The 115,343-nt window shown below is 48.3% G+C and carries 97 protein-coding genes and 2 tRNA genes (2 of these 99 cut by a window edge); 51 read left to right on the forward strand and 48 right to left on the reverse strand.

The features are described 5' to 3' along the window. From AC2CG4_RS03285 to AC2CG4_RS03300, 4 genes are all read right to left on the reverse strand, one after another. On the reverse strand, window positions 1-2,822 hold the 5' portion of the coding sequence (locus AC2CG4_RS03285) for an ATP-binding protein (RefSeq protein ID WP_484484905.1). 253 nt of this gene lie to the left of the window's left edge; 2,822 of the gene's 3,075 nt are visible here — the first part of the coding sequence; the start codon lies at window positions 2,820-2,822; the stop codon falls past the left edge of the window. Further along, window positions 2,801-4,075, reverse strand: a complete 1,275-nt coding sequence (locus AC2CG4_RS03290) for an EAL domain-containing response regulator (protein ID WP_484484906.1) — start codon at window positions 4,073-4,075, stop codon at window positions 2,801-2,803. The genes AC2CG4_RS03285 and AC2CG4_RS03290 overlap by 22 nt, the downstream gene beginning before the upstream one ends. 64 nt (window positions 4,076-4,139) lie before the next feature. Continuing rightward, entirely contained in the window at window positions 4,140-4,982 is an 843-nt protein-coding gene (locus AC2CG4_RS03295; RefSeq protein WP_484484907.1) for a CheR family methyltransferase, read from the reverse strand. A gap of 226 nt (window positions 4,983-5,208) precedes the next feature. Beyond that, the gene (locus AC2CG4_RS03300) at window positions 5,209-5,832 is read right to left on the reverse strand and encodes a response regulator transcription factor (RefSeq protein WP_484484908.1); all 624 of its coding nucleotides are present in this window, start codon (window positions 5,830-5,832) and stop codon (window positions 5,209-5,211) included. A 158-nt stretch (window positions 5,833-5,990) separates the two neighbouring features. Between AC2CG4_RS03300 and tcdA the strand changes: the two genes are divergently transcribed. Beyond that, window positions 5,991-6,803 (forward strand): tRNA cyclic N6-threonylcarbamoyladenosine(37) synthase TcdA, encoded by an 813-nt coding sequence (tcdA, locus tag AC2CG4_RS03305; protein ID WP_484484909.1) that lies wholly within the window; start codon window positions 5,991-5,993, stop codon window positions 6,801-6,803. Between the two features lie 4 nt (window positions 6,804-6,807). Here tcdA and AC2CG4_RS03310 read toward each other — a convergent pair whose 3' ends face one another. After that, entirely contained in the window at window positions 6,808-7,233 is a 426-nt protein-coding gene (locus AC2CG4_RS03310; RefSeq protein WP_484484910.1) for a SufE family protein, read from the reverse strand. Between the two features lie 189 nt (window positions 7,234-7,422). Here AC2CG4_RS03310 and AC2CG4_RS03315 point away from each other — a divergent pair, with 189 nt between their 5' ends. Together AC2CG4_RS03315 and AC2CG4_RS03320 are read left to right on the forward strand one after the other, a co-directional pair. After that, window positions 7,423-8,553, forward strand: coding sequence for a glycoside hydrolase family 18 protein (locus tag AC2CG4_RS03315; protein WP_484484911.1), 1,131 nt, complete (start codon window positions 7,423-7,425; stop codon window positions 8,551-8,553). Window positions 8,554-8,709: 156 nt separating this feature from the next. Next, the gene (locus tag AC2CG4_RS03320) at window positions 8,710-10,041 is read left to right on the forward strand and encodes a GGDEF domain-containing protein (RefSeq protein ID WP_484484912.1); all 1,332 of its coding nucleotides are present in this window, start codon (window positions 8,710-8,712) and stop codon (window positions 10,039-10,041) included. Here AC2CG4_RS03320 and AC2CG4_RS03325 read toward each other — a convergent pair. Then, window positions 10,024-10,851 carry a TatD family hydrolase gene (locus tag AC2CG4_RS03325; RefSeq protein ID WP_484484913.1) on the reverse strand — a complete coding sequence of 276 codons (828 nt, stop codon included), beginning with the start codon at window positions 10,849-10,851 and terminating at the stop codon, window positions 10,024-10,026. The two genes, AC2CG4_RS03320 and AC2CG4_RS03325, sit on opposite strands and share 18 nt — an antisense overlap. Window positions 10,852-10,926: 75 nt before the next feature. Between AC2CG4_RS03325 and AC2CG4_RS03330 the strand changes: the two genes are divergently transcribed. The 4 genes from AC2CG4_RS03330 to AC2CG4_RS03345 all read left to right on the forward strand — a co-directional run bounded on the left by AC2CG4_RS03330 (window position 10,927) and on the right by AC2CG4_RS03345 (window position 15,965). Then, a complete protein-coding gene (locus AC2CG4_RS03330; protein WP_484484914.1) occupies window positions 10,927-11,949 on the forward strand; it encodes a GGDEF domain-containing protein in 1,023 nt (340 codons plus the stop codon). A 106-nt stretch (window positions 11,950-12,055) separates the two neighbouring features. Beyond that, window positions 12,056-12,970 (forward strand): AAA family ATPase, encoded by a 915-nt coding sequence (locus AC2CG4_RS03335; RefSeq protein WP_484484915.1) that lies wholly within the window; start codon window positions 12,056-12,058, stop codon window positions 12,968-12,970. Between the two features lie 3 nt (window positions 12,971-12,973). After that, on the forward strand, window positions 12,974-13,975 hold the full coding sequence (locus tag AC2CG4_RS03340) for a DUF58 domain-containing protein (RefSeq protein WP_484484916.1): 1,002 nt from the start codon (window positions 12,974-12,976) through the stop codon (window positions 13,973-13,975). Then, the gene (locus AC2CG4_RS03345) at window positions 13,965-15,965 is read left to right on the forward strand and encodes a transglutaminase TgpA family protein (RefSeq protein ID WP_484484917.1); all 2,001 of its coding nucleotides are present in this window, start codon (window positions 13,965-13,967) and stop codon (window positions 15,963-15,965) included. Before AC2CG4_RS03340 ends, AC2CG4_RS03345 begins: the two co-directional genes overlap by 11 nt. Window positions 15,966-16,122: 157 nt before the next feature. Here AC2CG4_RS03345 and AC2CG4_RS03350 read toward each other — a convergent pair whose 3' ends face one another. Beyond that, complete coding sequence (locus tag AC2CG4_RS03350) at window positions 16,123-16,737, reverse strand: carbohydrate binding domain-containing protein (RefSeq protein WP_484484918.1); 615 nt, start codon at window positions 16,735-16,737, stop codon at window positions 16,123-16,125. 252 nt (window positions 16,738-16,989) lie between these two features. Between AC2CG4_RS03350 and AC2CG4_RS03355 the strand changes: the two genes are divergently transcribed. Both AC2CG4_RS03355 and AC2CG4_RS03360 read left to right on the forward strand, forming a co-directional pair. Next, window positions 16,990-17,547: an RNA polymerase sigma factor gene (locus AC2CG4_RS03355; protein ID WP_484484919.1), complete on the forward strand. Its 558-nt coding sequence runs from the start codon at window positions 16,990-16,992 to the stop codon at window positions 17,545-17,547. Further along, entirely contained in the window at window positions 17,544-19,655 is a 2,112-nt protein-coding gene (locus tag AC2CG4_RS03360; RefSeq protein ID WP_484484920.1) for a vWA domain-containing protein, read from the forward strand. Before AC2CG4_RS03355 ends, AC2CG4_RS03360 begins: the two co-directional genes overlap by 4 nt. A gap of 81 nt (window positions 19,656-19,736) precedes the next feature. On the opposite strand, the gene AC2CG4_RS03365 is transcribed toward AC2CG4_RS03360, so the two are convergent. The 3 genes from AC2CG4_RS03365 to motA all read right to left on the reverse strand — a co-directional run bounded on the left by AC2CG4_RS03365 (window position 19,737) and on the right by motA (window position 22,352). After that, window positions 19,737-20,249, reverse strand: a complete 513-nt coding sequence (locus AC2CG4_RS03365) for a DUF1993 domain-containing protein (RefSeq protein ID WP_484484921.1) — start codon at window positions 20,247-20,249, stop codon at window positions 19,737-19,739. A 252-nt stretch (window positions 20,250-20,501) separates the two neighbouring features. Then, the gene (gene motB, locus AC2CG4_RS03370) at window positions 20,502-21,473 is read right to left on the reverse strand and encodes a flagellar motor protein MotB (protein WP_484484922.1); all 972 of its coding nucleotides are present in this window, start codon (window positions 21,471-21,473) and stop codon (window positions 20,502-20,504) included. Between the two features lie 24 nt (window positions 21,474-21,497). Then, complete coding sequence (gene motA / locus AC2CG4_RS03375) at window positions 21,498-22,352, reverse strand: flagellar motor stator protein MotA (protein WP_484484923.1); 855 nt, start codon at window positions 22,350-22,352, stop codon at window positions 21,498-21,500. 225 nt (window positions 22,353-22,577) lie between these two features. Here motA and AC2CG4_RS03380 point away from each other — a divergent pair, with 225 nt between their 5' ends. After that, window positions 22,578-22,892 carry a DUF1244 domain-containing protein gene (locus AC2CG4_RS03380; protein WP_484484924.1) on the forward strand — a complete coding sequence of 105 codons (315 nt, stop codon included), beginning with the start codon at window positions 22,578-22,580 and terminating at the stop codon, window positions 22,890-22,892. 22 nt (window positions 22,893-22,914) lie between these two features. Here the strand turns inward: AC2CG4_RS03380 and AC2CG4_RS03385 are convergent, their stop codons facing one another. Next, window positions 22,915-27,507, reverse strand: coding sequence for a two-component regulator propeller domain-containing protein (locus tag AC2CG4_RS03385; protein WP_484484925.1), 4,593 nt, complete (start codon window positions 27,505-27,507; stop codon window positions 22,915-22,917). A gap of 255 nt (window positions 27,508-27,762) precedes the next feature. Next, window positions 27,763-28,608 (reverse strand): GTP-binding protein, encoded by an 846-nt coding sequence (locus AC2CG4_RS03390; RefSeq protein WP_484484926.1) that lies wholly within the window; start codon window positions 28,606-28,608, stop codon window positions 27,763-27,765. A 279-nt stretch (window positions 28,609-28,887) separates the two neighbouring features. On the opposite strand from AC2CG4_RS03390, the gene AC2CG4_RS03395 reads away from it, so the two are divergent. Next, a complete protein-coding gene (locus AC2CG4_RS03395) occupies window positions 28,888-29,940 on the forward strand; it encodes a LacI family DNA-binding transcriptional regulator (RefSeq protein ID WP_484484927.1) in 1,053 nt (350 codons plus the stop codon). An 80-nt stretch (window positions 29,941-30,020) separates the two neighbouring features. Here the strand turns inward: AC2CG4_RS03395 and nagB are convergent, their stop codons facing one another. The 9 genes from nagB to AC2CG4_RS03440 all read right to left on the reverse strand — a co-directional run bounded on the left by nagB (window position 30,021) and on the right by AC2CG4_RS03440 (window position 42,228). Continuing rightward, window positions 30,021-30,815, reverse strand: a complete 795-nt coding sequence (gene nagB / locus AC2CG4_RS03400; protein ID WP_484484928.1) for a glucosamine-6-phosphate deaminase — start codon at window positions 30,813-30,815, stop codon at window positions 30,021-30,023. A gap of 71 nt (window positions 30,816-30,886) precedes the next feature. Then, a complete protein-coding gene (gene nagA, locus AC2CG4_RS03405) occupies window positions 30,887-32,044 on the reverse strand; it encodes an N-acetylglucosamine-6-phosphate deacetylase (RefSeq protein WP_484484929.1) in 1,158 nt (385 codons plus the stop codon). A 59-nt stretch (window positions 32,045-32,103) separates the two neighbouring features. Next, window positions 32,104-33,192 carry an acyltransferase family protein gene (locus AC2CG4_RS03410; RefSeq protein WP_484484930.1) on the reverse strand — a complete coding sequence of 363 codons (1,089 nt, stop codon included), beginning with the start codon at window positions 33,190-33,192 and terminating at the stop codon, window positions 32,104-32,106. A gap of 71 nt (window positions 33,193-33,263) precedes the next feature. After that, window positions 33,264-34,568 (reverse strand): N-acetylglucosamine MFS transporter NagP, encoded by a 1,305-nt coding sequence (gene nagP, locus AC2CG4_RS03415; RefSeq protein WP_484484931.1) that lies wholly within the window; start codon window positions 34,566-34,568, stop codon window positions 33,264-33,266. A 15-nt stretch (window positions 34,569-34,583) separates the two neighbouring features. Continuing rightward, complete coding sequence (gene nagK, locus AC2CG4_RS03420) at window positions 34,584-35,510, reverse strand: N-acetylglucosamine kinase (protein ID WP_484484932.1); 927 nt, start codon at window positions 35,508-35,510, stop codon at window positions 34,584-34,586. Between the two features lie 429 nt (window positions 35,511-35,939). Continuing rightward, complete coding sequence (locus AC2CG4_RS03425) at window positions 35,940-36,644, reverse strand: DUF6445 family protein (protein ID WP_484484933.1); 705 nt, start codon at window positions 36,642-36,644, stop codon at window positions 35,940-35,942. A gap of 51 nt (window positions 36,645-36,695) precedes the next feature. Continuing rightward, a complete protein-coding gene (locus AC2CG4_RS03430; protein ID WP_484484934.1) occupies window positions 36,696-38,219 on the reverse strand; it encodes a tryptophan halogenase family protein in 1,524 nt (507 codons plus the stop codon). A gap of 77 nt (window positions 38,220-38,296) precedes the next feature. Continuing rightward, window positions 38,297-41,023, reverse strand: a complete 2,727-nt coding sequence (locus AC2CG4_RS03435; protein WP_484484935.1) for a TonB-dependent receptor — start codon at window positions 41,021-41,023, stop codon at window positions 38,297-38,299. Between the two features lie 365 nt (window positions 41,024-41,388). Next, window positions 41,389-42,228: a DUF3014 domain-containing protein gene (locus AC2CG4_RS03440; protein ID WP_484484936.1), complete on the reverse strand. Its 840-nt coding sequence runs from the start codon at window positions 42,226-42,228 to the stop codon at window positions 41,389-41,391. Between the two features lie 290 nt (window positions 42,229-42,518). On the opposite strand from AC2CG4_RS03440, the gene AC2CG4_RS03445 reads away from it, so the two are divergent. Genes AC2CG4_RS03445 through AC2CG4_RS03455 form a run of 3 tightly spaced genes read left to right on the forward strand, consistent with a single transcriptional unit; the run spans window position 42,519 to window position 44,918 of the window. Beyond that, on the forward strand, window positions 42,519-42,812 hold the full coding sequence (locus AC2CG4_RS03445) for a FeoA family protein (RefSeq protein ID WP_062063483.1): 294 nt from the start codon (window positions 42,519-42,521) through the stop codon (window positions 42,810-42,812). A 39-nt stretch (window positions 42,813-42,851) separates the two neighbouring features. After that, window positions 42,852-44,711: a ferrous iron transporter B gene (gene feoB, locus AC2CG4_RS03450; RefSeq protein ID WP_484484937.1), complete on the forward strand. Its 1,860-nt coding sequence runs from the start codon at window positions 42,852-42,854 to the stop codon at window positions 44,709-44,711. Between the two features lie 21 nt (window positions 44,712-44,732). Next, on the forward strand, window positions 44,733-44,918 hold the full coding sequence (locus tag AC2CG4_RS03455) for a FeoB-associated Cys-rich membrane protein (protein WP_484484938.1): 186 nt from the start codon (window positions 44,733-44,735) through the stop codon (window positions 44,916-44,918). A gap of 39 nt (window positions 44,919-44,957) precedes the next feature. Here the strand turns inward: AC2CG4_RS03455 and AC2CG4_RS03460 are convergent, their stop codons facing one another. Further along, window positions 44,958-49,010 carry an NACHT domain-containing protein gene (locus AC2CG4_RS03460; protein WP_484484939.1) on the reverse strand — a complete coding sequence of 1,351 codons (4,053 nt, stop codon included), beginning with the start codon at window positions 49,008-49,010 and terminating at the stop codon, window positions 44,958-44,960. Between the two features lie 213 nt (window positions 49,011-49,223). Here AC2CG4_RS03460 and AC2CG4_RS03465 point away from each other — a divergent pair, with 213 nt between their 5' ends. Then, window positions 49,224-50,378, forward strand: coding sequence for a Fic family protein (locus tag AC2CG4_RS03465; protein WP_484484940.1), 1,155 nt, complete (start codon window positions 49,224-49,226; stop codon window positions 50,376-50,378). Here the strand turns inward: AC2CG4_RS03465 and AC2CG4_RS03470 are convergent, their stop codons facing one another. Beyond that, window positions 50,379-51,296, reverse strand: a complete 918-nt coding sequence (locus AC2CG4_RS03470) for a substrate-binding periplasmic protein (protein WP_484484941.1) — start codon at window positions 51,294-51,296, stop codon at window positions 50,379-50,381. It lies immediately after the preceding gene. A 161-nt stretch (window positions 51,297-51,457) separates the two neighbouring features. On the opposite strand from AC2CG4_RS03470, the gene AC2CG4_RS03475 reads away from it, so the two are divergent. From AC2CG4_RS03475 to rdgC, 3 genes are all read left to right on the forward strand, one after another. Next, window positions 51,458-52,543 (forward strand): AI-2E family transporter, encoded by a 1,086-nt coding sequence (locus tag AC2CG4_RS03475; RefSeq protein ID WP_484484942.1) that lies wholly within the window; start codon window positions 51,458-51,460, stop codon window positions 52,541-52,543. A 52-nt stretch (window positions 52,544-52,595) separates the two neighbouring features. Continuing rightward, the gene (gene bamJ / locus AC2CG4_RS03480; protein ID WP_484484943.1) at window positions 52,596-53,216 is read left to right on the forward strand and encodes a BamJ family beta-barrel-assembly machinery protein; all 621 of its coding nucleotides are present in this window, start codon (window positions 52,596-52,598) and stop codon (window positions 53,214-53,216) included. Window positions 53,217-53,401: 185 nt separating this feature from the next. Then, window positions 53,402-54,310 carry a recombination-associated protein RdgC gene (gene rdgC, locus AC2CG4_RS03485; protein ID WP_484484944.1) on the forward strand — a complete coding sequence of 303 codons (909 nt, stop codon included), beginning with the start codon at window positions 53,402-53,404 and terminating at the stop codon, window positions 54,308-54,310. Here rdgC and AC2CG4_RS03490 read toward each other — a convergent pair whose 3' ends face one another. Next, window positions 54,311-56,251 (reverse strand): ATP-binding protein, encoded by a 1,941-nt coding sequence (locus AC2CG4_RS03490; RefSeq protein ID WP_484484945.1) that lies wholly within the window; start codon window positions 56,249-56,251, stop codon window positions 54,311-54,313. Between the two features lie 237 nt (window positions 56,252-56,488). Here AC2CG4_RS03490 and AC2CG4_RS03495 point away from each other — a divergent pair, with 237 nt between their 5' ends. The 4 genes from AC2CG4_RS03495 to AC2CG4_RS03510 are packed head-to-tail and all read left to right on the forward strand — an operon-like array spanning window position 56,489 to window position 59,848. Next, window positions 56,489-57,562, forward strand: coding sequence for an FAD:protein FMN transferase (locus AC2CG4_RS03495; protein WP_484484946.1), 1,074 nt, complete (start codon window positions 56,489-56,491; stop codon window positions 57,560-57,562). 47 nt (window positions 57,563-57,609) lie between these two features. Beyond that, complete coding sequence (locus tag AC2CG4_RS03500) at window positions 57,610-58,644, forward strand: PDDEXK nuclease domain-containing protein (protein WP_484484947.1); 1,035 nt, start codon at window positions 57,610-57,612, stop codon at window positions 58,642-58,644. 14 nt (window positions 58,645-58,658) lie between these two features. After that, window positions 58,659-58,973, forward strand: a complete 315-nt coding sequence (locus AC2CG4_RS03505) for a putative signal transducing protein (protein WP_484484948.1) — start codon at window positions 58,659-58,661, stop codon at window positions 58,971-58,973. Further along, a complete protein-coding gene (locus tag AC2CG4_RS03510; RefSeq protein WP_484484949.1) occupies window positions 58,970-59,848 on the forward strand; it encodes an endonuclease/exonuclease/phosphatase family protein in 879 nt (292 codons plus the stop codon). The genes AC2CG4_RS03505 and AC2CG4_RS03510 overlap by 4 nt, the downstream gene beginning before the upstream one ends. On the opposite strand, the gene AC2CG4_RS03515 is transcribed toward AC2CG4_RS03510, so the two are convergent. Then, complete coding sequence (locus tag AC2CG4_RS03515) at window positions 59,831-60,778, reverse strand: LysR family transcriptional regulator (protein ID WP_484484950.1); 948 nt, start codon at window positions 60,776-60,778, stop codon at window positions 59,831-59,833. The two genes, AC2CG4_RS03510 and AC2CG4_RS03515, sit on opposite strands and share 18 nt — an antisense overlap. A gap of 128 nt (window positions 60,779-60,906) precedes the next feature. Between AC2CG4_RS03515 and AC2CG4_RS03520 the strand changes: the two genes are divergently transcribed. The 5 genes from AC2CG4_RS03520 to AC2CG4_RS03540 all read left to right on the forward strand — a co-directional run bounded on the left by AC2CG4_RS03520 (window position 60,907) and on the right by AC2CG4_RS03540 (window position 66,159). Further along, entirely contained in the window at window positions 60,907-61,842 is a 936-nt protein-coding gene (locus AC2CG4_RS03520; protein WP_484484951.1) for a sodium-dependent bicarbonate transport family permease, read from the forward strand. A 65-nt stretch (window positions 61,843-61,907) separates the two neighbouring features. Next, window positions 61,908-62,828: a sulfate adenylyltransferase subunit CysD gene (gene cysD, locus AC2CG4_RS03525; RefSeq protein WP_484484952.1), complete on the forward strand. Its 921-nt coding sequence runs from the start codon at window positions 61,908-61,910 to the stop codon at window positions 62,826-62,828. Beyond that, window positions 62,828-63,670 carry a DUF6671 family protein gene (locus AC2CG4_RS03530; RefSeq protein WP_484484953.1) on the forward strand — a complete coding sequence of 281 codons (843 nt, stop codon included), beginning with the start codon at window positions 62,828-62,830 and terminating at the stop codon, window positions 63,668-63,670. Before cysD ends, AC2CG4_RS03530 begins: the two co-directional genes overlap by 1 nt. A gap of 38 nt (window positions 63,671-63,708) precedes the next feature. Further along, on the forward strand, window positions 63,709-64,719 hold the full coding sequence (locus tag AC2CG4_RS03535) for an L-threonylcarbamoyladenylate synthase (RefSeq protein ID WP_484484954.1): 1,011 nt from the start codon (window positions 63,709-63,711) through the stop codon (window positions 64,717-64,719). Between the two features lie 120 nt (window positions 64,720-64,839). Next, the gene (locus tag AC2CG4_RS03540) at window positions 64,840-66,159 is read left to right on the forward strand and encodes a glucuronyl esterase domain-containing protein (protein ID WP_484484955.1); all 1,320 of its coding nucleotides are present in this window, start codon (window positions 64,840-64,842) and stop codon (window positions 66,157-66,159) included. Here AC2CG4_RS03540 and rtcR read toward each other — a convergent pair. After that, entirely contained in the window at window positions 66,156-67,751 is a 1,596-nt protein-coding gene (rtcR, locus tag AC2CG4_RS03545) for an RNA repair transcriptional activator RtcR (RefSeq protein ID WP_484484956.1), read from the reverse strand. The two genes, AC2CG4_RS03540 and rtcR, sit on opposite strands and share 4 nt — an antisense overlap. Window positions 67,752-67,966: 215 nt before the next feature. Here rtcR and AC2CG4_RS03550 point away from each other — a divergent pair, with 215 nt between their 5' ends. The 5 genes from AC2CG4_RS03550 (at window position 67,967) to AC2CG4_RS03570 (ending at window position 71,688) form a co-directional block, all read left to right on the forward strand. Then, window positions 67,967-69,190, forward strand: a complete 1,224-nt coding sequence (locus AC2CG4_RS03550) for an RtcB family protein (RefSeq protein ID WP_484484957.1) — start codon at window positions 67,967-67,969, stop codon at window positions 69,188-69,190. Between the two features lie 162 nt (window positions 69,191-69,352). Beyond that, window positions 69,353-69,424: transfer RNA gene (locus AC2CG4_RS03555), tRNA-OTHER, on the forward strand. Further along, window positions 69,424-69,493 (forward strand) — tRNA-Asn (locus AC2CG4_RS03560). Before AC2CG4_RS03555 ends, AC2CG4_RS03560 begins: the two co-directional genes overlap by 1 nt. 279 nt (window positions 69,494-69,772) lie before the next feature. Further along, window positions 69,773-70,936, forward strand: coding sequence for a slipin family protein (locus AC2CG4_RS03565; RefSeq protein ID WP_484484958.1), 1,164 nt, complete (start codon window positions 69,773-69,775; stop codon window positions 70,934-70,936). A 41-nt stretch (window positions 70,937-70,977) separates the two neighbouring features. After that, complete coding sequence (locus tag AC2CG4_RS03570; protein WP_484484959.1) at window positions 70,978-71,688, forward strand: hypothetical protein; 711 nt, start codon at window positions 70,978-70,980, stop codon at window positions 71,686-71,688. Here the strand turns inward: AC2CG4_RS03570 and AC2CG4_RS03575 are convergent. Both AC2CG4_RS03575 and AC2CG4_RS03580 read right to left on the reverse strand, forming a co-directional pair. Beyond that, window positions 71,685-71,978 carry a type II toxin-antitoxin system RelE/ParE family toxin gene (locus AC2CG4_RS03575; protein ID WP_484484960.1) on the reverse strand — a complete coding sequence of 98 codons (294 nt, stop codon included), beginning with the start codon at window positions 71,976-71,978 and terminating at the stop codon, window positions 71,685-71,687. The genes AC2CG4_RS03570 and AC2CG4_RS03575 overlap by 4 nt on opposite strands. Then, window positions 71,975-72,232, reverse strand: coding sequence for a type II toxin-antitoxin system Phd/YefM family antitoxin (locus AC2CG4_RS03580; protein WP_484484961.1), 258 nt, complete (start codon window positions 72,230-72,232; stop codon window positions 71,975-71,977). The genes AC2CG4_RS03575 and AC2CG4_RS03580 overlap by 4 nt, the downstream gene beginning before the upstream one ends. A gap of 199 nt (window positions 72,233-72,431) precedes the next feature. Between AC2CG4_RS03580 and purE the strand changes: the two genes are divergently transcribed. From purE to AC2CG4_RS03605, 5 genes are all read left to right on the forward strand, one after another. Next, window positions 72,432-72,923: a 5-(carboxyamino)imidazole ribonucleotide mutase gene (gene purE, locus AC2CG4_RS03585; protein WP_484484962.1), complete on the forward strand. Its 492-nt coding sequence runs from the start codon at window positions 72,432-72,434 to the stop codon at window positions 72,921-72,923. Window positions 72,924-72,990: 67 nt separating this feature from the next. Continuing rightward, window positions 72,991-74,067, forward strand: a complete 1,077-nt coding sequence (purK, locus tag AC2CG4_RS03590) for a 5-(carboxyamino)imidazole ribonucleotide synthase (RefSeq protein WP_484484963.1) — start codon at window positions 72,991-72,993, stop codon at window positions 74,065-74,067. Between the two features lie 140 nt (window positions 74,068-74,207). After that, a complete protein-coding gene (locus AC2CG4_RS03595; RefSeq protein ID WP_484484964.1) occupies window positions 74,208-74,891 on the forward strand; it encodes a glutathione S-transferase N-terminal domain-containing protein in 684 nt (227 codons plus the stop codon). A gap of 48 nt (window positions 74,892-74,939) precedes the next feature. Beyond that, window positions 74,940-75,317, forward strand: a complete 378-nt coding sequence (locus AC2CG4_RS03600; RefSeq protein WP_484484965.1) for a hypothetical protein — start codon at window positions 74,940-74,942, stop codon at window positions 75,315-75,317. Window positions 75,318-75,517: 200 nt separating this feature from the next. Continuing rightward, window positions 75,518-77,023, forward strand: coding sequence for a methyl-accepting chemotaxis protein (locus AC2CG4_RS03605; protein WP_484484966.1), 1,506 nt, complete (start codon window positions 75,518-75,520; stop codon window positions 77,021-77,023). Window positions 77,024-77,185: 162 nt separating this feature from the next. Here AC2CG4_RS03605 and AC2CG4_RS03610 read toward each other — a convergent pair whose 3' ends face one another. Continuing rightward, entirely contained in the window at window positions 77,186-78,916 is a 1,731-nt protein-coding gene (locus tag AC2CG4_RS03610; RefSeq protein ID WP_484484967.1) for a phosphate ABC transporter substrate-binding/OmpA family protein, read from the reverse strand. Window positions 78,917-79,059: 143 nt separating this feature from the next. On the opposite strand from AC2CG4_RS03610, the gene chrA reads away from it, so the two are divergent. Then, a complete protein-coding gene (gene chrA / locus AC2CG4_RS03615; RefSeq protein ID WP_484484968.1) occupies window positions 79,060-80,400 on the forward strand; it encodes a chromate efflux transporter in 1,341 nt (446 codons plus the stop codon). 63 nt (window positions 80,401-80,463) lie between these two features. Here chrA and AC2CG4_RS03620 read toward each other — a convergent pair whose 3' ends face one another. From AC2CG4_RS03620 to fucP, 9 genes are all read right to left on the reverse strand, one after another. Beyond that, window positions 80,464-81,774, reverse strand: a complete 1,311-nt coding sequence (locus tag AC2CG4_RS03620) for a putative glycoside hydrolase (RefSeq protein WP_484484969.1) — start codon at window positions 81,772-81,774, stop codon at window positions 80,464-80,466. Between the two features lie 42 nt (window positions 81,775-81,816). Further along, complete coding sequence (locus AC2CG4_RS03625; RefSeq protein WP_484484970.1) at window positions 81,817-82,665, reverse strand: fumarylacetoacetate hydrolase family protein; 849 nt, start codon at window positions 82,663-82,665, stop codon at window positions 81,817-81,819. Between the two features lie 19 nt (window positions 82,666-82,684). Further along, window positions 82,685-83,413 (reverse strand): SDR family oxidoreductase, encoded by a 729-nt coding sequence (locus AC2CG4_RS03630; protein WP_484484971.1) that lies wholly within the window; start codon window positions 83,411-83,413, stop codon window positions 82,685-82,687. Window positions 83,414-83,423: 10 nt separating this feature from the next. Next, on the reverse strand, window positions 83,424-84,641 hold the full coding sequence (locus AC2CG4_RS03635) for a UxaA family hydrolase (RefSeq protein WP_484484972.1): 1,218 nt from the start codon (window positions 84,639-84,641) through the stop codon (window positions 83,424-83,426). After that, window positions 84,638-84,985 (reverse strand): UxaA family hydrolase, encoded by a 348-nt coding sequence (locus tag AC2CG4_RS03640; protein ID WP_484484973.1) that lies wholly within the window; start codon window positions 84,983-84,985, stop codon window positions 84,638-84,640. The genes AC2CG4_RS03635 and AC2CG4_RS03640 overlap by 4 nt, the downstream gene beginning before the upstream one ends. Before the next feature lie 27 nt (window positions 84,986-85,012). Further along, the gene (locus AC2CG4_RS03645; protein ID WP_484484974.1) at window positions 85,013-86,065 is read right to left on the reverse strand and encodes an aldo/keto reductase; all 1,053 of its coding nucleotides are present in this window, start codon (window positions 86,063-86,065) and stop codon (window positions 85,013-85,015) included. Between the two features lie 224 nt (window positions 86,066-86,289). Continuing rightward, window positions 86,290-87,096 (reverse strand): IclR family transcriptional regulator, encoded by an 807-nt coding sequence (locus AC2CG4_RS03650; RefSeq protein WP_484484975.1) that lies wholly within the window; start codon window positions 87,094-87,096, stop codon window positions 86,290-86,292. A gap of 143 nt (window positions 87,097-87,239) precedes the next feature. Beyond that, window positions 87,240-88,085, reverse strand: coding sequence for an amidohydrolase family protein (locus tag AC2CG4_RS03655; protein ID WP_484484976.1), 846 nt, complete (start codon window positions 88,083-88,085; stop codon window positions 87,240-87,242). Then, window positions 88,082-89,353, reverse strand: a complete 1,272-nt coding sequence (gene fucP, locus AC2CG4_RS03660; protein WP_484484977.1) for an L-fucose:H+ symporter permease — start codon at window positions 89,351-89,353, stop codon at window positions 88,082-88,084. The genes AC2CG4_RS03655 and fucP overlap by 4 nt, the downstream gene beginning before the upstream one ends. A 181-nt stretch (window positions 89,354-89,534) precedes the next feature. Between fucP and AC2CG4_RS03665 the strand changes: the two genes are divergently transcribed. The 5 genes from AC2CG4_RS03665 to AC2CG4_RS03685 all read left to right on the forward strand — a co-directional run bounded on the left by AC2CG4_RS03665 (window position 89,535) and on the right by AC2CG4_RS03685 (window position 93,604). Continuing rightward, entirely contained in the window at window positions 89,535-90,677 is a 1,143-nt protein-coding gene (locus AC2CG4_RS03665) for an L-lactate dehydrogenase (protein ID WP_484484978.1), read from the forward strand. Window positions 90,678-90,753: 76 nt separating this feature from the next. Continuing rightward, a complete protein-coding gene (locus AC2CG4_RS03670; RefSeq protein WP_484484979.1) occupies window positions 90,754-90,996 on the forward strand; it encodes a CopG family ribbon-helix-helix protein in 243 nt (80 codons plus the stop codon). Beyond that, entirely contained in the window at window positions 90,986-91,276 is a 291-nt protein-coding gene (locus AC2CG4_RS03675) for a type II toxin-antitoxin system RelE/ParE family toxin (RefSeq protein WP_484484980.1), read from the forward strand. Before AC2CG4_RS03670 ends, AC2CG4_RS03675 begins: the two co-directional genes overlap by 11 nt. A 97-nt stretch (window positions 91,277-91,373) precedes the next feature. Further along, window positions 91,374-92,288 carry a LysR family transcriptional regulator gene (locus AC2CG4_RS03680; RefSeq protein ID WP_484484981.1) on the forward strand — a complete coding sequence of 305 codons (915 nt, stop codon included), beginning with the start codon at window positions 91,374-91,376 and terminating at the stop codon, window positions 92,286-92,288. 218 nt (window positions 92,289-92,506) lie between these two features. Continuing rightward, window positions 92,507-93,604 carry an NADH:flavin oxidoreductase/NADH oxidase gene (locus AC2CG4_RS03685; RefSeq protein WP_484484982.1) on the forward strand — a complete coding sequence of 366 codons (1,098 nt, stop codon included), beginning with the start codon at window positions 92,507-92,509 and terminating at the stop codon, window positions 93,602-93,604. Between the two features lie 30 nt (window positions 93,605-93,634). Here the strand turns inward: AC2CG4_RS03685 and AC2CG4_RS03690 are convergent, their stop codons facing one another. Continuing rightward, the gene (locus tag AC2CG4_RS03690) at window positions 93,635-94,555 is read right to left on the reverse strand and encodes a substrate-binding periplasmic protein (RefSeq protein ID WP_484484983.1); all 921 of its coding nucleotides are present in this window, start codon (window positions 94,553-94,555) and stop codon (window positions 93,635-93,637) included. Window positions 94,556-94,862: 307 nt separating this feature from the next. On the opposite strand from AC2CG4_RS03690, the gene AC2CG4_RS03695 reads away from it, so the two are divergent. Both AC2CG4_RS03695 and AC2CG4_RS03700 read left to right on the forward strand, forming a co-directional pair. Beyond that, window positions 94,863-96,179: a lytic murein transglycosylase gene (locus AC2CG4_RS03695; protein ID WP_484484984.1), complete on the forward strand. Its 1,317-nt coding sequence runs from the start codon at window positions 94,863-94,865 to the stop codon at window positions 96,177-96,179. Between the two features lie 38 nt (window positions 96,180-96,217). Next, window positions 96,218-97,525 carry a mechanosensitive ion channel family protein gene (locus AC2CG4_RS03700; RefSeq protein ID WP_484484985.1) on the forward strand — a complete coding sequence of 436 codons (1,308 nt, stop codon included), beginning with the start codon at window positions 96,218-96,220 and terminating at the stop codon, window positions 97,523-97,525. 13 nt (window positions 97,526-97,538) lie between these two features. On the opposite strand, the gene AC2CG4_RS03705 is transcribed toward AC2CG4_RS03700, so the two are convergent. Beyond that, window positions 97,539-98,405, reverse strand: coding sequence for an EamA family transporter (locus AC2CG4_RS03705; protein WP_484484986.1), 867 nt, complete (start codon window positions 98,403-98,405; stop codon window positions 97,539-97,541). Between the two features lie 180 nt (window positions 98,406-98,585). On the opposite strand from AC2CG4_RS03705, the gene AC2CG4_RS03710 reads away from it, so the two are divergent. Together AC2CG4_RS03710 and AC2CG4_RS03715 are read left to right on the forward strand one after the other, a co-directional pair. Next, window positions 98,586-101,423 carry a Kelch repeat-containing protein gene (locus AC2CG4_RS03710; protein WP_484484987.1) on the forward strand — a complete coding sequence of 946 codons (2,838 nt, stop codon included), beginning with the start codon at window positions 98,586-98,588 and terminating at the stop codon, window positions 101,421-101,423. A 94-nt stretch (window positions 101,424-101,517) separates the two neighbouring features. Further along, on the forward strand, window positions 101,518-102,444 hold the full coding sequence (locus AC2CG4_RS03715; protein WP_484484988.1) for a diguanylate cyclase: 927 nt from the start codon (window positions 101,518-101,520) through the stop codon (window positions 102,442-102,444). A gap of 200 nt (window positions 102,445-102,644) precedes the next feature. Here the strand turns inward: AC2CG4_RS03715 and AC2CG4_RS03720 are convergent, their stop codons facing one another. Further along, window positions 102,645-103,637: an LLM class flavin-dependent oxidoreductase gene (locus AC2CG4_RS03720; RefSeq protein WP_484484989.1), complete on the reverse strand. Its 993-nt coding sequence runs from the start codon at window positions 103,635-103,637 to the stop codon at window positions 102,645-102,647. A 230-nt stretch (window positions 103,638-103,867) separates the two neighbouring features. Here AC2CG4_RS03720 and AC2CG4_RS03725 point away from each other — a divergent pair, with 230 nt between their 5' ends. Then, window positions 103,868-105,178 carry a hypothetical protein gene (locus AC2CG4_RS03725; RefSeq protein WP_484484990.1) on the forward strand — a complete coding sequence of 437 codons (1,311 nt, stop codon included), beginning with the start codon at window positions 103,868-103,870 and terminating at the stop codon, window positions 105,176-105,178. Between the two features lie 215 nt (window positions 105,179-105,393). Here the strand turns inward: AC2CG4_RS03725 and AC2CG4_RS03730 are convergent, their stop codons facing one another. The 4 genes from AC2CG4_RS03730 to AC2CG4_RS03745 all read right to left on the reverse strand — a co-directional run bounded on the left by AC2CG4_RS03730 (window position 105,394) and on the right by AC2CG4_RS03745 (window position 108,972). Further along, window positions 105,394-105,573: a DUF6435 family protein gene (locus AC2CG4_RS03730; protein ID WP_484484991.1), complete on the reverse strand. Its 180-nt coding sequence runs from the start codon at window positions 105,571-105,573 to the stop codon at window positions 105,394-105,396. Window positions 105,574-105,635: 62 nt separating this feature from the next. After that, a complete protein-coding gene (locus AC2CG4_RS03735; RefSeq protein WP_484484992.1) occupies window positions 105,636-106,088 on the reverse strand; it encodes a pseudouridine synthase in 453 nt (150 codons plus the stop codon). Between the two features lie 591 nt (window positions 106,089-106,679). Then, window positions 106,680-108,359, reverse strand: a complete 1,680-nt coding sequence (locus tag AC2CG4_RS03740) for a carbohydrate-binding protein (protein ID WP_484484993.1) — start codon at window positions 108,357-108,359, stop codon at window positions 106,680-106,682. Window positions 108,360-108,792: 433 nt separating this feature from the next. Beyond that, complete coding sequence (locus tag AC2CG4_RS03745; RefSeq protein ID WP_484484994.1) at window positions 108,793-108,972, reverse strand: DUF6435 family protein; 180 nt, start codon at window positions 108,970-108,972, stop codon at window positions 108,793-108,795. Window positions 108,973-109,172: 200 nt separating this feature from the next. Here AC2CG4_RS03745 and rrtA point away from each other — a divergent pair, with 200 nt between their 5' ends. Together rrtA and cysZ are read left to right on the forward strand one after the other, a co-directional pair. Beyond that, the gene (rrtA, locus tag AC2CG4_RS03750) at window positions 109,173-109,709 is read left to right on the forward strand and encodes a rhombosortase (RefSeq protein ID WP_484484995.1); all 537 of its coding nucleotides are present in this window, start codon (window positions 109,173-109,175) and stop codon (window positions 109,707-109,709) included. Next, window positions 109,710-110,453 (forward strand): sulfate transporter CysZ, encoded by a 744-nt coding sequence (gene cysZ, locus AC2CG4_RS03755; RefSeq protein WP_484484996.1) that lies wholly within the window; start codon window positions 109,710-109,712, stop codon window positions 110,451-110,453. It abuts the gene before it with no gap. Between the two features lie 155 nt (window positions 110,454-110,608). Here the strand turns inward: cysZ and AC2CG4_RS03760 are convergent, their stop codons facing one another. From AC2CG4_RS03760 to rhlB, 3 genes are all read right to left on the reverse strand, one after another. After that, window positions 110,609-111,871 (reverse strand): response regulator, encoded by a 1,263-nt coding sequence (locus AC2CG4_RS03760; protein ID WP_484484997.1) that lies wholly within the window; start codon window positions 111,869-111,871, stop codon window positions 110,609-110,611. Window positions 111,872-112,006: 135 nt separating this feature from the next. Further along, window positions 112,007-112,873: a DMT family transporter gene (locus AC2CG4_RS03765; protein ID WP_484484998.1), complete on the reverse strand. Its 867-nt coding sequence runs from the start codon at window positions 112,871-112,873 to the stop codon at window positions 112,007-112,009. Between the two features lie 74 nt (window positions 112,874-112,947). Beyond that, the gene (gene rhlB / locus AC2CG4_RS03770; RefSeq protein ID WP_484484999.1) at window positions 112,948-114,540 is read right to left on the reverse strand and encodes an ATP-dependent RNA helicase RhlB; all 1,593 of its coding nucleotides are present in this window, start codon (window positions 114,538-114,540) and stop codon (window positions 112,948-112,950) included. 339 nt (window positions 114,541-114,879) lie between these two features. Here rhlB and AC2CG4_RS03775 point away from each other — a divergent pair, with 339 nt between their 5' ends. Further along, window positions 114,880-115,343: the 5' portion of a type 1 glutamine amidotransferase gene (locus tag AC2CG4_RS03775; protein WP_484485000.1), read on the forward strand. Its footprint extends 244 nt past the window's final position; only the first 464 of its 708 coding nucleotides appear in the window; the start codon lies at window positions 114,880-114,882; its stop codon lies off the right edge, out of view.

The following is a 115,343-nucleotide window of genomic DNA, read 5'->3' on the forward strand; positions in this document are numbered from 1 at the left end:
TCCCGCGCAAATCGTTCCAGCAAGCGACGATACAAGGCTTCATTATTCATTAAATTATGCAGCGCACGCGCGGTATCGATTCCACCGTTATGTAACAATTCGAAGCCGCTGGCTTGTGGTGTCGGATCAGCCGCCGCACGGCAGATGCTCCCCCACTGTTCCAAAATGCGGTGCAGTTGTCTAGGCTCAATCGGCTTGGATAAGTAATCATCCATGCCTGCGGCCAAATAGGTTTCTTTGTCGCCCGGCAAGGCATTGGCGGTCACCGCTATAATCGGCAGGTGCTTACCCTCGGGCAAGGCGCGAATACGCGCGGTCGCTTCAACACCATCCATACAGGGCAGCTGAATATCCATTAATACCAAATCAAATGCCCGCTGTTGAATGATGGCGATAGCTTCCGCGCCTGAGCCAACACAAATAGCCGCTGCATCCATAGACTCCAGCAGCGACAAGATAATTTCCTGATTCAGCAGATTATCTTCCACCACCAAAATGCGGCAATCGCTTAGCGCTAATTTTTTAGGGTTGGGATCAATCTGCAATACATCCGGTGCAGAGGTGTAATGATGTTTTTCCAACTTCACCCGCAAGCGAAAACAACTGCCCTCCCCTGCAGTACTTTTTACATCGATGCGCGCCTGCATCAAATCAGCAAGGTTTTTACAAATCGACAAACCCAAGCCGGTGCCTTCAAAACGGCGCGCGCTGGAGGCATCTACTTGTTGGAATGGCTGAAATAAATTTTTCATTTTTTCAGTGTCGATACCAATGCCAGTATCTTCCACTTCAAATAATAATTCGACACGCTCCTGCCAATCACGCACTTTGGTAACGCGAATACTGATACCGCCCTGATCAGTAAATTTCACCGCATTAGCGCAAAAGTTAATCAGAATTTGGCCCAACCTAAGCGCATCACCCAACAGCAGTTTGGGAATTTTTGGGTCAATTTCGACATTCACTTGCAGGCCTTTTTCCGAAGCCTTGTCCCACACCAAATCCACCGCTTTATCGACCAATTGATCGATGGAGAACTCACTGTGATCGAGGATAAGCTTGCCCGCTTCCATGCGTGAAAAATTTAAAATATCGTTAATGATTTGTAGTAGGTGCTCACCTGAATCGCGCATTTTTTCCAAATAGGTGCGCTGTTTAAGTTCAGATTTATTAGCCAGCGCGATATGCGCGAGGCCGATAATGGCATTGAGTGGCGTGCGAATTTCATGGCTCATATTGGCGAGAAATTCCGCCTTGCTTTGCGACGCAGCAAGCGCTGCATCTTTCGCAGACATAAGTTCATGGGTGCGCTCATTGACCATTTTTTCCAGATTTTGATTGACCTCTTCCAGCCGCTGATTGGCGACAACCCGCTCGGTGACATCCACCCAAATACCCGCATACGCCTGCGGCTCTTGCCCTTGGGTATAGGTCACCGGAAAACGTGCAATGCGAAAATAACAGGGCGTGCCGTCAGGCATGCGCAACTCTGTAATGTAATCTTTCCGGTATGACTCGGCGCCCACTCGCTCTTCAGCTTGCAATAGCGGTTTAAGCCACACAGGTAAGGGCAATTCATATAGCGATTGACCTAAAAGATCAGACTCCGCAAGTTGCACTATTTCGCAAAAAGCGGGATTGACCACCGTTAAGACATGATCAAGCGAGGTCATATGAATGGGCGCGGGCAAATTATCCAGCAGCGAGTGGAAGCGACCTTCACGCATCAACGCATTGCGGCGATTAATAATCGCCGTCACAGTCAGTAATACAATTAACAGAATCGCCGCCGCACTCAAACCGATAATAATATTGCGTGAAGCAATATAGGGTTCCATCGCTTCATCCACATCCTGTTCGACGATCAACCCCAACTCCATCTCATCAATCCAGCGGCCCGCACCGACAACAGCAACACCGCGATAATCCGCATAGCCAACGCTGATCGACTCAGTTTGTTGATTAATTAAAAAGTCCACCATCTCGGTGAACGCTGCCTGTTGCCCAGGCTTACGCGGGCGGCGCACTTCAGTACCAATAAGGGTAAGTTGCGGTTGCGGGCCAACCGCAGCGCGACTGGTATCCGCTGGTGCAAAACGGGCAGGAGTAATAAATCGGCCCTGACTATCAATGGCATAAATCTCTCCTGAGCGCCCGGTGCGACCTTTAAAAAAAATCGGGAAAAAACTCGATTGAGTATTAAAGCGCAAACAAAAATAACCTGGCTCAGTCGCGGCTGATTCAAATAACACACACATATTTTGCATCAGCGTGCCCGCTGGTTGCAGGCCGCGCGGGCCATCCAGGGGATTGGTAGCTATTACCGGGCGGGAGATGGCGGGGCGTTTCGCCAAGGCTTTATCCAATACTTCCAAGGTCTCTGGCAAGCGCGCTGGTTGCTTGCGGTAGGATTGGGTACTTGCTGCTACCAAAATGCGCTCCTGATTGATCACCGAGAAACCATCAAAGCCCATCACCATCAAAGCTGGGTACAACCATTCGCGCAGCGCTTCATGGGTCGTCGGGTTATCGCCCTGCTCCTGCAGCACTTGCCTGAGTAAGGTTTTGCCCTGTGCCGAATTGGCCAGCATTTGAATCGCAGCAAGGTTTTGTTGTTGCCAGAGTTGGACTAGCTCTGTAAATGAATTGAGCGAGGTTTGCAGATGTTCGCGCGCGATTTGCTCCTGACTGGCATGGATATGGCGCAACACGAGACTGGTGAAAAAAAACAGCAACACTATAGCGAGAGCTGCTGACAATAGGGTGGGATTAACCAGCGAAAGAAAGTGAACGTATTTGTTTACCCGAGACTTTTTTGACATATGGTTTGTTTAGGTTGCAACTCTTGTTCGATCCAGCCCATCAGCTCGCGCCCATGCATGGGCCGCGCCAGCAGGAAGCCCTGCGCCTGATTACAACCCAGGCTTCTGAGCAAGTGTAGCTCGGCTTCGGTCTCTACACCTTCTGCAACCGTAGTAATGCCTAATCGCTGCCCCATTTCGATGGCAGATTTCAATATATTGCGAATATATTGCCGCGCTGGCGCGCCAAGAATAAATGAGCGATCGATTTTTAACTCTGAAAAGGGAAAGCGCGACAGCTGTTGCATGGATGAAAAACCGGTGCCGTAATCGTCGATGGAAATGCCAAAGCCTTTTAACCGCAAACGGCTAATAGTGGCGAGCGCAGATGGCAAATCCATCACCAAGGCACTCTCGGTGATTTCAAACGTCAGAAAATGCGCGGGAATTCCCTGGCGGATCACCCGCTGGATAATCTCATTGGCGAGGTTAAATTCCGCCAGGGATTTGGCCGAGAGGTTAATGGCCACTGGAACATATTGCCCCTGCTCCCACCAGCCATTCATATCCTGTAATACTTGCTCAAGCACCGACAGGGTTAAATCGCCAATTAGACCATGCTCTTCTGCCAGAGGAATAAATACGTTCGGTGGAATCCAATCGCCCTGCTGATTTTTCCATCGCGCGAGCGCTTCAACACCGGCGATTTTCATCGATTCAAGATCTATTTTGGGCTGGTAATAAACTTGAATAGTGGCACGATCCAAAGCGATTTTTAATTGCTCAGCATCCGTATCTATCGGACTATGAAAGTGAGTGAGCGGACCGGCGCCGGTATTGTAACTATTGAGCGCATCCGCCAAATCTATCGGGTTAACTGGCTTGCGAAATGCGCCCAGTAAACTAATGCCCAGCGCCTCGGCCATAGTCGCCACCGCACTAATTAAGACGTCGTCGGAACTGCTGGCCAATACCACAGCGGGTTTATGCTGCAATTGTGCAAGTTGTTGCAATACCTCAATGCCATCCATCACCGGCATTTCCAAATCCAACAACATCACGGCAGGCATTTGCGTTAATTGCGCGAGCTGCTCTATGGCCAATTTACCATTGGCCGCTTCGTACACCTGATTGATCCCGAAGGTGCGCAAGCAGAGGTGTGCGCTGTACCTGTGCATACTACTATCATCTACAACCATCACCCCCTGCTGCTGAATATCGCTGTGCAAATTGAGTAGCGGTGTTTCATTGATCGATGTATTAAGTGAAATCATATATCGCTCACAGGCTCCGGAAGACTGGCAAAACTAAAGGTTAAACGCTTGCGCCGACTCATCCTTAACTCGCGATACGCCGAAATTCTGGCACTACCGCTGCTGGTTTTCGGTAAATCGATGGGCTCACAGTTTTTATTCCAAAATTCAAACCCTGCAAACTTTCGCAGTGCCCCAGAATCAACCAACCACCTGGGCGCAGTGAACGCAACATATTTTCGATCACTTTTTGTTTGGTTTCATTATCAAAATAAATCAATACATTGCGTAAAAAAATTACATCAAATTGTTCATTGCTTGTGCGCGGATGTAAAAGATTGTGCTGCTCAAAGGTGATGCGAGAACGCAGCGACGGCACTACCGCCAACATACCTTCATATTCACCAATCCCGCGGCGACAATAATTTTTTAAATAGTCAGCGGGAATGTGATTGATGCGCTCAGCACGATACACACCGGTGCGCGCATGATCCAATACTTTGCCAGAAATATCGGTGGCCAAAATATCCCAATCGCATTTGCCCAAGGTATCAGCCAGCACCATTGCAATGCTGTGCGGCTCTTCACCGGTAGAGGAAGCAGCGCACCACACACGCATTTTGTGATGCCGCTGCTGCGGAATAATGTGATCGCGCAAAAAATCAAAATGCGCAGGTTCGCGAAAAAAATAGGTTTCGTTAGTGGTGAGCAAATCAAGCATGGTGCTGCGCTCTTGCGCACCCGCAGGGCTGCAAACATAAGTGAAATAGGTTTCGTAATTTTTGTGCCCCAACAACTCCAACCGGCGCCACAACCGACCGGTGACCATCGCCGTTTTTTCCTCACCAATAACAATGCCAGCAGTGCGATACACGTAATCGCGGATTTTATGGAAGGCAAACTGGCTGATGGTGGGATGTGTACTCATAATCCTGGCCGCTACTGGGTTCGTCATGGTGGGCACTCGGTGCCGTTATGGTGAAAATATCCTTGATGACACAGTCTGGTGATTTGCCTTGGCAAAGCACCGTCATTGGTTCCCAGTGTGCGGGTTCGGCAAAAAAGTGGTGAGAGTAAAAATACTCAGGCGGGATGAGGGAGAATACCTAAGGAGATGAAATACAGACCATAAGACTGGCTGATGGTAGCTAAGGCTAACGCCTGGCTGCTGGCAGCATAAAATCGCGCATCAGCTCCATGGCAGAATTGACGCGCAGCTTTTCCATAATGCGCGCGCGGTGGTTCTCTACCGTGCGCACACTCAGATTAAGTTTACTGGCGATATCTTTACTGGGCAGACCATCGAGCACCGCTTGCAGCACTTCCTGCTCTTTGGGAGTTAACAGCGCAATGCGCGCCTCGCGGGTGGCTAGCTGCAAACGCTGCTGATGCAGCTGGCGGCTCAGTGCAAGCGCAGCCTGTAACTTTTCCAGAAACTGATGGCCATTAATAGGCTTTTCAACAAAATCGAAGGCACCCTGTTTCATCGCCTCTACCGCGGCACTCACCTCGGCATATCCAGTCACAATAATTAGCGGTGGCGGCACCGAATAGCGTTGCTGCAATACCTTATGCAATTGCAGGCCACTTACACCTGGCATGCGCATATCGGTAATTACGCATTCGCAGGGGCGCGGGGAATACGACTCAAGAAAAGCTTCAGCACTGCTAAAACACACAGGTTCCACCCCTATGGGCTCCACAATACCGCTCATTAACTCGAGGGTAATGCTGTCATCATCAATAAGATACGCAGTTGCCATAGCCATTCTATTCATTGAACACTCATCACTAAACACGCCTGATTGATTCCCTAATGCCATTTGAGTGTAGCAGAGCACGCCAAAATTACCTTTTTGCGGCCTTGCACTCAGGCCGTATCTCCGTTAAAAAGCGCCCTCCTTGCCTCATACCATTTTTTTACGACATTTAGCTTATGACCAGACCAATAACCCCCGACTACTTACAGCGTTTTAGCGGTATCGCCCGGCTCTATGGGGAGGATGCGCTAGCGGCACTGACCAACGCTCACTTTGTGGTGATAGGTTTGGGCGGGGTGGGGACTTGGGTGGCCGAAGCGCTGGCTCGTTCCGGCGTCGGTGAGCTGACGCTGATTGAGATGGACGAGGTGTGTGTGACCAATACTAATCGCCAGTCCCATGCACTGAAATCCAATATTGGGCGCTCAAAAAATCAGGTGATCAGCGAGCGCTTGCGCGATATCAACCCCGAGTTGATTATTCATTCCATCGACGATTTTATCGATGAACACAATATGAAAACGCTGGTAGGAAAACAGCATCATGTGGTGATTGATGCGATTGATGCCGCGCATTTAAAAGCGCGGTTGGTTGCCTATTGTTTAGCGATCAAAGTGCGTTTGATTACCGTCGGTTCATCGGGCGGCAAACGCAACCCGCAAGCAGTAACAGTGGATGATTTAGGCCGTTCAATCAGCGACCCCATGCTCGCCAAGGTGCGCACCCAGTTATATCGCCACCACAATTTTGCGCGCGATAAAAACCGCAAATTCCGCGTCGATGCCGTTTATTCAACCGAGCAGATGGTTTACCCACAACCTGACGGCTCCGTGTGTATGGATAAACAAACACTGGCCGATGGAGTGAAATTAGATTGTGCCGGAGGTTTTGGTTCAAGTGTGATGGTTACTGGCACGTTTGGATTTATTGCCGCAACAAAAGCGATTGAGCGCTATTTGAATAAACAAAAAGACGCAGCTGAACAATAACAACCTAATCAGTAGCCAGCGCTAAAGCTCGCTCCATAATCCGTTTAAAACCATTATTGCGCGAGGGTGTGAGGTGTTTATCAAAACCCAACTCAGCCAGTGTGGAGGGCCAGTCCAGCAGCGCAATTTGCGCCGCCGGTTTACCATTAAGCTGCACCAACAACAGCGCCGTCAACCCATTCATCACACTGCTATCAGAATCAAACGCAAAATAGTGTTGCTCGCCCTCTTGCTCATGCACCAACCACACCGGCAGTTCGCAACCTTTAATCAGATTTTCAGGCACCCGTATTGCCGGTTTTGGCTGGATCAATTTGCCCCACCGAATAATCAGTCGATACTGCTGCTGCCAATTATTAGCAGCCATTAATTCAGCGAGGGTTACACCACCAAGATCATCGCGACTCATCACACCGATATACTCGAACACAGGAATGGGCGGCAATTATAAGGGCAAGTGTCAACTTTAAGAATCTTTACTCATACCAAAACACTTATGCGAGAGTTTTGCGCTTAGAATACATTCCACAATAATTGCTGCATAACAGCAAACTTTTACCACCACACGCCGCAGCTCTCGCCTTTGATAAATCATTAGATTGTCCACCGAGGGATGTTTATGAAACTGTTTATCTCCACCTTTAGCGCAGTTGTTTTTGCTTTTCTGCTCAGCGCGTGCAGTGCACCGCAAACCGCACAATCGTCTATTGAAGAAAATCGATCACCCAGCAAAATTATTGCCTACTACATGGGCGATGGCTCGGATTTACAGCGCTACAACTTCAACCAAATGACGCATATCATCTATAGTTTTTTGCATTTGAATGGCAATGAATTATCGTTTGATGGCGACCAAGACAAGCAAGCGCTACAGCGTTTAGTCGCGTTAAAACAACAATACCCTCATTTAAAAGTTATGCTGTCGCTCGGTGGCTGGGGCGGTTGTGAGACTTGCTCTGACATTTTTAATACTGCGGAAAATCGCCAGGCTTTTGCCAAATCTACACTTGCGATTATCAAAGAGTACCAAGCGGATGGTATAGATCTGGATTGGGAATACCCCACCATTGCCGGTTTTCCCGGCCATAAATTCGCAGCACACGACCGTGCTAACTTCACCGCGCTGATTCAGGAATTGCGCACAGCATTTGGCAATCAATACGAATTGAGTTTTGCTGCAGGCGGTTTCGATACGTTTTTAGAAACGGCAGTTGACTGGGATACGATCATGCCGCTGCTGGATAATGTCAACCTGATGACCTACGACATAGTCAATGGCGCAACGCCGCACACCGGCCACCACACCGCACTCTATTCCACTGCAGAACAAAAAGATTCCACCGATAACGCCGTCCAATTTTTATTGCGCAAAGGTGTAACGCCAGAAAAAATTATTATCGGCACCGCGTTTTATGCACGGGTATGGGAGCAGGTTGCTGCGACTAATCATGGTTTGTATCAACCCGGTGTACATATCGAGGGCGCTGGTTTCAAAGAATTTTCCACCCGCTTTAATCCCGCAGATGGTTATATCTACCACTGGGATGACGTAGCAAAAGCACCCAGCGCTTACAATCCAAAAACTAAAGTATTTGCCACCTTTGATGACCAGCGCTCGCTCGCTGAAAAAGCTCGTTATGTGCAAATACACAAACTGGGTGGCATGATGTTTTGGCAATTACCTCACGATACCGACAGTAATGGATTAGTCGATAGCATTTATAAAAACCTGAGCGATAAAGTCAAATAGACAAAATGAAACGCTTTATTACTGCAAGTTTTCTTCTGAACTTGCAGTAAATTACCTTCAGAAGTTATAAGCACAGCAAGAGCTCCACAAGTTTCTGTTAGCCAAACAAAAACTGTGCTTTACTTACGGTGACTTAATAAATCAACCGCACCTATCATGACTATCCAGCACGATATTTTAAAAGCAAGGCTGCTTGGATTACTCATTATTGTTACCTTTGTAGCCCTCGCCTTTCAGGCGTATGGGCCGCAAAAAGTATTGTCATTAGAACCTGGAACTGACTATCACGTAGAAGTCATTGATGACCGGGGCAATGGTGGAAAATCCGTTGCCACATTAACCCAAGATGCCGAAAAATTTATCCTTGATTGCGACATGATTCAATCAGACTACCCTTGGCCTTACTGTGAAATCAGCTTTATTCTGATTGATGACAAGGGCAACGGAAAGGATATGACCAATTATCACCAAGCCACACTCTGGGCCAAATACAGCACGCCACAAAACTTTGGCATACGCTTTCAGCTAATTAATTTTAACCCGGCCTACTCAACAGCAGATGATCCAAACACCCTCAAATATAACGCAATTGAATTATTTGATACTCACGAACGTTTTCCGCAAATCATCCAAATGCACCATATGCAAGTGCCCACCTGGTGGCTGAGCCAAGGGAAAATTGCGCCTGATTACTGGGGACCAGAATTTAATGATGTGCGCGGGGTACAAATATCTACCGGTGAAGGAGCCAAGCCGGGGAAATACCAAATGATTATTGATCGAGTAGAAATCAGCGGTAAATATATTAATGACCGCACATTGTATTTAAGCCTTTTATGTATTTGGACCTTATTGGCAGTGGCATTTTTTGTAGGCACATTACTGAAAACCAAAAAAGAGCTCAACACCAATTTGCAGCGTCAAAAACAATTGGAAGCACTTAACGCACTGCTCAACAAAGAGCATCGCCAATTGGAAGATCGTTTGACCCGTGACCCGCTGACCGGTGTATTAAATCGCGATGGTTTGGCACCGATTTTTAAACAAAATTGGAGCACAGATTCAACATCTCTGCTGTCGCTGATTTTTATTGATATCGATCATTTTAAAAAAATTAACGATACCTACGGCCACAATGTTGGCGATCAAGTATTGCTGGCTTTTGCGCAATCTTTAAGTGAAAACACTCGCTCACAGGATTTACTGGCCCGTTGGGGTGGTGAAGAGTTTGTTTTGGCCTGCCCTGATACGACGCTGGAAAAAGCATCGGGCTTGGCGGAAAAGTTACGTCGCTGCATCGAGGAAAATGAGTGGCCTAAGGCATTGCGAGTTACCGCCAGTTTTGGCGTTGCGCAAATGTTGCAACAAGAATCACCTACAGATTTTATCGCGCGCGCCGACAAAGCGCTCTATGTGGCAAAAGCCCAAGGGCGCAACTGTGTGCGCGCCTCTAATCAACCCCCTGCCATTTTAACTGCGGTGAAATAAACCCATCGCATTGCGGCTGGTAGCTACCGCAATCTCATCAATACTAGTACCGCGCAGATCTGCCAATACTTGCGCCACCTGCGGGATATATTCGGGGCTATTGCGCTGCCCCTGTTTTCCCTGCAAGGGCATATCTGGTGCATCGGTTTCCAATAGCAAATATTCCAGTGGAATTTTTGTTACCGCTGCGCGGGTTTTCTGCGCGCGTTCATAAGTAATCGTGCCGCCCACACCAAGATAGAACCCAAATCCAACATACTGCTGCGCAATGTCATAACTGCCGCTAAAAGCGTGGATCACACCACCTGAGTGCGGTTTATTTTTTTTGAGCAAGGCGATCATTTCATTGTGCGCGTGAACACAGTGAACAATCAGCGGTTTATCGTATTGATTTGCCATATCAATATGGATGTTGAGCAATTGCTCTTGCAGGGCCATAGGTGTGGCGATGCGTTTATCCAACCCGCACTCACCAATCGCTACACAATGAGTTCTGCCTTTGCGATAGGATTGCAATAATGAGCCATGCATCAACGCGAGGATTTTTTTCTGGGTCGGTGCATCAAGTAAACCTGCGGCATTTCTAACAAACCACCGCTGCTGTTCAACCCAATGTGGATGTATGCCCACTGCATAATATAATCCCTCATATTGGCCACATAATTGCGCTGCAGTCTGCCACTGCTCAGGCGTCACGCCGGGCATTACCAAATGAGCCACCCCCAACCCCCGGCAAGCCTGCCAGAGCGCAGCGCGATCTGCATTAAACTCAGCAAAATCAAAATGGCAGTGACTATCGAAAAAGCGCATGGCGTTTCCTTGAATTAGTATTGCGCAAAACTGCCAATTAACGGCTATGCTGTGAACTATAAAAAGCGGTGCCGGTTGAGTACTGTAAAAAAAATTGAAACGGGAGAGCTCGCCGGCATTATGCTGACCGACTTAAAAAACAAGTTCCAGCGTGGAATGGTGTATCTATTTGCTATTCTCGCCAGCCTGCTGATCGCGCCTTTTTGCGTGATCCGCTACCTTAATGGCGAGGTAGCCAATGCAATAGTAGACCTAGCTATAGTGATAGTTGCACTAAGCAGTGCTATTTATACCTACAGACGCAGCCAAGCAACGCAGTTAATATCCAATATCACCGCCCTGCTTTACTCCTCAGGTGCGGTTGCAGTGGCCCACCTGAATGAACCTATCTTCGTGTTTTGGCTATTTCCGGCGTTAATCGCCAACTTTTTTTTATTAAGCGCCAAGGCGGGCTTGATTGCCAACTCATTCACTATCGCGGCTATCTTGCCAATTGCACTGCATCTCAACAACACAACCGAAGCTTTTGCCATGATTGCTTCACTGCTAATGTGCGGCAGCATGGCTTATGTTTTTGCATTGCTCACACATCGCCAACAGCTTCTGCTGCAAAACATAGCCACGCAAGATGCCCTTACCGGGCTGGGCAACCGCCGCGCGATGGATGAAGAGATGCGTTTGAGTATGGCGGACTTTGCCCGGAAACAAACTCCCGTTACCTTAATTGTGCTAGATCTCGACTTTTTCAAAATGGTAAACGATAAATTCGGCCACAACACCGGCGATGTAGTTTTAGTAGAGCTGGCCAATTTGCTCAGCAAACGCATACGCAAAACCGATCGGGTCTTTCGCTTTGGCGGCGAGGAGTTTGTGGTGATTGCGCGCAATACTGTCATTTCCGATGCACTGATCATTGCCGAACAACTGCGCGTGCAAATCGAGATTGAGCTCAACGATCCGGATGGTGCACTAACAGCCTCCTTTGGCTGCGCCGAACTACTTCCCGATGAAACATTGGAAGAATGGTTTATCCGCGCGGACAAAGCGGTTTACCAGGCCAAACAGCAAGGGCGCAATTGTGTAGTTGCGGCCTATTAACACGCCAGCGCAAGCGAACTGGCGCTGACTTTGCGATTCTTAATCCCCGCTCAATATTCCTCTGCGTTATGCTCCCAGCTGAACTTATCGATTATCAGGGTTATCCATGCAGTCACTGATTAACACCATTATTGAACAAGTCGATCAAATTGTTTTAGGTAAGGATCAACAGGTGCGTTTGTCACTTGCCTGCCTATTCGCCGAAGGCCATCTGCTCATCGAAGATCTGCCCGGCATGGGCAAAACCACCCTCGCCCACTGCCTCGCCAAAGTACTCGGTTTGAAATTTGAGCGGGTGCAGTTCACCAGCGATTTACTGCCTGCCGATATTCTCGGCGTAGCCATTTTTGAGCGCGAACAGGGTGTATTTAAATTCCACCCAGGCCCGGTATTTACCCAGGTGTTATTGGCCGACGAAATCAACCGCAGCTCGCCCAAAACCCAGAGCGCTTTGTTAGAGGCGATGGAAGAAGGACAGGTAACGATTGAAGGTAAAAGTCGCCCGCTGCCCAAGCCGTTTTTTGTGATAGCGACGCAAAACCCTTTATCCCAAAGCGGGACGTTTCCGCTGCCGGAATCGCAACTTGACCGTTTTTTAATGCGTATCTCTCTCGGCTACCCCAGCCCTGCATCCGAACGCATGCTGTTTGAAGGTGTCGATCCGCGCGCGCGCATCCGCCAGCTCACGCCTATTGTGACCCACGAGCAGCTTGCCGCCATTCAACAGGCAGTACATCAAATCAAAGCCAGCGATGCATTACTCGACTATATACAACGCTTGATTGCCTTTACCCGCAGCGATAGCCAATTTGCCTATGGCTTATCGCCCCGAGGCGCACTGGCATTGTTGCGCGCTGCCAAAGCCTGGGCGCTGATTCACAACCGCGAGTATCTGGTACCGGAAGATGTGCAAACCGTGCTGCCCGCCGTAGTTGGCCACCGGGTGCGCGGCCGTGGGCACAATCAGGATTGGGAACCGCTGGTAAAACACCTGCGCGACAGCGTAAACGTACTGGGCTAAGCCATGAGCAGGTATCTCGCGGGCTGGCGTGCAAACTGGGAGCGACGCTTTTATCGTTGGATCGACCAGCGCTCGCCACGCGCGCGCCAAGTGCAACTCACCCGCAAAAATCTCTATACCTTTCCCAACTTCACCGGCCTGTTGTATTTGGGGGTCACCCTGGTGATTTGGCTACTGGGCACCAACTACCAGAACAACCTGATTCTGGGGCTGAGCTATTTGTTGGTCAGCATTTTTGTGGTCAGTATTCTCCACGCCTTTGCCAACCTCGCCGGTATCACTGTCCGCTTTGTTGGCGCGCGTCCAGCGTTTGCCGGTGATCCAGCCAGTTTCATGCTGGAACTCAACTGCACCCACAAATCCGGTTGCGACAATCTGGAACTGCGCTGGCCGGGCGGTGAAACTCAAGTCATCACCCTCAATCAGGCAGAGCCACAGCAGGTTATAGTGCGGGCGCAAAGTGCGCAGCGCGGTTACTTACGGCCCGGGCGATTGCTGGTGCAGAGCCGTTTTCCCCTCGGCATTATCCGCTGCTGGACCTGGCTCAATCTGGATGCAACCGCACTTATCTACCCCACCCCCATCAGTTGCGATGAACCCCAAGCCCAAGCCAGCGATGGCCGCGAAGAAGGTGGTACCAGTCAGCGCGGCGGCGATGATTTTAGCGGCCTGCGCGATTATCAAGCGGGCGATCCGATCAAACACATCGCCTGGAAACAATTCGCGCAGGACAAAGGTCTGTTTACCAAAGAGTACGAAGCCTACTTTTCAGCAGAAAAATGGCTCGACTGGAACGGCCTCAACCAAACACAAGAGCTGCGTTTGTCTGGCCTGTGTTACTGGGCGCTGGAATACGAGCGACGGCAAATTCCCTACGGCTTGCGCCTGCCCGGACTGGAGCTCGCACCAGCATTAGGTGAACACCACCAGCAAGCGGTATTGGCGGCACTGGCCGAATTTAATCTGCCGCGCGATCAGCGCCGGGAGCAGAGCCATGTTCGCTAAGCGGCTCAAAACCCAGCCCCTGCGCAAACCGCAGACCGAATACCTCGCGCGGGACAAACTCGCCTGGCTGTTGGTCATGCAAGCCCTGCTAATTTTGCCCCTGCTGTTCAGCCTGCCCCTCTGGCTCTGGCTGGTGTGGGCGATTACCGCCCTGTGGCGCACACAGATGTTTCGCGGCCGCTGGGGCGCGCCCGGCAGCTTGGTTAAAACGGTACTAGCGCTGATTTGCGCCGGCGGCTTGTTCGCCAGCTATGCGGGCAAAACCGGCACCGAAGCCATGGTGGGTTTGCTGGTCTGCGCCTTCTCGCTCAAACTGCTGGAAGTCAACTCCGCACGCGACGCCCAATTGCTGGTGTTTATCGGCTTTATCATTACCGCCACCCAATTCCTGTTTAACCAAAGCCCGCAAGCTGCTGCCTACGCGATTCTTTGCGTGGTACTGTTGCTCGCCAGTTGGCGCTCGCTCTACCTCACTCACTCACAAACAACCGGCCTGCGCCTTAAACGCGGAGCGATGATCCTGTTACATGCACTGCCTATCATGCTGGTGTTATTTGTGGTGATTCCACGCCTTGGGCCCCTGTGGGCGCTCCCCACCCAACAAACAGCCAAAACCGGTTTTAGCGATAGCCTCTCCCCCGGCGATTTGGGCAATCTCGCGCTCAACCGAGCACCGGCTTTCCGAGTGGAATTTAGTGACCAACCACCCACCGCCAATCAGCTTTACTGGCGCGGCTTGGTATTGGATAGCTTTGATGGCCGCACCTGGCGCATGCGCGATAGTTGGGGGGTACAACCGCGCAACCCATCGGATGACGCCGGTATCAAACGCGAACCCATCGACTACAGCATTATTGTCGAACCCCACGGCCAACCTTGGCTCTTCAGTTTGATGACCCCGCAGCGCGTGAACAACCCCAGTAACTCCATCCGCATCACCGCCGATTCACTCTTGCTGAACCGCATACCTGTTGCTCAGCGCATGCGCTATAAAGTGACCTCGGCACTGCAAATCGACTGGCCAGAACCACCGCAACTCAACAAAATGCAGCGCGACTTTTACACCCGCCTGCCGCGCGACCGCAATCCACAAACTCGCGCACTGGCCGACAGTTGGCGCAGCCAAAATCTGGTTGATGAGCAAATAGTTGCTCGGGCCTTAGCGCTGTTTAATCGCGAATTTACCTACACCTTGCAACCGCCACTGCTGGGCGAACACTCGGTCGATGAGTTTTTGCTGGTCAGCAAACGTGGCTTCTGCGAGCACTTTGCCAGCAGCTTTAGCTTTTTGCTGCGTGCGGCAGGCATACCGGCGCGGGTAGTCGTTGGCTATCAGGGTGGGCGCTGGAATCCGGTAGAGAACTACCTGCTGGTCAGTCAATCCGATGCCCATGCCTGGACTGAAGTGTGGATCGACGGCAAAGGCTGGCAAATGATTGACCCCACCGCCGCCGTTGCGCCCAACCGTATCGAACAAGGCATGAATGAAGCATTAGGAGAAAGTGATCAGGAGTTGATTGCCAATGCCTGGCAATCATCGCAACTGCTATACCAACTGCAGCTGCGCTGGGACGCTGCCAACTACACTTGGCAGCGCTGGGTACTGAATTACGACACCGACGCGCAAGAGGGTTTGCTATCGCGCCTGCTCGGCGGCAGCGAACCTTGGCGCATCACCCTCTGGCTGATTGGTTTGGGGTTGGTCGGCGCGGCACTATTTGCGTGGGCATTGCTGCGCAACAACCAAAACACCGAGCTGCGCCCGGAAACTCGCGCTGTTAAAAAACTGGAACACAAACTCACCCAGCTGGGTTACCAACGCAAAGCCGGCGAAACACTGCGCGATTTTATCCAGCGCGTGCTCTACAGCGAACCGCAATTTAAAACCGGGTTAATCAACATCGCCGAACTGTTTGAACAAATTGCTTATCAAAATCGCACCGAACATTTAGTGCAATTGGAACAGGCGATAAAACAATTTCCGCGCTGATCAAATTTAGCTCTATTTCGCTTTAATTCTCACTTTCCAGTGGACAAATAAAATGTATCGCGGCAATTGAACTTGAGTATTAAAAACAAACGACCTTGAAACAAAAAAGGCGACCTGTAGAAACAGGTCGCCTTTTAGAATGAACTTTTTACGAAACTTATTTGCGAATATTTTTCTTTCTGATCAACACCAAGCCGGTTAAACCAATCAGCAGCATTACCAACGGGCTAGATTCAACTACATTGGCTTTTGCAGTAACTACCACATTGTCCAAGAAGTTACCTAAAGTACCCGCGTTGTAGGTAGTGAAGGTGATTTTGCTGGTGCTATTGGTAGCAACAAAACTACCGGTGTACTGCTTCCAACTACCCACTACATGATCATTCAACAGTGCAGAAAGAGTACCGACGTTGAAATAGAACTGCTCGTTGTTGTTCACGCGCGCCCGGTAAAGGAATGACACATCGTAAGTTTGGCCAACAACAGTAGAGAAGTTTTGGAAGATGGAAAACACAGAACCTTTAAACGGATGCGCATTAAGCTCTGAGTATTGAGTACCTTCAGCCGCGATCACACCACCATAATTGTCCCAAATTTCAATATTATCGCCTTCCCAGCCATTGACCGCTGCAGATGAAAAATAGGCCCAAGTACCTGTAGCAACATTGTTATCCTCAAAACCGCCATTCACGATAAGATTGGCGTTTGCACCTAAACACAAAAGACTCAAAGCCAAGCCAATGCAAGATGCATAAATCGATTTAAAAGACATGTAAATTTCCTTGAGGAATAAAGTTATAGGGGCTGGTCAGCAAAATCACCCACTTGGCGTTAAAATTTGCAAAATGCGCGCCATAATTTTTTTTGTCATCGCAATCAACAGTTTAATGATAACCACATCACAATAACAAAGATGCAACTGTAAATAATTTCGACACAAAAAGAACATCACCAAGGAAGTGACACTTTATATCGTCTAATTATTGGCACCTAAGCGACACGGAATCACCAATGGAAACACCTCATGACTGCCGCTGACCAAAGCGAGCTGATTCGCGCAGCACAAAGGGGTGATGGCGAGGCCTTTGCACAGCTACTGGCACACCACTACGACAGCATCTACCGCTTTGCCTACCGCTGGTGTGGCAACACTAGCGATGCACAAGACATCACCCAACTCGCCTGTATAAAACTCGCGCAAACTATTGCGCAATTTCGCTTTGAAGCTGCCTTTAGCAGTTGGCTGTACCGCTTGGTGATCAATTGCGCCAAAGATTGGTACAAGAGCCAAAACCGTCACCAACACGGCAATATCGATGATTGGATAGAGCCGGAGCGCGCGCCAGACCAGACTGCGGAGAACAGTATTTATCTACAGCAGCTATTACGCCTACTCGACCAGATGGCCGAAGGCTTTAAAGAAGCAGCGCTGTTGGTGCACGGAGAAGGCCTGAGCCACGCAGAGGCTGCCGCAATCCTGCAAGTGAAAGAATCTACCGTCTCCTGGCGGCTTCACGAAATACGCAAACAACTTCAGCTTCTGCAACAGCAGCCCGATGGAAGCTGGGAGCTCTCGCTATGAACAAAACGCCTATGAACGAAGATGACTTGAAGCAACTGCTGCAACAGCAGCCGCCAACGCCAGATCCGGAGACCAAAGCCCGCCATATGGCGGCGGCTATGGCCGCGTTCAGTGCGCAGCAAAAACCAGAAGTGGAAAATTTTTCGACAATGGCGAAGCCAACCGCTGAAACTAGCACCAGTGAAAAAAAATCCAATGTTCTCCAAGGATTTTTACAGCGCCTGCGTCTTACCCGTGACACCAACCATCACGGGACCAAACCTATGAACACCTCCTCATTTGAACAACGCCCCTTCTGGCAAAAACCAGCAATGATTTCCGGCATTGCCGCATCCAGCCTTGCCGTGCTGGCGGGATTAACCTTTATGCAGCATTTGATGATTAACTCAGACCAGCAAGAATTAGCCGCGCGCATTGCCGATCAGTCACTGAGCACAAGTGTGCCGTTAAATGTGCAAGAACCTGGTGCTGAAGTCGAAGAAGTCATAGTTACAGGTATGCGCGCCACTAACCAACAGGAGAAAGCCAAACAAGCATCGCAAAGCAAAACCGCTGAGCTGGCGCGCCACAAAAAGGAGATGGATTATTATGCCGCTGCACCTAGCGCAGCCATAGCCAGCGATATCCAACCAATGATGATAGCGCCCACCAAACCAGCCACAATCAACGAAATCATTGCGCAGCAACCGCAGGAATTTCGCGATCGCTTTGAAGACTTTAAAGAGAACAGTGTTATCGCCACCAGTGAAAACCCTGTCTCGACTTTTTCTGTCGATGTGGATACCGCCTCTTACAGCTTTGTGAGGCGCATGCTTAACAGCGGCCAATTGCCGGAAAAAGATGCGGTGCGTAGCGAAGAGTTAATCAATTATTTTGATTACGCCTACCCAGTACCGAATGATCGTAAAACGCCGTTTGCCACTTACACCAGCGTGATGGATTCGCCTTGGAAAGCAGGCAATAAATTAATTCATATCGGCATTCAGGGTTATCAACTGGCAGCAAGTGAAATCCCGCAATCTAATTTGGTGTTTTTATTGGATGTTTCTGGCTCGATGGATGAACCGAGCAAGTTGCCGCTGGTAAAACAATCCATGAGTTTGCTATTGGATACACTCAAGCCCGATGACACGATTGCAATTGCGGTCTATGCCGGTGCCGCCGGAACCGTACTTGAACCCACCAAAGTAAAAGAGAAAAGTAAAATTCTCGCCGCATTAAATAATTTGCAAGCGGGTGGCAGCACGGCCGGTGCCGAAGGTATCGCGCTTGCCTACCAATTAGCGGAGGCAAACTTTAATGCAAAAGGCGTTAACCGCATTATCCTCGCCACCGACGGCGATTTTAATGTCGGCCAAACCGGCGACGAACAATTGCAAGATTTTGTCGAGCGCAAACGCGAGAAAGGGATTTATTTATCGGTACTCGGTTTTGGCCAAGGCAATTATCAAGATGCAATGATGCAAACCCTCGCGCAAAACGGCAACGGCACCGCGGCTTATATCGATACACTCAGCGAAGCGCAAAAAGTATTAGTCACTGAAGCCACCTCAACCTTATTTCCGATCGCGAAAGATGTAAAAATTCAGGTGGAATTTAACCCCAACACCGTTAAAGAATATCGTTTAATCGGTTACGAAACCCGCGTGCTCAACCGCGAAGATTTCAGCAATGATAAAGTCGATGCCGGTGAAATTGGCGCAGGCCAACGGGTAACGGCGATTTATGAAATTACCCCGACAGGTGCGCAAAGTGGATTGCTGGAAGACAGTCGCTATCAACCCAAAAACAAAGTTGATACTAGCAACAGCAGTGAATACGCCTTTTTACGCTTGCGCTATAAATTACCGAGCGAAACCAAATCCAATTTGATCGAGACACCTATCGCTGTATCAACTAAAACCAAGATTAATGCGGAATATCAACAAGAGGTACATTTTTCTGTTGCCGTCGCTGGGTTTGCGCAGCTACTGAAGGGAAGCAACTACGCAGGCAATTTTAATTACGACAATGTAATTGAACTGGCACAAGCGAACAAAGGGAAAGATGAATACGGCTACCGCACAGAGTTTGTGCAATTGGTACGCAAGGCAAAAATCGCACAATAAAACTTTATAAGCGAAATATAAAAAGCCGCCCTGTAACAATACAGGGCGGCTTTTTAGTTTTTTCTAAAGAGTTCTTTTAGATCAATTTTTATAAGGCATGCTTCCAAGATAATCCTTCTTACCTACATCAACGCCGTTGTGACGCAAAATTGCGTAGGCGGTGGTGATATGAAAATAGATATTGGGGATTGCATGTTGGATAGCAAACTCGGTGCCGGTGAGATATTTACCTTCCCAGCGCGGTTGGCTGATATGACGCTCGGCAGCGCCGTCGAATTCTTCCGGTTTAACACTTGCAAGATAATCCAACACCGATTGAATGCGCGCTTTTAATTCCGGCAAGGTTGTTTCGGTATCGGCATGTACCGGAGCAGATTCCACTTTGCCAATTAAACGCGCGACACCTAATTTGGCGGTATCGCAAGCGATTTGCACTTGGCGAATCAAATTGAACTGATCGGGCGCAAGGCGTGAGTTCAACAGCACTGACACATCAAATTTTTTCGCTTCTGCATGTGCCGCGCCTTTATCAAGAATGGCATTGAGATTATTGAGCGCTTTGGTGAATTGCACCAAGGTGAGTTCGTAGAACATGGTTTTCTCCTGATTGAATGTAGACAGCGTTAATCGCCTGAGCGTGGCAACTGTAACCATGTGGGGGCAGATAGCTGTGTTTCAACAGGTACGAGAGTCGTCATACCCGCCTGCGGGTATCCATAGAGTTTATTACAAAGCCAAAAGCTGGACTCCCGCAAGCGGGAGTGACTTAAGGAGAACTGAAGTAAGTCGTATTACTTTTTTTGACAGGATTTTTCAGAGCACGTCAGCATTGTGTTTCATACCACCTTATTGCACTCGCGCAGCGTCAATTGCGTCGTCCACTTCAGTAGGCGAAAGAATTTTCGGCCCGACTGGCTTGGGCGGCGCAAATGCTTCACTACTTTTGATCAAGTGCGCACTATCAATTCCCACACCACTACCGAGCGCATCAGCAACCGCTTTTTTGAGCACAATAATGGCGATGCGACGGTTGATAGGCTCACTCGGTTTGTCGATCACCAGCGGCGCTGCTGAACCCATCCCCTGCACCGTTGCAACTTTGGACTCTGGATAACTGCCGATCAATAAAGCGCGGCGCGCTGAGTTAGCGCGGTCCGCCGATAACTCCCAGTTGGTGTAAGTCGCTCCCGCACCATAGGGTGTGGCATCGGTATGTCCGGTAACACTGATTTTGTTTTGCACCTTATCCAGAATCGGCGCAAGTGCATGCAATACATCGGACGACCACTTCTGCAGATTGGCGCTACCCACATCAAACATCGGGCGCTGATCTTTATCCACAATCTGAATACGCAAACCCAAGGCGGTAAAATCAATCAGGATTTGATCTTTAATTTGCTGAAACACAGAATCCAGTGCATGAATTTCGGTTTCCAATTGCTTTTTCAGCTCTTCAAGCTGTTGGTTTTCTATGCGTTCCAGTTCTTTTTGTAGCTGTTCCTCAGAGAGCTCTTTTGCGTATTCATCATTCGGCTCGTCCGCTTGCGTTAGCTCCAGAGGGCGATCCTGATCGATCAGCCCTAAATCTGCACCGCCTTCACCCACAACATATTGGCTACCCGGCTCCTGGAAATAGGCTGAAATCGCTCTTTGCTCTTCTTTTGAAGTACTGCCCAGCAACCACATCAATAAAAAGAAGGCCATAAGCGCGGTCATAAAGTCCGCCAATGCAACCTTCCAAGAGCCGCCATGGTGCCCATGGCCATGCCCCTTTTTCTTTTTGATAATAATAGGTTGCTGACTCGCGCCCTTTTCCATCGATAATTACCTTACAAAATGGCCTTATTTCTTAGCGCGATACTGTTCTTCCAGCTCTTTGAAGCTAGGGCGAACACTGTGGAATAACACTTTGCGGCCAAACTCCACGGCAACTTGTGGTGGAACACCATTCATCGATGCGACCAACACCGCTTTGATGCACTCATAAGAGCGGGATTCATCGCGTACTTTACCGTTTAAATAGGATGCGAACGGCGCAATAAACCCATAGGCAAACAGAATACCCAACAGGGTTCCCACCAAGGCTGCCGCAACCGCTGCGCCAATCTCTGCCGGTGGGCCGCCAATTTTACCCATGGTGATAATTACCCCCAGTACCGCCGCTACAATCCCGAAACCGGGAAGGCCATCCGCCGCATTTTGGATCGCACCAGGAATCACCGATGCCTCCTGATGGTGTCCATCCAACTCTTGCTCCATTAAGGACTCCAATTCATGTGGCGCCATATTGCCGGCCACCATAATGCGCAGGTAGTCGCAAATAAATTCCACAATATGGTGGTCTTTCAAAATGCTCGGATAGTTGGCAAACAGCGGGCTGGTTTCTGGTTCTTCAATATCCCCTTCAATTGCCATCAACCCTTCGCGGCGGGTTTTGTTGAGAATGTCATACAACAGAGTCAGTATTTCCAAATAAAAGGTTTTATTGAATTTGGACGGGGTCATCAGTGCCCCTGCCGATTTAATAACACCGATGGTAACGGACATTGGGTTACCAATAATCATTGCGCCAAAAGATGCGCCGCAAATAATCAGCACCTCTATCGGTGACATCAGCGCCATAGGATTACCACCGTGGACGACGAAACCGCCAACCACACACCCCAGGACGACAATAATCCCTAGAATAATATTCACTCAACAACCCCCAGCTCTGCGACAGGCTCAATTAAAACGGCAAAAATGCTCAAAAAAACAACACGCCAGTGGCGACAATAGTATTAATACGGTTTGAGTATAGGCAGGTTGATTTGAGGTTCAAGCGACGCCGATGAATTAGCTGCAATTGACCTGCCATGAGTGATCGCCCACACTGTCACCTACTGATAAATCAACCACTTGCTTAATAACTATAGGTTAACGATGAAAATTGAAGAACTATCGCCCGCCAGCCAACAAGCATTAGAAGCCGCCGCATTTCGCCGCTTACTGCAACATTTGGATAGCCGCAAAGATGTACAAAATATTGACCTAATGAACCTCGCGGGCTTTTGCCGCAACTGCCTGAGCAAATGGTATGTAGCCGCCGCCCAAGCAGAGAACATTGAAGTGGATTATGAAGATGCACGTGCCCGTGTTTACGGCATGCCCTATGCGGAGTGGAAAGAAAAATACCAAGTGGAAGCCAGTGCCGCGCAGTTGCAACAATTTCAGCAAACTACGCCGCAAGACAAATAATTATTAAGCGCAAAACTCGCCGTTAAAATTGAATCCGCGCTGTATCGATTGAAGCCTCAAGCTCAATAAGACCTTGCGCAAGCATCTGATTGAGGTTTTTATCGACTGCCGGATTCATATCCAATACCACCCCCGGTTTACTGGCAACGCCAACCCAGCAATCGCGCCCGGCATTTTTCGCGGCGTAGAGCGCGCGATCAGCGGTATCAACCACTTGCTCCCAGCTGAGAGTATTCGGCACTTGCGGATAGAAAGGATATGCCGCATAACCAATCGAGCAGGTTTTTTGTAATTGCTGACCATCACCCAAATCAAATACGCAGTTCGCCACCGCCTGCCGAATGCGCTCGGCCATTTCCGGTGCTTCTGCACGCGAGCAAAAACGCGCAACAATTAAAAACTCTTCACCGCCCCAGCGCACCAGATAATCAGAATCGCGCAGCACAACTTCCAACAAACGGCTCAATTGTTCCAATACTTTATCGCCTGCGCTGTGCCCATAGCTGTCATTGACCGCTTTAAAATGATCGACATCGAGCAACATAAAAATCAAATCGTGATCTTTTGGCAGTGGCGGGTGATTTTTGCTGTCACCCGTTGCCCGCTGCGCTGCCAACCAGTTTTGATATTCGCGCTCCGCCAAAGAGATATCGGCGGCGATAGATTTACTCAAAAACCGACGATTGTGTAAACCGGTGAGCGGGTCAGACAAACTCGCCTCTTCCAATTTTAGGTAAGCATTTTGCAGTTCTTGCTGCGCTTGTTTTAAACCTTCATTTTTAGCGCGCAATTCTTCGGTGCGCTCCGCTACTTTGCGATCCAAATACTGTGTGGCGCTGTACAGCTGCAAATGCATATCGACGCGTGCAAGCAATTCTTCTTTAGTGATAGGTTTAATTAAATAATCGTTTGCGCCCACCTCAAAACCCATCACCAAATCTTGTGTCTGACTGCGCGCAGTGAGAAAAATAATGGGCAATTCATAGGTGCGATAGGATTCGCGCAAACGTTTACAGGTTTCATAACCCGACATTTTCGGCATCATAATATCGAGCAATACCAAATCAATATCGCCATGCTCCTGCACCAGTGCAAGCGCCTCTTCACCACTGGCAGCTTCAGTCACTCGATAGTTACGCAATGCAAGATGGTTCACTAACACGAGGCGATTAACCGAGTCATCATCCACCACTAAGATGTGCCCCTGATGCACCTGACCGCTGTTGAATTGTCGAGCTTCATTTAATTGCTGGGTGGACGTTTCTACAAAGTCAGTAACCGGCTCATGTGTAGTGTCATCCTTACTCGCAGTTACCGGTAGCTTGAGCGACATAGGCAAGCTGAAACTGAATACTGAACCCTGCCCACTATGGGATTGCACACGCAGAACACCGCCGTGCAACTCGACTAATTGTTTGGAGATAGACAACCCCAAACCTGTGCCGCCGTAGACTCGTTCAGCGCGCCCATCAACTTGATGAAATGGTTGAAAAATAATGGCGAGTTGGTCCGGGGCAATACCAATTCCGGTATCGGCAATATGCACCCAAATCTGCTCGTCTTTTAATTCGGCATAAATATTAATACTTCCCTCGTGGGTGAACTTCACCGCATTGCCGATCAGGTTGTGCAAAATTTGCAATAGCCGATCTTCATCAACATAGGCCGCAGGTAAATTTTCCGGCACCTGATTGTGTAGCGTCAGTGTTTTATCACCTACCAATGGGCGTGAAAGTGTAATAACTATATCGACCAGCACCCGCAGATCTACTGCTTTTTTGTGTAGGGTTACCCCTTGATTTTTTAATTTGGCAAAATCCAAAATATCATTCACCAGCGCAGACAGCCGCTTTCCACTGGCGGCAATCAATTGCAAGCTGTAACGCGTGTGTGAAGGCAACGGGCCATTCAAGCCATCCAATAAAGATTCCGCTAAACCAATAATACCGTTCAGTGGTGTGCGCAACTCATGAGAGGTATTGGCCAAAAACTCATCTTTTAACTTGTCCACCTGCTGCAGGCGGCGCACCACCGAACGCTCTTGTTCTACCTGCTGTTGTTCATAGCGCAGTTTTAATTGCTGAATCCGGATAAACCAATAAAACAGCAAAAATAAAACTAATAAATAACCCAGATAAGCCCACCAGGTTCGCCAATAAGGCGGCGCTATGTGAATCGCTAAACTTGCATATTTATCGCTCCAAATCCCGTCGTTATTACTCGCCTTCACTTCAAAGACATAATGACCGGGATCGAGGTTAGTATAAGTTGCGGTGCGCTTTGAACCGGAAAAAATCCAGTCGCTGTCAAAGCCTAACAACCGGTATGCATATTGATTCTCTTCTGTCATTTGAAAGTTGAGCGCAGAAAATTCAAAGGTCACCACATCATCTTCGTGAGTCAGGAAAATGGCATCGACATGATTGATAGCTGCGGTCAAAGGCGAATTTTTTGCATTCACTGCAACCGGCTTGTTGAGAATTAAGAGATTGGTAAACACAATCGGTGGTGCGTATTGGTTAGTGGTAACACTCGCCGGATTAAACACCACAAAACCTTTGCTGTTACCAAAAAATAATTCACCTGATTCCATGAGCACAGGTGAATTGCGATTAAACAAATTGTCACTGAGACCGTGGCGCTTATCAAAATTGCGAAATTGTTTTTTATCGGTATCAAAACGTGCAATGCCTTTTTGGGTGCCCAACCACAAATAGCCCCGCGCGTCTTCCACTATGCCGGCAACCACATCATCCGCAAGACCATCGCGCGAGGTAAATGCGGTAAATTTACCGCTGGCCCGATCAAACAAGTTGATGCCGCCGCCATCTGTTCCCACCCAAAAATTGCCGCGACTATCCTCGAAAATCGCAAACACAAAATCGGCACTTATACTGGTGGGGTCAGCATCCACATGGCGATAGCGGGTAAACGTTTCTGTTACAGGGTCAAATAAAAATAAACCGCGAATACCACCGACCCAAATGCGCCCCTCTCGATCTTGGTACACCACTCTGGCATAAAGGGCGTTATCGCCGTCGAGCTGCTCAGCTTCAGGCACAAAATAACGAAACGAATTCGACTTGGGATCGTAACGATTCAGCCCCTCCTCTGTTGCAATCCAGATATAGCCCTGCTGGTCGCGTATTACCGACCAACCCTCGCGGCCGCGAATAGCCGAAGGGTCTTCAGGATCGGGCAGGTAGCGGGTAAATGTTCCAGTGGCGGTATCCAACCGGTTAAGTCCGCCAGAATAAATACCCAACCATAAATCCTGATCTGTTCCCAAAGCCATCGACAGCACTGTGTTGCCGCCAATACCCGCAGGATTTTCAGCGTCGTAAACGTAGTTGGTAAAACGCTGGATGTGGGACTCAAAATAATTTAAACCGTAACCGGAACCGATCCAGAGATTGCCCTGTTTGTCTTTTAACCCGGAGAGCACACCGCCACCAGTCACGCTATTGGCGTCATTTGGGTTGTGATGATAGTTATGAAAAATCGACGCTTGGCGATCAATTACATCAACACCGGAGGGAAAATAGCCGAGCCAGATATCACCCGCCCTGTCTTCAAATAGCGCATTTACCACATAGTTGCCAGGTGATGCTGGCTTGGTTTCGTCGTAAGTAAAACGCGTAAAATGCGTTGCACCGGGCGGGCGTACATAAACAGCGCTGCCATCGCCTACCCACAGATTTTTGTGGCGATCTTCCAGTACCGCCATCACCATCGCGCTTTTCTCTTGATTGTCATGTTTCAGCGCAACAAACTGTTCGCGCTTGTCATCCATCATAAAAAGACCTGCGCCATAGCTGCCCGCCCATAGGTTATTGGCAGAGTCGACATAGAGCTCACGAATATCGGCAGAACCCAATCCCTGCTCTAACTGATAGCGACGCACCTCTCCGGTATTAGGATTAAAACGGCTAACACCGCGCCCCAAATGACCGAGCCATAAATAGCCTTGCTGATCTTTAGTAACAGTCCAGATCAACCCCTCAGCTTCCGCACTGGACGATTCATCCCGCAGCGGGTGAAGTTGGAATTGATGTGTGGTGCGATCAAAACTGTATAAACCACCGCGGCTGGCGAACCAAAACCGGCCATCTTCCGTTTCCTCCATCGCCATAATGTCATCCGCGCTGATGAGATGACCGTCAGTGGCGATCTGGTAGCGGGTAAACCGGTCTAATCTGGCATCGTAACGATTAATGCCATTGCGGGTTGCAACCCATAGCTGTCCCGCACGGTCGAGGTGAATATCATTGACGTAGTTATTGCTCAGGCTATTAGGGTCTAAAGCATCCCTACGATAAATCACCAGATTGTAGCCGTCGTAACGCGCCAAGCCATTGGCGCCGCCGAACCACATAAAACCTTCGGAGTCCTGCGCAAGGGTATTGATGTAGCCGATCGCGGCAACTTGATCGGGCAAAATATGACTGAATGAATAATGGGGCGGAGCGCTCTGTAATATAGGCGCGGTATTGGCAAACGTGCAGGGCGATGCAAATAGGGAACAGGCCAACAAAAATACAATTCGAACAAGGTACGCAATAACCAGCTCTTGTTGTAAACCTTGAGCCTTTCTCCTATCAATGTAAAAACGCACAAGATCATCCTTTGTAGCCGTGGGAGCAATACACTATAAATTATAATTTTGAAGTCAGCTTAGTTGATAGCACCGGTAATCGCGGTACTTTCATCTTTATTAGCAGAAGAAATTTTATCGCCAACAGAATCCGCGCAAATTGGTTATATCTATCTGACGGGCAGGCATTTTATCAACTATCCATAGTATACGGAGGGAACAGGTGAACAGTTACAAGGTTCAAGCTGGGGCACCCCAGCCTGAACACCAACAACACTAGTGCAATTGATAGGCAGTAACAGAATTTTTGAAAAAGTTGGGAATAAACACTTGCTGGGTATTCGGGTCATAGCCTATGTCAGCTGTATTAATTTTTTCTGCCTGCGAGTCGATCAGTAGCTCAATTTTGCCATCGCGATAGACGTAATACACCAACCCAGGCCAGCAGGAGACTATGAACTCACCGCGGGACACCATCTCTATACCATCAATACCCTGAGCAAAACCGGTCGCCAAGGTCAGTGGTTTTTTATCCGCTCCCACCAGCAACAGCTCCTTGCCCGCCCCCACAATCAAATTAGAACCAAAGACTTTCAAGCCATTTGCACTAGTCATATTCTCCAGATAAAGACTAGGTTCATCTTTTTCAATTCGGTGAACTCTATTGGTGCGCGTATCCGAAACAAAAACAACGCCACTGGAATTAACGGTTACATCGTTTAAAAATACCGAATCAGCGATGGGAATCTTTTTAATCACTTTTCGTTTTTTAATATCAATGACCACTAACTCCGTAATATCGGCCACATATAGACGGTTCTTATATATTGCCATGCCCTTGGGAGCATTGAGGCCAGTAAGCCAGTTTTTGTCGATCACGGCTCCATCAGTCGCCAAGGTCGCTATGCCACCTTTACCATCAACTCCATCGCCCTGACCGTCAATCAGCGCAACAAATAAATAGGGCTCTTTTTTATCTGCAACGTAGAGTACAGACTCGGGAGTGGGTAAATCAGATGTTAGCCATAGCGGTTCAAGCTTGTGCTGCGCCTGAGCCGCAATACTGATCAGCGCTAGCAATGGCCATAAAAACAGAGTCAGGGGGGCAACGTACTTTCTCATCCAGCACCTCAATTATTGTTGTGGGAGTAATATTTTATCTGCCGACTAACTGCGGTCGACTGGCTACACCTTAACCTTAGACTATGGTGCCATTGAGGATTTGGGCATCGCAAAACTCTTTACATAACCTTGCGCCGCGCGCCCCAGATGCGTTACCTGAAGCTACAAATAAATACAGCGGCAGCGAAATCATTGCGCTTGGATAGCCTAAGCTCTACCCTAGCAACCAACCAACTCAATGAACGTTGATAACCCATTGCCCGATAAGCCCAATAACTTATGAAAACCAGTGTCGATAAACACGCGCCCAAGTCCAAAGCCACGATCAAAGATGTGGCCAAACTGGCCGGAGTCTCCTTTAAAACTGTGTCGCGCGTGATTAATAAAGAAGGAACCGTCGGCCAGGAACTGCAAGACAAGGTCATGCAGGCAGTCAAGGCATTAAATTACCAACCTAACTTATCCGCACGCTTATTGCGCGGCGCGGCCTCATCGATTGGTTTTATTTACGATAACCCTAACAGCAACTATGTGATCGATATGCAGAAGGGAATTTTGGGGGAATGCCGCCGCCAAGGCTATGAGCTGGTTATCCACCCTTGCGACTCCAAAGCCGATGACATTATTGATGAAGTGCTTAACATGGTGGATCGCAGCCAAGTAGGCGGGCTGGTGTTGACGCCACCCATGTCGGAAATGCCAGAGGTTTTAACCGCGCTAGGTAAACGCAAGATACCCTTTGTACGAATTCTCTCTGGCTCACAGGCGCCAGACAAAAAAGGCCCCTGTATTTTTATTGACGACCGCACCGCCGCCCACAAGATTACCCAATACCTCATCGATCTGGGGCACAAGTCCATCGCGTTTTTAGGCGGAGAAGAGGCGCATAAATCGAGCGGTGAGCGGTTGGAAGGCTACAAGGCGGCGCTCAAGAGCAACAAAATTACTCTCGATAAAAAATTAATTTTGCCAGGTGAATACTCTTTTGAGTCTGGAGTCAAACGCACCCGCCAGCTGCTCGCCTCTAATTTAAAACCCACCGCTGTGTTCGCCTGTAACGATGAAATTGCCGCAGGCACCTTGTTCGCTGCACGCATTCAAGGGGTGGATGTACCGCAACAACTATCCATCGTCGGCTTTGAAGATAGCCCCTTCTCCCGCCAAGCTTGGCCAAACCTAACCACGGCACAGCAGCCAAACCCGACCATTGCGGAGCGCGCCACCAGCCTATTAATCGATACTATTCGCGATAAACGCGATGTGGAAAGCGAAGGCTTTTATCCACAACTGATTGTGCGCGATTCCACCTGCCCTGCGCCATCCAAACGTTAATTAAACACAACTCAACGCAGCAAAAAGGCCGACTTGCTACCAAGTCGGCCTTTTTGCTTTATAGCCGTAACGATAAAAAATTACGCGCGACCTAGTCGCTCCAGTAATTTTTGGTTTTCAATTTCGATGTGTTTGTACAAGTCAACATCCGAGAGTAGAGACGCCGCCGCCTCATCGATTACCAATACCACTTGTTCATGTAGTTGCAGAGCCGACGCAGGGCATGCGGCAGTCAGCGGGCCTTCTACCGTCGCTTTAATTGCCTCCGCTTTATTTTCACCGGTCGCCAACAGCACCACTTTTTTAGATTCGAGAATAGTACCAATGCCCATGGTGATGGATAAATGTGGTTGATATTCGTCTGGGCCAAAAAAGCGTGCGTTATCATCAATGGTTGCACGAGTCAGGGTCTTGATACGCGTGCGCGACATTAACGATGATGATGGCTCATTAAAACCTATGTGACCGTTGCGGCCTATACCCAGCAACTGAATATCAATCCCACCTTTTTGCTTGATCGCCGTTTCGTATAGTGCACAAGCAGTAAATGGATCTTCCGCATCACCCGGTGGAACAAAGGTAGAGGCTTTATCTATATCCACATGATCAAATAATTGTTGATTCATGAAAAAGCGATAGCTTTGCGGATGATTCGACGGCAAACCCAGATATTCATCCAGATTAAAACTGCTAACTTTCTTAAAAGAAACCCGGCCACTTTTGTAAGCTTCAATTAATTCTTTGTAAAGCGCCACCGGCGTTGAGCCAGTTGCCAAACCCAACACTGAATCAGGTTTGCGGCTAATTTGTTTAATAAAAATATTTGCGCCGTATTGAGCAACCGCAGCAGCATCTTTCAAAATAACAACTTTCATTGAACACTCCAGTGAGTGGTATTGACCGAATAAAAATAACAAAAAGCATCTAAAACTAAATTTTTCAACACCTAGCCGTGCCGTAAAAAATCGCCCGCAATCCAGGTGTGAGTCACGCGATAATCATCGGTAAAGTGCACCAAGTCCGCACGAAAACCCGGTTGAATACGACCCAAATAATTATCAACCTGCATATATTCAGCAGGATAAAGTGACGCCATACGCAAACTTTCACTCAACTCCATGCCCACCCATTCAGTATTTAACCGCACCGCATCAATCATACCAATTGCGCTGCCGGCCAAACGGCCTTCAGCATTGACAAGGCAACCATCTTTTTCAAAAATCGTTTCGCCATAAATTTGAAATGATTTTTCTGACGAACCAACAGTGGACATAGCATCGGTTACTAAATAAATTTTACCTCTGGGTTTTGCCGCGCAGGCAATGCGCGCAGAGGCAGCGTGCACGTGATAGGTATCGATAATAATTCCGCACCAGCTATTTGCATCTTCCAAGGCTGCACCAACAACACCTGGCTCACGGCCAGTAGTTGGGCGCATCGCATTGTATAAATGGGTAAATCCAGAGAGTCCCTCTTTTAAGGCGTTTACCACTGATTCGTAATGTGCATCCGTATGACCAGCGCAAACCACCACACCTGCGGAGGTTAATTGTTTAATTTGACCGGGCGCCGCATGCTCAGGTGCAAGTGTGAGCATGACTTTAAAATTGTGCTGGCCTTTTACCGAGGCCACCAGCCAATCTATATCTGCCTGTTCCATTACGCGAATATAACGTTCGTTGTGCGCACCGCGTCGCGCCATATCAAAAAATGGCCCTTCGACATGAACGCCTAAAACACCTTTTATTCCCGCAGCGACCGCATCCGCAACCGCTTTAACACCAGCTTGATGCACTTCGCGGGTGTCGCTGATCAAGGTAGGTAACAGCGAGGTGGTGCCAGTTGGACGATGACCATTCAACATGGTTTGAATAGCATTGACACTGGTATCGTTCGTAAAAAAAGCGCCACCGCCGCCGTTGACTTGTAAATCAATAAATCCCGGTGCAATTACACCGCCATCCAACAAAATTTGCGGAATGTTTTGATCCAGCCCAGCAACAGGAACCAGCGCGGTAATCTGCTCGCCTGCAATCACTAGCGCATAATTATCCAGAAACTCTTCGCCGGTAAAAATGCGTGCACCTACTAACGCTTGGTTCATAACAGCACCTTTAAACAACACCTGTAAAAATACTTTGTCGCATCAAATTAATCGGAAAACTACAAGCTGATAATAATGTTACGCTTATGTAAAACCCATGCAACGAGCCATAAAACCCCCACCATTAACAGCGCAAAAAGTAACGATGCAAAATAAGGATCGGCAATGCTACGGAACACGCCATAAAGCGCTGCATAAGCAGATTCGCCTGCCACAGGAATTAAATACAACGTAGTTGCCAAAACACCGGACAACACATAAATAAAGAGCGGGTTTTTACCGATAATTTCAAAGAAGTGATACACCGGCTTAATCGCATTGGCTGCAGCTGACTGCTCAATCTTGACCAGTAAAATCAACAGCAAAATCGCCACACCACAAGTCAGTAAAACAAACGAGCTGGTCCACAGGGATTTATTAATCGGGAATACCGTATTCCACAATATCGCTGCGCCAATTAACGCCAGTGCCGCCACAAATAATTTACTCAATGCTTGCTGTTTATCTTCACTTGCGAGCAAAACCCGCGCGGCTTCAAAACCGATAATCACATTCACTATGGCAGGAAAGGTACTCAAAATTCCTTCAGGGTCAAATGGTATGCCCTTGCCCTGCCATAAATGACTCGCGCCCAAAACACTCAAATCAAATTGGCGCACAATGCTGTGTTCCAAACTGTAAGGGTCAGCGGAAAGATTTAACAAACCCCAATAGCCAATCAATAGAATTGCACTGATGATTACGCGCCCGCTAAAACCAAAATACAAAATAATAAATGACGCAAAAGCGTAGGCGATGGCGATACGTTGCAGTACGCCCATCACTCGCCACTGCGCAAGACTTTCAGTAAAGGGATAAGCAGCGAGCAACACACCAATTAAAAACATCAGCGCGGCGCGGCGTAGAATTTTTTTGGATTGCTCGGCAAAGGTTAACTGGCTCAGGCCACGCACTGAAAAGTACATGGCAGAGCCGACAATAAACATAAAAAAGGGGAAAACAAAATCGGTGGGCGTTGCGCCATGCCAATCTGCATGCAGCAACGGCGCGTACACAAACTCCCAAGAACCGGGAGTGTTTACCAAAATCATCAACGCGAGGGTCAAACCACGCATGACATCCAAAGCTAGAAAACGTTGCTTGACCATCGGATACCTCGCAGCTGATCTAATAGTGCTATCTGTGTGGAACAGTCCAGCGGAAAAACCCCAGGTAAAAACTATTTCCAACTGCGCAGTTTGTATCCTTTAGCTGCATAAAAGAGAAGGAACAGGTAGCAAGGTGTCATCACAATGTAAGCGGTTTGGCGATCTATAACGGTTGACAATGCGCCCATTATTACGGGCAATACCGCGCCACCGGCGATTGCCATAATCAACAGCGCAGAACCGGTCGCTGTGTATTTGCCTACACCACTTAATGCCAAGGGCCAAATGGCGGGCCACACAATCGCATTTGCCAAACCAAGCAAGGCAATACAAAGAATGGTATTAGGGATTGACGGGACGCCAAGGAAGGCAAACAGTGATGAAATTGAGGTTGATTCATTACTGCCAAACACAATACTCAAGCTAAGGAATACACCCAGGACGGAAGAAACAAGCAGCATGTTTTGTTGCGAGATCACGCGCGGAATTAACAATATTCCCAAAATGTATCCAAACACCATACAGGACATAGTGATAGAGGTGAGAATAGAGAAATTGCTAAAACCAATACTGCGACCGTAAGCACCAATCGTATCGCCAGCAATAACTTCAACACCAACATAAAGGAATAATGCAATTACACCCAATACCAAATTTGGAAATTGCAGTGCACCGCGCAGAGGTAATTTTTCTTCTTTATCTTCCTCTGATACCAGCTCGGGCAACGAAGACAAACGCACCAGAAGCGCGACAACACCAATCACCAGCCCCATATAAATGTAAGGCATCACCAAATTATTGGCCATTTGTTCAATTTCTTCAGCCGAAGGAGTGGTAGTCGGGTGACCGGACATGCCCCCTAAAATTAAGGCAGTAAATACCAAGGGAGCAACAATGCCGGCAGACTTATTGAGAATTCCCATTAAACTAATGCGGCGTGCAGCAGACTCTTCTGGCCCCATTTTTACAACATAGGGATTTACCGCTGTCTGTACCAGTGTCTGCCCGGCACCCATCATAAATTGAGCAATTAAAAATAAACCAAACCAATGGGTTTTTGCTGCGGGAATATATAAAAACGCAGCAGATGCCATCACCCCTAAACCAATTGCCATACCATTTTTGTAACCAACTTTACGGATAACCCAGGAAGATGGCAGCGAAAAAACCGTTACCGCAATATAAAAAGAAAACAAAATAAACGAAGCTTGAAATGGCGTCAGCGCTAATACAATTTCCAGATATGGCATCAGTGAGCCATTCAGCCAAGTGACAAATCCGAAAATAAAAAACAAACCCGCAATCATCACCAAAGGAAGTGCAGAACCTCTTTCATTGGTATGCGGCACGTGAATAGCTACAGCTTCGTTATTCATGATCTATTTCTCGCGTTAAATAGTGGTGGCTAAAACACTTTGATTATTATTGGCTAGCTTGAAACGCTGCTTGGCGAAATACACGGCGCCAAATTCCGGTTGGTATAAAGCGGGAGAAAGGTGGGCAGACATCTCTGGTTCCATCCAGGGAATAAGACGCGGCGCAAGACCACCGATGATCGACATACGCCCAGGGCTGGTTGCCCAGAGCTTGCGCGCAATGCCACTCATATAAGCGGCACCTTCTTTAGCAATACTGATGGCAACTGCGTCACCGGCATCGGCGGCGTCCACCACAAAAATAGCAAACTTGGCGTAATCACCTTGTTTAGCACCAAACATGCGGTCAACGATCATGACACCAGAGGCTTGCAAAAAATCGCCAATGGATTTACTTAAACTGGTTTGCGGCCCCAAATCATCGGACGCAAGCAAAATTGCCTGAATAGCTTGCAAGCCCATCCAGGCACCACTGCCTTTATCGCCTATAGGGAAGCCATGACCACCAATAAACAGCGATTGATCACCCACGTAAGAATAGCCACAGGAGCCAGTTCCACAAATCATCACCGCACCTTCATCACGATTGTGCGCACCCAGGCAGGCAATATGAAGATCGGTGGTGAGATACATTTCTTTAAAGGGATGTTCCCAAGCTGACATCACATCATAAAGACTCGGAACATTAACGCCGGCAAGACCAGCACCTGCGATTAACTCGCCCATCGCTGACGGTGGCAAACCGGCATCGATCAGCGCCAGCTCAGCAGCGGTGCGGATAGAGTCTTTGGCTTGTTGAACACCTTGAAAAGGATTGGCAGGGCCGCCGACGCCGGTACCCAGCACTTGCAAATCTGCGGTCATGATACTTGCGCGGCATTTAGTGCCGCCGCCATCAATCCCTATATACAAGGTTTGTTCGCCGAGTGGCATCTTTGCCATGATCTACCTCTTTATTTTTAGCGCAAATATCCAGCTAATTAGATAACAACCAGACATTCAGAATTCGACCCATCCAATGAACAAGATAGAGCTCTCAATTAAACTATGATGATAGCAGAGAGTTAAAAAAGGTTAGTGCCCCACAGGACACTAACCACAAGACCACTACTACAGCTCTAGAGAACTCATGCCCCATGATACCTTGCTTGACAAGGAGAGTTATCAAGCGCGGCTTTCATCATCGGACAGATTTAGATTACGCCCTTCGGACAACGTTGTCAAAGGGATTTTTGACTTTTTTGCACTCACCCAATCAAATGTAAAAAAACAGCCGGCGAAGAACCGAAAAAAGAAAATCTGCAGCCAACTTCAAACCAGCGCACCGTGAATACAGACAACAATTTTGCGCAAGAAAAACAACAATTAATTTTATCCGTCATAACTAAAAAATATATTTGCTGTTAAGCGCCCGACCCGGGGATCAGGATTAAGACTGAGACTTGATAGAATATTGGCTGAGTGCAATATATTGCCGCGGTACACTAACAGGCGATTAAATCTAGCAGGCACAAAACCAACCTTTGTGAATAACTCATTGGACTCTGAAAAATAGCGCCGCTCTGTTTTTTTGCTATTTAATTCATCGTAAGAAATATCCAAGTATTGCTCTGACCGCTCGGGAGTTATAGCTTCATACCCTGTGTGATTATGACGATAGAATCCCGTACCTCCATGTTGCTCATCGCACAGATAGAGAAGTGTTGCAAAAAAGTATGGACTACTCGCATCAAAATGCGGGATTCGCTGCAGCGGCCCCAGCTCTACTTCAGGTACCGTCATCATGCACATGGCGTCTTGCAGCGGTTTTATTTTTCGCTCCGCAGGAATGTTATATTCACGCTTCACAATGGGTTCAAGCTGAGCCCTTATTTGCTCGCCCAGTCCCGCCGGTGCCGCAGTACGCACACCGGGATAACCTTTGCGCTGCACTGCTGCAGCGTAATGCGCAAAGGTTGCATGCTGAGCAAAGTCCACCAATTGCATTGGCTCCGCAAGAAAATCATCAAAACAAAGTATTTTATTATTCTCATCGCCCATACGCAGAATTTGCAAACTGAGTGAATCATTAACCATAGCGAGCCTCAAGGATAGCCTGTTATTTTACTTTGAAACCGATAATGGCAATTAACGGGAATCAAGCGCCCTTTTTAATTCTGTCAGCCATTGGCGATGCGATAATAAAGCATCGCCCATTTGCATAGATTTTTCTTGCACCTGCCGCACCAACTCTTGCGATCTATTTTTTTCTGGCAATGCCATCACCCCGGGACGGGTTGGGTAGTTCATGCCATAAAGAACAAATAAATAATTTTCCACTCCGAAAATATCAAACGCGCTAAAAAAGTCGGATTTTTTAGGCGGGGCGATAGTCCACATTGCCAAGCGCTCCTGCAAAATATCAGAAACCACCCTATTTTCAGTGCTCTCTCGCCAGAAAGAAGAGTCGCGCCTATCTGAAATCAAATAATGCAACTGAACAAAGTCAATCACACGCTCCCAGGTGTAGCGCATTACTTTATTGCAGTAATCAGCGACCAAGGGAATGTCATCTGCAAACTTGGGGAAATTTCGCGCCAACTGCAATGCCGCAAAATCGGTCACTAAAATTGATGTTGCTTCCAAGGGCTCCACAAACCCTTGCGCCAGCCCCAATGCAGCGCAGTTTTTCAGCCAGAAAGATTCTCTATAGCCAATTGCCATAGGAATTTTTCGCAGATTAGCATTTTGCAGATCGCGCCCCATATAATCAGAAAAGTTGGCGACCGCTTCACTTTCACTCATGTGTTGGGACGAGTAAACAAAACCAATTCCGCGGCGCTGGGTGAGCGGGATATCCCAAATCCAACCCGCACTATGCGCGGTGGCCATGGTGTAAGGTTTTATCTCATCGGTCTCAGCAATCGGTTCCTGAAGTGCCAAGGCCGCGTCTGTTAATATTTGTGCGGATTTATCTAACAACGGAACCGCTAGCGTTTTCCCCAGTAGCAACGATGAGAAACCAGAGCAATCGACAAAAAAATCAAACACCTCTGTTCTTCCATCGGCATAAACAAAACCATCAATATTGCCATCTGATTTTATTTTTACTTGCTCAATAGTTTCAACTATATGCCTGACAGAAAATTTTTCGCGGGCATTTTTCGCTAATAATTCTGCAAATTTTACTGCATTAAAATGGTAGGCATAATCGACCGCCCCTACATAGGGTGGCGATGATTTTTGCTTGGGCGAGCGATTCAGCTCTGCCACTGAATAAATTTCCGACAATCTGGAAAACTCAAAATCAGCCGTATTGTTAAGCCAATAATTGGTGACATCGTATCCAGATGGGAAAGGGGAACTAAAGGGATGGTAATAGAAATGATTATGGCCGTGTTTATCTGCATCCATCCAGTTTGCAAACTTAATACCTTGTTTAAAGGTTGCATCGCAGCAGGAAAGCAACTCAACTTCTGCAATACCAAATTTCTTTAATGTCGCTTTTATTTGCGGAACGGTTCCCTCTCCCACCCCGATAATCGGGATATCTTTGGATTCAATCAACGTAATTTCAATTTCAGGGTCACGAGCTAACTCCACCCCCAGATGATTTGCCGCCAACCACCCAGCCGTACCACCACCGACAATTGCTACGCGTTTAATTTTCATGGATCACCTGCCACAAATATTTACAACAAAAAAGCCCAGCATAAGCTGGGCTTTTTAATTACTCAGCTATTTGGCAATTAAAGCTTGAAGCTTACGCCCAGCATATAACTCGCTTCACCTTCAAATGACCAAGCAGGGAAGCCTTCCAACAGAGGGCGCTTGGTGCCGTAATCTGCAGCCCAGAATTCGGCTCCGCCATACTGAACATCATCCTCCTCAAGAATATTGGTCGCTTCAAAACTGATGCTTATGCTATCAGTTACATTCCAGCCCAAGCTAAGATCCAATGAACCGAAGTCATCGTGCATACGGTTGCCGTAGTAACCAGTTTCACGAATCATGTACTCTGAACGCCAGTTGTATGCAGCGCGAGCAGAGAACTCATCATTTTCCCAGTAGCCTACCAAGTTCACACTGTCTTTAGAGGATTCAGTGAATACACCAAGACGATCCGTATAGCTTTCCAATGGCGCATTAGCATTTACATAGGTGTAGCTTGCAGCGATACCGAAGCCATTATCAAACGCATGGTTAATTTGCAGTTCGATACCATCGATTTCACCACCACCAGCGTTTCTCATGGTGACTACTTCCCAGTTATCCACGCCGCTATCTGGGCTTACCAGACCAACAGATTGGTTTACTAGAATATCGCTGGTTACAAAGTTATTAATTGACTTAACAAAGTAAGTCGCAGACAACATGTTACCGTCACCGTAGTAGTACTCCAAACCAAGATCCGCCTGGGAAGCTTTCATTGGCTTCAAGCCAACATTACCAGTAGTCAGGCGCTCGTTACCTGGAATTGAATCCTCATAACCAGTTTGGCCCGCATTGGTGAACATATCATTGTAGTTTGCGCGGCTGATTGCTTGCGAAGCAGTAGTACGCAACACCAAGTCATCAGTCAGATCAAAGGTTACGTTCAAGCTTGGCAACACATCATCATAGTCTTCGCTAACAGATGTTTTGTTAGTGCTGTAATAGAGATTTTGACCTAAATCGCCAGCAGCCAGCGGAGTACCATCCAATGCATATGACTTACCAGTGATTTCACTGCTGATATAACGTAAACCAAAGTCACCTCTAACGGCATCAGCTTCAAAAGTGAACATACCGTACAAAGCATCGTTTTGTTCGTTCAGCGCAGCATAACCTGCACGCTCCTCTTTCCAGTCAGTTACATCTGCCAGAGTTGCTTTAACCATTGCACCCAGTACTGGTTTTGGCGCTTTGAAGCCATGAGAACCCACCTCAAAGGTACCGCTATAAAACATAGACGTATCGTTTAACTGCTGATAACCCGCCTTAAGAGTTTCAGGATTTATCTTCCCAAACACCGCCGCATCAGAAGACTTCTCTACATCGTGGTCGGTAGTACGGAAACCAGTTTTGAAGGATTTGATTGCACCAAGATCAAGATCAAATTCGAAGTCAACTTGAGCATAGCTCTCTTCGTCTGAGTTTGGCCCTCTTTTTACAGCCCAAGATTCAGCGGCTGCTTTATCACGGTAGTTGTCCAAAGTCATGTTCAGATCAGATGTAGCATTGATCTTAATTTTCTTACCGGAAGCATCGATGCTACCTGCCCACAGTGCCATGTTGTAGTCACCCAAGCTGGCAAAGTGCGAGAAGTTGGTAGTTAAGTCAGTACCACCATCAGCCTTGGTGTTACCCATACTGGCAGTTACCTTGAATGAGTCGCCAGCGTATTCAGCGTTAACATCGAAGGTTTCAGAGTCCATGCTCGCAATACGACCCCAAGTTTGGTTGAAGGTCTCTGTTCCCAAAGCACCACTCGCCCAACCAGCAGTCAAGTCACCACGAACTGGATTCTTGGTTGTATTCTTGACACAAACACCGGCAGCGTTAGTTTCAGAGCAAGTATAGTTAGAAGACTGATCCAAAGCAGAAAAGATGTAAGTACTGGTGTTAGTGTTATTGGCTTTCAAATCCAAAGACAAATAGTGCACACCAAAGGTCAATTCATCTGTAGGAGCCCACTGTGCAGTTACATCCAATGCTGTACGCTCACGCTCCTGGATGAAAGTAGTTGGGGAAACATCATCCCACCAACGGTAATCTGCCTCAGTACCACGACGTACGTAATCTACATTTTCAGTGGCTCCTGCAACCAGAATACCGAAAGTCTCTGAATCATTTTTCCAGCTATACAAACCAGAAACTTCTGGAGAAACATCATCGCTAATAGTGCCAGAGCGCGCCTTAGCACCCACGTAAACAGTGTTAGCGTCCATATCCAGCGGCTTGCGAGTTTTAACTATAACGGTACCGCCGATACCACCTTCGTTCAAATCAGCTCGTGATGATTTGTAAACTTCCATGCCGTCAACCAATTGTGATGGCAGCAAGGAGTAGTTAAAGCTACGGTCGATAGCTTGCTGATCGTACCAACCGGTAGAAGCAACGTTTTGACCATTCAATTGAGTCAATGTCATTTGTGGTGCAGCTCCACGAATAGATACAGAGGCACCTTGACCAAAAGCACGGCCAACAGTTACACCTGGAACACGACCAAGTGACTCACCTATGTCTGAATCAGGGAACTTGCCCACATCTTCTGCCGATACAGCATCTACTACCGCAGTAGAGTTACGTTTGATATCAACAGCGTTTTTCAACGCGCCGCGAATGCCTGTTACCAATACTTCTTCTGGCTCTGCGCCTGCACCTTGTGCATTGGCAGTAACTGCAAAACCCATCATGGCGACAGCGGCTACCGAACCGAGCATCAGTGCACTCTTATTGGCCAGCTTGATCGCATCACTTAACTTGTTACGCATGGTTATTCTCCCGTGACTTGGCATTTGTGTGTATTTAATGATGAACTAACTTTTCAACAACTGGGGACACAAGACAACGTTGTCGATAAACCAACACTACTCACACAGGACAACGTTGTCAACGGCTTTGTAAGGCAATGTAAAACAACGTTACACAAACAAATCACTTAGAGTCTTGTAGGTTTTTCTTAGAAATCAAATAATTAGGTACCATTGTCGCCACATACAGCGAAAAAAATATATTTTTCGGTGATATAGGAAGGATTACCAAAATACACACATTAAACTGGGGGCAATAAAAAAGCCGCGCAAAGGCGGCTTTTAGTTACGAATAGCGCCAATGACTGGCGCACAAATTTGCGTCGCTAATCTACAATGCGTGCCCGCAATTGGCGCAAACTTGCCTTAACACTGCGCGCGTTTTCAGGGCCCATACGCAACATCAGCTTGTGGGTTTGCGGCATAGTTTCGAGTGCGGGATCTGCATATTGGTAGAACACTTTCGGGCGCACTAACAACAGGTCGCCCTGCGCATCGGGGGCGGCCAAAATATTATCGATAGCGGCAACCATCACACTGTGGAAGTTGGGTTTCTTTAAACCCAATTCGCGAAATGCTTCTTCTAACAGCGGATAAAAACGGCGATACACCGCAACCGCGGCGTCACTATCAATCAATGCCAGAGTGGTTACATAAGGCTCGTAGCGCTGAAAATTATTGGGAGAGACACGCTCCTGATCTGCAGCAGAGCCTTCAATCACGACCGAGAAAGTTTCTGAGATAAAAGGCAGTGGTGGCGATACCACAGGGCGGTATTCATGAATGACTTTGCCTTCAGCCACATTATTGACCGCCAATACGAATTTGCGCAGCACCTCTTGCGGCACCAACAACTTCACCAAGCCCTCACCGCGCAACTGCTGCAGCGCAGCTAAAATGCTGCTGTCACTTTCGCTTAAGGCTGGCAAGGGTTCGACTTCAACAACCGGTTGGGGAGGTACATATTCAACCAGTGGCGCTGCCGAACTGGTGGCCACGGCGGCAACTTGTGGCGCCACAGCTACCGGCGTACTGACAGTTTGTGATGCAACTGGTGCATCATTACGTAAAAAGAAGAAGGCAGCCGCAACAGCAATCAAGGCCAGCACCACGATAACAATCATAGTGGTCGATGAATTTTTGCGCGGTTGATAGTCATCACTCATAGCAATACCTTTTTAGTTGGCGACTTTATATGGCAACGCCTGTTAATAATTAACAGAGCTGCAGGATTATGGCCTAAACCTCTATAAGGTGACAGTCTTCTCATGCACCAGTTCCGCCCTATTCGCAGCCGTCAGCCGAATTACGACAGAACAATTTAGGAATTGAGGTAATGACTAATGACTGAGGCACACAAAGTACACAAAAGCCCCAAGCGCAAATTGCGGCTTGGGGGCAAATACAGTATCCTTCCTAATAATCACTCTCATTTACATTCGCAATGAGCTTATCTATGAATACTGCCGTGTTTGCCAATACGCACCCTCTTACACTTCGCCTTGATCAATGTCGTAAAGGTGCAACGGTGCGAGTAACAGGGTTGATTGAACAGCCGTTATTTGGTGCACAAGATGAGCGTGTCGGCCTGCGCTTAAAAGAGCTGGGCTTTTTACCGGGGGCACCACTTAAGGTAATCGGCTTTGGGTTGCTGGGTTCCGACCCGCTCGCGGTACAGGTCAACGGCACCAAGTTTGCCTTGCGCCGCGCAGAAGCCGCCAAAATTTGTGTTGAGCTGATTCAAGCCTAGCCATTTAATAACTAACCAGGCCTTTTTCAGGTAGCAATAATGTCCACCCCTATTCGCTTCGCGCTGATTGGCAACCCCAATTGCGGCAAAACCTCCTTATTTAATCGCCTAACCGGCGCCCGCGCCAAAGTTGCCAACTACCCAGGTGTGACCGTTGAGCGCCGCTCCGGTATGGTGACTGGCTTAGCGCACCCCGCCGAACTGCTCGATTTACCCGGCACCTACAGCCTTTTTGTCACCTCGCCCGACGAACAAGTCGCGCGCGATGTGATTCTCGGTCAACTAGCTGGCGAGCGCCGCCCGGATTTGTTGATCGCGGTGATCGACGCCTGCAACCTGCGTTTAGGCTTGCGTTTGGTGATGGAACTTAAAAGCCTCAATCGCCCGATCATTCTTGCGCTGAACCAAATGGATGAAGCCAAACGCCGTGGCATCAGCATCAATACCGCCGCATTAGCCAATGCCATTGGCATGCCGATTATCGAAACTGTGGCGGTTAACAGTCAAGGTGTAGCCGATCTGCGCAAGGTGTTGGATGACTATGCCCAGCAGCCAGCGATGCCCGAAGGCGAGCAAGCACTCACTCTGAGCGACCGTCAGGAATCGGTAGAGGCGCTCTACGCCGAGATCGAAAGCATCATCAGCCAACATGTGATTCAACCGGCTCATTTGCCGCGCTGGCAGGATCGCCTCGACTCTTTGGTGATGCATCCACTGTTGGGTTTAGTGGTGTTGTTCAGTATTTTGTTGGTGATCTTTCAAGCGGTATTTGCCTGGGCATCACCAGTGGTAGATTTAATTGATGCCGGCTTCAGCGGCCTTGGTGATCTGGTCGCCACCTTCTTGCCCGATGGCATACTCAAGGATTTTATCGTTGAGGGGATGATTGCTGGTGTTGGCGGTGTACTGGTTTTTCTGCCACAAATTATCATCTTGTTCTTTTTTATTTTGCTGCTGGAAGATACCGGCTACCTCACCCGCGCTGCGTTTTTGCTTGACCGCCCGATGCGAGGATTGGGTTTATCCGGCCGCTCATTTATCCCGCTGCTATCCAGTTTTGCCTGCGCCGTACCCGGCATTATGGCGACTCGCACTATCGCCGACCCGCGCGAGCGTTTTATCACCATCATGGTCGCACCGCTAATGACCTGCTCAGCGCGCCTGCCGGTGTATGCGCTGATCATTGCCGCGTTTATTCCTGAGCAAGCAGCTTGGGGGATTTTTAACCTACAAGGCCTAACCCTATTTGCACTTTACTTTGCCGGTGTCGCCAGCGCTGCACTAATCGCTTGGCTGATGCGTCGCCGTGCCAGTGGCCGCGAAGAGTATCCGCTGCTGCTCGAATTGCCCACTTATCGATGGCCAATGGCCTATCACCTATTGTTGGGCTTGCGTGAGCGCGCGTGGATTTTTATCCGCCGGGTGGGCACCATCATTCTCGCACTCTCGATTGTGCTCTGGTTTTTAGCGACCTTCCCCGGTGCGCCGGCAGATGCGACCCAGCCTGCCATTGACTACAGCTTTGCTGGCCAACTCGGTCACTTTATGCAGCCGCTGTTTGCTCCGCTCGGTTTTAACTGGCAGATGTGTATTGCACTGATTCCCGCCATGGGCGCGCGCGAAGTAGCGGTGAGTGCATTGGCAACCGTTTACGCCGTAGGTGAAGAATCGATTGATGTCGCACTCGGCTCCGCACTGGCGGCAAGCTGGTCGCTACCTGTGGCTTACGCTTACCTCGCTTGGTTTGTCTATGCACCGCAATGTATATCGACCATCGCCGTGGTAAAGCGCGAAACCAACTCGGCCAAAGCAACCGCATTTTTCACCATCTATTTATTTGCACTCGCCTACTTTGCCGCTTGGACGACGTACCAAATCGCCAGCGCACTGGTAGGCTAATTGGAATTGGGGGGAAGCATTATGTGGCAGCAAATCCCGTGGCAAGAAGTGATTGTTGGCTTATGCGTCCTCGCCGCCGTGTACTTTTTAGTGCGCCGCTGGCTATTCCCCTCCGCTAAAAAATCCGCCGCTTGCGGTGGCTGCGGTGGCTGCGATAAAACCAGTGAGTCCAGTTGCGCAAATCCCTCCGAAAAAAAGCCACACTAATTCGTAGAGGCGCCGCTTGCTGCGCCCTTTCCGCTACAACTATTTTTTCTTGGAAGTTCTGCGTTTTCCGGCTGGTTTCACAGCAGCATTAGGGCGAGAAAGATCCAACACAAAAACGTCAATCCTGCCTTTCAACTCTGTTGGCATATCGGCTGAGAGTTTTTCCTGTAACTGCTGTGCCGATTCAAATTGATTCAAATTCCCTGCAATTACTTCATCAACCCCAAACCAAAGAACAAGATAAATCCCCTGATCGGCAGCATTTGGATGCATCGCATAACGCTTATATAGCTGCTCATATGCCGCTGCAAAAAGTTCAGAGTGCCACTGCCCTTTAACTTCTATCACTAGTAGCCTTTGCTGCCCTCCAATAGAAATCTTTGCAGTAATATCGCAGCGATTACTGTTGGCCATGTGCTGCTCTTTATCAATAATTACATTGAAACCGCCACAGCGGGGCTGCAAAAACTCTACTATGCGATCACGCGCTTCATTTTCATCCACTCTTGTGCATTTACCTGTTTCTTTGTCACAGTTGTAGTATGCATTCAGCGAATCAACTTCGGAGTGGTGCAAATGTTTTTGCAGATCATCAAGCTTATCCATGATGAGTTGTCGCAAATCCTCAACTGCGGCTATAGAAAAACCATCCAAAAATTGCGTTATTTGTTTTGGACTAGGAGCAAAAAAATCTCGTAAAGCCAGATTTTTTAGTAGTCTCGATTTCAAGTGCAATGCATCATTGCGAAAAGATGAGAACCTTTGACCATCAATTAAATGATTGAAAATGGGTAGACTATGCTCTGGAGTATCACTACCTATTTTATTGACCAACCCTAATAGAAACCTATAAGCACGCTCACCCTCTGGCGATTCACTACCAAATGAACCAGGCAAATTAACTTCAGGCCAATAGTCGCAAAATGCATCTATTATTTTGAATAATTTAGATGCTGATAGTTTGGGCCACCCCTCTGACTCATCGCGAGACCATCGCCCTGAGTAGGTTTCAAATAAGAATAGTTTTTTTGGATCAGAAACCAAACCCTCCCAAATAAAACTGGGGCACTCTTTATCCGCAAAATAAAAATATCTAACAAACCAAAAGGTACGCTGTAAAAACTGGGCTTTGGTGGGAGGACAGTATTGAAATTCTTTGAACTGATCACAACGAGTTTCAATCAACCGTACAAGCTCACCCCGACCATCAAAATCCGATGCACAATAAGCAAACAGCGTTTCCAATACTTGAAATGGCATATCTGGAAAACGATTTAACCATTCAAACGGCAAGGTCTTTTTGAATTGATTAAACTCAGAACGATTATTTAACCAATCCACATCAATATGCTCACAACTTGCAGCGAGCTGAGGTTCAAAATAATCTCTCAAGAAAAGCTCTCTATCATTCTCAGCTAAAAATAGACAACGACTGACTTCATCATCAATTGCGTTATATTCATCACGAAATTTAGAGGAATAACGATTTAGCGCCACTTTAAGAACCACAAGTGCCGCATGGTTAAGACTATCTAAAGTTTTGTATTTTCGATAAATACATACTGCAACAGCACAAAGAACAAACTCCACCTGCATTATTTGGTTATTAATTCTTAATTCAACTAACTTTTGCAAACTGGGAAGATCTGGTTCCAGAAAATGAATACTATTGCAAAGTGAATCTTCAATAAGCTTATCATCAGGAACAACATCAAAATCTTGCGTTCTTTCATCAGGATACAAATAGTACCCTGCCATATAATTTATCCAGCCCCAATGTCTACCATTCCTTATTAATTCATGATTGGCCGTAAAATCATCAATAGCCTGTTTTTTTCTTTTATCGTTTCTAGCCCTGTGCTTCCCATAAAAGCGGTAATTATCTGCCCTGGTTTTTTTATTTCCATTTCGCTCATTCTTACAATGAAAAGCCCATTTGGCCATAAACTCTGGTTTAGCACGCGCCTGCCGACGCATTAAAGCCCTCAGCTCATTGGTACCTCTATCTTTGGTATAAAGTGCATGATGCTGAAAGTACGCGCTCCACAATTTAAGATTTTCATGTTCATATGAAAAGCGGATAATATTTTCAATATCATTATCCCTGAAAAACAAACCAGCGTGACCTAACCAACCATTAAAACGGCTTCCTAGCCGACGTATTTCATCTGAATCACTAAGGCTACCGAGTGCACACAAATGAATTGCCTGCCGCAAATCTTTGGTATTTTGCAAAATCTCAACAGACTTACTTTGAGAGGGAGTGGTAGAGTGATGAAATACAAGATTGCGCATCCATTGCCACAATATGCCAGCATCAAAGTGATCTTTCCTGACTCCAAAATATCGATCCAACAAAAGCCCCATAACTTTACTAAGACCTGGACGACAATTGCAGTCATAGTCATTTTTAGCTGCACACGAGCACACCATCTGCGTACTTAATTGATCCAAAAACCATTGGGAATCCTCTTCTGAAAAGGATTCTATTAACGTTTTAATAAAGCGCCGCTTCCCAATTACATTTTCGAATGGCTGATGACGATGGGGGTATAAAGTTGATAATGTTTTTAGGAACGAGCAAACAATCGGTTTCCCTATATGATCAACGCCTCGCTCTTTCACTATGGTGGCAGCTAACTCTAGCGATGAGACATCCCCCAAACTCACTAAAATAGTAAAGGCACACGATAGGCTTTCATTTTTAATATTAATCAAGCAGCTAAGCGCTAGCTTACGAATGTGTTCAATCTCTTCAGCATTAACTAATAAATCAATTAGTGTCGTTTTGAATAGATGACTCTGATCAGAATTCTCCAATAATTCGAGGATTAAACCTCTTAAATGATTTTTATTTCTCGGCATCGCCAGAATACTGGTGGTTGCGCCAACCACTTCTGGAGTGAAGAAACCTTTTGCACTGAAACTGCGCCACTGATCACTTGCCCTGAAATATGGATCGGTTTCCGCCAGATCTGACAACGCATTAATCAGCGCAATCTTTGAGCTTGAATGCAACTGTGCAGGATCGCCATTTGCGATAGCTGCATAAGGATCAAGAGCAATAACAAGGTTTTGGGTATCTTTATTAGCCAGGGTAGCCAACCACCCTATTAAACCGCGTAATTCATGCCTGACCACACCATTTGGAGCGATAATGGCGAGGCAACGTTTTACGCTAAGAAGATCCTGATTATCGTTAATTCTTTTCGCCAAATAGGAAGCAGCACAATATTCAGCAACAACTCTATGAATGGGTTCATGCAAGGACGGGCTATCTGCCAGTTTAAATAGACCGGTATCCATCAAATATTTAAGCTGTGGTCGATCAACCTTGCTGATCAAATCGTAAAGGAATGGATACTTATGGTCTGCATGCGACTCGACAGACGAAAAACCTTCAGAACCCGAGAGCAACAGTTTTGCAAAAATTTCTTCCGCACAAGCCGTAAGGAATTCGATGCTTGGGCGTGATATCGATGAACGCTCTTCCGAATCCTCTTTAACAAGTTTGACAACAGCATCTTCAAAGACTTGCCTTTTTGACTCAAATGCATGTGGATTATCAACATATGCCAACGCAAATAGCCGTAGGAAAAGCGGATTGCCAAACAGTGGGGTCAAATCAACACTCAGTGCCTGTGTGTAAAAAGCCTCAAAACTATAATCAGGTGCAATACTCTGAAAAAATTCTCTTTGCTCAACCTCATTAAATGCCACGAGGTGGTAAGTCGTTGGTTCGACCCCAAAAAAATCTTTAATCAACCCTTTATACCGAGGAGCATTCCACTCACTAGCACGACAAGCAAATACAACGACAAAAGGGTGAAGTTGGCTAGCTGTGGCGAAAATAGAATCAATCGCGGAATGGTCTATCTTCGCAACTTCATCAAGCCCATCCAAAATCAACACTTTACTTTCTGGCACATTAGGCCGGTGACGAAATACGTTAGCTTTTACACGCGCTGTATTAAATGATTCGGCAAGTTTGGTTAGCAACTCCGTCTTGCCCGCGCCGGGCTCCGCCAATATGACAATACAGCCAGACAGTTTCATTTCATCCTGATGAATAACCTGACCATCAATGGTCAAGTGTCGCTTTATGTATATTGAATTCGTCATGAAAACTATTTATCCCGTCAAGAAAGCTCATCGCGTGAGTATATAAGCCCTAAAGAAATTACTGTTATCCGCCCTTCAGATAGACACGCAAACTTGCCCAATGAGCCGAATAAATCTATTATTCGGCTCATATTGTGAGCCGAATACAATAAATAATCGGCTCAACCCTCACCGGAGGCAAGTTTGAGCGATTACACACCACCCAACCGTTGGATTTGGCAGCAAGCCGATTGGCCGGAGTTTCGCTGGGATCATGCCTGCGTAGAACCTTTGTTGCGCGAGGCACATACCAAACTTGGCGTATTATTGGGGCGCGCCGGAACGGTAGCTGAGGGGCTAGATAAGGCAGCGGCGTTGGATGCGCTGTTACAAAACATCATCACCTCTTCCGCCATTGAAGGAGAAGGATTGAATGCCGCATCGGTGCGCTCTTCTTTGGCGCAGCGCTTGGGTCTTAAACTAAGCGATGAGTTAACCGAGGCAACCTCGGCACGCACCGAGGGTTTGGCTGAGCTGATGATGGATGCAGTGCAAAATAGCCATGCGCCACTCTCGCTTGAGCGTTTATTTAAATGGCATCGCTGGTTGTTCCCCGATGATGAACCGCGCTTGGTCTCTATTCAGGTAGGGCAATTGCGTGGCAATGACCCAATGCAGGTGGTATCCGGCCGAATAGACAAACCCAAAATACATTTTGAAGCGCCACCACGCCGCGTATTGGATGACCAGCTTACACAATTTATCGCTTGGTTTAACCAGTCAAACAATCCTTCTATTGACCCACTGGTACGCGCCGCCATCACCCATTTTTGGTTTATTACGCTACATCCATTTGATGATGGCAATGGCCGCATTACACGTGCGCTGACGGATTTGGCATTGGCGCAGGCCGATGCACAATCCATTCGTTTATATGCAATGTCAGCGGCGATTTTAGCGAGCCGCAGTGATTACTATCGTATTTTGGAGCAATCGCAAACAGGTGATTTGAACATCACCAACTGGCTTGAATGGTTTTTATTGACACTCAACACCACCTTGCAAATGGCGCTGGCATCTATTGACCGTATTTTGCAAAAGCGACGCTTCTGGCAAGAGTTTCATACAGAAAACTTTTCCGCTGAACAGCGTAAAGTTCTCAACCGATTATTAGACGGTGGCGAACGAGGCTTTGAAGGTGGCATTAGCGCCGCGCAATATCAAAAAGTCGCCAAGGTGAGTAAAGCTACTGCCACCCGTCATTTAAGTGATTTGCTCGATAAGGGCTGTTTACAAAAATTACCCGGCGGTGGGCGCAGTACACGCTATCAGATTGCTCAGCTTCACACTGGCGAATAACTAATCCGCCACCAACTTCGACAAATCAATCCAATAACGGGGATTATCAACCGGAGTTTCAGCCGGTAAATACGGATTTTTTAGTGTAATAATCCGACGGTTTTTTAATCGTTCCAGTCCCGAGCTAACCCTTGGATGATTGTAAAAAAACTGGTCAAATTTACCGTTATCGATCAGTAATTCCATACCCTTTTCGATGCGCTGCGCGAGCGCTTCATTGTTTTTATTCACAAAAAAGTAAATCGCCGAGGGGTAGTAGATGAGCAAGTTGTCTTCTACTTCCAGGCGCGTCTCTTTGCGCTGCAGCAATTCAAACCAGGCTTCAGATACACCGCGCGGAAAATAATCAAAGCGGCGGGCATTGATCATCCGAAACAGCGATTCGGTTGTCTCGGACGTGGTCAAACGCAAACCATTCGCTTGCAAAATTAACGTATCCGGCCAGTGAGTGCCCTGCCCGCCGAGAAACTTCGCCAGATCTTGCCGTTTTTTTATTTGATCAAACCGTGCTTGCTCGTGTTTGCGAATCAACAATACGCGATAACCGAACAAACCTTTAAACAAGGGGATGCGTATAGGGCGCAATTGTTGCTCGCGCTCTTTATCAGTCATGGTCCAGATTACAAAATCACTACTGTCATTTTCCAGCATATTAATCCAGCGCGCTTGCGAGTAATCGCGCGGGGAAAAAACTATATCAATCACTTCGTTATCAGCCTTGCTGGCATTCAATGCCATCACCAATAAAGTCGTGAAGTAATCACTTGGTTGCTCCAGTGCCGTGCCTTGCACTTTCACTGGAATACGCACTTGCTCTGCGTTGGCTAGCGCCGCAGACGGCGAGATAAAAGCAAATAGAATGCACCACAGCGACACTCGGGTGCGCAACGCGAAAAACCGACAATCAAACCTGAGCATAGGCATAAAGGCTCATCTGCAACAATAAACATCCACGAAGCATAGAAGAAAAGCGGCCATCCTGCCGAATAGGCTACACAAATACCAGTGATGACACCTTCCGTCGGCTCCCGTATAGTCAGCGCGATAACATCCGCACAGTTTCTTTAAGGATTAGCGCCATGCAAGAAAAATTGGAAACACGCACGTTTTTACTGTTTTTATTCATCATTTCCGTTGGGTTTTTAATGATATTAAAACCCTTCTTCGGGACGATTTTTTGGGCGTGCGCCATCACCATTATTTTTTATCCAATGCAAACGCGACTACTTAAGTATCTCAATGGTCGCAGCACTATCTGCGCCCTGCTGACCTTAACCACATGCATATTGGTGGTGGTCTTGCCGGTTACGCTATTGATTAGCTCAGTGGTATCTGAAGGTGCTGACTACTACAGCAAGCTCGAATCGGGCGAGGTCAATCCTGCCCAGTATATCGATCAGGTGCGCACCGCCTTCCCGGCTGTACAGCAAACGCTGGAGCGCTTTGGTATCGACTTTGCCAAAGTGAAAGAAGGTGTACTGAGCGTGAGCATGAGCGGCGGCAAGTGGATCGCACAGCATGCTCTCAGCATTGGCCAGAACACCTTCAAACTATTGCTGAATATCTGTTTGATGTTGTACCTGACATTTTTCCTACTGCGCGATGGCAATTACCTGCTGGAGTTATTAATCCGCGCACTACCGCTCGGCGACACACGGGAGCGCATGTTATTTGCCAAATTTGGTGAAGTCACCCGCGCTACCATCAAGGGCAATATGGTGATTGCGGTGGTGCAAGGCTCACTCGGCGGTTTGGTCTTTTGGGCACTAGGCATTCCAGGCGCGCTGCTGTGGGGCGTGGTGATGGCGGTCATGTCTCTGATACCGGCCGTGGGCCCAGCGATTGTCTGGGCGCCGGTTGCCGTCTACCTATTTGCCACAGGCGACAATATCAAAGGCATTGTTCTGGTTGGAGTTGGCATGGGTGTAATTGGTCTGATCGACAATATTCTGCGCCCGATTTTGGTGGGGCGCGACACCAAGCTGCCCGACTATATTGTGCTGCTCTCCACCCTTGGCGGCCTTGGTTTGTTTGGCATTAATGGCTTTGTGATTGGCCCATTGGTGGCGGCTCTGTTTATCGCTTTTTGGGAGATTTTTATCCGCGAAGTCAACGTACCCGATGCAGGCAATGAACCCCAAGCCGAACAAAAGCCCGAGGCATAGCGCGCTTGATCTGCTAGACTGCGCGGCCATTTTATCGATTGGAAGTTGATTTATGTCTAACCAATACAAGACTGTTGAAGAACTCGTAAGCTACGGCATTGGCCGCCAAATGGGCGATCAATTGGCAAGCAATCCGTTTGATGGCGTTTCTGCCGCGGCCGTTGCGCAGGGTGTTATGGATGCTCTGAATGGCGTGGCCATGCCTTACAGCAACGAAGAAATGCAAAATGCATTTGAAGTGATCAATACTCAAATGCAAGCTAAAGAAGCTGATAAGCACAAGGCACTGGCGGGTGCGGGCGAAGCCTTCCTGGCTGAAAATGCGAAAAAAGCCGGTATCACCGTAACTGCATCTGGCTTGCAATACGAAGTAATCACTCAGGGTACTGGTGCTGTTCCAACCGCGACATCCAAAGTGAAAACCCATTACCACGGCACCCTGATCGACGGCACTGTGTTTGATAGTTCGGTAAATCGCGGTCAGCCAATTGATTTCCCAGTGAACGGTGTAATCGCAGGCTGGACTGAAGCATTGCAATTGATGCCAGTGGGTTCTAAATGGCGTTTGTATGTACCGCAAAACCTCGCCTACGGTGAGCGCGGAGCCGGTGCCAGCATTGCACCCTTCTCGACGCTGATTTTTGATGTTGAGTTGATTGATATTGTTGGTTAATTGATTCAACCCTAGCCTCCAGCGAGGATTCCGCGATCTTTTCCAAGACACGCCGTGAATCCTTCCTTGGAGGCTCATCTTCGACATCCATGTCTCAGACGGTCTCGGAAAAAATCCCGAAATCCTCGCTTCATCGCACCTGATCAACATTCTTAATTTATTTTTTTGTAACTATTGGATTTTCCATGTGGTTTAAAAATTTACGTTTATATCGCCTGACCGAAGAGTGGACTATTTCCGCTGAAGAATTGAATGAAAAGCTGGCCGAGTTTTGTTTTAACCCCTGCGGCAGCCTCGACCCTATGCGTTATGGTTTTGAATTTCCGCTGGGCCGCCACGGCAGTGAATATATTCATGTAACCAACGGCTACATTATGATTTGCGCCAAGAAGCAGGAAAAAATTCTGCCCGGCGGTGTGATCAAAGAACAACTGGAAGAAAAAATTCTCGCCATTAGCGATGCCGAAGCGCGCTCTGTCAGCCGCAAAGAACGCGACACTTTAAAAGACGAAATTATTTTCTCCCTGCTGCCAAAAGCCTTTACCCGCTCATCGCTGGATTACGCTTATATCGCTCCGCAAGATAATTTAATTGTGGTGAATTCATCCTCCGCCAAACGGGCGGAAGATTTGCTGAGCAAATTGCGCGAGGCGATTGGCAGCCTGCGCTGTTTACCTATAGCACCCAAGAATATTCCCACCCAAGTGATGACTCATTGGCTGCGAGAAAGCCAAGCGCCGCACCAGTTTGAATTGGGCGAAGAAGTGGAATTACAAGCGGCGAAAGATGGCCGTGTAATTCGCTGCAAAAAACAGGATTTAACCGCAAGCGAAATCCGCAACCATTTAGAAAGCGGTATGCACGTCAGCAAAATTGGTTTGGTGTGGAAGGAATCGATCAGCTGCATCATCGACGATCAAGTCGCCGTTAAACGCGTAAAGTTTGAAGATGTGATTAGCGATAAAGCCAACGAGCGCAATCCGGAAAGCAAAGCGGAACAATTCGACGCAGACTTTGCCATTATGGCAATGGAGTTAAAAAACTTTATTGCTGCCCTACTAGCGGCCTTTGGTGGTGAAACTGAGCGCGAATAATTATTCGCGCTGCACACCCCCAACCTCGCCATCCGATGAATTTTTTTCCTGTCCATCAGCCAGCGCCAACTCAAAATAAAAACAAGAACCACCATCTGGTGCTGGTTGATAGCCGATAGCCCCTTCCATCATTTCAATCAATTCTTTACTAATCGCCAACCCTAAACCGGTTCCCCCTTTTTTACGGGTAGAGGATGAGTCCACCTGGGAAAAGCGTTTAAATAACTTGCTCTGATCCGCCAGTGCAACACCTTCGCCCTGATCGCAAATAACCACTTTCGCTCGAGTACCATCTACCTCGATACTCAAGCTGACCTCACCATCCGGCGGAGAAAATTTCACCGCATTGGAGAGCAGATTGGCCATTACTTGCAACAGGCGAGAATCATCGACTTTAACCCAGAGTCCACTATCGGGAGTATTAAAAACCAAACGCACTTGATACTGTGCGGCATAGGGTTCAATAGATTCCAATGACTGCTTTAATAGTGATATCAAATCGTGTTTTTGCAATTGAAATTGCATTTTTCCAGCTACTAGTTTTTCCATATCCAACAAATCATTAATCAAAAGCGACAAGCGCTCCCCATTGTGCAGAGCAATATTAATAATTTTTGTTGCGTTCTCATCGAACCCTGAAAAACTGCCACTCGCCAATAATTTCAAGCCACCTAAAATCGATGTGAGTGGTGTGCGCAATTCATGGCTGACCATTGAAACAAAATCGCGTTTCAAATTATCCAGCCGAATGCGCTCGCTGATATCGATAATCTGCAATGTCCAATGGGTTTTTTTCGCAGTGCGATAACAAATGCCCAAACTCACCAAACCCATTAACTTATCCGCACCGGGGGATGCCAGATGCGCTTCAAATTGCTTAAAGTGCGCATTATTGATCACAAAACTGGTATCAATTTCCTGCATTGCAGCCAGCACACGTGCCTGCTCCGCCGAGTCAAATAAATCCACAATTGTTTTGCCCTGCAGCTCATCGGGCTGCAACCCCGTTAGCGTGCAAAAACTGGAATTCACTTCCAGCCATAGCGCATCGTTTTCTATCAATGCCATGGCTTGAGGCGATGCTGAAAACACTCGCTGAAACCGTTTCTGACTATCTTCCAACGCGCGATTGGCCTGCATACGCGCGCTTAACGAGCGAATAAATTGAAACAATAAATATGCACTGAATAAAGCGACCAACCATCCACCCCAGCGAGCAATATTTAGTCGCAACGGAATTTGTGTCATATCGGCACCCACCACTAGATCCCATTGCCGCCCCACAACTGGAATGGCAATCAGCTCTTGCAAATCACCGGAAACCCCATCACCCTCCATTAACCATTGATCCTGTCCGCGGTCATAAATATTAATACTCATCGCACTGCGATGCGCGCGCTCCAGCAGAGCCGCAAATAGACTATCAGCATTAATCGCCGTGCTGACTAATCCCCAATATTGATTTTCATGTAGAAAAATGGCCTCGCGATACACCAGCCCAATGCCCCCCTGACGCAATTCAAAAGGGCCAATCAATTTCGGCTGACGGGTTTCTATTACCGTTTTGACTCCTGGCCACTGTGTAGGGACATCGGGATAATATAGTCCGAGTGCAGCCTTATTAGCCTTTAATGGATAGATGTAAGCAATGCGATTATCTGGCGCCAAAGCGATGTTGCGAATGTGAGCCCCGCGCTCCTGCAACTCGGTCAACCAAGGCGCTAAAGCTTTTTCATCCACAAGCCCATCGTTTGCTTCTAGATAAGCTTTTAAGCCTAGAGTGAAATACTGCGCCGCATTAAGCTCATAAGTGAGCAGACTGGCCAAGCCTGCCAGATCCTGATTCATCGCCACCAGACGCGCTTGACGGTCTGATTGGAACTCAGCTTTTACCGCCAATTCACATAATGCAAGCAGCGCAATCAGTAAGGCAGGAGGCAAGATCCAGCCTATTAGTTTCATCCGCACTAAAGGGCTTAAAGAAAGGGGATTACACAATCGGGACAACAATTGAAGCATGGACTTTCCGCAGACTTGAAGGCTGAATAGGTTTTCAAAGTATAGTCAGCAAATCAAACTGCGCGCCTTTCACCAAAGTTAATAAGCAAACCAGCAGGAATTATGCCGCTATAATGCCGGCCACTCTATTTCACCTTTTTTATGTCATAGGATTTTCTCATGCTCACCTCACTAGGCTCTAGGATTAACCCTTTTCGCGCTCGTTCAATTGTTGCAATAAGTCTGATACTGCTGGCACTGGTAAACACTGGTTGCAGCAAAAGCCCCGAGATTAGCAAAATTTCGGGCTTTGCACAGGGCACTACCTACAACCTCAGTTTTGTATTACCGCAGGGCTCCAGTACCGCGCTATCCACCATCGAGCAAGCAGTAGAAACTGAATTTGCGCGCATCGATAAATCGCTCTCCAATTATCGCGATGATTCCGTAATTGAAGCCTTTAACGCTCAACAGACCACCGATGTTTATGAGGTAGATGCCGAACTAGTCGCGCTGCTTGAAGAAGCGCGCAAAATTCATCGCGCCAGCAATGGTTGTTACGACCTCACTATCAAACCCTTGTTTGATTTGTGGGGCTTTAAAAAAGATGAATTCAGCCCACCGAGTGATGCCGACCTTGCCCAGACCATGGCAGTCATCGGTTTGGATAATATTGAAACGGTCGATGCAACGCATTTGCGCAAACAGATTCCCAATTTGCGTATCGACGTATCTTCAATTGGCCAAGGTTATGCAGTCGGCCAAATTGTAAAAATACTTGAGCAATATGGCGTACAACAATATTTAGTTGAGATCGGCGGCGAATTAAAAATCAGCGGCAAAAAACCGGACGGCGAGCCGTGGAAAATCGCACTGGAAAAACCACTGCCGAACGAGCGCAAGATGCATAAAATCGTCAGCTTTGATTCAGGCGCACCTATGTCGCTTATGGCATCGGGCACCTATCGCCACTACTTTGACAGTAACGGCAAACGCTACAGCCATATTCTTGATGCACGCAGCGGCAAACCTGTCGAACACAACACAGTTTCTGCGGCCATACTGCACGAAAACCCCACGATTGCCGACGGCTGGTCTACCGCACTGCTATGCTTGGGCAGCAGCGAAGGTTTAAAAGTCGCAAACCATAATAATCTCGCGGTATTGTTCATCGACCAACAAGGCGATGAGCTGATAGAAACCCGCAGCAACGCGATGAATGAAATGAAGGGTGTGAGCCTCAACAATCCTTAACTCAACATGCACATTCGATAAGGCAACACTTTTCAACGAGGGAGAAAATGACCAAAGACGTTCATGACCTTAATAATTTGCTGGGGAATTTACGCCAGTTGATTATCGATGCGCGTCGGCAAGCACTGCGCGCAGTTGACACAGTGCAGATTCGCACTTGCTGGGAAATAGGTCATCACATCGTTGAGTTTGAACAAAACGGACAAGCGCGAGCAGAATATGGAAAACGCTTGCTGACGGATCTAGCTACTCAATTAACAAAAGAATTTGGGAAAGGTTTTGATTCATCTAACTTGCGCTATATGCGGTTATTCTACAAAGCATTTCCAATTCGTGACGCAGTGCGTCACGAATTGAGCTGGACGCATTACCGCACCTTACTCAAAGTTGAAAGCCCGTCCGCCCGCGCATGGTACATAGCGGAAAGTATCCGCCAAAATTGGAGTTCACGTGCGCTTGAGCGCCAAATCTCCACACTCTACTACGAGCGATTACTAACAAGCCAAGATCAGCCAGCCGTTGCACTTGAAGCAGCAAACTTAACCGAGCCGCTGAGCAAAACGCCAAGAGAGTTTGTGCGCGACCCGGTGGTATTAGAATTTCTGGGGCTACCCGAAGCCGGGCGTCTACTAGAGAGTGATTTAGAACAAGGGCTGATGAATAAACTACAAAGCTTTTTACTGGAACTTGGCAGCGGCTTTGCATTCGTCGCTCGTCAACAACGGATTAGCACTGACAATAAAGACTTCTACATCGATTTGGTTTTTTATAACTATCTACTCAAGTGCTTCGTATTATTCGACTTAAAAACCGGAGAGCTAAGCCATCAGGATATTGGCCAAATGGATATGTATGTTCGAATGTACGATGATTTGAAACGGGGTGAAGATGACAACCCTACTGTTGGTATTATTCTCTGCTCACAAAAAGACTCATCTGTAGTGCGCTATTCAGTCCTCAACGGAAGCGAGCAATTATTTGCCAGCCGCTATAAATTGATACTGCCATCCGAAGAAGAGTTACGGCAAGAGTTAGAGCGCGAACGAGCAGAATTGCTTGAGCAAACACAACACAACAAATAAAAGGCGCGCTTAACATGAAACTCATCTACACCCACGAAAACCGTTTTTTGGTTGCTAATGCGCACAACATCCTTGAACAAGCCGGGATTCGTGTGGTGTGGAAAAACGAATTTGCTTCCGGTGCGATTGGTGAAATTTCACCGTTTGATACCTGGCCAGAATTATGGGTGATAGACGATGCCGACTATGATCGCGCAATAGAAATTATTACTCACGCGCTGAGTGCCACTAACGCACCAGATTGGACTTGCACTCACTGCAACGAACCGAACGATGCAGCATTTGAAACCTGTTGGAATTGCCAAACAGAAAAACCGGAGCACACATGATGAAACAGATTCTATGCAGTTTGGCATTATTGATTTTAGCTACCAGTGCCTGGGCACAAACCACCCAACTCAGTGTGATGAGCTACAACATTCGCTGCGGCCCATGTGAAGCGCCAGACAACATTAACAATTGGAAAAAACGCAAATATCTAGTGGGGCATTTGATCAAAATGCACAACCCGGATGTCATCGGCTTGCAAGAGGCGGAACTCAATCAAATTGAAGACTTGGTAGAAATGCTGGATGACTATTCCTGGATGGGTGTAGGCCGTGACGACGGCAGGGACAAAGGCGAAACAACGGCTATTTTATTTCGCACCTCGCGCTTGTCGCTGCAGGGGCAGCAAACACTCTGGTTATCGCAAACGCCACTGCAACCTTCGCGCGGTTGGGATGCAACTTATCGCCGCACGCTCAGCATCGCCAAATTACTCGATGCGCAAACCAAACAATTTATATATGTGTTCAACACCCATCTGGACAACGAAGGCGAAGTGGCGCGGCAGGAAGGCGCCAAATTATTAATCAATGAGATTGCCAAACTCGACGCTGCAGCACCCGTTGTGGTCACCGGCGATTTTAATTTTACCGCGCCCGCTCCTAGTTACGACATCATCACCGAAACTCTCGCCGACGCCGAAAAAACCTCAACTACTCCAGCAACGGGCGGCAACAAAACCTTTAATGGCTTTGGCGAAAACAAAGAACCGGGCAATAAAATTGATTTCATTTTTGTAAAAAAATCAATGAAAGTGCACAGTCATCAAATCGACACCACTATTTATAACAATCTCTACCCTTCGGATCATTTCCCAGTCATAGTAACAGTCGATACTGCTATCACGACTGCAGACACATTAAAGAGCATTGAGTAAAACTGACAGTTCGTTGCGAATATATTTTTCTTCCACCCAATCGCTCAACTGCGCGTTCATAAACTCAATAAAATTATGTGCGGCGACCGGCAAACGCCGGTCGCCATGACGCACCAAATACCAATGGCTGGTGAGGGGGAAATCCCGCACATTAATAATCGCCACTTGCGCATTGGTCTGCGCCAGCGTGTGTTCCGAAATAACCGCTAAACCCAAACCCGTTTCCACACTCATCCGAATCACTTCGTTACTTTCGATTTGCAGGGTCTTATGCAACTGCAAATTATTTTCACGCAGCCAATTTTCAAACATCATGCGGGTAGCGCTACCCGGTTCGCGCATTAAAAAACGCTCATTCACTAATTCTGCAAAATCTACTTGCTGTTGTTGTGCGGCCCAATGGTGAATGGGTGCAATAAGCACCAAGGGATTTTTGAGGAAGCGCCCACTAATCACATGTTCGCCGGTAGGTGGATGGCTAAATAAATACAAATCATCCAACTGGTTTTCAAAACGCTGCAATACACTGCCGCGGTTACCGATATTCAAGGTCACATCCACTGCGGGATACTGTTGCGCATAGGGGCTGAGCAAACGCGGCAAAATATATTTCGCCGTGGTCACTACCCCAATACCGAAGTGGCCTTTGCTGCCCTGCGCTGCATCGCTTAAAAAACTGTTGAAGTCATCAAAGCGCCCAAGAGCATCCAGCGCGGCGTGATACAACTCAGTGCCCACAAAGGTGGGGCGATACTGACCATCGCGCACCTCCAACAGCGTATCGCCTATAGCCTCTGTCAGCCGTTTGATCTGCAGTGAAACCGTGGGCTGGGTGAGGTGTAATTGCGCCGCCGCTTGAGAGATAGACCCGGTACGCACCACGGCGATATACACCTGCAATAGGCGAAAGGTGAGATGGCGAATATTCATAGGAGCACCCATATAGCAAAAACAATATAGATAATTATCTATTAATAAATACATAAACATTAATTATCATCTATTTCAAGCAACGATCACAATGCGCGCCAGACAACTTAAACCATCTGGAGAACACCATGCCCGATATAGTCATCATGTTTTTCCTGCTCGGAGCCCTTGCCGGGGTAGCCAAGTCCGACCTGAAAGTGCCTAAAGCGGCTTATGACACCCTGAGTATTTTGTTAATGCTGACCCTTGGTTTGAAAGGTGGATTAGCGTTGCACGGGCAAGTGAGCTGGCAATTGCTGCCTGAAGTGGTGGTGGTGATTTTGGTCGGTATTGCGATCCCCTTGGCGGTTTATCCTCTGGTGCGCAAGCTCGCGGGGCTTAACCCAGCCGACAGCGCAAGCTTGGCTGCCCACTACGGCTCAGCCAGCGCCGGTACATTTGCCGTGGCGCTGGCGTTTGCTGAAGCCAATAACCTTACGATAGCCCCGCAGACGACGCTCTACCTTGTTCTACTGGAACTGCCAGCCATCGTGGTGGCAATTATGATTTATCGCAAAGTCACCGGCAGCACCGCCAAGGCCAGTGCCATTTGGCACGAGGCACTGACCAGCCGCGGTGTAGTCCTGCTGGCCGGTGGTTTGTTGATTGGTTACTGGTACGGGCCGGAAGGCAGCGCCGCGATTACCCCGCTGTTCCTCGGCGCCTTCAAAGCCTTGCTTGCCCTGTTCTTACTGGAGATGGGTTTGTGTGTATCCAAACACCTCAACCCCTTCCCGTTAAAACATTGGCGTTTGATTGGCTTTGCCTTGGTCGCGCCGATGATTTTAGCGGTGATAGGTATCAGCCTCGGTGTATTACTGGGTCTGCCTGCGGGTAGCAGCTTGATTCTCGGCAGCTTGGTCGCGAGTGCCTCTTATATCGCAGCACCGGCGGCGATTCGCGGTGCGATTCCCGAAGCCGATGTCGGTCTCTCCATCTTTGCCTCGCTGGGTGTGACCTTTCCGTTCAATGTGCTGGTGGGCATCCCGATTTACTACCAGTTATTAACCTGGTTCAGCGCTTAAGTAGCCACGAAAAACATTTTTTGCCTTGCGTCTCAATTGGGGGGCAAGGCTCTTGCGGAGCCCCCATGTACTCACAAACACACTTGCAACAACTCGAAGCTGAAGCCATTTTTATCATCCGCGAAGTGGCCGCCAGTTTCGACAATCCCTGCTTTTTTTATTCGATCGGCAAAGACTCAACGGTGATGCTGCACCTCGCGCGCAAAGCCTTTTACCCCGCCCCCGTGCCATTCACGCTGCTACATGTGGATACCACTTGGGAGTTTGCCGAGATGGCGCGTTTTCGCGATGCCATGGCCGCTAAACATCAACTCAGAATACTGGTTCACACCAATGAAGAAGCGCTCGCGCTGGGCATTCACCCCATTAATTCAGGCTCAGTTAAATACAACGATTTGATGAAGACCCAAGCACTAAAACAGGCGATGAAACAATACCGCTTCGATGCCGCACTGGGCGGTGCCCGGCGCGATGAAGAAAAATCCCGCGCTAAAGAGCGAGTATTTTCAGTGCGCGATGCCCATCAAGGCTGGGATCCGAAAAATCAGCGTCCGGAGTTATGGAACATTTACAACTGCCATATCGATAAAGGCGAATCGGTGCGTGTATTTCCCTTATCGAACTGGACAGAACTGGATATTTGGCAGTACATCCACAAAGAAAAAATCGAGCTGGTATCACTGTATTTATCCGCCCCGCGCATGAGCTGGGTAAGCGATAACGGCGGCCAATATTTAATTCTGGATGACGAACGCATGCTGCCGTTTTTAAGCGAGCGCGAACGCGCCAGCCTCGCCCACCGCCCGCTGCGCTGCCGCACACTGGGCTGCTACCCGCAAACCGGCGCCGTGTTGAGCGAGGCCACTCAAGTCATCGATATTATTGATGAGTTAGTACAGAGCAAAACCAGCGAACGCGAAGGCCGCATGCTGGATAAAGATCAAGTTGGCTCGATGGAAAAGAAAAAACGTGAAGGTTACTTTTAATGCAAACACGCTTCGCCAACAGTCAATTTGCCCTACTCACTCGCCACGGCAAAGAAAATATATTCGCGCCTTTGCTGGAAACGCAGTTGGGCGCATCGCTGCTACTGACCGAGAATTTCGATACCGATTTACTCGGCACCTTTAGTGGCGAGGTTGAACGCGAGCTGAGCCCGCTCGATTGCGCACTGAAAAAAGCACAGCTGGCCTGCGAGCTTACCGGTCTCAACCTTGGGTTGGGTAGCGAAGGTAGTTTTAGCCCCAGCCACTACGGTTTTGGCACAGCTAATCACGAGCTGATTGCCTGCATCAATCGGCAAGCGGGCTGGTCGGTGGTGGGGCACTACTATGGCTTTAGCCGTGTACGCAGCCAGACCCTAAATTCCATGGCTGAGCTCTATCGATTTGTGGAGCAAACCCCAGCTGGACAAGGTTTGTTATTGCGCAGCCCAGCCGGAGTCGCCAAGGGGCTTTATGGGTTAGATGCAATAGAAACCCAGCTAAAAGACTGGTTTGGAAACTACGCCCTACTCGGCTCGGCGTTCGCGCAGGAGCTGGTGATTAGCGATGACCTGCGCGCGCACCACTGCCCAGAGCGGCGCGAACATATCCGAAGGGCGATGGAAAATCTGATCGAACGCTTGCAACTTGCTTGCCCGCAGTGCGATACCCCGGGGTTTTGGCCAGACCATGTCCTGCCCGGCCTTCCCTGTCGCGCTTGCGGCTGCCCCACCCACAGTATTAAAGCGCGTACCGCGCGCTGCGGTCATTGTCATTTTGAACAAACTTACCCAGTCACCGAGCCCGAAGCTGACCCCAGCCTCTGCCCGCACTGCAACCCCTAAAGTCACGAACATAACGAGAGTAATGAGAGCAGCGAGCTATGCACACTGAATACTTGTTCACCGACCAGCCCTTGCAGCTGGCACGCGCCGCCCAATTGTTGATTGCGGGCAAGCTGGTGGCGGTGCCCACCGAAACCGTTTATGGTCTCGCGGCGGACGCCAGCAACCCGGAGGCGGTCGCCCAGATTTTTAACGCCAAGGGGCGCCCAGCCAACCACCCGCTGATTGTTCATATCGCCGACCCTGAGCATATGCATCACTGGGCTGAGCAAATCCCCGCCAGCGCATTTGCCCTCGCCAGCCATTTTTGGCCGGGGCCACTCACCCTACTGCTCAAAAAAGCCGCCCATGTAGACTCTTGTGTCACCGGTGGCGAACCCAATATCGCCCTGCGCATGCCCGCCCACCCAGTGATGCAAAACCTGTTGCGCATGACCGAACTCGGGCTCGCCGCGCCCTCGGCCAACCCCTACCAACAACTCAGTCCCACCCAGGCAACACATGTGGCTAAGGGGCTGTCGGGCAAAATCGCGGCGATTCTAGACGGCGGCAGCTGCCAACTCGGGCTGGAATCCACCATCGTCGATTTGACCCAATCCCAACCGCGCATACTGCGCGCCGGCCCCATTACCGCCGATGCCATCGCCCAGTGTTTAGGGCAGCCAGTGGCCGCGCCGCAACGCCATGAGGTAGCCATCTCGGGCAATAAAAAACAGCACTATCAACCGCGCAAACCGCTGCATATTTTCGCCACCGAAGAACTTGTACAACAACTCAAGCGCACCAACCAGCGCATCGCCGTAGTTTTTTACAGCCAGGCCATTCAATCAGCGAGCAACACAATCGAAAACTTATCTGGCAGCACGCCAATTTATCGGGCCGCATCATCCAACAAAGCACTTTATGCCCAAGCGTTATACAGCACATTGCACGAGTTGGACGCACTCGATATAGATGCAATTTGGATGGAACAACCACCGCAATCAACTGAATGGAATGATGTGAATGACCGCTTGGCGCGAGCGGCAACCAAAGACGATGGGAAGTGATAAGACGTGTTTAGCAAATTGCAGATAAGACGCAAACCCATTATGGTTGCCGAACAACAAAAACATTACACAACAAACGCAACCTCTCAGCAGAATCCTAAACATAAGAAAGGAACAGGCATGAGAGTTTTACTCAAACATTATTTTTTTATCCCAGCGCTCTGCATTCATTTATTGGGATGCGGTGGCAACAGCGATGCAAAGATCACCCCCGCTAGTTCGATGGTGCCAGTCACAGCTTCAGCGGTTGCAGTATCGGTAAACGCAAACAATTCCAGCGCGACGGTTTCGGTAGAAAATTCTACTCAAGACTGCGAGATTGCAGCACTCAAACCATTTGCCGATCTACCCGAAATAGGCAAACTGCCCAATCCATTTATTTTTATGGATGGCACACCTGTATTGACTAAAAAACAATGGTCTTGTCGTCGTGCAGAAATTGCAGCACAAGCGCAAGCCTATGAACTAGGCGAAAAACCGCTAGCGCCACTGCAAGTGGCTGGATCAGTTAGCAGCGGAAAAATTACCGTCATTGTGCGCGACAAGGGCAAACAAATCGCCTTTGATGCACTCATCACCCTACCCCGTACCGGCGTTGCGCCCTACCCCGCAATGATTGGCATAGGCAATTCCTATTTGAATAATGACGAGCTATCGCGCCAAGGAATCGCCGTTATTCAATTTCCCAATAATTTACTGGGTGAACAACACAATGGACAATCGCGCGGCAAAGGTTTGTTCTATGACATATACGGCAGCGATCACCGCGCCAGCGCCATGATGGCCTGGGCCTGGGGCGTAAGCCGTGTGCTCGATGTACTGCACAACACTAGCAATACCCTTATCGATCCGAAGCGAGTAGGCGTTACCGGTTGCTCGCGCAATGGCAAAGGTGCCTTGATCGCAGGAGCATTTGATGAGCGACTAGCACTCACCATCATGCAAGAATCAGGTTCCGGCGGCGCCGCTAGCTGGCGCATTTCTGACGCTCAATTAGCCGCAGGCCAAAACGTACAAACCCTGCGCCAAATCGTGACTGAAAATGTGTGGTTTACCGAGCAATTTAAAATTTTCAGCGAAGCCGCAAACAAACTGCCCTTTGATCACCACAGCTTGATGGGGCTTATTGCACCGCGCGGATTATTAGTCGTAGAAAACACCGGCATGGAATGGCTGGGCAATCAAAGTACTTACACTACTGCCGTTGTAGCGCGCGAAATTTGGAACGCATTAGGTGCAGCCGACAACATGGGCGTAACCCAAATAGGCGGCCACAACCACTGCCAACTCCCCGCCAGCCAGCAACCTTTTGTGGATGCATTTGTGCAGAAGTTTTTACTAAATGACAAAACTGCAAACACCCAAGTGCAACAAACCGATGGTGGCTTTCCGGTGGAAGTTTCGCGCTGGGTGGATTGGGAGACGCCGAGTCTGCATTAATTATCTGTTAGCGAGGAAAAATTCAATCCAAATTTTTCCAGATACTGCTTAACACGATGAGAGTCATTTACAGAGGATTTTTTATCTCGACTCACATTAAATAATGTGCGCCCGGCTTCAGCCAAGGAACGGCTTGTCTTGCATACTTTTATAACCTCGCTTAGCTGTAAGCGATCAAATAAATCCAGATTCGCAAGCTGAGCTGGAGACAAATAATTTTCTAGCAAACTATTATTTTTAGTCACAGCTTGGCTCTGAAAACCGCGCCAGGCATGCTGCAAGCGAACAATTTCACCCGCTACAATATCCTCAGTAATACGCCCGCCAACCGCAAGCGTTGCCATGCGTGTAATACTGGAATTTAAGTCGCGAAAGTTAGCGCGCCAGAGCGCTTGCGGCGAATAGGCAAACTGCAAATAAGCTTCACGCGCACCTTTATTAAAACTCACTTTATGACCCGCCTTGCGCGCATAATTATTTAACTCATGCTCGATATTTGGCTCTAAATCCTCACTGCGCAACTTTAGCGAAGGCAATTCATAAGTCCATAAATTGATGCGAGCCAATAAATCTTCGCGAAATAATCCTTGCCGCACCAATTCAAATAAATCGCGATGCGTACCGGCGATCAATTGAAAATCACTGGTGACAGTTTGATCGCCACCAAAAGGCATAAATATTTTTTCTTCAATCGCACGCAACAACATAGCTTGTTCATCCAAACCTAACTCGCCGATCTCATCCAGAAATAACATGCCTTGATGAGCTTCACGCAGCAGCCCTGCACGCGCATTCAATGCACCAGTAAACGCGCCTTTTACATGACCAAAGAGCGCGGACATTGCATTATCGCCACGCAGCGTAGCGCAGTTTACTTCGACTAAATTTCCCGTTAATTGTCCGCGTTGTTTTTTCAATTCGTAGATTCGTTTTGCCAACTGCGATTTCCCTGCCCCTGTGGGACCATTCAACAACATGGGAGCAGTTGATTTAACCGAAACCTGCTCAACCTGCGCAATCAATTCATTAAAGGCTGCATTGCGGGTTTGAATTCCACTTTTTAGATGGGTAACTGCATCGCGCGACTCTTTGGCAAACCGCGATGCTATTTGATCGTAGCGCGAGAGATCCAAATCAATAACATGATAGGTTCCTTGCACACCCTCTTTGCTGGGCGATGACTGCAACAATTTGCCAGGCAAATAATGCGCTTCGGCCAACAAGTACAAACAAATCTGCGCCACGTGAGTACCCGTGGTGATATTCACAAAATAATTATTCTGCTCAACATCAAACGCTTGGCTCACTGCCACCGCATGAATCTGACTGTACACCTGCTCAAAATCCCAAGCGTCCTCACAGGCGATAGGGATCGCAGTTACTTTGGTATGCGGCGAAACCTGAGCCATATCCTGCACCGTTAGATCCAGCAGCAACTGATCTTCCGGCAAATACATCAACAAATATTCATCGACCTGAAATTCAGGGTGCATCAATAATGCGATGCTCGGCCGCCAACGCTCCCACCGACGTTTACCCAAACCACCATGATCTAGCCTAGACCCCAGAATTCCTACCACCACATTATTCATTTAGATATTTTCCTATCTATTTTGATAAATAATAGAATTTTGCAAATTTTACGACAGCCCCTGAAAACACTCAACAAAACAATTTAACCAATACAAATCAATGACTTATCAGAAATTACATTTTCTCAAGCTAAAGTTGGCACCATGCCTGCAATAACCGACATGTAAGCCAATAAGAAATGGCACCCAAGTAAAAACAACAGATAGGTACGGATATGAATAATTTTGAAGTCATGCACAACCAAGGTCAGGTACCGGTTAAATCATGGACGCGCGGAGTGAGCTTCGATGAAAACGCACGCCAGCAAGTAAACAACATGGCGAGCATGCCATTCATACACAAATGGATTGCGGTAATGCCCGATGTACACCTGGGTAAAGGTGCCACTATCGGCAGCGTAATTCCAACTATTGGCGCTATCATTCCGGCGGCAGTAGGTGTGGATTTAGGTTGTGGGATGATGGCCGCAAAAACCACTCTGAATGCAGCGCAATTGCCTGATTCACTGGCAGCACTGCGCAGCGAAATTGAGAAAAAAGTACCGCACGGAAGCAGCCCGAAATTGCGCGGAGTGCGCGACAAAGGCAGCTGGGCGAACGCACCGGAAGATGTCACTAATGCTTGGGCGCATTTGCACGATGGATTCACCACGCTATGCGAAAAACATCCGTTTTTAAAAAACACCAACAATATGAATCATTTGGGAACTCTGGGAACAGGCAACCATTTTATTGAAATTTGTTTAGACGAAACCAACGCCGTCTGGGTGATGCTGCACAGTGGGTCGCGCGGAGTTGGCAACCGTATAGGGACACACTTTATCGAACAAGCCAAAAAAGATATGGAGCGCTGGTTTATTCATTTGCCCGATAAGGATTTGGCTTACATACCCGAGGGCAGCGAAAAATTTAGCGACTATGTAAAAGCTGTGGCTTGGGCACAAGATTTCGCGCGCACTAATCGCGAAGTAATGATGGCGAGAACGCTGCAAGCGATGCGCAACATTTTGCAAGTGTCGTTTGAAGCCCATGTGGAAGCGGTGAATTGTCATCACAACTACATCAGTCGCGAACATCACTACGGAGAAGATGTGTGGGTAACACGTAAAGGTGCAGTCAGTGCGCGCAAAGGCGAAATGGGAATTATCCCAGGCAGCATGGGGGCCAAATCTTTTATTGTGCGCGGCCTTGGTAACGATGAAAGTTTTTGTAGCTGCAGCCACGGTGCTGGTCGTGTGATGTCGCGCACCGAAGCAAAACGCCGCGTATCAATGAGCGAGCACTTGCAGGCAACCACAGGGGTTGAGTGCCGCAAAGATGAAGATGTGATTGATGAAACACCTTCGGCATACAAACCCATCGAAAAAGTAATGGAAGCGCAAGCAGATTTAGTAGAAATCGTACACACACTGAAACAAGTATTGTGTGTGAAAGGTTAAAAAATATCGCAACAAGGATGAAGCGATAAATAAAAATTTGGTGTGTTGTTATAGATGGAAATATAACAACACTGTGTGATCACAGCGGTGCAGTGTTGTTTACTGGCTGACACAAACGCCTCTGGCTATTTGTGTATCGGGATCATGCAGACACCAGATAGTGCCTTGTAGCTCAGCGGTAGAGCAGCGGAATCTAATCCGCAGGTCATTGGTTCGACTCCAATCATGGCTCCAATGCTATAGCTCATTTGGTAGAGCATCTCACTGTTAATGAGACGGTTGCCGGTTCAATTCCGGCTAGCAAACTGGTCTTTCAACCAGCTAAAAATGAAACACCGCAGACCTCCGCGATAAGTTGTTACTAAAAAATGGATTTAGGTTTTGGCAAAGGATTTCACAAGTAATGATTTATTAAACATGGCAATGCCATAACAGATACTTGGTTAAAGCGCGTTAATGCAAACGGCAGCGGATGTTGAAATCATTCAATGGATAGACGAGTGCAAAAATGCCCTCTAACAAAAACCGGTTATGCCTGCGCCGTGTGGAGGCTCTGCTTCAACAAAACAAGGAAACAGGAAAATGAAATTCAAGAAAAAATACTTACTTAACGATACTCAAATAGGTTTGCTGTATAAAGACCAGCAATTCCAAAAGGTACTGAACACTGGCACCCATGAATATTGGGATTGGCAAAATCGCCTGACATTACAGTCAGTCAATATCGCCACCACCTTGAATGAGGGTGTTAGTAAAGATATTTTATATCTCGCTGAAATTCATGCAGCTGCGTTTACAGATCACCTGCAGCTGTGGGAAACCGGTGAGCACGAAATTGGATTGATCTATCAACAAGGTATTCTCCGTGACATTAAAGCACCCGGCCAACGCGGCGCTTACTGGAAGCAAAAACAAGCGATCGCTATTGAAAAGCTGGATATTAGCGAGCACTTTTCACTTTCGGAAAAACTGTTGCGGGTTCTGTCCGGCGCGCGCGAACATCTACTGAGCCGTGCAGCTGCAACCGCTATAGCATTAAGCAACGTAGCAGAAGGCCATATTGGTTTTTTGATGGTAGATGGAAATACTATTAGCGCCCTGCAACCCGGTTTGCACATGTGGTGGAAGTTCAACCGTGTGATTGAGGTTAAACAATTTGATTTGCGTTTACAAAATATGGAAGTCAATGGACAAGAAATTTTGACCAAAGACCGCGTCAGCTTGCGCATTAACCTATCGGCCATGTGGCAAATCACAGACGCCGCCACCGTTAAACGCGAATTGGCAGATGCAAAGGATTACTTGTATCGTGAATTGCAATTGGCTTTGCGCACCATCGTTAGTACCCAAACACTGGATGAATTATTAGCCGACAAAAATTCACTCAACCAACAAGTGCTGGCGATAGTGGCAGAAAAGGCGGCGACTTATGGAATCACACTGAAATCAGTCGGTGCGCGGGATATTATCTTGCCCGGGGAGATGAAAGCTATTTTGACTCAGGTAGTCGAGGCGCAAAAACTAGCTGAAGCCAATCTGATCAAACGGCAAGAAGAAACCCAGGCAACCCGCTCACTGCACAACACTGCCAAAGTCATGGAAGGCAACCCTGTACTTCTGCGCTTGAAAGAACTGGAAGTGCTGGAAAAAATCACCGGTAAAATTAACACGCTAAACGTCTATGGCGGTTTGGATGGTGTGATGAATGATTTAGTGAGAATTACTGATAGAACTGCGAAAGCTTAATTCTGTGGCCAGCTTGCTGGCCACATAGCCGAGAAAAGATTATGAAAATACCCACCAAGTGCTGGAATTGCGCAGACAGTGAAATAGTTAAACCTCGGTCTTTTAACTCCTCATGCCACGCTTATTACTATCCAACAATCAAATGGTCAGTCGCGGACCATCTAATTTCGACTGATATTACCCATAAGCACTGGAGCAGCGGAAGAAAGAAAAAACCTGATCAAGGAAATATGCGAGTCGTTAAAGTCTCATTCCCTTTCGATCAAAAAGTTGGTGATCATTTTTGGGCTTTTTATATTGATGAAGACTTCTATGAGGATGAACAAAACACCGAAGAAAGAATAAGCAACTCAGCTTTTCTACTTTGTCACATTCTGAAATCACTTAAATCAGATGATCATTGCTCATGGATACTTTTAGACGTGGTAGAAAAAATAGATCTCGATGATGTACCACTAAAGGTTCCTCAAAGAAAGTTAGAAGATAGTTTTTTTCGCAATTTTTCATTTTATGAATGCTACGAATATGAAGAATATAACAAATGGATTTACTATCATGCTGGCGGAAGCCAAGGTGACTTACATGAATGGGCCCTTATAAAAAAGGAAGATACAACATATAACATCGTTGCATTCGGAAGGTACTCATTTCATGAAAACTGGTCTTTTCTTTGTAACGTCCCCATGACTTCCACCGAATACGAGAACTTCAAAACGGTAAACGCTACAAATAAATCCAATCATCAATTTTAAAAAAATCGCACCACATCAACACTCGTATGCAACACCCGCACAATCGCGATGCCCTCTTTTTGCAGCACGTAAAACAGTAAATGGCTTTGATAGGGAAAGCTGCGCAGCCCTTGGGATAACTCGTCGCGCTCAGCTCCAAGCAGAGGGTTATCGGCGAGAATCTGCGCAAGCGCTTCCAGATCATCTATATAGTTATGAGACTGTGCAGCGCCCCAGCGTTGGAAAGTGAAATCGATAATGGCTTCCAAGTCCTTTTCAGCTTGCTCCGTGAAATAAAAAGTCCCCATCATTTCACTCGCTGGCGCAGACGTTCAAGTACATCGCTACCGCTAGCAATACGACCAGCTTCTAAATCAGCAATGCCCTGCTGGATCTGTGCTTTAAGTTGCTCGGTTTTATAAGCGGAAAGCTGCTCGTATTCGGTATATGAAAGCATCACAGCGACTGGCTTGCCATTTTTGTTAATACCTACAGGTGTGCTTTGGACTTTTAAGAGAAGATCACCAAATTCGCGTTTGGCATCACTAGCGGTTAGGGTTTTCATTACAGATCCTCACATTGGTCACCTTGATTAATTTAATCATTTTGATCACTTTATCCAGTTGTTCGTCTATCAGTCAAGGCTGGGCAAAGAATGCATTCGGCATCCCCCCAGCATCGTGCTAATATGCGCGCCTTTTTTCCGATTCCGGCTCATTTTTTGAGCTTACATTTATTGAGTTTTATGCATTCGGGCAAGTGTTATGGCAAGAAAAGTTGCGGTGATTATGGGCTCCAAGAGCGATTGGGCCACTATGCAGGCGGCAGTAGAGATACTGGAGCAGATGGGTGTTGAGTACCATACTGAAGTGGTGTCTGCCCACCGCACTCCGCAGAAGCTCACTGAGTTTGCGGAAACGGCGGTGGATAACGGCTATGCCGTGATTATCGCTGGTGCTGGCGGCGCGGCGCATCTGCCCGGCATGGTGGCAGCACATACCCGCTTGCCAGTGCTGGGGGTTCCTGTACAAAGCAAAGCCTTGAGCGGCGTAGACAGCCTCTATTCTATTGTGCAGATGCCCAAAGGTGTCGCGGTTGGAACTCTGGCGATAGGTGTGGCCGGTGCGTTTAATGCCGGTTTGCTTGCCTGCCAAATTCTGGCGGTGACTGATCCGACGTTGGCCGCCAAAATCGACCAATTCCGCCACGACCAGACGCAGGCGGTTCTGGATAATCCGGACCCTAGAGATCAATAGCAAGAGATCAATAAGTCATATTTGATAGTTTCCCTTGGTAGTCAGTAAGCGCTTTTTGAGGTTAGGCATGAGTCAACGAATTTGGGTATTAGGTGCAGGTCAATTGGGTGCGATGCTCAAGCATGCCGGTATGCCATTGGCGCTGGATGTGTGCCCGGTAGATATCAATGAAGCAACCGCCCCTGCACTCGCGCCAGATGACTTGGTCACCGCCGAGCGCGAGCAGTGGCCAGAAACCCTGGTGACACACGCCCTTGCCCAACACCCGCGCTTTATTAATCAGGCGATTTTTGGCCGCTTGGCCGACCGCAAAACCCAAAAAGAACTCATCGATTCACTCGGCATCGCCACCGCCCCTTGGCGCAATGTCGCCAACGATATCACCGCCAACGAATTGCGCGATCAACTGAGCGAACACGTTTTACTCAAGCGCCGCACCGGTGGTTACGATGGCCGCGGCCAACATTGGCTGCGCACCGATGAAGACGAAGTACCTGATGATTGGCAAGGCGAAGCCATCGCCGAACAGGCAATCAACTTTGATGAAGAAGTGTCTCTGGTTGGCGTGCGCAACTCGCAAGGCGAATGCGTGTTTTATCCACTCACCTTGAACCTGCATTTAAGTGGCATTCTGTACGCTTCAGTCGCGCCGCTGGAGCGCCTGCAACCGCTGCAAACGCAAGCTGAAGAGATGCTCGGCAAAATTTTAAATGCGCTGGATTATGTCGGCGTCATGGCGATGGAAACCTTCCGCGTCGGCGATCAATTGCTGATTAACGAGCTGGCACCGCGGGTACACAACTCTGGCCACTGGACGCAAGCGGGCGCAAGCATCAGCCAGTTTGAATATCACCTGCGCGCGGTAGCAGGAATGGCGACGCCAGCAGCACAGGTGATCGGCCAGAATGTGATGATCAATCTCATCGGCACCGACTACAATCCCGCTTGGCGTGACCTGCCCTGTGCCCGCACCTATTGGTACGGCAAAGAAGTGCGCGCTGGCCGCAAGGTGGGGCACATTAATATCGTCAGCACCAATATCACCGAGATCCGCGAAACACTGGTGTTGCTCGGCGATTTATTGCCCGAGCATCACTACCGCGAAGCGATCGACTGGAGCTTAAACGCACTCGCCGCGCTCTGATTAACAAAACCAGCGCGATAAACAAAGCCAGCTTCGCGCTGGCTTTTTGTTAGGTTTGGTTAATTCTTGCATCTTCCCCACACGCAACTGTGATAGCGTTTACTCCCCGCGCGACTAAATCACCACAAGGAGTTCACCCAATGCTTACTCTGCATATCGCCAACAAAAATTATTCGTCCTGGTCGCTGCGCCCCTGGGTGTTAATGCGCACATTGAACATTCCTTTTAGCGAACAAATTCATCCGTTAGATGCCGGCAGTAGCTGGGACACTTACCGCACTTTTTCCCCCAATGGCAGAGTGCCCTGTTTGCAAGATGGCGAGCACACTGTATGGGATTCACTCGCGATTACTGAATATTTGGCCGAGACCTATCCTGAAGTGTGGCCCGCTGACAAAACTGCTCGCGCTTGGGCGCGCTCTGCCAGCGCCGAAATGCATTCAGGTTTTCAAGCCTTACGCAATAATTGCGGCATGAGCTGCGGCCATCGCATTCAAATGCGTGAAATTTCCCCTGCACTGCAAAAAGATATAGCCCGCATCGATGAACTCTGGAGTGAAGGCCTACGTAAATTTGGGGGAGCATTTTTAGCGGGCAATGCCTTTACCGCTGTCGATGCGTTTTTTGCGCCGGTTGCATTTCGCTTTCAAACTTATGGTTTACCATTAAGTGGAACTGCAACAGAATATTTAACACGCCTATTAACTATTCCCGCCATGCAAGAATGGTATGCCAGTGGTTTGGCAGAAACCTGGCGTGAACCGGAACACGAGCAAGAAATTCTCGCTGCCGGAACGCTACTTGCCGACTTACGCCATTCGTAAATACGGCATTCACCAACACAGCATCATAAACACAGAGAGTTACATTAATTGCCAGACATCGACCTGAAAATAACCCATTGCGACACTTACTTGCATGTAGAAGTGCGCGGTATGGGCACCTATGAAAATGCTGAATTTATGTGGCAGAGCGTGGTAAACGCCTGCGAGCAATACCAATGCTATAAAGTGCTTGGCGAGCAATACTTGTTTGATTCGGTCTCCACACTGGAAGCATTTGATCACCCTGCGCTTTTCAAAAAAGTCGGCATCACCCAAAAGCATCGCTTTGCCTGGGTAGATAAAAATCCACGCACTCGTGAAACCACACAATTTGTACGCAATGTACTCGCCAGCCGCTCGATTGGCTACGGCAGATTGTTTACCGATATTGATTCCGCCAAAACATGGCTGCTCAGTAAAAATTAACTTCACCCGCATCTAAGGTTGAGTAGTTCTACCCAACCGCCGCTTTTTGACAAATATCACTCCGCTTACTAATGTTCATAGCATTCCCCCGAACACTCACCATCAGGTATTCGGGCTCTATTTCATCAGTAAATTTGGTAGCCCCACCACAGCCTTGATTATCCAACATGGCCATGGCACAAGCAGTCAAGGAGTACACTATGTTTAGCAATATGAAAGTTGCCCTACGCCTCGCGATCCTCGCAGGTACCTTGGTTATCCTTATGGTGATTATTGGGGTTTTGGGTATACAGGGAATGCGTGATGCCAACCATGGCATGCGCACCGTATATGTCGATCGGGTCGAGCCCATGCGCGACCTCAAAGAAGTGATCGATAATTTTGCATTAATTTTGGTGGATGTGCCGCAAAAAGTTGTGAAGGGAATCATCTCTCTGGAAGAGGCACTGCAAATTACCCAAACAACTCTACCCGCTACCGATGCACTCTGGGAAAACTATCTCACTACCTATCTAATTGACGATGAAAAAAAACTCGTCAAATCTGCCACTCCCTTAATTCATCAAACACATCAACAACTACAGGATTTACAAGGCTGGTACAGCAGCAAAAATATGGATGCCATCAACAACTTCACCCAAACCGGCATTTACCCTATTTTTGACCCGCTCAATGAAGTCTTTACCGCACTCAATAAACTACAAGTTAATGTTGCTAAAGAAGAATACGACCTCTCCACCCAGCGTTATGAAAACACTATGATGCTCAATAGCATTATTATTTTGGCCAGCATCCTGATTGCCTTGGGCTTAAGTTTTTTAATTACCCGCAGCCTGCTCAAACAATTAGGCGGAGAACCCAACTACACCGCCAATGTTATTTACCGCATAGCTCAAGGCGACTTATCGGTAGAAGTAGATACCAAACCCCAAGACCAAAGCAGTATTTTGTTTGCGATTCGCCAAATGGTCAGCAAACTCTCAGAAATTATTGGGGATGTTCGCTCCACTGCTGATTCACTTTCATCCGCCTCGGAAGAGCTCAGTGCAACAGCACAATCGCTCAGTCAAGCCGCAACGCAACAAGCGGCAAGCATTGAAGAAACCAGCGCATCCATGGAAGAAATCACCGCTTCTATTGGTCAGAACAATGACAACGCAAAAGTCACCGACAGCATCGCCAGCAAAAGCGCAGCAGAGGCGCATCAAGGTGGCGATGCTGTTAAAAATACGGTTGATGCCATGCGCAAAATTGCACAAAAAATCAGTGTGATTGATGACATTGCCTACCAAACTAATTTGCTCGCATTAAATGCGGCCATTGAAGCGGGGCGCGCGGGCGAACACGGCCGGGGGTTTGCTGTGGTGGCCAGTGAAGTGCGCAAACTAGCCGGGCGCAGCCAGACAGCAGCAAAAGAAATTGGCGAACTGGCGGGTGGTTCGGTAAAACTTGCTGAGAGTGCGGGCCAATTACTGGATGAAATTGTTCCAGCGATTCGCAAAACGGCAGATTTGGTGCAAGAAATATCTGCCGCTAGTGATGAACAAACCATGGGTGCCAACCAAATCACTATCGCCATTTCACAAATCAGTGTTGCCACCCAACAAAACTCATCATCCGCCGAAGAGCTTTATTCTACCGCCGAAGAACTCACCAGCCAGGCAATGCAGTTGCAACAAATGATGGAGTTTTTCAAACTAAAATAAAGTTGCCTGATTAGGAAAAATGCCGGTAGTTGTTTTTTTATTCGATTCTCCATGAACATCATCCCCGCGTGCGGGGATCCATAGGTTTTAAGATCAAACACTCCCGCAAGCGGGAGTGACAATGAGTTTAGCTGAGGCGCTTTGAGGGAGGATTTATTTTTACTATAAAATCCACACCTCAACCCGGCGATTCATCCTCCTCCCACCTTCCGATTTACTACTCGCCAGTGGTGCCACCTCCCCTAAACCGCGAGCTACTAGCGGATAGATACCGCGTGCAATTAACTGCTGCTCCACCACCTGGGCGCGGCGCAGTGAGAGAGCCAGATTTTCTGCTTTATCGCCTTCACTATCGGAAAAACCAAATAATTGAACGCGCTTGGGTGAATTAATTTCTACATACTTCACCAGGCGATCAAGATCAGAAATACCTTTGGTGTCCAATTCATCGCTGCCATCTTTAAAACGAAAATTAATCGACAACCGCTGTGAGCGCATGGTGAGGCTGCGCATTTCTTCCGGGTAAAAATTATTGCTGAATGGTTGGCCGGTTTTAATATTTTGCGATACCAGACCTATATCCTCAACGATACTCTGGCCGCGCTCGGTTGCACTGAAACGTACAAAATCTTCCGCATCGTTATTGATATTTTTCTGCGGCAAGTAAAAATACAAACGGCGCGCGAGCGGATAATCTTCCGTGCTCACAGTAAAATGCGTCGGCAATATAGCTTTGGAGCTTTTGGTCGCAGAAATTGCCATCAATTTCGCACGACGTACGTAGGGCAAACCAATAAAACCAATGCCACCCTCATCTTTCGCAACCGAGTCCGATAACACTGTACTGGATTCAATCCGCTTTGCGGTTAACGCAAGGCTCGCAGAAGCGGGCTCCAGCACCATGCTTTTAAATGAATCCCAAGTACCGGAATTTTCATCTCGCGCATAGAGATTGATCGGTAAATCCTTACCACCCAAAGCGGACCAATTGGTTATCTCGCCAGAAAATATTTTAACCAACTGGGGAATTGAAAGTTTAGTAAGCGGGTTTTTATTGTTGGTAATAATCGCCAAACCATCCAGCCCAATAATATGCTCGCTACCTGCTTCTGTTAGATCGCCACTTTTAGCCAACAACAATTCCCTTTCTTGTTCTTTTATCCGGCGCGATGACATACCCAACTCGGCATTGCCTTGCAACAAATCGGTAAACGCCGTACTCGATCCGTGCGCATGAATTTCAATAAATTCTATGCGCCCATTTAGCTGAGCGGTTATCGCCTTTTCAGTTGCGCCTTGCCCTTGTTCAGTTTTGATGTCCGTTGCACCACGGGCCATCAAATAAGATTCCACTAACCGCGGCGTTAACTTTTCGCCAACAGTATTGGAACCGTGAACGCGAAACAGCGGCTTGTCTGCGCGTACCACCGGGCTACCGGGCACGTACTTAGGCACAGCCACAGGTTTCACCGCCGAGGTGACACGAGTGTCAGTAATGGCTTGCAATACAAACACTTCACCTGCATCCAATGGCAAAAAGGAGCGTAATAAATAGCCACTCAACATTAACAATAATGAGCAAGCTGCTGCAGCAATAAAATTCAATTTAATACTGTGCCGCACCTTTTTGCGCGGCTTAAACTCATCCCCGGTGTGGGTTGCGGTGACTATCGCATCTTCCATATGGCGCACATCCCACACCAACTGGGTCAGCTCATCGTTATTAGCCAACAAGGCCTTTTCTAATAACTCGGTACGATACTCTTCATCCTTTAACACCATATTTAACGGAATGTGCATTTTCAAATGGGTTTCGCACAAACGTTTCAAATTCCATAACTTATCAACCAAGGCCACGTTGTAATGCATGTGTTTATGGGATTTTGGGGACATAAAAATTCTCGCCAGATAAAGAAGGCCTGCACTATATGACGGGATTATTACAGCGGGATTACACCTCATTACACCTATAATTAAGCAACACCATTCTTGTTATGATGCGCCACTAGAACATACCAAACTAACAAGGCACCTACGTGAATACATCTCCCGCTCCGATAACACTCTGGCAAGCATTAAAGTTTTGGTTAAAGCTGGGGTTTATCAGCTTTGGCGGCCCCGCCGGGCAAATCGCCATCATGCATCAGGAATTGGTCGAACAGCGCCGCTGGATTTCTGAACAGCGCTTTTTACACGCACTCAATTACTGCATGCTCCTGCCTGGGCCAGAGGCACAGCAACTCGCTACCTATATCGGCTGGTTAATGCACCGCACCTGGGGTGGGATTATTGCGGGGGTTTTATTTGTTTTGCCGTCACTCTTTATTCTTATTTTTCTTTCCTGGCTCTATGTCGCCTATGGCCACTTCACCCTGATTGCCGGAATTTTTTATGGTATTAAACCGGCGGTGGCTGCAATTGTAGTGCAAGCGGCGCAGCGTATTGGTTCGCGCAGTTTAAAAAATAATTGGCTATGGGGAATCGCCGTTGCCGCCTTTGTCGCGATTTTTGCGTTGCACTTACCCTTCCCATTAATTGTATTGAGTGCTGGAATTATCGGCTGGCTGGGTGGAAAATTTGCGCCGCAATTATTTAATGCAAGTGCCAAACATCAAGCCAAACAAGTGCATTACGGCGCAGCGATTATCGACGATGCAAGCCCCACTCCCGCGCACGCAATATTTCGCTGGTCGCGTTTGATAATGGTCATCTGCGGCGGATTAATGCTCTGGGCTTTGCCCATGTTATTGCTCAACTCGCTCTTTGGCTGGCAACACGGCTTTACCCAAATGGCATTATTTTTTACCACGGCCGCACTGCTCACTTTTGGCGGCGCCTACGCGGTTTTGCCCTATGTGTATCAAGGTGCTGTGACCCACTACCAATGGCTCAGCCCTGCGCAAATGATGGATGGTTTAGCGCTGGGCGAAACCACCCCCGGCCCCTTAATTATGGTGGTCGCCTTTGTCGGCTTTATCGGTGCTTACACACAGGAGTTTCTCGGCGGCGAATCGCTATTTTTAGCGGGCGCAATCGCCGCCACACTGGTGACCTGGTTTACTTTTTTACCCTCGTTTATTTTTATTTTAGCGGGCGGCCCCTTGGTCGAATCCACCAAAAGCAATCTGCATTTTACTGCACCACTCACTGCCATTACCGCTGCCGTGGTGGGTGTGATAATTAATCTTGCGCTATTTTTTGCGTATCACACCCTCTGGCCAGAAGGAGTCAATAGTGGATGGATTCAATCGCTCGATAAAATCGCACTGGCAATTGGAATAATCGCCAGTGGATTATTGTTTTATAAAAAGATGAGTATTATCCGAGTGCTGGGCGTTTGTGCACTCTTGGGTATAACTGCAAAACTATTTGTATAAAAGAGTGGAGGTTAACGCCCCTCTTTGAACAAGAGGGGCTGGGAGAGATTAAAAAACAATTCACTATTTAAGCAGCTGTTGTAAATAGGGCTCTAAGGCCTCTGCCCACAACTCATAACCCTTTTCATTTGGATGTAATAGATCCGGCATTATCTCTTTGGTTAATACACCGTCTTCAGTCAAAAAAACAGAGTTGATATCGGCAAAAAATATTTTTTTGCTGTCGGCAAAGCCTTTGATAATTGCATTGACACCATTATTAATTTGACGCAACTCACCCTCTGGCTTTTCATCGCGCGGGAAAACGGCTAACAACAGCACTTTTGCATCGGGCAATCGCTGCTGGAATTCATTGAGCAGATTTTTAATACCGGCAGCGGTAGTCGCCGGGTTTTCCTGACGGTGCCCGGTATTGTTGGTGCCAATCATCAGCACTATCAGCTTGGGCGACATGCTTTCAACTGCCCCGTGCTGCAAACGCCACAGCACGTTTTCTGTGCGGTCGCCGCCGAAGCCGATGGCAAAGGCATTGCGTTTTGCGTAATTTTTCTCCCATACAGGAGCGCCTTCTTTCTCCCAACCCTGGGTGATGGAGTCGCCAATAAACAGCAAATCAATTTTTCCTCCTTTGGCTTTAATGGCTTTTGCATCGGCCAGTTTTTGCTCGTGACGCGGCAACCACCAATCAATTGACCACCATTCATTTAACATGCTGGGTGTAACTGAAACGGTTTTGTAATCAGGACATTCAACCAAGGTCACACTTTTTGGAGTATGAATCAGCAACTGCACGTTGGCGACAGCCACTTCACCAGCGCCACCCACTTCCAATGCAAAAGGCATGGTCGTCGCCGAAAAATTATCTTGCTCTTGTTTAAAACAACTGAGCGGCACATAAATTTTTTGCCAACCTTTGCCAACCAAATCCCGCGCTGCCATGGTAAACGGCACTATGCGATCGCAGCCCTGTTTTTGGCACTCCATTTTGAAAGATACACCGCCTTTGGCCAGCTCGTTAATTCTTAAATCGACTGCCAGCACACCAGTTTTCATATGCGCGGTTAAATCCAAGGGGTCGCCGGATTCCAATGTCATTCCCGCACGCCAGGTATCTTTCCAGCTAAATACCAATGCATCTTGCTCTGCATCTTTTTTACCAAGCTGTGCCTTAACATCGCCTTTTGGCAACACAACTGAGTCGCCACTGAGCATTTTTTGTTGCTCGTAATTTTCAATAAAAATATTCCATGAGGGCAATGGCTGTGTTTGATAAAGCGAGATATTGGAATTCAGTTCAGCCTGCGCAGAATAATTTGCTGAAAAAATAGCAGCGGCGATAAAACCTATAACTGCAAATTGATTACGTTTTTTCATTGAGTTGCTCTCGTGTAAGCCTGATTTTATTGTTGGGGTTAATTATTTTGCGTTTACCACAACCTGCTTTTGCACCCCCATTCCCTCAATACCCAACTCCATCACATCACCTTCATTTAAATACACAGGTGGTTTTTGCCCAAGGCCGACACCTGGTGGTGTGCCGGTGCTGATTACATCGCCCGGCTGCAAACTCATAAATTGCGAGAGGTAATGCACTAAAAAAGCGGGACCAAATACCATCTTATCGGTAGAGCCATTTTGAAATGTTTTGCCATTTACTTTTAGCCACAAATTTAATTTGAGTGGATCGGGCACTTCATCTTTAGTAACTAAGTAAGGACCAATGGGGCCGAAGCTGTCGCAACCTTTGCCTTTATCCCACTGCCCGCCCGGACGCTCCAATTGAAAGTTGCGCTCGGATACATCGTTAATCACGCAATAACCGGCAATGTGATCCATAGCATCCGCTTCCGATACATAACTCGCGTGTTTGCCAATCACAATACCCAACTCAACTTCCCAATCCAGCTTGGTGGAATTGCGCGGTTTAATTACATTGTCATTCGGGCCGGTAATCGCACTGGTTGCTTTCATAAACACCACTGGCTCAGCTGGCACAGCAACACCTGACTCTGCCGCGTGATCGGCATAATTTAAACCGATACAAATAAATTTACCCACGCCATTAACACAAGCGCCGAAACGCACAGGCTCATCAACAATAGGGAGGGAGTCGATATCCAGGCTGGCAATTTTTTTCAACGATTCTTCACTCAGTGTTTTACCGTTAATATCGGAAACCACAGAGCCCAATTCACGTACTTTACCCTTGCTATCCAAAATTCCCGGGCGCTCATGACCCGCAATTCCGTAACGAAGTAATTTCATATTAAAGTCTCCAAAAAAATTAATTACTCCAGCCGCCATCAATCACATTGATAGTGCCGGTGGTAAATGCCGATGCATCGCTCGCCAAATAAAGTGCAAGCTCTGCCATTTCACGTGCAGTACCCAAACGCCCCATAGGTTGGCGCGCGACAAAATTTTTATAGGCAGTTTCATAATCGCCCGTTGCATACAAACGCTGTTCAAGTGACGGGGTTTGGACTGTGCCCGGGCAGATTGCATTGCAGCGTACACCTTGAGTGACGAAATCGGCCGCAACTGCTTTGGTTAATCCGATCACTGCCGCTTTTGTCATGCCATAAGCAAACCGATTGGGTGCACCTTTGATTGAACTGGCCACCGAGGACATATTGATAATCGAACCGCCACCCCGTGCGATCATGCCCGGTAAAAATGTGCGGGTCATGCGATACATAGAGCTCACGTTTAAATCGATGGAAAAATTCCAATCCTGTTCATCGCAATCCAAAATCGTTCCGCTGTGCACATAACCGGCGCAGTTAAATAAAATATCTATACCACCAATTTTTTCGCACAGGGATTGAATCTCAGCTTGTTTAAGTACATCCAGAGCATAGACTTCGCAATTCGATAATTCGCTCAGCGCCGCTACATTAATATCAGTAGCAATTACCCGCGCACCTTCTGCGGCAAATAATTCTGCGCTGGCGCGACCGATACCTTGAGCGGCAGCGGTAATTAATGCGGTTTTACCTTCCAGACGTTTCATCGTTTTTGTCTCACTGGATTTGCCTCACCGGCAAACAGCTTGGATCAATCGGTTCAAATGCCTTGTAGGTCAAAATAAATTCCTGATGCCCAAGCTCTTCCGACACACTGCGTTTTCCCGCTGCGACATCAATTACGTTTTGTAAAATTTCTTCACCTACCTGATCCAGTGTTGCCTCGCCTTCCAATATGCGCCCTGCGTTCACATCCATATCCCCTGCCAAGCGGCGATAGGTCTCGGGATTGGCGCAAATTTTTATCACTGGGGAAATCGCCGAGCCCACCACCGAACCGCGTCCGGTGGTAAATAAAATGACGTGAGAACCGCAGGCAATTAATTCAATAATTTCGGCATTGTCGGAAATATTGGGAAAACCAAAACGCGGTTCGCCATCGGGTACTACATCCAACAAATACAAACCACCCGCAGGAGGAATATCGCCCGGTTTAATTAATCCGCTAATCGGCGAAGAACCAGATTTGGAATAGGCGCCCATGGATTTTTCTTCGAGTGTAGTTAACCCACCATCGGCATTGCCCGGTGCAAAACTGCCAAAACCCATGACGCGATAATAGTGTTCCGCTTTGGCCACGCAGGCTTCAATTTCTGCGCCCAACTCGGGCGTAACAGCGCGACCTGCCATAATGGTTTCGCAGCCGATTAGCTCGCCGGTCTCTTCAAAAATACAAATTGCATCGGCGGCAACCAAGGCATCAAAACAGCGACCAACGGCCGGATTGGCGCTAATGCCACTGGTGCCGTCGGAGCCGCCACAAATTGTCCCCACAATTAATTCATTTAGCTGCATGGGCACTCGCGCCACTGTTGCAGCTTCACTTTGCAAACGCTTTACTGCAGCTATGCCTAATTCAATTGTGCTTTTAGTGCCGCCCTCCTCCTGAATTACCAACAATTCGGCGGGGCGATTACTGGCGCGAATCTCGCTGACCAATTTTTCGCGATTCATACTTTCGCAACCGAGCGATACCAACAGCGCACCGCCGACATTGGGATGGGTACATACGGCACGCATCATCTCGTAGGCGTATTGATTGGGATAACAGCCGGGGAAGCCAATTAAATGCACATCCATATCATTGACATGATTCACAATTTTGCGCGTAACGTGATGGGCGCATTCCACTAAATAAGCCACCACAATCATGTTGCGGATACCTTTGCGCCCGTCGGCACGCTGCCAACCGGAAAAACTGACTGCCTGACTCATGCGTCACTCCTATCTTTATGTTGGCGGCTGCGGGTGTGACTGGGAATGTAATCACTTTTCATATTGTGCATATGCACATGCTCACCTTTGGCAACGGCCTGAGTCATAGAGCCGATAGGCGCGCCGTAGCGATAAACCTTATCGCCCGGCCGTAAATTGATACGCGCAATTTTGTGACCGACAGCTATGTCAATTTCACTCAACAATGTTTCGCCATCGATCGTGATTTCATCGCCCGGATGAAACTGTTTTACGCACACCAAAATATTGTCGTCCGGGTGCAGCAGTATCACGGGGGCTATCACAGTTTTTTGCGGTGCATTGGAATCAGTGGATTGCGTCATGCGGCACCCTATTAGAAAAAAGAAAGATCACGCAGGGGTAGTGGCAGCGGGGTGCAACAATTCGCTTTCACGCAGCCGCTGCCAAAACTCATCGGGAATTGGAGTGTTCATCCAGGAAACAGCTTGTTGCACTTGCGCATCACTGGCAAAGCCGGCTAATACAGAACAAATTTGGGCATGGGCCGCCGGAAATTGCAGCGCGGCGGCAGCGAGCGGAACCGCAAACTCTTCGCACACAGATTCAAGCCGGGCGACCTGATCAATAATCGCCTGCGGCGCCGGTTCGTAGTTATAGTGCAATGGAACCTTGCCGCTGGCGATATCGGCGCTTTTTACACCGGTCGCCAAAATGCCGGAATTAAATGGCCCACCCAAAATCACTGAGGCGCCGCGCCGCGCACAGAGCGGCAAAAACGTTTCACAAGCGCCTTGCTCCAATAGGGTGTAACGCCCCGCAAGGAGGAAACCGTCAAAATCACCGTGTTTTAATGCCGCCTCGCAGATTTGCCATTCGTTGGTGCCCAAACCAATCGCCGTCACCCGGCCTGCGGCTTTTAACTCGCTCATGGCGCGATAGCCGCCATCCATAAATTCGCGAAAACGCGCGGGGTGATCCGCACCGTGGGTTAAAGGCCCTAAATCGTGGGCCAGCAATAGATCGATATGCTCGCACTGCAAACGCTGCAAGCTACTTTCAAAACTGCGCATCACTCCGTCATAGCTGTAATCAAACTGTGGTTCCAGGGGTGGGGCGTCCACAAAGCCATGGCGCACTGTTGCTCTGGAGCTGGTCGGTACCAATAGGCGCCCAACTTTGGTAGAGACAATCACCGATTCAGCGGCAGCAATATTGCCAAGTGCTGCACCCAATCGGGTTTCACTTAGACCAAAACCGTAATGGGGCGCTGTATCAAAGTAGCGAATGCCAGCCAACAGAGCTGCTCTCACTGCGCGGCCAGCCTGAACACCGGTCATAGGTTGATATAGATTGCCAATGGGTGCAGCGCCAAAACCCAGTAGGGATAAGCTCAGCGAACTGCGCCCAAACTGGCGCCGGGGAATAGCGATTGAACTGCCCACAGAACCTCTTTTTTTATAATTAGCTTTTTGGTTTGTCTTTTCATTTTTAAAATAGCGATTGCCAATAAAAATCATTTTATCTGAAGAAAACATAAAATGACATATAGTTATTTGGACTTTTTGTCTTGCGGTATGTCAACCCCCAACCGTGTCATACCAACTTTCACGCCAAAAAAAGCCGACTGGACTAGTCGGCTTTTAGTGTTCAAAAACGGGTGAACGTCTTAATCGATCAACCCTTGGGAGATTTTATCCGCTGCCTGCAGCAAACGCTCCAGCACTCGCTCCTGAGTAATCGCTTGGGATTTGATATGGATAAACGGAATAATCATCACCGCAGCGGCGCCATGCACACCGATAATCGGCACACAAAAATCGGTAACGCCATCGACAAAATCACTCGCCAGCTGGATATAACCCTGATCAACCCCTTTGCGCGCCTTGACCAGAAAACGCTCAATACGCTCCAAATCGACTGTTGCCGATAACAGCGGCAACCAGCCAGCCTGCACATCCGGTGTGGCAAAACCGTAGAGCAGAGCGCCGGAATTGGTGTCGATCAGGCGGCGGCGATAACCCACTCGCACAGAAAAACCGAGATCCATTGGGCTCTCAAGGCGCGCAACCACCACTATTTGGTCCCCCGATGGCACCACTAAATGACAGGATTGCCCTAACTCGCGCGTCAGTTCTTTCATTACCGGCAGGGCCACTTCGAGCAGGGTTTTCGCCGTACCCTGGGATATGCCCAAGGTGAAAAGTTTATTGGTGAGCATATAGCCGTCACGCCCATCGGGCATTTGGGTGATAAACCCGCGATATTCGAGTGCCAGCACCATGCGGAATAGCTCACTGACCGAGCGCCCAAGTGCAACTGCCATTTGCGAAGTCGTCATTGGCGACGAGTTGCGCGCCAGCAATTCAAGGATATCCAACCCTTTTTCCAGTGCCGGAGCGCGGTATTTACGCTCTGCGTCGTCTGCCATGTCAGCCAATTCATTGTCGATTTGTTTATTCATAGTAGTTGTCATAGTCTTTTTCTCATTATTCGTTATCACTGCGAACCCCCATTAGCTACTCATTCCGAAAAGCACCAAAAATTGGCGCAAGAATGTCTGTGCTGTAGAGGTGTACCCGAATTCTACCCACAGAGTTTGGCGCCAAGCGTTCCACTTTACGTAATTCGGTAAAAACGCAAACTTGTACCTATGAAAACATTTTCAAAATCGCTTGTTTTGCATCCAGTAAGTGCATGATCTACAAGGCCAAACCAGTTTTTATAGCTGGATAAGTATTTATTTGGCGCCAAATGAATGACGGGCCAATCGCTGCCCCACATTAATCGTTCACTGCCGAATACCGCCAACAGGTGTTGGAGATAAGGCAATAATTCGGCGCCTCCCTGATCTTTTCCCGCCTCCGTAGCCAAGCCCGATAGTTTGCAATGCACATTCGGGCACTGAGCAATCTGCGTCATAGCACTACGCCAGTCATCCGCCGGACGATCATTGACGCTAACCTCTGGCTTGGCGGCGTGATCGATCACTATGGCCAATTCCGGGTGACGTTTGGCAAACACCTCCAGGTGCACTAAATGGCGGGTATAAACCAAGGCATCCAAACTCAGCTGGTGCTGCTTCATCGCCGCAAGCGCTGGCTCCAATTCCCGGCGCAGAATCCAGTCATCTTCTGGCAGCCCTTGCAACATGGGGCGCAAACCACGCATCTTGGGGTGTTGCGCCAACTGGGCGATACGCGCTGGCGCGGTGGGCGAGGCCAAATCCACCCAGCCCACTACCGCCTTGATGAAATCCGATTGCTGCGCAAGCGTTAATAAATAGTCCGTATCCGCATCGCTAGGCTGCGATTGCACCAGCACCGAGCCGGTGACTCCAAGGCTCTGCGCCAGTGGCAGCAAGTCCTCCAGCCCAAAATCGCGGTAGATCGCGGCGAGCTCGGGCGTTGGCCAAGTGCAATCATGCTGGCCGAGCTGCCAACAATGCTGATGTGCATCAATCACTTGAGTGCCACCTCGGCCTTATCGCAGCGCCGGGCATAGAGTGCGATCACCACAAAACACACCAGCGGCACCGCGACTGCCACGTGAATCGAGGCCATATCCGATATAAACCCCATCACCGCCGTCAGTACTGCACCGCCAATAATCGCCATAATCACTAGCGATGAACCCACTTTGGCCAAAGCGCCGAGGTTTTTAATACTTAGGGCAAAAATCGTGGGAAACGTCAGCGACATAAAAAAGCTGGTGGCCGCCAGTGCAAGCAAACCGGAATGGCTGGGAACAAGAATGGCATAGGCACACAGAGCGATATTTGCCAGCGCATAAACCCCCATTAACCAAGCGGCGCGGAAGCGCCCCATGAGTGCAGTGGCGACAAAGCGCCCTACCATAAACACTACAAGTGAACCCATCAGATAACTGGCGAGGGTTTTCTCTCCCGTTCCCGGCACCACCTCTTGCCCGTAACGAATCAAAAAACTCCAGATACAGACCTGCGCGCCCACATAAAAAAACTGGGCAGCCACGCCAAACATAAACTCGCCCTTGCACAGCAGGGTTTGGTAATCCGCCCAACTGCCCAGACCATCGGCGGCGACCTCATCTTTATCGATGCGGGGAAACTTTACGATAAACACCAGCAGCGCCCAGAGCAGCACCAGACAACCAATCGCCAGATAAGGCGCCTGCACCGCTTGGGATTCAAACTGGTAAAACTGCTCCAGCTGTACCGCACTCATCGCCGCCAGCTCTTCCACCGTTGGCTCATGGCCGGAGAGGATAAATTCGCGCCCAATCACAATCCCCGCAATGCAGCCAAACGGGTTAAACGACTGGGCAAAATTCAAGCGCCGTTCGGCGGTGGCCGGGTCACCCATAGCAACAATCAGTGGATTGGCCGAGGTCTCTAGAAACGCCAAGCCACTGGCGATCACAAACAGTGCGCCGAGAAAGAGCGCATATTCGCGCTGCGCGGCTGCGGGATAAAACAGAAAGGCGCCAGTGGCATAAAGCAGCAAGCCAAATACCACAGCGGCTTTATAGCCAAACCGTTTCATCCAGAGCGCTGCGGGAATGGAGAAGACAAAATAGCCGGTATAGAACGCGGATTGCACCAGCCCGGCTTTAAAGTCGGACAAGGTAAATACCTTTTTAAACTGGGTGATAAGAATATCGTTGAGGTTATTGGCCATGCCCCACAAAAAGAACAGGCTGATAATCAGGATCAGCGGCAGCAGCAAGCTGGCCGACTTAGGTTTGTTATCCATTAAAGCTCCACATTGTCATTATTAGGATGGAGATTGCCCGTTATCGATCAGGCTTAGACTGACTCTAGCAACACACCTTCGACACACCACGCGGATTGCATATAAAAAATAGTTTACACATAAAAGATGCTAACATAGAGTCGATAAAACTATAACACTTTTTAACACTAGGTTAATCGCCATGATCCTCGCCAATATTGACGACTATCGCACCCTCGCGCGCAAGCGCCTGCCCCGTTTTTTATTTGAATACATCGACGGCGGCGCCTTTAGCGAAACTACCCTGCGCAATAACCAGCTCGACCTGCAGCAGATCACATTGCGCCAACGGGTGCTACGCGATGTCTCCAGCATCTCCACTGCGACAACACTATTCGGCCAAACATTTAAGCTGCCGCTGGGTTTAGCGCCGGTTGGCATCGCCGGGTTAAACGCGCGGCGCGGTGAAGTGCAAGCGGCGCAGGCGGCGGAAGAAGCGGGCATCCCCTTCTGTTTATCGACCGTATCGGCTTGCTCGATTGATGAAGTGCGCGCCGGGGTCAACCAGCCCCTCTGGTTTCAGCTCTATATGATTCGCGACCGCGGTTTTTTGCGCGAAATGCTCGCTCGCGCCAAGGCCGCAGGCACCAACACCTTGTTATTTACCGTGGACATGCCAGTACCCGCCACCCGCTACCGCGATATGCGCTCGGGTTTATCCGGCGGCAGCCTGCTGCAGCGCAAGCTCACCCGCGTCGCACAGGTACTCACCAAACCTCATTGGGCATGGGATGTCGGGCTGCTGGGTCGCCCGCACTCGCTGGGCAATATCGCGCCCATCCTCGGCGAAAGAGCCGGTATCGACGAATTTTGGAGCTGGTTAGGGGCAAACTTTGATCCCACCGTCACTTGGGCCGATATCGACCGCATTCGCGCCGAATGGGACGGCCACTTTGTCATTAAAGGTATTTTGGATGCCGACGACGCCAAACAGGCGGCCAGCATCGGCTGCGATGGATTGATCGTCTCCAATCACGGTGGCCGCCAATTGGACGGCGCGCTTTCATCGATCAAAGCCCTGCCCCGCATTGCCGATGCGGTGGGCGATGACCTGAGCCTGATTCTGGATTCCGGTGTGCGCTCGGGTTTAGATGCAGTGCGCGCACTGGCGCTAGGTGCCAAGATGGTGATGATCGGCCGCCCCTGGGTTTATGCGCTGGCAGCGCGACAAAAACGCGGCGTGAGTGAGATTCTCGACATCTTCGCCAAAGAGATGCGTGTGGCCATGGCACTGTCGGGCTGTACCAAGGTTGCCGACATTAACGCTAGCATGCTGGAAAAATAGGCTGTGCTATAATGTGTACACCTGATCACAGTGCATTCACAATCACACAGTCCATTGCCAGTCGTGAGTAAACAATATGTCCACCACTATGACGATCCGTCTTGAGCCAGAACTCAAACGCCGCCTTGACCAGCTAGCCGAAGCGACCAACAGATCCAAATCTTTTCTGGCCGCTGAAGCATTACGCGATTTCGTGGAGTTAAATGAGTGGCAAATCAGCGAGATACAAGACGCGCTCACGGAAGCCGATGCAGGGGATTTTGCCTCTGAGGAAGCGGTCAGGGAAACGATGAGCAAGTGGGGCGTTGATGCAAATTAAGTGGCTGAATACAGCGCTGCAAAATCTCAATGACGAAGCTGAATATATTGCGCAAGACGATCCCCAAGCCGCTCGACTGGTGGTGCAGCGTATAGTCACGGCGGTGAATTTGTTAGCCGACAACCCCGCCCTGGGGCATGCAGGGCGAATCCATGGAACCCGCGAACTGGTGATTCCCGACACGCGCTACATAGTTCCCTATCGCGTCAAACCGCAACTGCAAACCATAGAAATATTGCGCGTGTTCCACGCCTCTCGCCGCTTGCCCAAACGCTGGTAAAAAGCATGAAAGCGCCCTTCATTTACAATGACCGGATTTTTATTCTGGCCAGAAAGTGGTACATACTGGCAATCCCTATTCGCCGAGCTTGAACCTAATGCGCGATATCAAAAACATCGACTTGAATCTATTAAAAGCGCTGGATGCCCTGCTCGATGAGCGCAGTGTCACGCGCGCAGCAGAGCGACTATCGCTAACGCAACCGGCGATGAGTGGAATGCTCACCCGATTGCGCGACAGTTTTAACGACCCACTGTTTGTGCGCTCGCAACGCGGTGTTGTTCCCACCGAACGCGCACTGGAATTGGCGGCGCCGGTTAAGAAAGTATTGGCGGAAATAGCCGTACTACTCACCCCCGCCGAGTTTGATCCACTCACCGCAAAAATGACCCTGTCGATCGCCGCAACCGATTATGCGTTGCAAGCGGTAGCCGTTCCTTTTGTACTGGAGTTGAAACAGCGCGCGCCGAATATTCGCGTAGCGTTACTGCCGATTGAAAACGAAAATTTGCATTCGCAATTGGAGCGTGGCGACCTGCAATTGGTGCTGTTAAGTCCAGCGAATAGCCCGCCTGATTTACATGCGCGCCGCTTGTTCGACGAAGAATATGTGTGCGTCATGCGCGACGGACATCCCGCCGCAAAAACACCTTTATCGCTCGATGAATTTTGCCGCCTCGAACACGCCCTTTTCTCTTACAACGGCGGATGCTTTAGTGGCGCCACCGACGAAGCCTTGGCGAAAATCGGCCGCGAACGGCAGGTGATGCTATCGGTAAAATCTTTTTTGGTGATGACCAATATCGTCCGTGCCAGCGACCTGATTTCTGTCGTGCCCAAACGTTTGGTTGAACACCTCGATGGGCTGGCAATGCAACCAACCCCGCTGCCGGTGGAAGGTTTCGCGCTGGTCGCCGCATGGCATGAACGCACCCATAAAGATCCAGCGCTGCGCTGGGTTCGCGATCTGTTATTTGAGTTATTTATTTCCAACTCGCTCGACCTAAACTAGCCAGGCAAACCCTAGTTAACATTTGACAAGCTCACCCGGATTAACTCACCTCACTAAGTCCCCATATCTCATCACCTAAAACAGCCAGATATAAGTTTTGATGATGGCAATCATAAGGAAATAGAAATTTTTATATACCTAAAGAGCGGTTACTCTGCGCTCCACCTGTTTGATTCTACAAACACTTGCAGTAAATCCCGTTTTCTTTGGAGACAAAAATGTCCGCACTCTTTACCCCCTTTAAACTGAAAGATATCGAATTGCGCAACCGCATCGCTGTGCCACCTATGTGCCAGTACAGCGCCATCGACGGTTTAACAAACGATTGGCATCTCGCCCACTACACCAGCCTCGCGCGCGGCGGTGCGGGATTAGTCATAGTGGAAGCCACCGCCGTATCGCCCGAGGGCCGCATATCACCCGGCTGCTTGGGGCTATGGAGCGACGAGCAGGCGGAAGGCCTCGCCCAAGTCGCCCGTGCGATTAAAAAAGCGGGCGCTGTTCCCGGCATCCAGATCGCCCACGCCGGGCGCAAAGCCAGCGCCAATCGCCCTTGGGAAGGCGATGACCATATCGCCGAAAACGATCCGCGCGGCTGGGAGACAATTTCACCCTCGCCTATCGCCTTTGGTGGCGGCCTGCCTAAGACTCCACGGGAAATGAGCATTGCCGATATCAAACGCGTCTGCGCTGATTTTGCCGCGGCCGCCGAGCGCGCCCGCGCAGCGGGATTTGAATGGTTGGAATTGCACTTCGCCCACGGTTATTTAGCGCAAAGTTTTTTCTCGGTACACGCTAATCAACGCACCGACGAATACGGTGGCAGCTTTGAAAACCGCAGCCGCTTTTTACTGGAGACATTCGCAGCGGTGCGCGCAGTTTGGCCGCAGAATTTGCCGCTGACAGCGCGTTTCGGAGTGATCGAGTTTGATGGGCGCGATGAAGAAACCCTCACCGAGTCAATCGAGCTGACCCGACAATTACGCAAAAATGGTTTGGATATGTTGAGTGTGAGCATTGGCTTTTCTACACCCAATGCCAATGTCCCTTGGGCGCCTGCATTTCTTGCACCTATCGCCGAGCAAGTGCGCAACGCTGCGGATTTGCCAGTGTCATCGGCCTGGGGTTTCAGCACTCCAGCTTTAGCGGAACAGGCAATCGCCAATAAACAGTTGGATGTAGTAATGATTGGTCGCCCACACCTCGCCAACCCGCATTGGCCATATCAAGCGGCGCGCGACTTGGGCATTGAACAACCGACATGGGTTTTACCAGCCCCTTATGCGCATTGGCTTGAGCGCTACCGCACTGAATAGGTCCAGCACGGCAGCGATTGAAGCGGCAAGCTACTCTCCTACTGTTTCAACCGCTGCCACCCCAGCCACAGGTGCGGTTTTACCCAAGGTTTTGATATCCAACCAGAGCTCAGGGCGATCCAAGGGTGTCTCTTTGGGCAGGGTTGGGTTGTTTAGATGAAACTCCAGACGCTGACTTAAATTGGCCTTTTCCAAGACATCCTTCACCATGGGATCATTAAGAAAGACCTGATCAAAACTGCCGTCGGCAATGGCGCGGTTTAACCCCAACTCCAAGTCTGCCGCCAGCTTGGTATTTTTCTTACTGGTAAACAAATAAAACGGCATGCGGTACACCAGCATAATGTGCTTTTCCACCGCCAGCGGTAAGCTCGCGTTGTTGACCAGCTCCTGCCAGGGCTCTTGTACTCCGCGCGGAAAAGCATCAAACCGGCCGCCATCTACCATGTAAAACAGGTTCTGGTATTTGTTGGTACGAATCACTTTCAAACCGTTACTCGCCAAAATATCTGAGTCAGCCCAAGTAGTACCCTGCCCAAAGGTAAACTGTTTTAAATCCTCAAAGGTTTTTACCCGGTCAAACTTGGCTTGCGAGGCAGGGTTAATAATAAAAATCCGATGTCCGAGCATGCCTTTATACAAAGGGATACGTACCGGCAGCAGCCTGTCTTCCATTTCCTGATTGGTCGCGGCCCAAAGCAAGTCTGACTTGCCATTCGCGACATCTTCAATATTGCGCGCTTGGCTCACTTCAGCCTTATCGGCCTCAATTTTGTAGTCGGCACCAATTTTACTGAATGCCAATTTCACCATCTGCATGGCATAACGGCCATTGCCATCGGTTGCCTCATTGACGCGCAGCAGGGTTTGCGCTGAGATAAACGGCGAGTTCCCAAGGGATAACGCCAAGACGGCAGCAAGCAAAGCCCTGCCGAAAAAAGAGTTGTTCATAAATGACCTATTTAACCGTGTTTGCCGTGGACTAGAGCTGCCCCCGCAAGTGGATGCGCTCCGTTTTTTTATATGTTGTGCCTATAGAGTGTAGCACTAGGAAAAATACGCCACGGCAATCATGAAAGGTGAATGAACACCGCAAAGATAACCCGCCGATTTTGAGCCTCTAACGCAGAAGAGTGATCGAAATAGAGAAAAAAGCATTTCAAGTTATAAACAAGCGGCCATAATGGCAGTGTCATTCTGCAAATCGAATTCACCTAAATGGCTAGCGTTTTTAGTGCCGCCTCTATCCGGAGTTACCATGCCCAACCTACGGGAGCTTTTACCTCTTGTCTGCTGTATGAGTTTATTGTCTTGCGCGCAAACCCCCACCAGTACAACAAGCCCATCTAGCGCCGCAACTTCAGCAACATCTACCACTGTGATCACAGCCACAGCCGATGCAGCGGTCATCACCCCGGCCCCCATGCTCAGCGAAGCCGAGTTTGCCAGCTGTATCCAAACTTTCTCTGCCGATGCAAAAAAGGCCGGTATCAGCGCGCCGACAATTCGCGCAAGCCTAGGCAAGGCCAGCCTCAGCAAACGCGTGCTGGAATTGGATCGCCAACAACCGGAGTTCACCACCACCTTTGCCGACTACTTTAATCGCCGCGTAACCGAACAGCGCGTGGCACAGGGGCGCGCACTTTGGGCAACGCATCGCGCACTGCTGGATCGTGTTGAACAAACTTACGGTGTACCGGCACCTTACCTGCTTGCCTTTTGGGGTTTGGAAACCAACTTCGGCGGTTATTTTGGCAATATGAAAGTGGTCGATTCCCTCGCCACCCTCGCCTGCGATCCGCGCCGCAGCACCTTTTTTACCATCGAATTAATGAACGCCTTACGCATTCTCGATGAGGGTGATATAGCTCCCGACAAGATGCTCGGCTCCTGGGCTGGTGCCATGGGCAATTTCCAATTTATGCCCTCGTCTTACTTAAAAAATGCCGTGGATTACGATGGCGATAACAAACGCGACCTGTGGTATAGCAAAGCCGATGCATTTGCATCCGCCGCGAAATTTTTACAAAGTTTGGGTTGGCTGGGAGATGAACGCTGGGGGCGCGAAGTGAAATTGCCGCGCAACTTTCCGTTTTTAGAGGCGGGTTTAAAAAATCACAAAACGCTTACCGAGTGGAGCAAGTTAGGGGTGACTCGCGCCGACAACAGCCCGCTGCCGCAAGCGGAGATGAATGCCTCGCTTCTGGTTCCCGCAGGCCACCAAGGCCCAGCGTTTTTGGTGTACGACAATTTCAATGTGATTATGCGCTGGAACCGCTCGGAGTTTTACGCCATTGCCGTCGGCCAATTGGCTGATCAAATTGCCGGTGGCGGTGCGCTGTTGCAAACTCCACCCACCGATGCACCGCGTTTACATCGCCAGCAAGTGTTGCAATTGCAAGCGCAGCTCAATCAACAAGGTTTTGATGCAGGCACACCCGATGGCATTTTTGGCCCGGGCACACGCCGCGCACTCAGTGAATTCCAACACGCGCAAGGTTTAGTGGCCGACGGCTTCGCCGATCACGCCGTGTTAAAACTGCTGGGCATTCAAAGCGCATCGGGCAGCAACTAACACTGTGAAATTAAAATCGAAGAACTGGAGTCAGCACCGTGGATTATAAAAAAATCAGCCAGACACTCGTTGATCTGCATACGCAATGGACAAATCTGCTGCAGGATTCAAGCACCTACTATCAGTTGCTGCTGGTGTTGGCGATTTTTTTATTTTCCTATTTAATCAGCCGGCGCATTCGCAAACATGTGCCACTATTTTCACAACCCACCAATGCGTCTACTGCCACGCTGCGCAAATTCAGTTCCAAATTAGGCGGTTTAATTTTCCCGCTGATCACCATTATCATCATGAGTATGGCGATCGAACTGAGCAGCCAGATGCTGGGCAAATCCTGGCTGATACGCACTGCACTGGTTGCTTCATTATTGCTGTTTTATAACACGCTGATTCGCGATTACATCAAAAACGATTTTGTCGCGTTTAGTTTTCGCTGGGTGGGTTTGCCGCTGTTGTTTTTACACTGGGTGGATTTACTCGACCCTACTATCGCCATTCTTGAAGCCATGCATGTCACCGTCGGCAATATTAATGTGTCGGCCTATGGCGTAGCCAGAGTGATAGTATTTGGCTCGCTGCTGTTTTGGCTCGGGCGCATTTCCAGCACCACCGGTCAGGAAATTATTCGGCGGCAAGAAAAGTTGGATTTCAGAACTAAAGAAGTCTCGGCAAAATTATTAGAAGTCGCGATTTTTATTTTATTTATTTTATTGCTGCTGCAAGTGATGGGCATCAACCTCACTGCCCTCGCGGTCTTTGGCGGCGCGCTCGGTGTTGGGCTGGGTTTGGGTTTACAAGCCATCGCTTCCAACTTTATTTCCGGCATTATTATTTTGCTCGACCGCTCTATTTCGGTGGATGACTATATCGAGCTGGAAGATGGCAGAACCGGTGTAGTACGCGAACTCACGCTGCGCTCAACCACACTGGAAACCTTTGATGGCAAAGACATCATGGTGCCCAACGAACGGTTTATGACCGAAAGCTTTACCAACTGGACGCACAAAAATAAAAAGCAGCGCTACCGCGTCGATTTTTCCGTGGCCTACGACACCGACATTCGCAAGCTGGTGGAAATTATTAAACAAACCGTTGCCTCACACGAACAAGTGATCAGCGGCGACGATGTACCTTTTGAAGAGCGCCCCGATTGTGAAATCAGCGGCTTTGGCGAGTCAGGCGTGAATATGTTTGTAGAGTTCTGGATGTACGGCATAGACGACGGCAAAAATCGTGTCGGCGGAGATTTGCTACTAATGATTTTTGAAGCAATGCGCGAACACGGTTTTCAAATTCCGTATCCGCAGCGCGAGGTGCGCATCCTCAACGAAAAAAATCCCAACTAATCAGCGCTGGAATTTATTTTTTCTCCACAATCACCAGGGCGATACCACCCAGTATCGCCATTGATGCCAATACCAAGCGCAACGTGAGCGATTCGCTGAGCAACATAACGCCGCCCACTGCGGTAATCACTGGCACACTCAATTGCACCGAGGCAGCAGTTGTCGCCTTTAACGCGGGCAATACGCCATACCAAATAGCGTAACCAACACCGGACGCTAAGGCGCCAGACAAAATTGCATACACAATTCCGGTATTGCTTAACATTGCGCCGCTAAAAAAATCACCACCAAAAAACACGCTACTTTGCAGCAATAAGATTAAGAAGACTGCCATTGGAATCGTGCGCACAAAATTTCCCGCAGTCACCTGCAGTGGGTCGCCAACCGCTTTGCCGCGCAGTGAATAAATTCCCCAGGCAACACCAGCTCCCACCATTAACAGTGACCCCCATAACGGCGGCGCGGAAAATCCTGGCGCAAGCAGTACCACTAAACCCACCAAAGCCAATGCAAGACCTACACGCTGCAATCTACGCAATTGTTCGCCCGACCAAATGCCATAACCAATCATGGTGGCCTGCACAGCACCAAACAACAACAGCGCACCCAATGCGGCAGGCAAACTTAAATAGGCAAACGAAAAACCTGCCGCATATACAAACAGCGCCAATGCCGACCACCAATTGCCCTGCACGCGCGCAGAGCGGCGATGCAGCAATACAATCAACCACAAAACCAACGCGCCAGAGAGCAAACGAATACTGGTAAAACTCGCGGCATCGATGCTGCCATTCTTAAGCGCAAGGCGACACAAAATAGAATTGCCCGCAAATGCCAGCATCGCAAAGGCAGTCAGGACAATCACACGAACATAATTCATCTCAAGTAATCCATATCAATTAACGCATCAAGCGAACACCCGCAGACTAATCTTTTTGCGCAGTTAACACACACGTTTCTTTACCAATATTGACTATAACTGACCGGCCAACATAAGAGATCATGACGCGCTCTTTTCATATTGCACTCATCAATAAATACAAAACATCGGCAGAAAAATATGAACCACTCTCTACATACATCATACCGTCAAATAGTCGCCACCTTCGCAGTGGCATTGTTATCGCTAAGCGCTCTGTGTGCATCCGCAGCGCAACCAATTTGGGATACACTCAACCCCAAGGGGGAACCCACCGCACGCCATGAAGCAGCGGCGGTAGCGTTTAACAATAAACTCTATCTGTTGGGCGGGCGCCGCATTAACCCTACCGACGTTTATGACCCAGCCACAAATAGTTGGCAGGCAAAAGCCAAACCGCCCATTGAACTCCACCATTTTCAAGCGGTTGTGTTGGGCGAAAAAATTTATTTGATCGGCGCTATGACCGGTAACTGGCCCAATGAAAAACCGCTCACTAAAGTCATGGCCTATTTACCCAAAGAAGATCGCTTTGAAACGCTGCATGATATTCCCGCTGATCGCCAACGGGGCGGCGCAGGTGCAGTGGTGTATAACAATAAAATTTATATTGTTGGCGGTATCACTAACGGCCATATGAATGGTTATGTGAATTGGTTTGATGAATATGACCCCAGCACAGGGCAATGGCGCCAGCTGCCAGATGCACCACACAAGCGCGATCATTTTTCTGCTGCCGTCATCGGCAAAAAACTCTATGCCTTTGGCGGCCGCCAAAGCAATCACTCACAGGGAAATGATTTTGGTCCCGCGCAATTATTTGGCGATGTATTTAATTTTGCCGACAATCAATGGGAGGCAACTGATGCCAGCATGGAGTTGCCCACCGGGCGCTCGGGCAATATGGTGCTCGCATGGAAAGATGAATTAATTATTGGTGGCGGCGAAAGCGATACGCAACTTCTGGCGCACAACGAAGTGGAAGCCTTTAATACTAAGACCAAAACCTGGCGCAGCTGGCCCGCATTAACACAAGGGCGTCACGGCTCGGCCTTTGTCGTTATTGGCAATTATGTTTATCTCGCCTCTGGCTGTGCTAAACGCGGCGGCGAACCCGAGTTAAGCAGTATCGAACGATTAAAATTACCGCGCTCAAGTGGAGCAGCAAAAAAATTCGGAACGCCACTTGAACGCCACACAGTACCAAACACAACACAGAATAAAAATACACAGCAGGTGATGCAACACCACAGCTTGACCTTAAGTTTTACCGGGCCAGATACACAAGAAAATGCCAACACCAATCCATTTACCGATTATCGTTTATTAGTTGAATTTCGCTCCGGTGATAAACGCCATTTAATTCGCGGTTTTTATGCGGCCGATGGCAATGCCGCCAACACCAGTGCCAGCGCAGGTAATGTGTGGCAAGTACGCTTTAGCCCGGAAACTCCAGGCACTTGGCACTACAGCGCCAGTTTAAAGCAAGGCAAAAATATCGCACTTGAGCGCAACCCGGCAGTGGGTGAAAACATTGCCCTTAGCGCCGCCACAGGCAGCATTGAAGTGCTCGCTTCCAATAAAAAAGCGCCCGACTTTCGCGCGCCCGATGCTGGCCTGTTAAGCATTAAAGACGGTTATTTTCATTTCAAATCGTCCAATCGCTACTGGCTAAAAGGCGGCACCAACAGCCCCGAAAATTTATTGGCCTTTGTGGATTTTGATAATACCTATCGCCTCAATAATGAAGCGCGCACAGGTGAAGCCGCCGCCGACAAACCGATCCACAGTTTTCCATCGCACATCGCCGACTGGCGCCCCGGCGATCCAATCTGGGGAGAAAATAAAGGCAAAGCGATTATCGGTGCAATGAATTATTTGGCGTCTGAAGGCATGAACGCCGCTTATTTTTTAACATTAAATTTAACTGGCGATGGCAAAGACGTTTGGCCTTATGCCGATCCAAATGATTTCACCCGTTTTGATGTCAGCAAGTTAGAGCAGTGGAATATTGTTTTTGAACACATGCAGGCCAAAGGCATATTGCTGCATATAGTCACGCAAGAAACCGAAAATGAATTGCTGTTAGATGCGGGCGATACCGGTGTACAGCGCGCGTTATATTACAGCGAATTAATTGCGCGCTTTGGCCATCACCCAGGTGTAGTGTGGAACCTCGGTGAAGAAAATGGCCCGGTTCACTGGAGCCCCAAAGGCCAGAACGACGCCCAGCGTCGCGCTATGGCTAATTTCTTTGAAGCGAATGATCCCTATCAACATCCGGTGGTGATACACACTCATTCAATCGCCAGCGAGAAAGACGATATTCTAAAACCACTGCTCGGGCTGAAATCATTGGATGGTTTATCGTTTCAAGTCTCTGACCGCACCACCGTGAATAGCGAAACACGTAAATGGCATGCTCTGTCTCAACAAGCTAAAACACCTTGGCTGATCACCATGGATGAAATTGGCGAGTGGCACACAGGCGCCATGCCAGACGCACAAGCAGGCAATCACGACAGCCTGCGCAGACATGCACTGTGGGGACATTTATTAGCGGGTGGTGCAGGTGTGGAATGGTACTTTGGTGCGCGTTTTTCCGAGCACGATTTATCGCTGGAAAATTTTCGCTCGCGTCACAAACTCTGGGGGCAAACACGCCACGCCTTGGATTTCTTCAACGCCTACCTACCCTATTGGAAAATGGCACCCTGTGAAGACGGTGTAATTGATCGCGGTGATGCCTATTGTTTTGCACAAAAAAATCAGTACTACGCCATCTACTTACCTGAAGGCCGCACTGGCATTTTAAAATTGCCATCGCAACACCACTATGATCTGTACTGGTTTGATCCGCAGCAGGGTGGCGGCTTACAGCGCGGCAGCATTGAACAAGTAGAAGGTAGCGATTGGATCGAATTAGGTCACCCGCCCATCAATGATGGCCGCGACTGGGTGCTGTTAGTAAAAAACTAAGCTTAACGCAGCGCCTAGCAGAATCTAGCTCAGCGCATATACTTGAGTGACTCTCATCACCGATAACGCTGCACAATAAACGCAGGGTACACTTATGGTAAAGATGACACATTCAAGCAAGATTCTGCTGCTCGCTGTTTTATTATTTGCACCCAGTGCATTAGCGATCGACACCCTCAAATGGCCAGATAGCGGCGACATGGATTCACCCAAGGAGAAATACAAATACAACATAGCCAAAATGGCAATGGAAAAAACCGTCGCGCAATTTGGACCTTATAGAATTGACGCTGTACCAATTGAAGTGATGACGCCGATCAGGGCTAAAGAAGTTGTGCGTCAAGGAACGAAAGTAAATATTTACGTTGCCTTGACCACTAACGATTGGGAGCACGACACCATTCCTGTGCGCATACCAATCCGCAGAGGCATACTGAACTATCGCTTGCTGCTTGTGCATCAAAACAACCGCTCTACTTTTGCCAATATCAATTCACTGGAAGAGTTAAAGCGTTTAAAAGTTGGATCTCAACTGGGCTGGGCGACAACCGATATTCTAAAAGCGGAAGGATTTAATGTAGTACGCGGTACAAAACCCGATGGCATGTTTTATATGCTAGACGGCGGCCGTTTTGATTACTTACCGCGCGGCATTAATGAAATATTTAATGAGCAAGAAAAATACAAAGACAAACTCCAAATCACTGTAGCGCCCAATATTGCCCTCAACCTGCCAGCCCCAACCTATTTCTTTGTCTCCCCGAGCGAACCTGGCTTGGCAAAACGGCTAGAGGCAGGCTTGGAAATAATGGTGAAAGATGGCTCACTCAAAGCGATATTTAATGCAGCCTACGGCGACGCCCTGAAAATAGCAGACCTTAAATCACGCAAAATAATCTCCATAAAAAATTCAAGCCTTCCACCTCTCACACCATTAGATCGCAAGGAATTATGGTACGACCCATTTGAAGAAGATCTTCCCCCTGCCGACAATGAATCATCAACTAGCCCTGCGTTTTAACGCCGGAAGCGTTAAGTCATTATAATTTTTGAATCGATTTTTTTAATTCAGATTGTTGTGCAAACTGAACGCTCACTGAATATTAGGAAGTGATCTGATGGCAAAAGTATAATCCCACCGCATACTGGCTGCTCAGTTACAAACCGCCATTCAAACATCGGTCACATTAATTTCAATACCATCAAAGTATCGCACCAAGATTAACGCAGATGTTCTTTAACGCGCGCGAGTGTCGATAAAGTTTTAATACGTAAATCGCGATCATACACATCAATCGTGAACATAAATTCATCAATCGCGAGTTCATCGCGCAATTGTTGTAAGCCATCCAAAATTTCCAGCTCATCGCCAATTTGCGCCAGCGCTAAAAATTCTTGCACGCTGTGTTTTTCACTCGCCGACCAATCTAACTGCGCACGATCTGTTGGCGGGCACAACCATAAAGGTTCACCGCGAAATAACGCGGTAATGCGCTGAAAACTTGTCGTCGCATAGAGCTCAGCTTGCGCTGTAGTTTCACCCCACACAATCGGCAAGCCCAACATAAAATAAGGTTTATCCAACTGTGCCGACGGGCGAAACTCTGCGCGATAACGTTTGAGTGCAGCGCGCATATACGCAGGTGCAAAATGCCCCGCAAATGAATACGGCAAACCCAATTGTGCAGCGAGCCCGGCACTGTAGAGGCTCGAACCTAAAATCCAAATCGGCACCTGTGTGCCCTCACCCGGCACTGCACGCAAACGCTGTTGCGGTGAACTCGGCTGTAACAGTTGTTGGATTACTTGCACTTCTTGCGCAAAATTTTCGGCTGCAGATTCATCGCGTTTTAATGCACGGCTAGTCACCGGATCAGTTCCCGGTGCGCGCCCTAAACCCAAATCGATGCGGTCGCCATAAAGTGATGCCAGCGTACCGAATTGTTCCGCGACAATTAACGGCGAATGGTTAGGCAACATAATCCCACCCGACCCCACGCGCAGTTGCTGCGTCTTCCCCGCAATATGCCCAATCAACACCGCCGTCGCCGAACTGGCAATGCCCTGCATATTGTGATGCTCCGCCAACCAAAACCGCTTAAACCCCAACCCATCCGCCGCCTGCGCATAAGCCGCCGCATGGGTAAAACTATCGCAAGGCGTTTCATTGATTCGCACAGAAGCAAGTTCAAGCAAAGAAAATTCAACCGACATAACTCAACCTCATCCAATGGATAGGCTTGTATTTTACGGCTAAAGCAACGAGTGATGGGTTTATGTGCCGGTAACTTATTAATTCTTTACCGTGTAATGGGCGGTAATTACATTAAAAAGGGTAATTTGTTATTTGGCTTACTTGTGGTTCAATTGCACCATTATACAGATAAACTGTCCACTGAGTTTAGGTGGAATCTTATTACCCTTAGAATTCTGGAATGAATAATATGGCAAAAAAAATTAGTGTAAAAGATGTATTTAATGGCCTTGGGATGCCAGATATCACTTATGTTTCCCAAGAAGGTGGAGAATACGAAAAAGCTTTAAGACAAGGAATTGAAGAGAGTGGCACTTTGTGCCTTTTAACAGGCTCTTCAAAAACAGGAAAGACAACCCTCTACAAAAAAGTATTCTCTGTAATGAAAAAGGAGCCTCTTATTGTCCGGTGTGACTCTACGATAGATTCAGAAGAATTCTGGAAAAGACCATTAGAGAAAATAAATTTTGACAGATTAACCACATTGCAGAATACAGAAATGTCAGAAGCCTCTACCGAAGGCAAGATCGGTGGAACTATTGGCTGGCCTTGGCTTGCGGGTCTTATTGGGGAGGTATCATTAGGTGTAAAAAGCTCCAACTCCGACACTGAAATTCGCGAAAAAATTGTGTCTAAACCATCACCTGCTCACCTTATACCATTATTAAAATATTCGAATGCTGTCTTAGTTGTTGAGGATTTTCACTACCTAAATGAAAACGTTCAAAAAGAAATTTTCCAACAGTGGAAAGCGTTCACTGACGGGGAGGTTTCTGTCTTAGTAGTAGGAACAACACATCATGGCGTTGATCTTGCCTACGCAAACTCCGATCTAGTTGGCAGAATTCAGCAAATTGACCTAGATCGATGGTCTGTAACTGATCTACTTCAGATAGCAAATAAAGGATTTGCAAAGATGGGAGTTCAGGCACCGGATAGCATACTTAACCTGATTGCGAATGAGTCATCTGGACTTCCTATTATTACCCAACAGACTTGCGCGCAACTATTTTTTAATAAAGATCTGACAGAAATCAATATTGGTACAAAAATTGACTTTAGTAGGCAAGACGCATTCGATGCTCTAAACAAAATTGCTTCGACGAAGTACCAACAATTTGAGTCATGGTATTCAAGACTAACAATTGGCCCAAGAAAACAGGCAAGAAAGTATGATACATATGAGATAGTACTCTTAGCATTCACCCTTGATCCGCTTAAATATGAATTAAATCGACACGAAATAGATGAAAGAATTAGCAAATTAGGTCTGCCCGTTAAAAAAACGCCTCCAGCAGCATCCATTAATAGTACTTTATCGGCTCTTGAAAAATTTCAAAAAAATAATGGATTCGAGCTGTTTGAGTGGAGCAAGCGTGATCAGGTTATCTACGTTTTAGAGCCGGCTTTTTTATTCTTTCTCCGCTGGAGAAAGCCAAGAACCAGCCTGCCGAGCCTGATTGATATTATTCAGACCTTACTAAAGAGTTTTTCAAAGTAGCGCCTACCAGCAGATTTTAAAATACTAAATACAGAAAAAATACTCGCACGTAAAAAGTAGCGATTTCGCACTAGAAAATTATTAAAATATTTACGTATGTGCATTATAATTTTATATTTCTAGGGCTATCGGAGTATTTGAGTAAGCACCTAATTATCCAATTAAAAATAGTCGTTGAAGAATCTTAAAGGAGCCAGACATTTGCAGCATGTAAATTAGTTTTCTGTAGTTTTTTCTAAAAACTCAATCTCCTTCAAAATATCCTCTGCCTCGCTCGTCAGCATCGAATAGGAACGGATATCACCATTGCACTGTACGTACAAGGCCTCTTCCAATTTTTGTAGGTATTGCTTATTGAGTTGTTTACGTGGGTCTTTTTTTAAGAAGGAGAACATAGTGAATATCCATTGGCGAGAGGATAGCTGTTACGGCAACCATGCGAGTTTGGTTCAATGTACTATCTACGCGATCGAGCTTTAACCGGCTTCTTACTCGCCGCGTTCGCATTGGTTTGATTCATCAGCGCAAAAAAATCCGCCGGTGCGGGTGTTTCAAACATTAAGTCTTTGCCGGTTTTTGGATGAATTATTTTTAAGCGCAACACATGCAAACCCATGCGATTACCTTTGGTACCATAACGTTCGTCGTCTACTACTTGATAACCCAACCAGGATAAATGCGCGCGAATTTGATGCTGACGACCCGTGTCGATTTGTACTTGCAATAGCGTTCGCGCATTGCTGGTGCGCTCGGTTTTGTAATGGGTGATGGCAGATTTTGCGTCAAGATGCGCGCCTACGTGCATGCGGTATTCCACTTCATCCAAACGCAGGGGTTGATCAATGGTTCCCTGCGCGGGGGTTGGGCGCCTTCTACAATCGCTAAATAGGTTTTTTCGGCTTGATCCCATTTGTCCATTACCGCTTCACGTATTTCCCGTGAAGTAGCACGTAGGTTGGGCAGTCATACCCAACAATACTTTTCAATTATCCAAATGTTGAGCATTGCTGCCCAACCTACTTAAATTAAAATGACTTCCGCAATTGGCCGTTATGCGAAGTTAAACTCATGAAGGTTCAACAAGTAGCCTGTATGGAGGCTAACGTAATGCGGGATTATTTAAGGTGCGTGAAGCGATTCGATTATTGAAGGTTTCAAATATTTAAACTTCCCGTATTCCGCTAGGCTCCATACAGGCTACGAAATAAACGTTAACCATTATGGGTGAAGCCGAAGTTACCGATCTTGGTCGAACTCGACTTGCTGCACGAACCCCGCCCTACCCTATGAAAATAATTGGCAGTAGAAGAAGTCTTAAAGCAAAAATTAATCGCAACGTGCGATAAGAAAATTCTTACCAAAAACGAAAACGTTGGGGCTTCATTCTATGCCTTTTTGCAAATAAGAATGAAACCCCTGAGTTATTAATAAAAGCGACGCATTGCCCGTTAATGTGTTGGGTTATATTACGCGCTTCGTGCTCTGCTAAATTGACGCTCGCCTACAAAAAATTCAGTTCACAGAATATGGGGAAGTGATCCGATGGCGGTGTAGTGCCTTCGCGGTAAGTGATGAGACTACAGCCAGACACAGTAAATTTACTGGCAAAGATGTAATCCAATTGCACATTAGCCGTCGGGTTCCAACCGTTAAAGGTATTGCCGGTAAACAAACTGATAAGTTGTGTTTGATTCTTCAATGTATTGATCGGACCACTGTTAGGTGTAGCATTTAAATCGCCCAATAAAATGGTTGGTAGCGACCAACTTTGATTCAAGCTGGCAATTCTATCGCGAATAATATTGGCAGAGCCTTGCTGCGAATTGCCATCAACACCCCAATGATTGTTTAAAAACAAAAACTCGCGGCTATCAAATTTTCTGCGCAGCTTTATCCATTCACTGGTACGTCTGCCCCACTCATCGGCAATCAATTCAATGATGCCGCTCTGCACCGCATCAAACGCATCGTTGCGATAAATAATCTGACGCGCGGGCGATGAACTCCACACGCTACCTAAATTGCTTTTAATGTAATCGTGCTGTTCACTGGTTGCTTCTTGAAAACCAATTACTTGCGGTAACTGGATTTTAATGGCCGTCACCAACTCGGCTTTGCGGTTATCCCAAAAGCGCTCACCCAAATCACCCGCCGGTGTAGTGCGCACGTTATAGGTCATCACTTTGAGTGTGCTCGCACTGCTGGAGCTACTACTGGAACTGCTAGAGCCATCGGTTGGACCAAGGTATTCAAAATCCACATAATTTAAATTGAAATTACCGGTTTCAAAATAAGCTTCCAATTCCTGCACGCCCTGATCAAGCGATGCCTCAATACTCACATTTTGCCAAGTTTGCCAATTACTGGTGTTGGGCACACCAATACGACCACCAAGATCGCGGCCATTAATTTTTAATTTGAAATAGGCGCCGCTATTGGGCGATGCCACTCGCGCAGTAATTTTGTAGCGCCCCTTGGTATTTACGTTGAGGTTGTAACGCAAATATTCACCTGCGTCGATCCAACCTACGTTGTAACCACCACCGGAATCATTTGTGAGTTCGATATCCACGTTATCGTTACGCAATTGGCCGCCGGTGTTGCCCGCTGTGGTATCAAGAAAACTGTTGTAGCGCTCCGCTTCCACACGCCCCGGAATGGCATGACCACAATCCGTTTGCTGGCAAGACACCACATCGACCCAATTTAAATTCCAGCCGCCGGTAGTAGCGTAAACACCCAGGCTGTAAGTACCCGCATTTATTTTCACCACTTTTGAAAACGTCTTCCAGGTTTGCCAGCCGCCAGTGCCAGTTATCGCAAGCTGCCCCAACTGAATAGAGCCGCCATTTAAATCCAGCGACAAGGTGCCACCGCTTTCGCTGGCGACACGCGCGCTAATTAAATAATCGCCCGTAGTGGGAATGCTCAAATTTTTAAAGCTGAGCCATTCCGTCGGCTCAACCCAGCCCACATTAAAACCACCGCCGGTATCGCTAGTTGCCTGAATATCAACATCACCGGTGCGATACACATTGCCCGCATTGCCAGTGGTGGTATCAAAAGCGACGGTGTAATCCTCCGCTTGAAAGCGCGCTGCGGAACACATTTCAGCGTAACCCAAGCTGGCAAATAGAATAAAAGGCAATAGCCGCGCAGGACATTTTAAATAGGGATGCATGGAGATTCTCCGATGAGGATAGTAGAAAAGTTGAATCAATTATTAGTATGGGAACAACGCGCCGCAATTAAAGAACTGCAAGCTACGAGTGCGGGAGCCTAACGCCAATGGCGAGTGATTTGTTAGTCAGTTTAGGCTAGGCGATAAAGTGATTGAAAAACGCAAGTGTGCCAGTTGGAAAAAATAAGTGGGACACCTACGCTATCGCTATGATTTTATTGGTGTTTACGCAGGCTTGGTATTCACTGCAAATGGTTTTTAGGATGCCCCCGAACAACTTTCAAAAAGCCGTAAAAATTAAACGATTGATGAACGCTTAACACTGCTGAAATTGCTCAAGTGATTAACTGCGTTTAAAGCTAAAGCCCAATGACTAACCACTTAGATTACGGCAGCTAAACAGCTGACGTTGCTATCAGCTTTATATTAGGCATTAGCCTTCCGTTGATTTATCTAACGCCTCCATCTTCTTCAACATATCCTCCGCTTCACTCGTCAACGTAGAATACGAACGGATATCGCCATTTCGCTGCGCGAGCATGGCCTCTTCCAGTTTTTGTAAATATTGTTTGTTGAGTGCTTTGAGTGGATCTTTTTTGAAAAACGAGAACATTGCGTTTACCTGTTGATTAATAGATGTAGCTTGTACGATATCCAACCAATTTTAGCTCAATGGAATTGGCATTAGGGTAATTTGCACCAACCTGCGTTCAGAGTCTAAGATGCAACCTCCATTCATTGCCTACAGCACATTCGATGCCCACTATTAAAATAACTGCGCCACTTGGGTTTTGCCTGATTTTAAGCGCTCTCATGCTCTGCCTTACTGCAACGGATGCGATGGTGTTTGACACGCTCAGCCTCGAACCGACTAAAGTCGCCGCTGGCGAGGTGTGGCGGTTGCTTTCCGGCAACCTGGTCCATTTTGGTTGGCTGCATACGCTGATGAATGCAGCGGCGCTGCTGTTATGTGCACTGGCTTTTTTTGCAGAATATTCGTTTAAAAAATTCTCGCTGTTATTGCTCTGGTGCTGTGCCAGCGTAGGGGTTGGGATTTACCTCTTGAACCCTGAGTATTCACCTTATGCAGGTTTATCTGGCGCGATTCACGGGTTAATTGTGGCGGGATTATTGCTCCCGCGCAGTTATCCTATTTGGATTCGTGTCATCGCCTTAGGCATGGTGCTGGCTAAATTAATGCAGGAAAATAGCGCCGATTACGAGGCGACTGATTTGCAAGCGCTGCTGCCCGTTGCGGTGGCCGTGGAATCGCATTTATACGGCGCGCTGGCGGGTTTGGTGTTTGCGAGCAGTGACTACTTATTACAACGTTTGAAAAGGAAAGAATAAATGCAAGGTTCTCCGGGTATAGCGATAGATTATTTTTTGGCGGGGGCGCGGCTGGTGGTGAAGCCGGGATTTCGCCGTTTTATTCTAATTCCGCTGTTAATTAATCTGGTTATTTTTTTCGCGGTAACGATTGCGCTCTATCACGCTTTTGGCGATTTTTTTGCGCTGGTGCTGGACTGGTCGCCGGATTGGCTGGACTGGTTTGCCTGGCTATTGTGGCCGCTAGTGGGATTTGTTTTTTTGGTTGTCTATGGTTACAGCTTTAATATCATTACCAATTTTTTAGCGGCGCCATTTTTTGGTTTACTGGCCGAGAAAATCGAAACCCACTTAACCGGCGTTGCACCGCCAGATGAACCCTGGGGGCAATTAATTCCACGCACACTGCAACGCGAAGCGGTGAAGCTTTGGTATTTTGTCAGCCGTGGCTTACTGATTTTGTTGGTGTTTATCGCGCTGTTTTTTATTCCTGGTGCAAACTTACTGGGTGTATTGATCGGCGCGATTTGGAGCTGCTGGTGTATGGCGGTGCAGTATTCAGATTATCCCGCCGATAACCACCAACTCAGTTTTCGCGAATTGCGGCGCCGCTTGAATAAGCAGCCGCTCACCAGTTATTCCTATGGCGGGATTATTTTGTTGGGCAGTATGGTGCCGGTATTAAATATTTTTGTTACGCCAATCGCAGTAGCGGGAGCAACTTTATATTGGGTGAAAGAAGTAAAACATCTTTCATCGCAATAATGATTTGATTGACCAAAATCGTCATCCTCGCGCAGCGGGGACCCATAAGTTTTAAGGCAAAATCAAAAAACTGGACTCCCGCTTGCGGGAGTGACGATGATGACACAATCAGACTCTATGCAATTCTACTTAGCAATTCCAAGTAAGAATATTCGTTATTCTTCAGCATCCCCATCATCTACAACCATATTGCCACCAGCCTCTTTGGCGTGTTGCAAGTAAGTGTGAGCCTGGGCGATTTGCTGGTCGAGACTCTGGTGCAGCTGACTTGTTACACCTGCACTGAAATAAAAATTACAGGTCTCGCCATTCAGCGTACAGGCTTCAGCTGCGAGTAATTGTTTCACTTTGCTTAACAACGCCGCTGCTTTTTCGTGATCCAACCCCGGCATTAATACATAAAAATCATCGCTGTCGGCTCGCGCCAATAAAAATCGCCCGAGCATATTGTGTAAATTAGCCGCAATATGTTTAAGCGCGACATCGCCCCAAACATTGCCATAATGCTGATTAATGTTGCTGAATTGATCGATATTGATAATGGCCATAGACAGCGGAGCCGCTTTTTCTACTGCGGTTTTATACAGTTCGCGCGCGGCATTAAAAAAGTAGGCGCGATGATACAGCCCGGTAAGATGATCGCGCTGAGCGTTTTCCGTTATCTGCTCGACCAATTCAAGATATTCAATATTATGAATAATGCGGCAATAGAATTCTTCCGGGTGAAAAGGTTTGCGCAAAAAATCATTGGCGCCGTGTTTGATAAATTTCGCCGAGAGCGCCTCACTACTTTCACCGGAAACACCAATCATAATCAGATCAGTTTTGTCGTACTTGTAGCGTAGGTTGCGCACCAATTCGAAGCCATCCATTTGAGGCATGTTGTAATCGGTGATTAATAATTTAATGTCCGGGTTATCCAGCAGCACTTTGATTGCATCAACACCATCAACGGCTTCCACCACTTGAAATAAATGGCGACGAAACAAATTCGCCATATGTTTGCGCGACATATCCGAATCATCTACCACCAATACTTTGATGCGCTGATTTTTTTCCAGCCGATGAATCATGCCAATCGCTTTGCTGTAGGCGTAGCGACCTTCTTTAGTTACGTAATCGACGATACCCTTGTTGAATAATTGCTCGCGCCGTTTTTCATCGTAAGAACCGGTAAGCACAATGGTGGGAATTTTTTTGCTGAGGGTAAAATCTACCACTTCACCATCCGGCGCATCGGGCAGATTCAGATCGACCAGCGCCGCAAAAAACTCCTCTGGCGCTTGCTCGCAAAGACTAGTCGCCTGGGCCAGGCTGACGGCATAGACAGCTTCATAATCCAGCGATGCGCTTTGCACCAAATGGCGCAACACCTTCATCACCATATCGCTGTCTTCTACAATGAGAATTTTTTTCATAGCAAACCACTCAACAAATGCGTAAGTATTCATTGAGTGTAGCCAATGTTTGGCAAAAGCTTGGAAAAATGCGCTAAGCCTATGATTAGACTTAAAATTTAGCGCTTAAGATGACCTTTCAATAAGGTGTAAACATCAACGCGCAGATTTTTTGTGCTCGCGTACCGACTCATAAATTGCCGCCGCCATAATAATACTGCCGCCAAGTAAGGTGCTCATTCCGGGATAGGTATGCAGAAAGGCGATCTCATAACCCACGGCATAGACCGGCTGTAAACAAGCCACCAAGCCCACGGTTTTTGCCTTTAGATAACGCAGTGAAAACCCTAACAGCGTGTGAGTAATGGCGGTAAACCCGATACCCAAACACAACAGTAACCACCAATCGTGCTGTGTAGGCTGATGCGGTGACAGCCACAAAACAGGCGTCATCAGAAGTGCAACTACCAGGACTTGATAGCTCATGGAGCGCGCCGCACTTTGTTTGCTAAACCAATGGCCCAACAATAAATTGCGCACCGCGAAGGTGAGCGCGGAAATCACTCCCCAGATCACGCCCTGGGTCATGTTGTTACCTAGATCGAACTCCGGCACCAGGCAATAGATCCCGACTAGTACCAAAAAACCACTCACTACATCGCGCCAGTCGAGCTTGGTGCGCTTGAGCCATGGCTCCAGAAATACCGTGACGACCGGATAGGCATAGAGCGAAATCATGCCCACGGCGATATTGGCGACCTGCATCGAATGGAAAAAAGTAATCCAGTGCAAAGCCAGCAACAGACCCAGAATAAACATGCGACCAAAATCACGCAGGGATTTCAGGCCAATATGAGATTCACGCCACCAGACCCAGAGAAACAATACCACCGCCGCAATCCAGGTGCGGTAACCGGTAATATCCCACGCGGGCAGTTCAATAATTTTGGAGAAAAGCCCGGTCGCGCCCATCAGGAACGCGCCCAAATGCAGGGTTAACAAGGCAGATTTAGCAGACGACATAACCCTTCCAGGCGATGGGAGCGCCCGGTGAATACCGGGCGGATCAATCAATGGTTAGCGATAAACAAGTGTGCTTAGTTGCGTGGCCTGCGGCTGCGGTTGCCACCAGGGCGATTGCCGACCGAGCGATTACTAAACCGCTCATTGGTACGTGCCCGCGGCGGTGCTGGCGGGCTGTCGGGCGGGGTCAACAACAGATATTCCGGTGGCTGCTCACACTTGATTGGTTTGCCCAACAGCTTTGCAATAGGCTCCAACAACAAGGCATCGTCTTCGCAGGCAAAACTGATCGAGGTCCCATTTTTACCGGCGCGACCGGTGCGACCAATGCGATGCACATAATCTTCCGGCTCTTCCGGCAGGGTGAAATTCACCACGTGGCTGATACCGCTGATATGAATCCCGCGCCCGGCCACATCGGTTGCCACCAGCACTTTAATATCACCGGATTTAAATGCATCCAAAGTAGACACACGTTTGTTCTGCGCAATCTCACCAGAGAGCAGCCCCGCCTTAATACCGTGGCGCTGCAGCTTTTCTTGCAGATCGCGGCACTCATCGCGGCGATTGGCAAATACAATCATGCTCTCGGCATGTTCTTGTTGAATCAGGTTGTAAAGCAGAGTGTATTTCTCTTCAGTCGAAACCAAGTACACATGTTGATCAACGCGCTCGTTAGCGACGGATTCCGGCTCTATATCGATCGTTGTCGGCTGGTATGTCCACTGCTCAACCAGAGTGCGCACTTCATCGGTAAAGGTGGCAGAGAAAAACAGGGTCTGGCGATCTTCACGCTTAGGTGTCTGGCGCACAATCTGACGCACTTGCGGAATGAAGCCCATATCGAGCATGCGGTCGGCTTCATCGATAACAAGAATTTCCAACTGATCGAGATAGACGTCTTTATTGCCACAAAAATCGAGTAGACGCCCGGGTGTGGCCACCAGAATATCGACCAGATCGTCGTGCAAATGACGCTGTTGTTTGACGTAATCCATACCGCCAACCAGTGTATGAATTTTTAAATCCGTGTATTTACACAGGCTTTTGGCATCTTCAGCAATCTGGATCACCAGCTCCCGTGTCGGTGCAATGATCAGTGCGCGCGCTTCACCGGCATAGCGTTTTTCGGTAATAGGGTTTTTGAGCAAATCATCGATGATTGCGGTTAAAAACGCCGCCGTTTTACCCGTACCGGTTTGGGCTTTGCCCACTACATCCTTACCTTGCAAAGCGTAGGGTAAAGATTGCGCCTGAATCGGCGAGCAGTATTTAAAACCGAGATCCGCAATCGCGCGCATGATCGGCAGCTCCAGATCAAAATCGTGGAAGCGGCTTTTGCCTTCGATTTGCTCTACCTCAAACTGGGCAATATCCCAAGGGCCATGATCGACCTTAACGGCTTTTCTTGGACGATGCTCAGCATGACGCGCAGGTTTGGGCGAGTGATCGCGCTTTACTGCAGGAGTTTGTTGCTCGCTTTTTTGACCTTGGCGCTGGTCGCGGGAGTTGCGATTGCCGCGATTGTTCTGGCCACTGCGCTCGCGGGGATGTTTTTTTGCGGCAGGTTTGTCACTAGCAGGCTTGGATGTTGCCTCGTTCTTTTCAGGTTTTTCCGCACCTGAACCTATCAATTTTTTAAAGAAATTTCCGATCAATCTATTCACCAAAAGTTATTGCAGCCAGAGGCTTAGGGGGGGAAGTCACGCAGACTTACCGATAAACTACTGCTTCGCGCTTATGCATCAGGGCGTTCAAATCTGGCATTAGAGGGGTTCAAACCTACCAAGGAATTCAAACCTGTGGCGAGACAGTAGAAGGAACGCGCAAACAGTCTATTAATTGCACGCATGAACTGTGCCCGAGTATACACCAATCATCAGACAATCAGCGGCTTTGACGCCAGTTGGAGGGAATTAATGGCCACCAACCCCATGGTTTTCTGCATAATCAGCACCGTTTTATCCATTTTCACCAGCGCCTATGAGCAACAGAAGGAACCCTCTATGAGAATTCACAGCTTGCAACACGTTGCCTTTGAAGATATTGGCAGCATGGCCAACGACTTTCACGCGCGCGGTTACGCGCTATCCAGCACTCACTGGTACAGAGGCGATGCAGCCCCGGCACTCGATGAGTTTGATGCATTAATCGTCATGGGCGGCCCAATGGGCATTTATGATGAAGCGCTCTACCCCTGGCTGGCCGATGAGAAAATCCTGATTAAACAGGCCATCGGCGCCGGAAAAATCGTGCTGGGAATTTGTTTGGGCGCCCAGCTAATTGCCGATGTGCTCGGCGCAAAAGTCACCCGCAACCCGCACAAAGAAATTGGCTGGCTGCCAATCACGATTGATCCCGCAGCGGCGACCCATCCTATAGCCCAAGTATTTTCCCGCTACCCGGTAGTCTTTCACTGGCACGGCGATACTTTTGCATTGCCACCCGGTGCGGTTCATCTCGCGCGCAG

The sequence above is a fragment of the Cellvibrio sp. ATLC23 genome, from assembly GCF_057196725.1.

Bases quoted from the DNA above. Each gene is read 5' to 3' on its own strand.
- AC2CG4_RS03670 (WP_484484979.1), top strand. From the start codon at position 90,754: ATGTCCACCACTATGACGATCCGTCTTGAGCCAGAACTCAAACGCCGC.
- AC2CG4_RS03350 (WP_484484918.1), bottom strand. From the start codon at position 16,737: ATGTCTTTTAAATCGATTTATGCATCTTGCATTGGCTTGGCTTTGAGT.
- AC2CG4_RS03625 (WP_484484970.1), bottom strand. From the start codon at position 82,665: ATGAAATTACTTCGTTACGGAATTGCGGGTCATGAGCGCCCGGGAATT.
- AC2CG4_RS03640 (WP_484484973.1), bottom strand. From the start codon at position 84,985: ATGACGCAATCCACTGATTCCAATGCACCGCAAAAAACTGTGATAGCC.
- AC2CG4_RS03575 (WP_484484960.1), bottom strand. From the start codon at position 71,978: ATGATGGGGACTTTTTATTTCACGGAGCAAGCTGAAAAGGACTTGGAA.
- AC2CG4_RS03425 (WP_484484933.1), bottom strand. From the start codon at position 36,644: ATGGTTAATGATTCACTCAGTTTGCAAATTCTGCGTATGGGCGATGAG.
- AC2CG4_RS03355 (WP_484484919.1), top strand. From the start codon at position 16,990: ATGACTGCCGCTGACCAAAGCGAGCTGATTCGCGCAGCACAAAGGGGT.
- AC2CG4_RS03740 (WP_484484993.1), bottom strand. From the start codon at position 108,359: ATGCATCCCTATTTAAAATGTCCTGCGCGGCTATTGCCTTTTATTCTA.
- AC2CG4_RS03570 (WP_484484959.1), top strand. From the start codon at position 70,978: ATGAAAATACCCACCAAGTGCTGGAATTGCGCAGACAGTGAAATAGTT.
- AC2CG4_RS03505 (WP_484484948.1), top strand. From the start codon at position 58,659: ATGAAACTCATCTACACCCACGAAAACCGTTTTTTGGTTGCTAATGCG.
- AC2CG4_RS03320 (WP_484484912.1), top strand. From the start codon at position 8,710: ATGACTATCCAGCACGATATTTTAAAAGCAAGGCTGCTTGGATTACTC.
- AC2CG4_RS03530 (WP_484484953.1), top strand. From the start codon at position 62,828: ATGCAAACACGCTTCGCCAACAGTCAATTTGCCCTACTCACTCGCCAC.
- AC2CG4_RS03455 (WP_484484938.1), top strand. From the start codon at position 44,733: ATGTGGCAGCAAATCCCGTGGCAAGAAGTGATTGTTGGCTTATGCGTC.
- AC2CG4_RS03765 (WP_484484998.1), bottom strand. From the start codon at position 112,873: ATGTCGTCTGCTAAATCTGCCTTGTTAACCCTGCATTTGGGCGCGTTC.
- AC2CG4_RS03680 (WP_484484981.1), top strand. From the start codon at position 91,374: ATGCGCGATATCAAAAACATCGACTTGAATCTATTAAAAGCGCTGGAT.
- AC2CG4_RS03725 (WP_484484990.1), top strand. From the start codon at position 103,868: ATGGCAAAAAAAATTAGTGTAAAAGATGTATTTAATGGCCTTGGGATG.
- purE (WP_484484962.1), top strand. From the start codon at position 72,432: ATGGCAAGAAAAGTTGCGGTGATTATGGGCTCCAAGAGCGATTGGGCC.
- AC2CG4_RS03635 (WP_484484972.1), bottom strand. From the start codon at position 84,641: ATGAGTCAGGCAGTCAGTTTTTCCGGTTGGCAGCGTGCCGACGGGCGC.
- nagK (WP_484484932.1), bottom strand. From the start codon at position 35,510: ATGGCAAAGATGCCACTCGGCGAACAAACCTTGTATATAGGGATTGAT.
- AC2CG4_RS03315 (WP_484484911.1), top strand. From the start codon at position 7,423: ATGAAACTGTTTATCTCCACCTTTAGCGCAGTTGTTTTTGCTTTTCTG.
- fucP (WP_484484977.1), bottom strand. From the start codon at position 89,353: ATGGATAACAAACCTAAGTCGGCCAGCTTGCTGCTGCCGCTGATCCTG.
- AC2CG4_RS03665 (WP_484484978.1), top strand. From the start codon at position 89,535: ATGATCCTCGCCAATATTGACGACTATCGCACCCTCGCGCGCAAGCGC.
- AC2CG4_RS03760 (WP_484484997.1), bottom strand. From the start codon at position 111,871: ATGAAAAAAATTCTCATTGTAGAAGACAGCGATATGGTGATGAAGGTG.
- AC2CG4_RS03440 (WP_484484936.1), bottom strand. From the start codon at position 42,228: ATGAGTGATGACTATCAACCGCGCAAAAATTCATCGACCACTATGATT.
- AC2CG4_RS03515 (WP_484484950.1), bottom strand. From the start codon at position 60,778: ATGAATATTCGCCATCTCACCTTTCGCCTATTGCAGGTGTATATCGCC.
- nagB (WP_484484928.1), bottom strand. From the start codon at position 30,815: ATGAAAGTTGTTATTTTGAAAGATGCTGCTGCGGTTGCTCAATACGGC.
- AC2CG4_RS03470 (WP_484484941.1), bottom strand. From the start codon at position 51,296: ATGCTCAGGTTTGATTGTCGGTTTTTCGCGTTGCGCACCCGAGTGTCG.
- AC2CG4_RS03735 (WP_484484992.1), bottom strand. From the start codon at position 106,088: ATGGGATCAAGCCGAAAAAACCTATTTAGCGATTGTAGAAGGCGCCCA.
- AC2CG4_RS03745 (WP_484484994.1), bottom strand. From the start codon at position 108,972: ATGTTCTCGTTTTTCAAAAAAGATCCACTCAAAGCACTCAACAAACAA.
- AC2CG4_RS03730 (WP_484484991.1), bottom strand. From the start codon at position 105,573: ATGTTCTCCTTCTTAAAAAAAGACCCACGTAAACAACTCAATAAGCAA.
- AC2CG4_RS03500 (WP_484484947.1), top strand. From the start codon at position 57,610: ATGACCAAAGACGTTCATGACCTTAATAATTTGCTGGGGAATTTACGC.
- AC2CG4_RS03430 (WP_484484934.1), bottom strand. From the start codon at position 38,219: ATGAAAATTAAACGCGTAGCAATTGTCGGTGGTGGTACGGCTGGGTGG.
- AC2CG4_RS03630 (WP_484484971.1), bottom strand. From the start codon at position 83,413: ATGAAACGTCTGGAAGGTAAAACCGCATTAATTACCGCTGCCGCTCAA.
- AC2CG4_RS03520 (WP_484484951.1), top strand. From the start codon at position 60,907: ATGCCCGATATAGTCATCATGTTTTTCCTGCTCGGAGCCCTTGCCGGG.
- AC2CG4_RS03550 (WP_484484957.1), top strand. From the start codon at position 67,967: ATGAATAATTTTGAAGTCATGCACAACCAAGGTCAGGTACCGGTTAAA.
- AC2CG4_RS03380 (WP_484484924.1), top strand. From the start codon at position 22,578: ATGAAAATTGAAGAACTATCGCCCGCCAGCCAACAAGCATTAGAAGCC.
- cysD (WP_484484952.1), top strand. From the start codon at position 61,908: ATGTACTCACAAACACACTTGCAACAACTCGAAGCTGAAGCCATTTTT.
- purK (WP_484484963.1), top strand. From the start codon at position 72,991: ATGAGTCAACGAATTTGGGTATTAGGTGCAGGTCAATTGGGTGCGATG.
- AC2CG4_RS03390 (WP_484484926.1), bottom strand. From the start codon at position 28,608: ATGAGAAAGTACGTTGCCCCCCTGACTCTGTTTTTATGGCCATTGCTA.
- AC2CG4_RS03595 (WP_484484964.1), top strand. From the start codon at position 74,208: ATGCTTACTCTGCATATCGCCAACAAAAATTATTCGTCCTGGTCGCTG.
- AC2CG4_RS03580 (WP_484484961.1), bottom strand. From the start codon at position 72,232: ATGAAAACCCTAACCGCTAGTGATGCCAAACGCGAATTTGGTGATCTT.
- nagA (WP_484484929.1), bottom strand. From the start codon at position 32,044: ATGAACCAAGCGTTAGTAGGTGCACGCATTTTTACCGGCGAAGAGTTT.
- AC2CG4_RS03510 (WP_484484949.1), top strand. From the start codon at position 58,970: ATGATGAAACAGATTCTATGCAGTTTGGCATTATTGATTTTAGCTACC.
- AC2CG4_RS03705 (WP_484484986.1), bottom strand. From the start codon at position 98,405: ATGAATTATGTTCGTGTGATTGTCCTGACTGCCTTTGCGATGCTGGCA.
- AC2CG4_RS03495 (WP_484484946.1), top strand. From the start codon at position 56,489: ATGCTCACCTCACTAGGCTCTAGGATTAACCCTTTTCGCGCTCGTTCA.
- AC2CG4_RS03710 (WP_484484987.1), top strand. From the start codon at position 98,586: ATGAACCACTCTCTACATACATCATACCGTCAAATAGTCGCCACCTTC.
- AC2CG4_RS03325 (WP_484484913.1), bottom strand. From the start codon at position 10,851: ATGCGCTTTTTCGATAGTCACTGCCATTTTGATTTTGCTGAGTTTAAT.
- AC2CG4_RS03395 (WP_484484927.1), top strand. From the start codon at position 28,888: ATGAAAACCAGTGTCGATAAACACGCGCCCAAGTCCAAAGCCACGATC.
- AC2CG4_RS03290 (WP_484484906.1), bottom strand. From the start codon at position 4,075: ATGATTTCACTTAATACATCGATCAATGAAACACCGCTACTCAATTTG.
- AC2CG4_RS03300 (WP_484484908.1), bottom strand. From the start codon at position 5,832: ATGAATAGAATGGCTATGGCAACTGCGTATCTTATTGATGATGACAGC.
- AC2CG4_RS03715 (WP_484484988.1), top strand. From the start codon at position 101,518: ATGGTAAAGATGACACATTCAAGCAAGATTCTGCTGCTCGCTGTTTTA.
- AC2CG4_RS03720 (WP_484484989.1), bottom strand. From the start codon at position 103,637: ATGTCGGTTGAATTTTCTTTGCTTGAACTTGCTTCTGTGCGAATCAAT.
- AC2CG4_RS03540 (WP_484484955.1), top strand. From the start codon at position 64,840: ATGAGAGTTTTACTCAAACATTATTTTTTTATCCCAGCGCTCTGCATT.
- AC2CG4_RS03620 (WP_484484969.1), bottom strand. From the start codon at position 81,774: ATGAAAAAACGTAATCAATTTGCAGTTATAGGTTTTATCGCCGCTGCT.
- nagP (WP_484484931.1), bottom strand. From the start codon at position 34,568: ATGAATAACGAAGCTGTAGCTATTCACGTGCCGCATACCAATGAAAGA.
- cysZ (WP_484484996.1), top strand. From the start codon at position 109,710: ATGCAAGGTTCTCCGGGTATAGCGATAGATTATTTTTTGGCGGGGGCG.
- AC2CG4_RS03605 (WP_484484966.1), top strand. From the start codon at position 75,518: ATGTTTAGCAATATGAAAGTTGCCCTACGCCTCGCGATCCTCGCAGGT.
- AC2CG4_RS03610 (WP_484484967.1), bottom strand. From the start codon at position 78,916: ATGTCCCCAAAATCCCATAAACACATGCATTACAACGTGGCCTTGGTT.
- motB (WP_484484922.1), bottom strand. From the start codon at position 21,473: ATGGAAAAGGGCGCGAGTCAGCAACCTATTATTATCAAAAAGAAAAAG.
- AC2CG4_RS03565 (WP_484484958.1), top strand. From the start codon at position 69,773: ATGAAATTCAAGAAAAAATACTTACTTAACGATACTCAAATAGGTTTG.
- rrtA (WP_484484995.1), top strand. From the start codon at position 109,173: ATGCTCTGCCTTACTGCAACGGATGCGATGGTGTTTGACACGCTCAGC.
- AC2CG4_RS03365 (WP_484484921.1), bottom strand. From the start codon at position 20,249: ATGTTCTACGAACTCACCTTGGTGCAATTCACCAAAGCGCTCAATAAT.
- bamJ (WP_484484943.1), top strand. From the start codon at position 52,596: ATGTCTAACCAATACAAGACTGTTGAAGAACTCGTAAGCTACGGCATT.
- AC2CG4_RS03340 (WP_484484916.1), top strand. From the start codon at position 12,974: ATGAGCAGGTATCTCGCGGGCTGGCGTGCAAACTGGGAGCGACGCTTT.
- AC2CG4_RS03410 (WP_484484930.1), bottom strand. From the start codon at position 33,192: ATGGTCAAGCAACGTTTTCTAGCTTTGGATGTCATGCGTGGTTTGACC.
- AC2CG4_RS03685 (WP_484484982.1), top strand. From the start codon at position 92,507: ATGTCCGCACTCTTTACCCCCTTTAAACTGAAAGATATCGAATTGCGC.
- AC2CG4_RS03435 (WP_484484935.1), bottom strand. From the start codon at position 41,023: ATGCGTAACAAGTTAAGTGATGCGATCAAGCTGGCCAATAAGAGTGCA.
- AC2CG4_RS03335 (WP_484484915.1), top strand. From the start codon at position 12,056: ATGCAGTCACTGATTAACACCATTATTGAACAAGTCGATCAAATTGTT.
- AC2CG4_RS03650 (WP_484484975.1), bottom strand. From the start codon at position 87,096: ATGACAACTACTATGAATAAACAAATCGACAATGAATTGGCTGACATG.
- AC2CG4_RS03690 (WP_484484983.1), bottom strand. From the start codon at position 94,555: ATGAACAACTCTTTTTTCGGCAGGGCTTTGCTTGCTGCCGTCTTGGCG.
- rtcR (WP_484484956.1), bottom strand. From the start codon at position 67,751: ATGAATAATGTGGTGGTAGGAATTCTGGGGTCTAGGCTAGATCATGGT.
- rdgC (WP_484484944.1), top strand. From the start codon at position 53,402: ATGTGGTTTAAAAATTTACGTTTATATCGCCTGACCGAAGAGTGGACT.
- AC2CG4_RS03695 (WP_484484984.1), top strand. From the start codon at position 94,863: ATGCCCAACCTACGGGAGCTTTTACCTCTTGTCTGCTGTATGAGTTTA.
- AC2CG4_RS03360 (WP_484484920.1), top strand. From the start codon at position 17,544: ATGAACAAAACGCCTATGAACGAAGATGACTTGAAGCAACTGCTGCAA.
- AC2CG4_RS03345 (WP_484484917.1), top strand. From the start codon at position 13,965: ATGTTCGCTAAGCGGCTCAAAACCCAGCCCCTGCGCAAACCGCAGACC.
- AC2CG4_RS03445 (WP_062063483.1), top strand. From the start codon at position 42,519: ATGAATACTGCCGTGTTTGCCAATACGCACCCTCTTACACTTCGCCTT.
- AC2CG4_RS03295 (WP_484484907.1), bottom strand. From the start codon at position 4,982: ATGAGTACACATCCCACCATCAGCCAGTTTGCCTTCCATAAAATCCGC.
- AC2CG4_RS03535 (WP_484484954.1), top strand. From the start codon at position 63,709: ATGCACACTGAATACTTGTTCACCGACCAGCCCTTGCAGCTGGCACGC.
- feoB (WP_484484937.1), top strand. From the start codon at position 42,852: ATGTCCACCCCTATTCGCTTCGCGCTGATTGGCAACCCCAATTGCGGC.
- AC2CG4_RS03475 (WP_484484942.1), top strand. From the start codon at position 51,458: ATGCAAGAAAAATTGGAAACACGCACGTTTTTACTGTTTTTATTCATC.
- tcdA (WP_484484909.1), top strand. From the start codon at position 5,991: ATGACCAGACCAATAACCCCCGACTACTTACAGCGTTTTAGCGGTATC.
- AC2CG4_RS03675 (WP_484484980.1), top strand. From the start codon at position 90,986: ATGCAAATTAAGTGGCTGAATACAGCGCTGCAAAATCTCAATGACGAA.